The 111958-nt window shown below is 72.3% G+C and carries 109 protein-coding genes, 2 tRNA genes and 1 riboswitch (2 of these 112 only partly in view); of the genes, 24 read left to right on the top strand and 87 right to left on the bottom strand.

Annotated elements, in window-relative coordinates; translation table 11 throughout:
- Together ybaK and ASG83_RS12490 are read left to right on the top strand one after the other, a co-directional pair.
- A protein-coding gene (gene ybaK, locus ASG83_RS08385; RefSeq protein ID WP_055859900.1) for a Cys-tRNA(Pro) deacylase crosses the window boundary here: on the top strand, positions 1 to 359 show its 3' portion. The gene continues 136 nt to the left of window position 1, outside the view; 359 of the gene's 495 nt are visible here — the last part of the coding sequence; its start codon lies off the left edge, out of view; it ends in the stop codon at positions 357 to 359.
- Positions 360 to 701: 342 nt separating this feature from the next.
- On the top strand, positions 702 to 1550 hold the full coding sequence (locus tag ASG83_RS12490) for an endonuclease domain-containing protein (protein ID WP_162253795.1): 849 nt from the start codon (positions 702 to 704) through the stop codon (positions 1548 to 1550).
- 158 nt (positions 1551 to 1708) lie between these two features.
- Here ASG83_RS12490 and ASG83_RS08375 read toward each other — a convergent pair whose 3' ends face one another.
- From ASG83_RS08375 to ASG83_RS08310, 14 genes are all read right to left on the bottom strand, one after another.
- Positions 1709 to 4072 (bottom strand): DUF3488 and transglutaminase-like domain-containing protein, encoded by a 2364-nt coding sequence (locus ASG83_RS08375; protein WP_055859894.1) that lies wholly within the window; start codon positions 4070 to 4072, stop codon positions 1709 to 1711.
- Complete coding sequence (locus tag ASG83_RS08370) at positions 4065 to 5408, bottom strand: DUF58 domain-containing protein (RefSeq protein WP_055859890.1); 1344 nt, start codon at positions 5406 to 5408, stop codon at positions 4065 to 4067. The genes ASG83_RS08375 and ASG83_RS08370 overlap by 8 nt, the downstream gene beginning before the upstream one ends.
- A 10-nt stretch (positions 5409 to 5418) precedes the next feature.
- Positions 5419 to 6435: a MoxR family ATPase gene (locus ASG83_RS08365; RefSeq protein WP_055861931.1), complete on the bottom strand. Its 1017-nt coding sequence runs from the start codon at positions 6433 to 6435 to the stop codon at positions 5419 to 5421.
- Between the two features lie 72 nt (positions 6436 to 6507).
- Entirely contained in the window at positions 6508 to 7317 is an 810-nt protein-coding gene (gene cofE / locus ASG83_RS08360) for a coenzyme F420-0:L-glutamate ligase (protein WP_055859888.1), read from the bottom strand.
- Between the two features lie 72 nt (positions 7318 to 7389).
- The gene (locus ASG83_RS08355; RefSeq protein ID WP_055859885.1) at positions 7390 to 7767 is read right to left on the bottom strand and encodes a PLD nuclease N-terminal domain-containing protein; all 378 of its coding nucleotides are present in this window, start codon (positions 7765 to 7767) and stop codon (positions 7390 to 7392) included.
- Between the two features lie 58 nt (positions 7768 to 7825).
- On the bottom strand, positions 7826 to 8254 hold the full coding sequence (locus ASG83_RS08350; protein WP_055859882.1) for a toxin-antitoxin system YwqK family antitoxin: 429 nt from the start codon (positions 8252 to 8254) through the stop codon (positions 7826 to 7828).
- Positions 8255 to 8258: 4 nt separating this feature from the next.
- A complete protein-coding gene (locus tag ASG83_RS08345) occupies positions 8259 to 8552 on the bottom strand; it encodes a DUF4287 domain-containing protein (protein WP_055859879.1) in 294 nt (97 codons plus the stop codon).
- 8 nt (positions 8553 to 8560) lie between these two features.
- A complete protein-coding gene (locus ASG83_RS08340; RefSeq protein WP_055859878.1) occupies positions 8561 to 9562 on the bottom strand; it encodes a TIGR03557 family F420-dependent LLM class oxidoreductase in 1002 nt (333 codons plus the stop codon).
- Positions 9559 to 10839, bottom strand: a complete 1281-nt coding sequence (locus ASG83_RS08335; protein ID WP_055859875.1) for an MFS transporter — start codon at positions 10837 to 10839, stop codon at positions 9559 to 9561. Before ASG83_RS08335 ends, ASG83_RS08340 begins: the two co-directional genes overlap by 4 nt.
- On the bottom strand, positions 10836 to 11579 hold the full coding sequence (locus ASG83_RS08330) for a 5-oxoprolinase subunit PxpA (protein ID WP_255358249.1): 744 nt from the start codon (positions 11577 to 11579) through the stop codon (positions 10836 to 10838). Before ASG83_RS08330 ends, ASG83_RS08335 begins: the two co-directional genes overlap by 4 nt.
- Before the next feature lie 2 nt (positions 11580 to 11581).
- Positions 11582 to 13075 (bottom strand): amidase, encoded by a 1494-nt coding sequence (locus tag ASG83_RS08325; protein WP_055859869.1) that lies wholly within the window; start codon positions 13073 to 13075, stop codon positions 11582 to 11584.
- A 40-nt stretch (positions 13076 to 13115) separates the two neighbouring features.
- Complete coding sequence (locus tag ASG83_RS08320) at positions 13116 to 14045, bottom strand: ABC transporter permease (protein WP_055859866.1); 930 nt, start codon at positions 14043 to 14045, stop codon at positions 13116 to 13118.
- A gap of 68 nt (positions 14046 to 14113) precedes the next feature.
- The gene (locus tag ASG83_RS08315) at positions 14114 to 15664 is read right to left on the bottom strand and encodes a sugar ABC transporter ATP-binding protein (protein WP_055859863.1); all 1551 of its coding nucleotides are present in this window, start codon (positions 15662 to 15664) and stop codon (positions 14114 to 14116) included.
- Positions 15664 to 16749 (bottom strand): sugar ABC transporter substrate-binding protein, encoded by a 1086-nt coding sequence (locus ASG83_RS08310; RefSeq protein WP_156711059.1) that lies wholly within the window; start codon positions 16747 to 16749, stop codon positions 15664 to 15666. Before ASG83_RS08310 ends, ASG83_RS08315 begins: the two co-directional genes overlap by 1 nt.
- A 129-nt stretch (positions 16750 to 16878) precedes the next feature.
- Here ASG83_RS08310 and ASG83_RS08305 point away from each other — a divergent pair, with 129 nt between their 5' ends.
- Both ASG83_RS08305 and ASG83_RS08300 read left to right on the top strand, forming a co-directional pair.
- Complete coding sequence (locus ASG83_RS08305) at positions 16879 to 17682, top strand: FadR/GntR family transcriptional regulator (RefSeq protein WP_162242501.1); 804 nt, start codon at positions 16879 to 16881, stop codon at positions 17680 to 17682.
- Between the two features lie 15 nt (positions 17683 to 17697).
- Positions 17698 to 18378 (top strand): RraA family protein, encoded by a 681-nt coding sequence (locus ASG83_RS08300; protein WP_055859854.1) that lies wholly within the window; start codon positions 17698 to 17700, stop codon positions 18376 to 18378.
- 52 nt (positions 18379 to 18430) lie between these two features.
- Here ASG83_RS08300 and ASG83_RS12910 read toward each other — a convergent pair whose 3' ends face one another.
- The 3 genes from ASG83_RS12910 to ASG83_RS08290 are packed head-to-tail and all read right to left on the bottom strand — an operon-like array spanning position 18431 to position 20194.
- Positions 18431 to 18586, bottom strand: a complete 156-nt coding sequence (locus ASG83_RS12910; protein ID WP_200932301.1) for a hypothetical protein — start codon at positions 18584 to 18586, stop codon at positions 18431 to 18433.
- Positions 18587 to 18636: 50 nt separating this feature from the next.
- Complete coding sequence (locus ASG83_RS08295) at positions 18637 to 19605, bottom strand: NAD(P)-dependent alcohol dehydrogenase (protein WP_055859850.1); 969 nt, start codon at positions 19603 to 19605, stop codon at positions 18637 to 18639.
- Between the two features lie 13 nt (positions 19606 to 19618).
- Positions 19619 to 20194 carry a YdeI family protein gene (locus ASG83_RS08290; protein WP_055859848.1) on the bottom strand — a complete coding sequence of 192 codons (576 nt, stop codon included), beginning with the start codon at positions 20192 to 20194 and terminating at the stop codon, positions 19619 to 19621.
- A 542-nt stretch (positions 20195 to 20736) separates the two neighbouring features.
- Between ASG83_RS08290 and ASG83_RS08285 the strand changes: the two genes are divergently transcribed.
- Entirely contained in the window at positions 20737 to 21000 is a 264-nt protein-coding gene (locus ASG83_RS08285; protein ID WP_055859845.1) for a hypothetical protein, read from the top strand.
- Between the two features lie 131 nt (positions 21001 to 21131).
- Here ASG83_RS08285 and coaD read toward each other — a convergent pair whose 3' ends face one another.
- From coaD to ASG83_RS08270, 3 genes are all read right to left on the bottom strand, one after another.
- Entirely contained in the window at positions 21132 to 21620 is a 489-nt protein-coding gene (coaD, locus tag ASG83_RS08280; protein ID WP_055859842.1) for a pantetheine-phosphate adenylyltransferase, read from the bottom strand.
- Between the two features lie 34 nt (positions 21621 to 21654).
- A complete protein-coding gene (locus ASG83_RS08275) occupies positions 21655 to 22344 on the bottom strand; it encodes an endonuclease/exonuclease/phosphatase family protein (RefSeq protein ID WP_055859839.1) in 690 nt (229 codons plus the stop codon).
- Between the two features lie 77 nt (positions 22345 to 22421).
- Positions 22422 to 24644: an ATP-dependent DNA helicase RecG gene (locus ASG83_RS08270; protein ID WP_055859836.1), complete on the bottom strand. Its 2223-nt coding sequence runs from the start codon at positions 24642 to 24644 to the stop codon at positions 22422 to 22424.
- A gap of 57 nt (positions 24645 to 24701) precedes the next feature.
- On the opposite strand from ASG83_RS08270, the gene rsmD reads away from it, so the two are divergent.
- The gene (gene rsmD, locus ASG83_RS08265; RefSeq protein ID WP_055859832.1) at positions 24702 to 25286 is read left to right on the top strand and encodes a 16S rRNA (guanine(966)-N(2))-methyltransferase RsmD; all 585 of its coding nucleotides are present in this window, start codon (positions 24702 to 24704) and stop codon (positions 25284 to 25286) included.
- On the opposite strand, the gene ASG83_RS08260 is transcribed toward rsmD, so the two are convergent.
- Positions 25283 to 25705 carry a putative immunity protein gene (locus ASG83_RS08260; protein ID WP_055859829.1) on the bottom strand — a complete coding sequence of 141 codons (423 nt, stop codon included), beginning with the start codon at positions 25703 to 25705 and terminating at the stop codon, positions 25283 to 25285. The genes rsmD and ASG83_RS08260 overlap by 4 nt on opposite strands.
- 101 nt (positions 25706 to 25806) lie before the next feature.
- Positions 25807 to 26913, bottom strand: a complete 1107-nt coding sequence (gene thiL, locus ASG83_RS08255; RefSeq protein ID WP_082599169.1) for a thiamine-phosphate kinase — start codon at positions 26911 to 26913, stop codon at positions 25807 to 25809.
- A 101-nt stretch (positions 26914 to 27014) separates the two neighbouring features.
- On the opposite strand from thiL, the gene ASG83_RS08250 reads away from it, so the two are divergent.
- On the top strand, positions 27015 to 27380 hold the full coding sequence (locus ASG83_RS08250) for a hypothetical protein (RefSeq protein WP_055898314.1): 366 nt from the start codon (positions 27015 to 27017) through the stop codon (positions 27378 to 27380).
- A 141-nt stretch (positions 27381 to 27521) separates the two neighbouring features.
- Entirely contained in the window at positions 27522 to 28052 is a 531-nt protein-coding gene (locus ASG83_RS08245) for a DUF3515 family protein (protein ID WP_055859823.1), read from the top strand.
- Positions 28053 to 28119: 67 nt separating this feature from the next.
- Here ASG83_RS08245 and ASG83_RS08240 read toward each other — a convergent pair whose 3' ends face one another.
- From ASG83_RS08240 to leuC, 8 genes are all read right to left on the bottom strand, one after another.
- On the bottom strand, positions 28120 to 29277 hold the full coding sequence (locus ASG83_RS08240; protein ID WP_055859821.1) for a hypothetical protein: 1158 nt from the start codon (positions 29275 to 29277) through the stop codon (positions 28120 to 28122).
- Between the two features lie 52 nt (positions 29278 to 29329).
- Positions 29330 to 30922 (bottom strand): Mur ligase family protein, encoded by a 1593-nt coding sequence (locus ASG83_RS08235; RefSeq protein ID WP_055859818.1) that lies wholly within the window; start codon positions 30920 to 30922, stop codon positions 29330 to 29332.
- A complete protein-coding gene (locus tag ASG83_RS08230) occupies positions 30919 to 31659 on the bottom strand; it encodes an alpha/beta fold hydrolase (RefSeq protein WP_055859815.1) in 741 nt (246 codons plus the stop codon). Before ASG83_RS08230 ends, ASG83_RS08235 begins: the two co-directional genes overlap by 4 nt.
- 79 nt (positions 31660 to 31738) lie before the next feature.
- Positions 31739 to 32767 carry an NAD(P)H-dependent glycerol-3-phosphate dehydrogenase gene (locus tag ASG83_RS08225; protein ID WP_156376845.1) on the bottom strand — a complete coding sequence of 343 codons (1029 nt, stop codon included), beginning with the start codon at positions 32765 to 32767 and terminating at the stop codon, positions 31739 to 31741.
- 46 nt (positions 32768 to 32813) lie between these two features.
- A complete protein-coding gene (locus tag ASG83_RS08220) occupies positions 32814 to 33608 on the bottom strand; it encodes a 1-acyl-sn-glycerol-3-phosphate acyltransferase (protein ID WP_235451435.1) in 795 nt (264 codons plus the stop codon).
- 44 nt (positions 33609 to 33652) lie between these two features.
- Entirely contained in the window at positions 33653 to 35020 is a 1368-nt protein-coding gene (gene murA / locus ASG83_RS08215; protein WP_055859813.1) for a UDP-N-acetylglucosamine 1-carboxyvinyltransferase, read from the bottom strand.
- Between the two features lie 26 nt (positions 35021 to 35046).
- Complete coding sequence (gene leuD / locus ASG83_RS08210) at positions 35047 to 35643, bottom strand: 3-isopropylmalate dehydratase small subunit (protein WP_055859810.1); 597 nt, start codon at positions 35641 to 35643, stop codon at positions 35047 to 35049.
- Positions 35643 to 37142 (bottom strand): 3-isopropylmalate dehydratase large subunit, encoded by a 1500-nt coding sequence (gene leuC / locus ASG83_RS08205; protein ID WP_055859807.1) that lies wholly within the window; start codon positions 37140 to 37142, stop codon positions 35643 to 35645. The genes leuD and leuC overlap by 1 nt, the downstream gene beginning before the upstream one ends.
- 194 nt (positions 37143 to 37336) lie before the next feature.
- On the opposite strand from leuC, the gene ASG83_RS08200 reads away from it, so the two are divergent.
- On the top strand, positions 37337 to 37678 hold the full coding sequence (locus tag ASG83_RS08200) for a DUF2200 domain-containing protein (protein WP_055859804.1): 342 nt from the start codon (positions 37337 to 37339) through the stop codon (positions 37676 to 37678).
- A 25-nt stretch (positions 37679 to 37703) separates the two neighbouring features.
- Here the strand turns inward: ASG83_RS08200 and ASG83_RS08195 are convergent, their stop codons facing one another.
- From ASG83_RS08195 to ASG83_RS08115, 17 genes are all read right to left on the bottom strand, one after another.
- Positions 37704 to 38432 (bottom strand): FHA domain-containing protein, encoded by a 729-nt coding sequence (locus tag ASG83_RS08195; RefSeq protein ID WP_055859801.1) that lies wholly within the window; start codon positions 38430 to 38432, stop codon positions 37704 to 37706.
- Between the two features lie 28 nt (positions 38433 to 38460).
- Positions 38461 to 39159, bottom strand: coding sequence for a hypothetical protein (locus tag ASG83_RS08190; protein WP_055859796.1), 699 nt, complete (start codon positions 39157 to 39159; stop codon positions 38461 to 38463).
- Positions 39156 to 39641 (bottom strand): hypothetical protein, encoded by a 486-nt coding sequence (locus tag ASG83_RS08185; protein WP_055859793.1) that lies wholly within the window; start codon positions 39639 to 39641, stop codon positions 39156 to 39158. Before ASG83_RS08185 ends, ASG83_RS08190 begins: the two co-directional genes overlap by 4 nt.
- Positions 39641 to 41284, bottom strand: coding sequence for a hypothetical protein (locus tag ASG83_RS08180; RefSeq protein WP_055859789.1), 1644 nt, complete (start codon positions 41282 to 41284; stop codon positions 39641 to 39643). Before ASG83_RS08180 ends, ASG83_RS08185 begins: the two co-directional genes overlap by 1 nt.
- On the bottom strand, positions 41281 to 41586 hold the full coding sequence (locus ASG83_RS08175; protein WP_055859785.1) for a hypothetical protein: 306 nt from the start codon (positions 41584 to 41586) through the stop codon (positions 41281 to 41283). Before ASG83_RS08175 ends, ASG83_RS08180 begins: the two co-directional genes overlap by 4 nt.
- Before the next feature lie 51 nt (positions 41587 to 41637).
- Positions 41638 to 44001 (bottom strand): transglutaminase domain-containing protein, encoded by a 2364-nt coding sequence (locus ASG83_RS08170; RefSeq protein WP_055859782.1) that lies wholly within the window; start codon positions 43999 to 44001, stop codon positions 41638 to 41640.
- Positions 43998 to 45332: a DUF58 domain-containing protein gene (locus ASG83_RS08165; RefSeq protein WP_235451434.1), complete on the bottom strand. Its 1335-nt coding sequence runs from the start codon at positions 45330 to 45332 to the stop codon at positions 43998 to 44000. Before ASG83_RS08165 ends, ASG83_RS08170 begins: the two co-directional genes overlap by 4 nt.
- The gene (locus tag ASG83_RS08160) at positions 45329 to 46297 is read right to left on the bottom strand and encodes a MoxR family ATPase (RefSeq protein ID WP_055859780.1); all 969 of its coding nucleotides are present in this window, start codon (positions 46295 to 46297) and stop codon (positions 45329 to 45331) included. The genes ASG83_RS08165 and ASG83_RS08160 overlap by 4 nt, the downstream gene beginning before the upstream one ends.
- A gap of 43 nt (positions 46298 to 46340) precedes the next feature.
- Positions 46341 to 51917: an Ig-like domain-containing protein gene (locus ASG83_RS08155; protein WP_055859777.1), complete on the bottom strand. Its 5577-nt coding sequence runs from the start codon at positions 51915 to 51917 to the stop codon at positions 46341 to 46343.
- 80 nt (positions 51918 to 51997) lie between these two features.
- A complete protein-coding gene (locus ASG83_RS08150; RefSeq protein ID WP_055859774.1) occupies positions 51998 to 52729 on the bottom strand; it encodes a hypothetical protein in 732 nt (243 codons plus the stop codon).
- Entirely contained in the window at positions 52726 to 54543 is a 1818-nt protein-coding gene (locus ASG83_RS08145; protein ID WP_055859771.1) for a serine/threonine-protein kinase, read from the bottom strand. The genes ASG83_RS08150 and ASG83_RS08145 overlap by 4 nt, the downstream gene beginning before the upstream one ends.
- A complete protein-coding gene (locus ASG83_RS08140; protein WP_055859769.1) occupies positions 54543 to 55652 on the bottom strand; it encodes an FHA domain-containing protein in 1110 nt (369 codons plus the stop codon). The genes ASG83_RS08145 and ASG83_RS08140 overlap by 1 nt, the downstream gene beginning before the upstream one ends.
- A complete protein-coding gene (locus ASG83_RS08135) occupies positions 55649 to 56530 on the bottom strand; it encodes a PP2C family serine/threonine-protein phosphatase (protein WP_235451432.1) in 882 nt (293 codons plus the stop codon). The genes ASG83_RS08140 and ASG83_RS08135 overlap by 4 nt, the downstream gene beginning before the upstream one ends.
- A gap of 135 nt (positions 56531 to 56665) precedes the next feature.
- A complete protein-coding gene (locus tag ASG83_RS08130; protein ID WP_055859766.1) occupies positions 56666 to 57748 on the bottom strand; it encodes a TerC family protein in 1083 nt (360 codons plus the stop codon).
- Between the two features lie 231 nt (positions 57749 to 57979).
- Positions 57980 to 58055 (bottom strand) — tRNA-Glu (locus ASG83_RS08125).
- Between the two features lie 95 nt (positions 58056 to 58150).
- Entirely contained in the window at positions 58151 to 59071 is a 921-nt protein-coding gene (locus ASG83_RS08120; protein WP_200932320.1) for a diacylglycerol kinase family protein, read from the bottom strand.
- Positions 59072 to 59151: 80 nt separating this feature from the next.
- A complete protein-coding gene (locus ASG83_RS08115; RefSeq protein WP_055859760.1) occupies positions 59152 to 59433 on the bottom strand; it encodes a metal-sensitive transcriptional regulator in 282 nt (93 codons plus the stop codon).
- A gap of 85 nt (positions 59434 to 59518) precedes the next feature.
- Here ASG83_RS08115 and ASG83_RS08110 point away from each other — a divergent pair, with 85 nt between their 5' ends.
- The gene (locus ASG83_RS08110; protein ID WP_055859756.1) at positions 59519 to 60151 is read left to right on the top strand and encodes an MBL fold metallo-hydrolase; all 633 of its coding nucleotides are present in this window, start codon (positions 59519 to 59521) and stop codon (positions 60149 to 60151) included.
- Here ASG83_RS08110 and ASG83_RS08105 read toward each other — a convergent pair.
- From ASG83_RS08105 to ASG83_RS08095, 3 genes are all read right to left on the bottom strand, one after another.
- Positions 60148 to 61122: a Ppx/GppA phosphatase family protein gene (locus ASG83_RS08105; protein WP_055859751.1), complete on the bottom strand. Its 975-nt coding sequence runs from the start codon at positions 61120 to 61122 to the stop codon at positions 60148 to 60150. The two genes, ASG83_RS08110 and ASG83_RS08105, sit on opposite strands and share 4 nt — an antisense overlap.
- Before the next feature lie 72 nt (positions 61123 to 61194).
- Positions 61195 to 61266 (bottom strand) — tRNA-Gln (locus ASG83_RS08100).
- A gap of 143 nt (positions 61267 to 61409) precedes the next feature.
- Positions 61410 to 62081, bottom strand: a complete 672-nt coding sequence (locus tag ASG83_RS08095) for a hypothetical protein (RefSeq protein ID WP_156376796.1) — start codon at positions 62079 to 62081, stop codon at positions 61410 to 61412.
- Positions 62082 to 62164: 83 nt separating this feature from the next.
- Here ASG83_RS08095 and ASG83_RS08090 point away from each other — a divergent pair, with 83 nt between their 5' ends.
- Positions 62165 to 63109 (top strand): cytochrome b/b6 domain-containing protein, encoded by a 945-nt coding sequence (locus tag ASG83_RS08090; RefSeq protein ID WP_055898263.1) that lies wholly within the window; start codon positions 62165 to 62167, stop codon positions 63107 to 63109.
- Positions 63110 to 63273: 164 nt separating this feature from the next.
- On the opposite strand, the gene gltX is transcribed toward ASG83_RS08090, so the two are convergent.
- The 7 genes from gltX to ASG83_RS08055 form a co-directional block, all read right to left on the bottom strand.
- Positions 63274 to 64773, bottom strand: coding sequence for a glutamate--tRNA ligase (gltX, locus tag ASG83_RS08085; RefSeq protein WP_055859742.1), 1500 nt, complete (start codon positions 64771 to 64773; stop codon positions 63274 to 63276).
- A 41-nt stretch (positions 64774 to 64814) separates the two neighbouring features.
- On the bottom strand, positions 64815 to 66254 hold the full coding sequence (locus tag ASG83_RS08080; RefSeq protein ID WP_055859739.1) for a cell wall-binding repeat-containing protein: 1440 nt from the start codon (positions 66252 to 66254) through the stop codon (positions 64815 to 64817).
- A 170-nt stretch (positions 66255 to 66424) separates the two neighbouring features.
- Complete coding sequence (locus ASG83_RS08075) at positions 66425 to 67708, bottom strand: MFS transporter (RefSeq protein WP_055859736.1); 1284 nt, start codon at positions 67706 to 67708, stop codon at positions 66425 to 66427.
- 52 nt (positions 67709 to 67760) lie between these two features.
- Positions 67761 to 68540, bottom strand: a complete 780-nt coding sequence (locus tag ASG83_RS08070; protein ID WP_055859733.1) for a fumarylacetoacetate hydrolase family protein — start codon at positions 68538 to 68540, stop codon at positions 67761 to 67763.
- 100 nt (positions 68541 to 68640) lie between these two features.
- Complete coding sequence (locus ASG83_RS08065; RefSeq protein ID WP_156711056.1) at positions 68641 to 69147, bottom strand: hypothetical protein; 507 nt, start codon at positions 69145 to 69147, stop codon at positions 68641 to 68643.
- A gap of 14 nt (positions 69148 to 69161) precedes the next feature.
- Positions 69162 to 71069, bottom strand: coding sequence for a translational GTPase TypA (gene typA / locus ASG83_RS08060; protein ID WP_055859730.1), 1908 nt, complete (start codon positions 71067 to 71069; stop codon positions 69162 to 69164).
- A 131-nt stretch (positions 71070 to 71200) separates the two neighbouring features.
- Positions 71201 to 72874, bottom strand: a complete 1674-nt coding sequence (locus ASG83_RS08055) for an ABC transporter ATP-binding protein (protein ID WP_055859727.1) — start codon at positions 72872 to 72874, stop codon at positions 71201 to 71203.
- Between the two features lie 50 nt (positions 72875 to 72924).
- Here ASG83_RS08055 and ASG83_RS08050 point away from each other — a divergent pair, with 50 nt between their 5' ends.
- Positions 72925 to 73530: a PH domain-containing protein gene (locus ASG83_RS08050; protein ID WP_055859724.1), complete on the top strand. Its 606-nt coding sequence runs from the start codon at positions 72925 to 72927 to the stop codon at positions 73528 to 73530.
- A 23-nt stretch (positions 73531 to 73553) separates the two neighbouring features.
- Here the strand turns inward: ASG83_RS08050 and ASG83_RS08045 are convergent, their stop codons facing one another.
- The 3 genes from ASG83_RS08045 to ASG83_RS08035 all read right to left on the bottom strand — a co-directional run bounded on the left by ASG83_RS08045 (position 73554) and on the right by ASG83_RS08035 (position 78178).
- Positions 73554 to 74753, bottom strand: coding sequence for an ABC transporter permease (locus ASG83_RS08045; RefSeq protein ID WP_082599167.1), 1200 nt, complete (start codon positions 74751 to 74753; stop codon positions 73554 to 73556).
- Positions 74753 to 76276, bottom strand: coding sequence for an ABC transporter permease (locus ASG83_RS08040; RefSeq protein ID WP_055859721.1), 1524 nt, complete (start codon positions 76274 to 76276; stop codon positions 74753 to 74755). The genes ASG83_RS08045 and ASG83_RS08040 overlap by 1 nt, the downstream gene beginning before the upstream one ends.
- 87 nt (positions 76277 to 76363) lie before the next feature.
- Entirely contained in the window at positions 76364 to 78178 is a 1815-nt protein-coding gene (locus ASG83_RS08035; RefSeq protein WP_369813323.1) for an ABC transporter family substrate-binding protein, read from the bottom strand.
- 375 nt (positions 78179 to 78553) lie between these two features.
- Here ASG83_RS08035 and ASG83_RS08030 point away from each other — a divergent pair, with 375 nt between their 5' ends.
- Together ASG83_RS08030 and ASG83_RS08025 are read left to right on the top strand one after the other, a co-directional pair.
- Positions 78554 to 79351, top strand: coding sequence for a CPBP family intramembrane glutamic endopeptidase (locus tag ASG83_RS08030; protein ID WP_055859718.1), 798 nt, complete (start codon positions 78554 to 78556; stop codon positions 79349 to 79351).
- A gap of 9 nt (positions 79352 to 79360) precedes the next feature.
- Positions 79361 to 79870 (top strand): peroxiredoxin, encoded by a 510-nt coding sequence (locus ASG83_RS08025; RefSeq protein ID WP_055859715.1) that lies wholly within the window; start codon positions 79361 to 79363, stop codon positions 79868 to 79870.
- Positions 79871 to 80099: 229 nt separating this feature from the next.
- Here the strand turns inward: ASG83_RS08025 and gcvP are convergent, their stop codons facing one another.
- From gcvP to ASG83_RS08005, 4 genes are all read right to left on the bottom strand, one after another.
- Entirely contained in the window at positions 80100 to 83054 is a 2955-nt protein-coding gene (gcvP, locus tag ASG83_RS08020; protein WP_055859713.1) for an aminomethyl-transferring glycine dehydrogenase, read from the bottom strand.
- Between the two features lie 15 nt (positions 83055 to 83069).
- A complete protein-coding gene (gene gcvH, locus ASG83_RS08015) occupies positions 83070 to 83444 on the bottom strand; it encodes a glycine cleavage system protein GcvH (protein ID WP_055859709.1) in 375 nt (124 codons plus the stop codon).
- A 2-nt stretch (positions 83445 to 83446) separates the two neighbouring features.
- The gene (gene gcvT / locus ASG83_RS08010; RefSeq protein WP_082599166.1) at positions 83447 to 84622 is read right to left on the bottom strand and encodes a glycine cleavage system aminomethyltransferase GcvT; all 1176 of its coding nucleotides are present in this window, start codon (positions 84620 to 84622) and stop codon (positions 83447 to 83449) included.
- 166 nt (positions 84623 to 84788) lie between these two features.
- Positions 84789 to 84888, bottom strand: a riboswitch (glycine riboswitch).
- A gap of 48 nt (positions 84889 to 84936) precedes the next feature.
- Positions 84937 to 85485, bottom strand: coding sequence for a general stress protein (locus ASG83_RS08005; RefSeq protein ID WP_200932300.1), 549 nt, complete (start codon positions 85483 to 85485; stop codon positions 84937 to 84939).
- A 36-nt stretch (positions 85486 to 85521) separates the two neighbouring features.
- Between ASG83_RS08005 and ASG83_RS08000 the strand changes: the two genes are divergently transcribed.
- The 3 genes from ASG83_RS08000 to ASG83_RS07990 are packed head-to-tail and all read left to right on the top strand — an operon-like array spanning position 85522 to position 88517.
- Positions 85522 to 86853, top strand: coding sequence for a magnesium transporter MgtE N-terminal domain-containing protein (locus ASG83_RS08000; protein WP_055859707.1), 1332 nt, complete (start codon positions 85522 to 85524; stop codon positions 86851 to 86853).
- The gene (locus ASG83_RS07995) at positions 86843 to 87409 is read left to right on the top strand and encodes a DUF1003 domain-containing protein (RefSeq protein ID WP_055859704.1); all 567 of its coding nucleotides are present in this window, start codon (positions 86843 to 86845) and stop codon (positions 87407 to 87409) included. The genes ASG83_RS08000 and ASG83_RS07995 overlap by 11 nt, the downstream gene beginning before the upstream one ends.
- Entirely contained in the window at positions 87402 to 88517 is a 1116-nt protein-coding gene (locus ASG83_RS07990) for an Mrp/NBP35 family ATP-binding protein (protein WP_055859701.1), read from the top strand. Before ASG83_RS07995 ends, ASG83_RS07990 begins: the two co-directional genes overlap by 8 nt.
- Before the next feature lie 56 nt (positions 88518 to 88573).
- Here ASG83_RS07990 and ASG83_RS12675 read toward each other — a convergent pair whose 3' ends face one another.
- Positions 88574 to 88735, bottom strand: coding sequence for a hypothetical protein (locus ASG83_RS12675; protein WP_156376794.1), 162 nt, complete (start codon positions 88733 to 88735; stop codon positions 88574 to 88576).
- Positions 88736 to 88788: 53 nt separating this feature from the next.
- Here ASG83_RS12675 and ASG83_RS07985 point away from each other — a divergent pair, with 53 nt between their 5' ends.
- Positions 88789 to 89715: a LysR family transcriptional regulator gene (locus ASG83_RS07985; RefSeq protein ID WP_055859698.1), complete on the top strand. Its 927-nt coding sequence runs from the start codon at positions 88789 to 88791 to the stop codon at positions 89713 to 89715.
- A 3-nt stretch (positions 89716 to 89718) separates the two neighbouring features.
- Here ASG83_RS07985 and ASG83_RS07980 read toward each other — a convergent pair whose 3' ends face one another.
- Positions 89719 to 90111, bottom strand: coding sequence for a hypothetical protein (locus ASG83_RS07980; RefSeq protein WP_055859695.1), 393 nt, complete (start codon positions 90109 to 90111; stop codon positions 89719 to 89721).
- 63 nt (positions 90112 to 90174) lie between these two features.
- Here ASG83_RS07980 and ASG83_RS07975 point away from each other — a divergent pair, with 63 nt between their 5' ends.
- Entirely contained in the window at positions 90175 to 90807 is a 633-nt protein-coding gene (locus ASG83_RS07975; protein WP_055859692.1) for an O-methyltransferase, read from the top strand.
- Between the two features lie 91 nt (positions 90808 to 90898).
- Here the strand turns inward: ASG83_RS07975 and ASG83_RS12485 are convergent, their stop codons facing one another.
- From ASG83_RS12485 to dapE, 3 genes are all read right to left on the bottom strand, one after another.
- Positions 90899 to 91066: a DUF3117 domain-containing protein gene (locus ASG83_RS12485; RefSeq protein ID WP_082514986.1), complete on the bottom strand. Its 168-nt coding sequence runs from the start codon at positions 91064 to 91066 to the stop codon at positions 90899 to 90901.
- A 118-nt stretch (positions 91067 to 91184) separates the two neighbouring features.
- Positions 91185 to 92432, bottom strand: a complete 1248-nt coding sequence (locus tag ASG83_RS07970; protein WP_235460137.1) for a hypothetical protein — start codon at positions 92430 to 92432, stop codon at positions 91185 to 91187.
- Positions 92414 to 93532: a succinyl-diaminopimelate desuccinylase gene (gene dapE / locus ASG83_RS07965; RefSeq protein WP_082514985.1), complete on the bottom strand. Its 1119-nt coding sequence runs from the start codon at positions 93530 to 93532 to the stop codon at positions 92414 to 92416. Before dapE ends, ASG83_RS07970 begins: the two co-directional genes overlap by 19 nt.
- Before the next feature lie 39 nt (positions 93533 to 93571).
- Here dapE and dapD point away from each other — a divergent pair, with 39 nt between their 5' ends.
- Entirely contained in the window at positions 93572 to 94537 is a 966-nt protein-coding gene (gene dapD / locus ASG83_RS07960; protein ID WP_055859686.1) for a 2,3,4,5-tetrahydropyridine-2,6-dicarboxylate N-succinyltransferase, read from the top strand.
- A gap of 120 nt (positions 94538 to 94657) precedes the next feature.
- Positions 94658 to 95578 carry an iron uptake transporter permease EfeU gene (efeU, locus tag ASG83_RS07955; RefSeq protein WP_055859683.1) on the top strand — a complete coding sequence of 307 codons (921 nt, stop codon included), beginning with the start codon at positions 94658 to 94660 and terminating at the stop codon, positions 95576 to 95578.
- Here efeU and ASG83_RS07950 read toward each other — a convergent pair.
- The 6 genes from ASG83_RS07950 to ASG83_RS07930 all read right to left on the bottom strand — a co-directional run bounded on the left by ASG83_RS07950 (position 95575) and on the right by ASG83_RS07930 (position 101164).
- A complete protein-coding gene (locus tag ASG83_RS07950) occupies positions 95575 to 96858 on the bottom strand; it encodes a citrate synthase (RefSeq protein ID WP_055859679.1) in 1284 nt (427 codons plus the stop codon). The genes efeU and ASG83_RS07950 overlap by 4 nt on opposite strands.
- Before the next feature lie 178 nt (positions 96859 to 97036).
- Entirely contained in the window at positions 97037 to 98188 is a 1152-nt protein-coding gene (dapC, locus tag ASG83_RS07945) for a succinyldiaminopimelate transaminase (protein ID WP_055859676.1), read from the bottom strand.
- A gap of 4 nt (positions 98189 to 98192) precedes the next feature.
- A partial coding sequence (gene fdxA / locus ASG83_RS12480; protein WP_156711107.1) for a ferredoxin occupies positions 98193 to 98454 on the bottom strand: 262 nt, incomplete at its 3' end.
- Positions 98451 to 98879, bottom strand: coding sequence for a hypothetical protein (locus ASG83_RS07940; protein ID WP_055859673.1), 429 nt, complete (start codon positions 98877 to 98879; stop codon positions 98451 to 98453). The genes ASG83_RS07940 and fdxA, both read right to left, overlap by 4 nt.
- 5 nt (positions 98880 to 98884) lie before the next feature.
- Positions 98885 to 100009: a branched-chain amino acid aminotransferase gene (locus ASG83_RS07935; protein ID WP_055859669.1), complete on the bottom strand. Its 1125-nt coding sequence runs from the start codon at positions 100007 to 100009 to the stop codon at positions 98885 to 98887.
- A 105-nt stretch (positions 100010 to 100114) separates the two neighbouring features.
- On the bottom strand, positions 100115 to 101164 hold the full coding sequence (locus tag ASG83_RS07930; RefSeq protein WP_055859666.1) for a 3-isopropylmalate dehydrogenase: 1050 nt from the start codon (positions 101162 to 101164) through the stop codon (positions 100115 to 100117).
- Between the two features lie 208 nt (positions 101165 to 101372).
- On the opposite strand from ASG83_RS07930, the gene ASG83_RS07925 reads away from it, so the two are divergent.
- A complete protein-coding gene (locus tag ASG83_RS07925) occupies positions 101373 to 101612 on the top strand; it encodes a DUF6458 family protein (protein WP_055859663.1) in 240 nt (79 codons plus the stop codon).
- 84 nt (positions 101613 to 101696) lie between these two features.
- Here ASG83_RS07925 and serA read toward each other — a convergent pair whose 3' ends face one another.
- The gene (gene serA, locus ASG83_RS07920) at positions 101697 to 103289 is read right to left on the bottom strand and encodes a phosphoglycerate dehydrogenase (protein WP_055859659.1); all 1593 of its coding nucleotides are present in this window, start codon (positions 103287 to 103289) and stop codon (positions 101697 to 101699) included.
- Positions 103290 to 103405: 116 nt separating this feature from the next.
- Between serA and ASG83_RS07915 the strand changes: the two genes are divergently transcribed.
- Entirely contained in the window at positions 103406 to 103783 is a 378-nt protein-coding gene (locus tag ASG83_RS07915) for a hypothetical protein (RefSeq protein WP_235460136.1), read from the top strand.
- A 15-nt stretch (positions 103784 to 103798) separates the two neighbouring features.
- Here the strand turns inward: ASG83_RS07915 and ASG83_RS07910 are convergent, their stop codons facing one another.
- Genes ASG83_RS07910 through ASG83_RS12810 form a run of 3 tightly spaced genes read right to left on the bottom strand, consistent with a single transcriptional unit; the run spans position 103799 to position 104838 of the window.
- Positions 103799 to 104113 (bottom strand): hypothetical protein, encoded by a 315-nt coding sequence (locus ASG83_RS07910; protein ID WP_055859654.1) that lies wholly within the window; start codon positions 104111 to 104113, stop codon positions 103799 to 103801.
- Positions 104110 to 104604 carry a hypothetical protein gene (locus tag ASG83_RS07905; protein WP_055859651.1) on the bottom strand — a complete coding sequence of 165 codons (495 nt, stop codon included), beginning with the start codon at positions 104602 to 104604 and terminating at the stop codon, positions 104110 to 104112. Before ASG83_RS07905 ends, ASG83_RS07910 begins: the two co-directional genes overlap by 4 nt.
- Before the next feature lie 54 nt (positions 104605 to 104658).
- Positions 104659 to 104838 carry a hypothetical protein gene (locus ASG83_RS12810; RefSeq protein ID WP_055859647.1) on the bottom strand — a complete coding sequence of 60 codons (180 nt, stop codon included), beginning with the start codon at positions 104836 to 104838 and terminating at the stop codon, positions 104659 to 104661.
- Positions 104839 to 104855: 17 nt separating this feature from the next.
- On the opposite strand from ASG83_RS12810, the gene ASG83_RS07895 reads away from it, so the two are divergent.
- Positions 104856 to 105113 carry a hypothetical protein gene (locus tag ASG83_RS07895; protein WP_055859644.1) on the top strand — a complete coding sequence of 86 codons (258 nt, stop codon included), beginning with the start codon at positions 104856 to 104858 and terminating at the stop codon, positions 105111 to 105113.
- Positions 105114 to 105270: 157 nt separating this feature from the next.
- Here ASG83_RS07895 and ilvC read toward each other — a convergent pair whose 3' ends face one another.
- The 8 genes from ilvC to ASG83_RS07855 form a co-directional block, all read right to left on the bottom strand.
- Positions 105271 to 106296, bottom strand: coding sequence for a ketol-acid reductoisomerase (ilvC, locus tag ASG83_RS07890; RefSeq protein ID WP_055859642.1), 1026 nt, complete (start codon positions 106294 to 106296; stop codon positions 105271 to 105273).
- Between the two features lie 61 nt (positions 106297 to 106357).
- On the bottom strand, positions 106358 to 106870 hold the full coding sequence (ilvN, locus tag ASG83_RS07885) for an acetolactate synthase small subunit (protein WP_055859639.1): 513 nt from the start codon (positions 106868 to 106870) through the stop codon (positions 106358 to 106360).
- A gap of 3 nt (positions 106871 to 106873) precedes the next feature.
- Positions 106874 to 108673, bottom strand: coding sequence for an acetolactate synthase large subunit (locus ASG83_RS07880; protein ID WP_055859636.1), 1800 nt, complete (start codon positions 108671 to 108673; stop codon positions 106874 to 106876).
- 43 nt (positions 108674 to 108716) lie between these two features.
- Positions 108717 to 110411 carry a dihydroxy-acid dehydratase gene (gene ilvD, locus ASG83_RS07875; protein ID WP_055859633.1) on the bottom strand — a complete coding sequence of 565 codons (1695 nt, stop codon included), beginning with the start codon at positions 110409 to 110411 and terminating at the stop codon, positions 108717 to 108719.
- A gap of 9 nt (positions 110412 to 110420) precedes the next feature.
- Positions 110421 to 110876, bottom strand: coding sequence for a monovalent cation/H(+) antiporter subunit G (gene mnhG / locus ASG83_RS07870; protein ID WP_082599165.1), 456 nt, complete (start codon positions 110874 to 110876; stop codon positions 110421 to 110423).
- Positions 110876 to 111205: a monovalent cation/H+ antiporter complex subunit F gene (locus ASG83_RS07865; RefSeq protein WP_082514983.1), complete on the bottom strand. Its 330-nt coding sequence runs from the start codon at positions 111203 to 111205 to the stop codon at positions 110876 to 110878. The genes mnhG and ASG83_RS07865 overlap by 1 nt, the downstream gene beginning before the upstream one ends.
- Positions 111202 to 111756 (bottom strand): Na+/H+ antiporter subunit E, encoded by a 555-nt coding sequence (locus tag ASG83_RS07860; RefSeq protein WP_082514982.1) that lies wholly within the window; start codon positions 111754 to 111756, stop codon positions 111202 to 111204. Before ASG83_RS07860 ends, ASG83_RS07865 begins: the two co-directional genes overlap by 4 nt.
- Positions 111753 to 111958: the final stretch of a Na+/H+ antiporter subunit D gene (locus ASG83_RS07855; RefSeq protein ID WP_055859630.1), read on the bottom strand. 1372 nt of this gene lie beyond the right edge of the window; only the last 206 of its 1578 coding nucleotides appear in the window; its start codon lies off the right edge, out of view — the gene reads right to left on this strand; its stop codon occupies positions 111753 to 111755. The genes ASG83_RS07860 and ASG83_RS07855 overlap by 4 nt, the downstream gene beginning before the upstream one ends.

Below are 111958 nucleotides of genomic sequence, written 5' to 3'. Positions count from 1 at the left end.
CGCTCGGCGTCGAGCCGGAGCGCGTGTTCAAGACCCTGCTCGCCGAAGCGGACGGGCGGCTCGTGGTCGGCGTCGTTCCCGTCTCGTCGCTGCTCGACCTCAAAGCGCTCGCCGCGGCCGTCGGGGCGAAGCGTGCTGCGATGGCCGCGCCCGAGGTCGCGGAGCGCAAGTCCGGGTACGTCGTCGGCGGGATCTCGCCCATCGGGCAGAAGACGGCGCTTGCCACCGTCGTCGACGAGACCGCACTGCTGTGGGAGACCGTGCTCGTGTCGGGCGGCCGGCGCGGGTTCGACCTCGAGCTCACGCCCGCCGACCTCCTGCGCGCGACCGGCGGGGTGCTGGGCGATATCGCGCGGTAGGCGTGCGGGCCGCACCGCGCGCCGGGCGCCGCGGGCCCGGGCGCGCTGGGCGCCGCGGGCCTGGGCGCCGCGGGCCCGGGCCGCGCGCTCGGCACCGCGAGGCCGCGCGCCGGGCGCCGCTCCCCGATGCGTCTCGCCCCGGAGCAGGCGCGCCACCACGCCCGTGCGCAACTCAGGAACCGAAGCCGTGCGGGCAGCGACCAGCCGCACCATCACGCGCCAGCGCGATCGTCCTTCCTGAGTTGCGCATCCCCTCCTCCCCAACCGCACCCCTTTCGCCTCGTGCCCCCGCCAGCGCCCTTCCGGCCGGGCGAGCGGAGGCGGCGCGGCACTTTGTCTGCCATGGTCGACATTCATCACGCCGTCCGTCACTTCGGTGGGCTCATCTCGACATCCGAACTCGAGACGATCGGTGTCACGCGAGGGCGGCTGGCGGGACTCGTCAGCCGCCGCGCACTGGTACGCGTGAGGCGGGGATGGTTCTCGGCGCCCGACATCGCTGCCGACGCGGTTCGAGCGGCACGAGTGGGGGGAACGATCACGTGCGCGCAGTCGCTTCGGGCTCACGGATACTGGGCCGTCCCCGACGGCAGTCTGCATGTTCTCGTTCCGAGGAACGCCGCGCGACTGCGGTCTGCGGGTGATGCACGACGCGCCTACGAGCCAGGAACTCCCGGCCTACGCGTGCACTGGATGTCTCCCGGATCGCACCGCAATCGGCTCGTCGCCGATCCGGTCGATGCCATCGCGACACTTCGCTTTTGCGCACCGCGCGAGCTGTACCTCGCATCGCTCGAGTCGGTGCTGCACCGATCCCCGGGCCTCAGACAGGACCTGGTCGCCGCCGGCCACCGCATCGTTCCCGACCTCGTCGACGGGACCTGCGAGTCGGGCACGGAGACCCTCTTCCGACTGCGCATGCACGGCCGCCTCCCGTCGCTCCGACCGCAGGTGCGGATTCCCGGCGTGGGCTCCGTCGACTTCCTGATCGGGGAACGGCTCGTGATCGAGATCGACGGCGCGTCGTTCCATGACACGGAGAGCACCTTCGAGAACGACCGTCGACGAGACGCGGAGCTCTCGCGGCGAGGATTCCGAGTGCTGCGCTTCAGCTATCGGCAGGTGATGGAGCACTGGTCGATCGTCGAAGCGGCGGTCCTCGCCGCTCTCCAGCGCGGTGACCACCGTTGATGCGAGACCCACCATGCGCAACTCAGGAACGGTGCGGCTGAGGAGGGTTCCGACGCGCGGCGCCGCGCGGATGATCGTCCAACGATCCTGAGTTGCGCATGAGCAGCCGGACTACGCGGCCGGCGGCGCGGCGCGGCAGGCAGCGACGGAGGCCGACGTCAGGCGGGGGCTGCGGGCAGCTCGAGGGCCGGGTCGCGCGGCTCGCGCGACGCGAGCGAGCGCGGCCCGACCGCGGCGAGCAGCTGACGCCACCACGGCGTGCGCGCGCGCAGGGCGCGCAGTGCGGGGCGGATGTCCGGGGCGCCCGACACCGCGGCAGGCGCCCCGTAGGCGCGCGCCTCGAGGGCGCGGCGCACGGCCTCGAAGACCTCGAGCTCCCCGGCCGACGGCTCCGCGACGCCACCAGCGGCACCCGCCCCGGCCCTGGCACCGCCGCCAGCCCCCACCCCCGCCCACGCGCGGGCGAGCTCGCGCGGCGTGCGGGTCGACTCCGCGGGGAGCCCCAGGTCGCGAGCCGTGTCGCGCAGCTCGCGCCAGGCGTCGAGCGGGTCCGGCGAGCGCAGTCGGCGCGCGCGCAGCACGGCCCGCCAGACCCCGGGCGCGGCGAGCAGCGCGAGGACGAGCATGAGCGCGAGGGCGAGCACGAGCCGGGCATCCACGCCCCCGATCGTCGACCGCCCCCCGAGCAGGCCGCCGGAAGCGGTGCCGCCCGCGTCGATCTGCTCGTCGGGGAGGTCGGGGCCGCCGGACGCACCCGGCGACGGCGCACCCGGCGTCGCGGTCGCCGTGGGCTCGATCGGCTCGGGCGTGAGCGGGTCGGGCGAGGGTGATCCGCTCGGGGTGAGGGCCTCCTCGGTCGCGTAGTCGGGGGTCACGCCGCGCGAGGGGGTCGGCTCGAAGCGCACCCAGCCGATGCCGTCGAAGTGCAGCTCGGGCCAGGTGTGCAGGTCGTCCGACGACACGGTGTACTCGCTCGGGATCACCGGGTTCCGCGACCCCGGCAGGAACCCCACCGCCATGCGCGTCGGGATTCCCAGCGTGCGCGCCATGAGCGTCATCGCCGAGCCGAAGTGCACGCAGTACCCGGAGCGCGCCTCCAGGAACGCCGCGACGATCTCGGCGCCCGAGCCGTCGAAGCCGCCCTCGACGGGGGCGTCCTCCGAGTAGGTGAAGCCGCCGTCGGTGAAGAACCGCTGCAGCGCGACCGCCTGCTCGTAGGGGTTGTCGATGCCCGCCACGACCTCGCGCGCGGTCGCCTCGATGATCGGGTCGATGTCCTCGGGCAGGGCGCGGTACTGGTCGAGTCCGGGCGCGTCGACGGTCGTCGCGCGCAGCTGCTCGGGAGTCGGGCGCGCGAGGCGGTTCTCGACCGTGTACGTGCCGTTGCGGATGGACCCCTCGGCGGTGCGCATCGTCACGCCGTCGGGGTCGATGACCCAGCCGCCGGTGAGCCCGTCGGCCCGCACCGGCGCCGACGGCAGGGGCACCCAGCGCGAGCGGACGCTGCGCAGCGTGATCGTCGTCTCCACGCTCGTGAACGCGACGTCGTCCGCGAACCACGCGGGCGGGCCGATCTCGCCCGCCTCGCGCGTCTCCGCCTCGAACGGTACGGGCAGCACCTCCTGCCCGGCGAACTCGGCCAGGTGCGAGAGCGTCAGGTACTGCCCGCCCTCGAGACCCGTCGAGTAGGTCAGCACCGTCACCGGGTTCTGCCGTCTCAGGTCGTCGCCGAGCTCGACGACCGGGTTGATGCCGGTCACGAGCCCCGCCGGCCCCGAGCCGGGCAACCGGTCGCCGGCGAGCACCGACGGCAACGCGGGCGGAACGACCACGGCGGCGACGAGCACGACGGCCGCGGCCGTGACGGCCCGCGCGACGCCCGCTCCGCCGCCGATCGCGGCCGGGCGGTGCAGCGCGAGCATGAGCAGGTATGCGGCGGCCGTCGCGACCACGGTCGGGAGCGGCAGCGCGCCCGGGGCGAGCACGACCGGTACGGCGAGGATGCCCAGGGCGGGCACGACGGCGAGCGCCGGCCGCCGGCTGAGAGAGGCGAGGGCGTCGGTCACGATCGCGATCCCCCCGACCCCGAGCGCGAGCAGGAACCGGATGCCCGGGTCGGCCTCCGCCGGCAGCGACTGCTCGGCGATCGACTGCTCCCCCGCGGCGACGAGCTCGCTGAACCTCTCGAGCGTGTCGGCGGTCGGGACGACGACGGCGAACGAGACCTCGGCCGCGAACACCGCGGTGAGGATGACCACGAGCGCCGCGCTCGACGCGAGCACCGACCACGCGGGTCGCCATCTCCGCGCACGCAGGCGCGCCAGCGCACCCGCACCGACCACGACCGCGACGACGACCATCGTGGAGGCGAACCACGGGCCCTCGTCGAGCAGGACGGTGAAGGCCGAGAGCGCCGCGGCGAGCATGAGCAGCGCCGCGAGCGGCACGAGCACGGTGCCGCGCCCCGCGCGCGCGCCGCGCCCCGCGACCCGGCGGGTGCCCTGGCTCTCCGCCTCAGCCACGAGCAGCCCCGGCCCCTGCGAGCCCTTGCCCCGCGAGCCCTGGCCCCGCCGCCCCCGCGACCCGCGCGGCGAGCGCCTCGGCCCCGGTCAGCTCGGGCTGCTGGCCGATGAGCGCGAGCCACGCCGCGTCCGGCGGCGTGCCGATGGGCACGGTGACGACGTTCCAGTCGGCGGCGGCGAAGGCCGCCTCGACGGCGAGCGCTCCGGGGTCGTCGGGTGCGGTCGACGCGGAGCGCACGAGCAGGGCGACGCCGAGGGCTCCGGCGGAGCGCTGGGCGAGCATCCACCGCAGCGTCGCGTCGTCGGGGCTGCTCGCGATCGCGACGACCGGCACCGAGCCGGGGGCGGCGGAGACGGCGGGCAGCGGCTCGCGGTCGGCGAGCGGGAGGACGGCCAGCTCGCCGAGCAGCTCGCCGACGGGCCCATCGCCCCGCGGGGCCTCGGTCGGGCGCGCGCTCGGGGTCTGCAGGTCGACGGCGTAGCCGCGCTCGGCGAGGTGCGCGGCGACCGCCGCGGTCATGCGCACGCTCCACTCGAAGGTGCGCGAGCCCGACGGCGCGGCGGCCGCGGGGCGGGCGAGGTCGGGATGCCCGGCCCGCTGCGAATCGAGGAGCACCCGCGCTCGCGGCCCCGCCTGCGGCTCGTCCTGCCGCACCATGAGCTCGCCCTGGCGCGCCGACACCCGCCAGTGGACGCGCCGCAGGGCATCCCCCTGCCGGTACTCGCGCGTCACGACGTCGTCGGCCGCGCGCTCGCGCGAGCGGGTCGTGCGGGGTCCGCTCTCGGCGGACGGGTCGGGAACGGGGCCGGGCGACAGCGGAGCCACCTCGGGCACGACGAGCTGCGTGGCGACGGCGATCGTGTCGGTGACGCGCACGGCGAGGGCGAAGGGGTCGCGGTCCTCGATGAGCAGGGGGCCGACGCTCACGAGGCCGCGGTGGGCCGGCCAGTAGCGGTAGCCGAGCGAGCGCGGGCGACCCGTGCGCACCGGCAGGAGCTGACCCGGGCCCGCGTAGCCGGGGCGCATCGGCACGCGCTCGATCCACTCGGCGCCGCGCGCCCGGCCCGACACGAGCACGCCCACGCGCACCGGCTCGCCCTCGGTGGCGACGACGGGGTCGAGGTGGCGGGTGACGCGCACGCGCGGCCGGGCCGCGGCGACGACGACGAGCGCGAGCAGCGGCGCGGCGGCGGCGATGACGGCGGCGGGGACGAGCTCGGGCCGCTGCAGCCCGTACGCGAGCGCGAACAGGTTCGCGGCCACCACGAGGAAACCCCAGCCGCGGCCGGTGAGCCGCGGCACCCCGCCGCTCGCGCGCTCGCGCCGTGCCCGCATGAGCCGAGCCCTACGCGCGAGGAGCCTGCGGCACCGGCACGGGGGTCGCCGCGACGATGCGCTCGACGACCTCCTCGACGCTGCGCACGGGGCGGCCGTCGGGATGCTGCGCCCGGGGCACGAGGATCATCCGGTGGGCGAGCACCGTCGTCGCGAGCGCGTCGATGTCGTCGGGGACGACGAAGTCGCGGCCGTCGAGCGCCGCCCGGGCTCGCGCGGCGCGCACGAGCTGCAGGGTCGAGCGCGGGCTGGCGCCGAGCCGCAGCGCGGTGTCGTCGCGCGTCGACTGCACGATCGCGACGGCGTACGCCTCGACCGCGGGGCTCACGTAGACCTCGCGCACGGTCGCGATCATGCGGCGTAGGCCCGCCACGTCGACGATCGGGGCGAGGCGATCCAGAGGCGACCCGTGCTCGCGGTCGCGCAGCATGCGCTGCTCGCTCTCGGCATCCGGGTACCCGATCGAGATGCGCGCCATGAAGCGGTCGCGCTGCGCCTCGGGGAGCGGGTACGTGCCCTCCATCTCGACGGGGTTCTGCGTCGCGACGACGAGGAACGGAGCCTCGAGGCGGTGGGTGCGGCCGTCGACGGTGACTTGACCCTCCTCCATGCACTCCAGCAGCGCCGACTGGGTCTTCGGGCTCGCGCGGTTGATCTCGTCGCCGATGACGATGTGGGCGAAGACGGGGCCGGGGGTGAACTCGAACACGCCCTGCTGCTGGCGGAAGACGCTCACGCCCGTGATGTCGGCGGGCAGCAGGTCGGGCGTGAACTGGATGCGGCTGACCGTGCCCGCGATGCAGCGGGCGAGCGCTCGGGCGAGCACGGTCTTGCCGACGCCCGGGACGTCCTCGATGAGCAGGTGGCCCTCGGCCAGCAGCACGGTGAGCGCCGTGTCGACCGCCTCGGGCTTGCCGTCGATCACGCCGTTCATCGCGCGACGGATCCCGTCGCCGAGCTCGGCGAACGCCTCGGCCTCGAGCGGCTGATCGGTTCCGGCGGGCGCGTCGGGTGCGGGGCTCGTCATCGTGCTCACCCGCTCACTCTTCCACGCCGACGCGGGAAAACGGCCGAGAGAACCGCCGTGAATGATGATTCGTCAGGATGCCCCGCCGGGGCCGCGCTCCTCCGCCTGCCCCTCGGCGAACCCCTGGGAGTAACCCTGCGCGTAGCCGGCCTCGTGCGCCTCGCGATGACCGATGTAGAACATGTCGTCGGCTGCGGGGCGGACGAGGCTGCGGCCGCCCGGCGCGGCCGGGTCGAGGTGCCGGTCGAGTCCGCGGACGACGGCCACGGGCATCCCGCTCGTCTTGCCCTTCACGAGGTCGGCGGCGGCGGCGATCTCGTCGCCGACCGCGGGGGCCGTGACGGCGAGGAGCCTGCCGCTCGCGTCGTGCGCTCCGCGGAGGTCGTCGAGCAGGCGCACGCCGCTCGCGCCGATCGCGATGTCGGTCTGGCCCTCGCGCCAGGCGCGACCCGCGGTGTCGGTGATGACGACGCCGATGGGCGCGCCGACGCACGCCTCGACGGCCTCGCGGATGCGCCGCGCGCTCTCGTCGGGGTCGAGCGGCAGGAGGAGGACGGTGCCGTCGGCGGTGTTGCTCGCGTCGACGCCCGCCGCGGCCATGACGAGGCCGAGGCGGTTCTCGACGATGCGCGTGACGCCGCCCGGGTGCTCGCGCGTCGCGACGACGCGCACGGTCTCGTCGGTGATCGCCTGCTCGCGCGAGTCGGCGGCGACGATGCGGCCCTCGGCCTTGCTCACGATCTTGCTCGTCACGGCGAGGATGTCGCCCGGCAGCACGTCGGCCCGGCGGGCGGCATCGGCGATGAGGCGGGGCAGATCGTCGTCGGGGGCGATCTCGGGCAGGCCGGGGATGCCGAAGACGACGAGAGGCGGGGTGGTCACCGGCCCATCATCGCAGGGGCCGCCGACCGGCGCGGCCGACCCAGGACGGCGTCGGCTCAGGACGGCGTCGGCTCAGGACGGCGTCGGCTCGCCGCGGCGGCGCCGCAGCTCGTCCTCCAGGCGGCGGATGCGCGCCTCGTACTCCGCCTGCGCGATCTCGGCGTCGAGGCGGGCGAGCTCCGCCTCCGTGGTCGACGCCGCGCGATCGGCGAGGCGTCGCTCGATCGCCTCGGTGCGGTGCGGGTCGCCGAAGCCGACGACGGGCTCGCTGCGGCGGTACTCGCGGCCGACGGCCCACCACAGGAGGCTGCCGACGAGCGGCAGGAGGATCACGATGATGATCCAGAAGGTGCGGTTGAGGTTCTTCACCTCGTGCTCGCCGCGCGTGATGATGTCGGCGAGCGACGCGATCATGACGAGAACGGGGATCGCGCTCAGCAGGATGGACACCCGCTCACCATAGTGAGGGTTCCGCATGTTGCGCTACGGCGTTCTCGCGCCGAGGCGGTCATGCGTCGGGGCGGCCCCGATGGCGCGTGATCTTCCGCACCGAGCCGTCGGGCGCGTACCGGTTCCACTCCCCCGTCCTGGCGCCGCGGTCGAACTCGCCCTCGTCGAGCAGCCGGCCGGCGGCGTCCCAGCGCGTCCAGCGGCCGTGCTTCTCGCCGTCGAGGAAGGCGCCGCGCTGCAGCAGCCCGCCGGTCGCGCGGTACCACGTGGTGGGCCCCGCGAGCTCGCCGCGCTCGTAGTGCATCTCGCTGCGCACGCGGCCGTCGGCGAAGAAGTGCGTCCACGGCCCGTGCCGGTCGCCGTGGACGTACTCGCCCGCGATCGTGCCGCCGTGCGGGTCGCTCTCACGCCATGGGCCGTGACGTCGACCCTCGGCGTCGAGCCCGCCCTCGCCCGGCGCGAGCGCGTCCGCGGCGTCATCCGCCATCGCGTCAGCCCGCCGGCTTCGTCGCCGCCCCGTCGAGCCACAGCGTGTCGGTCGCGTCGCGGTGCACCCCGTCGGAGCCGACATGCTTCGTCGAGATCTCCGGGCCCTTCTGGATCACGTGCACCATCGCCATCGCGTGACCGCGGCCGAGCCCGTAGCCGTCGGCGAGCCACTGGACGATGACGCCAGCCTTCACCCCCGGCTCCTTGTAGCCGCGCTCGATCGCCTCGTCGAGCAGCTGCCGCGGCGTTCGGCCGGTCTTCTTCTCGATCGCGTCGAGGTAGGCCTGGAACGACATGGAGTCTCCTATCGGTGCAGCGCGGGGAGGACGTCGCGCCCGAACACCTCGAGGAACTCTCGCTGGTTCCGACCGACGTTATGAAGGTAGACCCCGTCGAAGCCCAGATCCAGGTGCGCCTGGATGTTCGCGCGGTGCACGTCGGGGTCGGAGGAGACCACCACGCGGCCGCCGAAGTCCTCCGGTCGCACGAGCTTCGCGATCTGCTCGAGGTCGAACGGCGAGCGGATGTCGCTCTTCGCGAACCGCATGCCGCCGTTGGGCCACTCGGCGAGCGCGTTCGCCATCGCCTCCTCGTCGGTGGGGGCCCACGACAGGTGCAGACGCAGTACGCGCGTCGTCGCGGCGAGGTCTCGGCCCGCCTCGCGCGCGCCCTCCTCGAAGCGCTGGAAGAGCATCCCGATGCGCTCGATCGGCGCGGCCTCGATGAGCAGGCCGTCGGCGCTGCGCCCGGCCCGCTTCGCCGTCAGGGGGCCGGCGGTCTGGATGAGGATGTCCGGCGCGACCTCGGGCATCGTCCAGAGCCGCGCGGTCTCGAGACGCAGGACGTCGCCGTCGTGCTTGGTGTCGCGGCCGGCGAGCGAGGCGGAGAAGAGCTTCTTGATGATCGACAGCGCCTCGAACATGCGCGCGATGCGCTCGGCGGGCTCGGGCCAGCGATCGCCGACGATGTGGTCGCTGATCGCCTCGCCGCTGCCGAGGGCGAGCCAGTGCCGCCCGGGGTACATCGCAGCGAGCGTCGCGGATGCCTGGGCCACCATCGCGGGATGCCACCGGAACGTCGGCGACACCGGTCCGACGCCCAGGGCCCCGCTCGTCCGCGCGCCGAGCGCGGAGACCACGTTCCAGACGAAGCTCGACTGCCCCTGCTGCGGCGTCCAGGGCTGGAAGCCCTCCGTCGCCACCGTGCCGGCGAAACCGTGCCGCTCGGCGAGCGCTGCGAGCTCGATGGCCTCGAGCGGCGCGAACTGCTCGAGCGCGGCGGCGTAGCCGATCTGCGGGGCGGTCATGCCTCCAGTCTGGTGGCTCCCGCTCGCGTTCGCTGGATCCCCATGCGGTCGTCGATCGTCCGCGCACCCCCGGCGAGGTAGCCGACGGCGCTCTGCAGGACCGAGAGCAGCGCGATCGCGACGAGCGTCCATTCCCACCCGCCGGTGAGCTCCGCGACGGCGCCCAGCGCAGCGGGCCCGGCCATGGCGATGAGGTAGCCGCCGAACTGCACGAACGCGGAGAGCCTCGCCGTGAGGGCGCGGTCATCCGAGCGCAGGCCGATGAACGCCACGGCGACGGGGAACACGGCGCCGCAGCTGACCCCGGCGATGACGATCCACAGCAGCGCGAGCTGCGGCGCCAGGAGGGCGCCGAGCGCGGCCGCCGCGAGCAGCGCGCTGGACCCGGCGCTCAGCCATCGCTGATCGGGGAGCGCCTGGGCCGCGCCGGAGGCGAGCAGGCCGGAGACGATTCCGACACCGATGAAGATCGCCAGATGGATGCCCGAGACCTCGTCGTCGATTCCGATCGACCGCTCCATGCCGGGTATCCACGCCAGAAGCGCGTAGTAGGTCGCGGCCTGGAGGCCCATGTAGAGCATCACCGACCAGGCGAGCGGCACGCGCGCCAGCGACCCTCCGCGGGTGGACGGTGCCGATGTCGCGACCTCCCGATCCTGGACCCTCCCGCGCACCTGCACGGCCCACCAGACGAGAGCGGCGGATGCTGCCGCGATCGACCATGCCCCCAGGGCCGATCGCCAGTCGCCGCCGAGCGCGACGGTGAGCGGCACGATCGTCGCCGCGGCGATCGCCGCCATGACCGCGCTCGCCGCGGTGTACACGCCGGTGACCGCGGCGATCGATCGGGGCCAGAGCTCCTTCACGACTACCGGCAGCAGGACATTGCCGACCGCGATCGCGAATCCGAGGACGGCGGTGCCCGCCCACAGCGCGACCGGATCGGGGACGGATCGCAGGAGGATCCCCCCGGTGAGCACCGCGGCGGCGAGGAGGATCGCCCGTCGCGGGCCCGGCGTCCGTGCGAGCGGGATGGCGAGGAGCGATGCCGCGGAGAACCCGGCGAGAGGGAGCGCCGAGAGCACGCCCAGTCCGAGCGCCCCGATCCCGTTCTCGAGACCGATCGCGGTGAGAACGGGAGGCACGGCGGTGATTGGCGCCCGCAGACAGCCCGCGATGACGAGCACCGCGAGCAGGGCGAGCAGACCCGGCGCGGGGCCCGCCGAGCGCCCGCCCGACCGTCGGAGCGAGCTCCGCGGTCGGGCGGGCGTCGTCATCCGACTACCGCACGGACGCGCGCGGCGACCTCGACCGCGTTGGGCAGATCCGAGTGGACGCAGAACGAGTCGACCCGGACCGCGATGTCGCGGCCGGTGACCGAGGTCGTCGTGCCGTGCTCGAGGGCGCGACGCGCGCGGGCCTCGACCTCGTCCAGATCGCGCGTCACCCCCCATCGGTTGACCGTGACGGTGCCGTCCTCCTGGTAGTCGAGATCGACGTAGTACTCGGCGACGAAGGGCACGCCCCGCTCGACGGCGACGCTCTCGTGCAGGGTTCCGGCGAGCCCGAAGATCGGCACATCGAAGTCGCCGGCGACGTCGCACAGCGCGTGCATCAGCTCGGGCTGCCGCGCCATCATCCCGAACAGCGCGCCGTGCGGCTTGATGTGGTGCAGCCGATCGCCCTCGGCGGTGACGAATGCCGCCACCGCGCCGACCTGATACCGGATCAGATCGCGCGCCTCATTGGCCGTGATCACCATCTCGCGCCGGCCGAATCCCGTGATGTCCGGAAGCCCGGGATGGGCTCCCACCGTGACTCCCGCCTCCACCGCGTCATGGACGATCGATGCGATCGATGACGGGTCTCCGGCATGCATCCCTCCCGCCACGTTGATCGTGTCCACGAACTCCAGGAGCCTCTCGTCGTTGCCGAAGCGGTGGATCCCGATGGACTCCCCCATGTCGGCATTGATCGACAGCCTCCCGGGTGGCGGCCTCTCGCCCGTCGCCCCCACGATCACTCGGCGCTCAGCGCGGGAGCGCGTCGTGCGTCGGTCGCCTTCTCGACACCGCGCGCCACCTTCAGCAGACGGGCCTCGTCGTAGGGGACCGACATGAGCTCCAGCCCGACCGGGAGCCCCGACTCGGTGAAGCCCGCCGGGACGGTCACTGCCGGGAAGTAGAGCTGCGAGGCGATGACGGTGTTGGTGGGGTACGTGAGGCAGGTCCACCGGTCGGCGTAGACGTCCTCGTGCGTCGGCGCCGGGAGCTTCGTGTCCGGGAACGCGATGGCGTCCAGCTCGTTCTCGACCATGATCGCGAGCACCGAGCGCTGGAACTCGCCCTGAGCGAGGATCCGATCGAGGTACTGCGGGTCGTCCTTGGCGGTCTTCGGGCCCGTCGCGATGCCCTCGAAGAGGTCGAGCTTGGGGTGGAACCGGCCGGCGGCGTGGAGCTCGTCGATGCCCGAGAAGCCGAGCTGCGGGCGAGCCTGGATGAAGGCGTTCATGTCCTGCAGCGACCGCGTGAAGTAGACCGAGGTGAAGCCCACGAAGTGCATGAGGTCGGGGATCTCGACGTCGACGAGCGTGGCGCCGGCCGCGCTGAGCTTGTCCAGCGCGTCGGTCAGCACGGCGTTGACCGCGGCGCCCTCGGGGTCGGTGTCGTCGGCGAAGACCTCCCGGAGGACTCCGATCCGCTTGCCGGCGACGGTGGCCTCGTCCAGCCCGTCGAGGAAGGAGCCCTCGTGTCGAGCGACGCCGACCACCGTCGTGTATGCGTCCTCGCTGTCGTAGCCGACCATGACGTCGAGGAGCCTCGCCGCGTCCTCGACGGTGCGGGTCATGGGCCCGGAGGTGTCCTGGGGCACGACGAGCGAGGACATCCCGCTGCGGCTGATGAGCCCGGGCGTCACGCGGACGCCGACCAGGTTGCAGAACGACGCGGGCAGTCGGATCGACCCGCCCGTGTCCTCGCCGATGCCGACGAGCCCGAGGTTGGCGGCGACGGCGGCGGCGGATCCGCTGCTCGAGCCGCCCGGGTCGCGGGAGAGGTCGTAGGGGTTCTTCGTGATCTCGCTCTGCGACGACGTCGAGAACCACGAGGTCGCGAAGTCGGGCATGGTCGTCTTGGCGAGGATGATGGCGCCGGCGGCGCGCAGTCGCGCGATCGCCGTCGCGTCCTTCTCCGGCATGTAGCCCGCCGCGGCGGCGCTGCCGAAGGTCGTTCGCAGACCGGCCGTCTCGATCTGGTCCTTCACGACCACGGGGACTCCGTGGAGCGGACCGGAGAGCTCGCCGCTCGACGCGAGCGCGGCGTCCAGTGCGTCGGCCTCGTCGAGCGCCGTGTCGGACACGGAGATGATCGAGTTGAGTCCGGGGCCGTTCCTGTCGAGCGCGTCGATGCGGTCGAGGTAGGCCTGGACGAGCTCGCGCGCGGTGAATGCCCCCGCGCGGAATCCGGCGTGGACGGAGGCGATCGTCGCCTCTTCGATCTCGGTGATGCTCTTCATTGTGCTCTCCTTCGGTTCGGTGGATCCGGGGTGATGAGGTTCAGTGCGAGGGCCCGCGGCCGGCGAGCAGACGGCGGAGGTGACGAGCGCCCCCGCGGTCGAGCGTCGCCAGCGCGGCGATGATGATGACGCCCTTGATGACGTCCTGGTAGTAGGCGTCGATGTCGAGCAGGTTGAAGCCGTTCTGCAGCGTGGCGAGGATGCCGACGCCGACGGCCGTCCGCCAGATGGCGCCACGACCGCCCGACAGGGCCGTGCCGCCGACGATGACGACGGTGAGCACGTCGAAGACGAGCGTGGCACCGAGACTCGCCTGCGCCGAGCTCAGCTGCGATGCGGTGACGACGCCGGCCACCCCGGCGGTGAGGCCGGCGATCGCGTAGGCGCTTCCGACGACGCCGGAGGTCCGGATCCCGGCGAGCCGCGAGGCCTCGAGGTTCCCGCCGACGGCGTACACCGACTGCCCCCACGAGGTGTACGCGAGCACGAGACCGGCGATCACGAAAAGGACGATGACGAGGATCCCGGAGTAGGGAACGCCGGCGAGGCGGTCCCGCCCGAGGGCGGTGAACGGCTCGAAGGCGACGATGAAGGCCTTGTTACCGGTGATCGCGAGCGTGATGCCGCCGACGACGAGGGAGGTTCCGAGCGTGGCGATGAAGGGGTTGACCCGCAGGGCCGTGACGATGAAGCCGTTGACGACGCCCACGACGAGTCCGGCGGCGATGGCCGCCGAGAACGCCACGACAGGGGGCTGGCTCTGGCCGATCGCGGCGGCGACGACCGCCGCGAGGGCGTAGGTCGCCCCGACCGAGAGGTCGAAGCCGCCCGTGATCACGACGTAGGTCATGCCGATGCCCATGATCGCGACCGGCGCCCACTGGCTGAGGATGTTCATCTGGTTGGGGAAGCTCAGGAACGAGGGCTGCGCCACGGAGATCGCGATGACGAGCACCACCAGTGCGATCACGACACCGTACGAACGACTCGCCTGAGCGAGACGCACGAATCGAGACGGGCGGGCATCCAATGCGGTGGTCACAGGGCTGGTTCTCCATCGGTCGAGCGCACGTCGTGCGTGCGCTGGTGGTCGAAGATGCGGGTCAGCACGTCATGCGGTGATGACCGAGGGGGAAGCTCGTCGATGACGCGGCCACCGGCGACCACGAGGACTCGATCGCTGTGCTCGAGAACCTCCTCGATCTCGCTGCTGGACCAGATCACCGTTCGTCCCGAGTCGGCGATCTCCCGCATCGCGGTGAAGACGTGGGCTTTCGCCCCGATGTCGATGCCTCGAGTGGGTTCGTCGAGCAGGAGGACCGAGACCGAGCGATTCATCAGCCGGGCGAGCATGAGCTTCTGCTGGTTCCCGCCCGACAGCGTGCCCGCGGCGACGACGAGGCGGGAGGCGGAGAAGGCCATCGCCTCCGCCGCCGCGCGCACCCCGGCCCTGAGGCGGTCAAGCGTCACCGGGCCGCGACCGGCGGCCCCCGAGAAGTCACCGAGGGCGATGTTCCAGGCGGCGCTCTGATCGAGGACGAGTCCCTGCAGCTTCCGGTCCTCCGGCGCCATCGCGATCCCGAGCCGCCAGGCGGCGGCGGGCGAGCGCGGCCAGGTTCGGCGCTCGCCCCTGATCTCGCACCGCCCCTCGTCGATGAGCAGGGCACCGGCCAGCGCCCGGAGCAGCCGCGAGCGGCCCGAGCCGACGAGACCGGCGACTCCGATGATCTGGCCGGCGGCGACATCGAGCTCATCGAGACGGACACCGGGAGCTCGGAGACCGCGCACTGACAGCACGGCGTCGCCCGCTGTGGTCGCGGACTCCCCGGCCCCGGCCGAATCGAGTTCGACTCCGCCGAGCATGGAGCGGATGAGGGCGGGCTTGGTCCACTCCGCGGCGGGCCGGCTCTCGACGACCTCCTCCTCCCGGAGGACGGTCACCGCGTCGCAGATGTCGAGCACCGCATCGAGGTCGTGCGAGACGTACACGACGGCATGGCCCGTCTCACGCAGCCCGCGGATCACCGCGTGGAGCCGACCGATGTCCTCCGGACCGAGCGACGCCGTCGGCTCGTCCATGATCACGAGTCGGCGCTCGCTGACCATCGCCCGCACGATCTCCAGCAGCTGCTGGTTCGCGGTCGACAGACTGCCGGCCTTGGCTCGGGGCGCCACCTGGAGACCGATCCGCGCTGCGGCCTCTCGGAACTGCGCGTCGACCCGACGACGGTCCACGACGCCGAAGCGCCTGGGCGGGTCTCCCAGATGCACGTTGTCCGAGGCCGACAGCTCAGGCACGATCGTGAGCTCCTGGTAGATCATCGCCAGACCGGCCTCGGCCGCCTGGCGGGGGTTGCCCCCCACCAGGTCGGTGCCGAGCACCCGGACCGAACCCGAATCGAACGGGACAGCACCGGCGATCGACTTCAGGAGGGTCGACTTCCCCGCGCCGTTCTCACCGACGAGCCCATGCACCTCTCCTGATCGCACCTGGAGGGAGACGCCGCGGAGGGCGTTCACGCCGGGGTACGACTTGGACAGCCGAGTCACCTCGAGGGCGAGCGGAGCGACGGCGCGGGGATCAGTCATCAGTACTCCGGCGTGAATCCGTCGGCGTTGTCCACCGTGATGAAGAGCGAGCCCGGACCGTCCAGCACGAGAGGCGACTCGGCCAGGTAGGTGAATCCAGGCGTCATGTCGCCGGTGTCGATCGCTCGAGCGAGCTGCACGATGCCGTAGTACGACTCCTCGTACGGGAGCAGGATGGTCGTGGAATCCCACGCGCCGGCCTCGACCTGCCCGACGCCGTACTCCGTGCCTCCGACGCTGTAGATGCGGACGTCCTCGCCCGGCACCTTGCCGGCCGCGCGAATCCCCTCCTCGACGCCTCGCGTCATGTCGTCCCACGACGAGACGACGATCTCGGCGTCCGGGTTGGCGAGCAGCGCGTCCTGCACGACCGTGAGTGCGGCAGCCGGGTCGAAGTTGCCGGGCTGGTCGGACACGAGGGTCACGTTGGGGTAGCTCTCGAGAGCGCGCTGGATCGCGTTCTCCCACCGCGTGAACAGGTCGCTGCCGATGAAGCCGCCGACGGCGATCGCCTCGCACTCCCCTTCGCAGAGCGAGAAGGCGTTCTCGACGTGCTCGAGGAAGAACGACTCCGTCTGCATGGCGACGAAGCCCGCAGTTCCCTCGGTGTAGTCCGCGTTCCCGCACATCGGGCTGTTGATGTTGACGACGGGCTTCCCGGTCTCCTGCAGCAGCTCGAAGTTGGCGCATCCGGTCGCGTCGGCGACGGGCGACAGGATGTACCCGTCGAAGTCCTGCAGGATCGCGTCCTGAGTCTGCGCGAGCTGCGCGTTCGGGTCGAATCCGGCATCGAAGAGGGTGATCTCCGCGCCGACGGCCTCCGCCGCATCCTGCGCTCCCTCCCACCGGGTCTGGCAGAACGCGTTCTGGGTGGCGCATTCGACGATGAAGGCGAGAGACGCCCCCTCGAGGTCGGGCAGGCCCGCCTCGATGTAGTCGAGCGTCGTGGACATGGCGGTCGAATCCGCGACCGCGTCCTGCGGCTCGGGGGCGTTTCCGCCCTGGGGCGAGGGTGCGGCGCACCCCGCCAGGAGGACCGCCACCGCCCCGAAGGACAGCAGCACTGCTGAAAGCTTCTGTTGCACGTTGAGCTCCTCAATGTGAGAGTGTGTCTAAGTTTGTATGTCAGACATTGAACATTCTTAGTTCGACCATGTTGCATCCAGGTACGGTGAATGTAAAGATCTGATTTCACGGGAATGGAGCACAGGTCGGTGTCGGAGCGAACGTTCGTCCCTGAGCAGCTGTCGAGGAAGGACGCCTCGGGTCAGATCGCGAGGCAGCTGCGCGAGGCGATCTCGAACGCGGTGTGGATGCCCGGCGAGCGTCTGCCGACCGAGCTCGAGCTCGGCGAGACCTTCGATGTCTCCCGCGCGACCGCCCGCGAGGCGCTCAAGCTGCTCTCCGCCACGGGCATGGTCGTCACCACGCGAGGCGGGTCGGGGGGCACGTTCGTCGCGGTGCCCGACTCGGAGGAGGTCGCCGAGCAGCTCAGCGACGCCATCCGCCTCTGGTACCGCGTGGGCAACGTCTCGCTGAGCGATGTCGACGAGGCCCGGTGGGTGCTCGAGATGCACTGCGTCGACATGGCCGCACGACGAGCGACCCCCGAGGACCTCGAGGCGATCCGTCGCCCCGTCGAGGCTGCCCGCGACTTCGACATGGACATCGCGGACTGGCTCGACCTCGACCTCGAATTCCACACCGCGGTCACGAAGGCAGCGAAGAACAAGATCCTCGAACTGGCCATGATGTCGGTGCACCTCAGCCGTCCGGCGACGAACACCGTCTTCGTCGAGCTGCTCGGGCGCGAGACCGTCATGAAGCAGCACGAAGCCATCTACCTCGCGATCGCCGCCGGAGATCCGGAGGCGGCGCGGGACGCCTTCCAGAACCACGTGACATACCTCGACGAGGTTCGCAAGGAGGCCCTGACGAACCTCCAGGTCGACGACATGACGGTGTCCAGCCTCCCCACCATCCGGTCGAGCGCCGATCGCCCCGGCGCCGACGCGTAGGGGTCCGCACCGGCCATGAGCGGGACGACCGCGCTCCCCACGGCCGCGGTCGTCGACGCCCTCGTGCGGCTCGGACTCCCCGCGCCCGCGTTCGCCCTCCGCCCGATCGCCCCCGGGCGCATCGTCGCCGGTCCCGCCGCGCCCGTGACGCACCTCGGGAGCGTCGATGTCATCCTCGAGGTGATCGGCGAGGCACCCACGGGTTCGGTGCTCGTCGTCGACAACGGCGGTCGCGACGACGAGGCCTGCGTCGGCGACCTCCTCGCGCTCGAGGCTCACCTCGCCGGACTGGCAGGGATCGTGATCGACGGGTTCCACCGCGACTCCGCGCAGCTCGTCGACATCGGCATCCCGATCTTCAGCCGAGGAGCCTTTCCGCGCGGACCGGTCCGGGTGCCGCCGGCGGCCCCGCCGATGCGCTCCGCGACGATCGGCGGGGTGACGATCCGCCCGGGCGACATCATCACGGCCGACGACGACGGAGTCGTGGTCGTGGCCGCCGCGCTCGCGGAGGAGGTCGGAGCGCTCGCCCGACGGATCATGACGACCGAAGTCGCGCAGGCCGAGCGCATGCGCGCGGGGGAGTCGCTCCGTTCGCAGCTCGCGTTCGACGAGTACCTCGCCCTGCGCGCCGAGAACCCGGGCTACTCCTTGCGCGACCACCTGGCGGCGCGAGGCGGGGCGATCGAGACGTAGGCGCGTCCGGGGGTCTCTCCAGCCCGGACGGACGCTCGCCCGCCCGGTCGGTTCAGCGGCGGAAGAGCCGCGCGAAGAAGCCGGGCTCGGCATCGTGGCCCGGGCATCGCCGCGACTGGGGCACGCCGCGCATCACCTGGCTCACGTGCTGGCCGCAGCCGGTCCCGGTCCTCTTGCCGCACGTCCGGCAGGTGATCTGCTGGCACATGAGGGGTCTCCTTCGGTCGCGGGAACGAGTCGATTATACCCCCAGGGGTATTAGCGATCGACCGCGAGCAGCACCTTCCCGCGGGCACGGCGCGACTCGACGTGCGCGACGGCCTCGGCGACCTCGGAGAGCGGGACGACGCGGTCGACGACGACGCGCAGGGCCGTCGTGCCGAGCCAGTCGGCGAGACGCTGCAGGTCGGCCTGGTCGCGCGTCGCGAGCAGCGGGATGATGCGGTGCGTCACGAGCCGGTCGGTGATGACCGCGCCCGCGACCGCGGCGACCGGCCTGATCCACAGCCCGCCGGGGTCGCCGCACCGCACGAGCGCGCCCTCCGGCCTGAGCACGCGGCGCAGCTCGCCGATGCGGCGGTCGCCGACGAGGTCGATCACCGCGTCGAAGCGCGGGAGGCCCGACACGACGTCGTCGACCGTGTAGTCGATGACGTCGTCGGCGCCGATGCGCGCGACGAGAGCGAGGTTGCGGGCGCTCGTCGTCGCGGTGACGTGCGCGCCGAGGAGCTTGCCGATCTGGACGGCGAACGTTCCCACGCCGCCGGACGCGCCGTTGACGAGGATGCGCTGCCCGCGCTCGGCCCCGGCCCGCGTGAGCGCCTGCAGGGCGGTGATGCCCGCGATGCCGACGCCGCCCGCATCCACCGGGTCGAGCCCGGCCGGTCGCGAGACGACGCCATCCGCCTTCACGACGACGCGCTCGGCCCACGCCGCGATGCCGAAGCCGAGCACGGGGTCGCCCACGCGCCACCGCTCGACTCCCGGCCCGACGGCGTCGACGACCCCCGAGATGTCGCTGCCGAGCACGGGCCTCGTCGGCCGGCGGAGCCCGCGCCCGACCCGCACGAGGAACGGCGTCCCGCGCATGGTGTGCCAGTCGAGCGGGTTCACCGAGCTCGCCTGCTGGCGCACCACGATCTCCCCCGCCCGCGGCACGACGTCGGGCGCGTCATCGACTCGCAGAACCTCGGGGCCGCCGTACTCGCGCACTGTGATCGCTCTCATCGGTCGTCCTGCCTCACGCGACGGGGGATTCGCCGCGCTCGAGGCGGGCGACGTAGTCGGCGAGCTTCCGGGCGCGGGTCTCGGCGCGCGCGACGCCGTCGAGCCGGAAGACGATGCCGAACCGCTGCTGGGCGGCGAGCGCGCCGAAGGTCGCGGCGGCTGCGGGCGAGGCGTCGAGCGCCGCCCGGAGATCGTCGGGCACGATCATCCCCTTCTGCCGGTAGGCGGCGGCCCAGCGACCGTCCGCCTGCGCCCGCTCGACCTGGGCGAGCCCGGGCGGTCGCATGCGGCCGGCCCCGGTGAGGCGCTCGACGATGCCCACGTTCCGCTGCGACCAGACCGAGCGCGGCCGCCGAGGTGTGAAGACCTGCAGCGAGTAGTCGGCGTCGAGCCCGTAGATCTGCCCATCGATCCAGCCGAAGCAGAGCGCCGACTCGAGCGCCTCGTCGTAGGTGATCCCGGGGGCGGCGGATGCCTTCTTCCGCATCTTCAGCCGGACGCCCGGGTGGTCGGGATTCGCCTCCAGCCACGCCTCCCACGCCGCGACCGTCTCGAAGAGCAGCACGGGCTTGTCGGCGTTCGCGACCATGGGCGCCACTCTACGGCGGCCGGGCGGCACCGCGGCCGCGCCAGCCTCCGACCCGTTCGCGCAGGCCGCCGAGCGCTCAGGCGGCGCCCCCCGCGCAGGACCCGAACGGCATGATCGCCACGGTGCGACGCGAGGCCTCGGCCGATCTGACCCGGAGAAAGGGGAAGAAAACAGTTGCGCTCGGCGGCGTCGCGCCGCTAGATTTCCCGATGCCCTGCACGAGGGCCCACGAGACGCCGAAAGGAGGCCAGCATGTTGATCACCACTCTGACGGGAATCTCCCGTATCCGCGCCGGCTTCGTCGGCGTCGTCACCGCCTAACCGCGTCGGTCGGAACGCCGCCGGTTCGACGGTGGCGGCGCTGAAGAAGCCCGACCCGGGCACCGCGCGCTCGCGCTCGTCGGCTCTCGCCGCCGCTCGTCGACCGATGTGCATCTGCGGGTCACCGCCCCGTTCACGGCGAGTCGNCCCTCGGGCCTCCTCCGGCGCGCGACCGCGCGCGCCGGTGGCGACCCACGCGCAGTGAAGGAACACCACCACTCATGAACACCACCACGACTCGCCCGAGTCACCCGCAGCCGGTGCGCCCGTCGCGCCCCCGCACCCGGAGCGTCCCCGCGCGCCGGATCGGTCTGATCGACCGGATCGCGCTGCACGTCGGCATCGCCCTCGTGCAGTGGAGCCGCCGCTCGACCGTCGCCGTGCGGCACGACCACCGTGCGACGCGCGTGAACCAGGAGCTCGCTCGCGAGCAGCGCGAGCGGCAGATGCAGCGCACGATGCTGCTGACGCTCATCCCGCGCTGAGCACGACCGTGCGCCGCGCATCCCCGCCCGACATCGCAGCGGGCTCGTTCAGAGGGCCGTCACCGGAGGCTCGCCCCGGTGGCGGCCTTCCGCATTCCGAGACCGCGACGATCGGGACGGATGTGCGGGGCTCAGTCCTGGAAGGAGTGCAGGAACTCCGCGACAGCGCGGGGGACGTAGGGCGCCACGTCGCCGCCCAGGGAGGCCACCTGACGCACGAGCGAGCTCGACACGTGCGCGTGGGCCGGGTCGGGGAGCATGAAGATCGTCTCGACGCCGGCGAGGTTGCGGTTCACGATCGCCATCGGCGTCTCGTAGGCCACGTCGACCTGGCTGCGGATCCCCTTCACCAGCACCGTCGCGCCGACATCGGTGCAGTAGTCGACCAGCAGCCCGACGCTCCAGCCGGTCACGACGATGCCCGAGGGCAGGGCCCGATCGGCGATGGCCTGCTCGATGAGGGAGACGCGCTGCGCGATCGGCAGCATGGCCGTCTTGCCCGGGTTGTGCACGACGACCACGTGCACCTCGTCGAAGATGCGCGCGGCGCGCTCGATGACGTCGAGATGCCCCAGGGTGACGGGGTCGTACGACCCGGGGATGACGGCGACTCTGCTCACGGAGCAAGCCTACCGGGGCGGCGTCGCGCGAACGCTATGCGGCCGCCTCAGCGCGCTCGCGGTAGCCGGCGGCGACGAGGATGGGCAGGTGGTCGCTGACGCCCTGCGGCAGCGTGCGGACGGAATCGATGTCGAGCCCGATCGAGGTCGCGAAGTCGAAGTGGCCGCGGAAGAACTTGTAGCGCGTGTAGGTGCGCGCGTCGCTGAGCGTCAGGTCGTAGCCGGTGCCGCGCACGTCGGCTCCGAGGAAGTCCTTGAAGACGGGGTAGTTGAAGTCGCCCACCATGAGGGTGGGCAGATCGGGCCCGAAGCCGCGCAGCGCTTCGTGAGCGGCGTGGATCTGCTTGCGCCGCAGCGAGTTGAGCGCCGTGAGCGGGGCGGCGTGGAAGGAGGCGACGACGATCTCGCGCCCCGTCTCGCGGTCGAGCAGGTGCGAGCCGAGCACGCGCTCGTGCGCGGGCGCGGCGATGCGATCGTGGAGCGACTTCTTGAGGGCGAAGGCGGCCGTCGCGCGCGACTCGAAGCGGTCGCGGTCGTAGTAGACGGCGAGGCCGAGCCGATTGCGCTTGGTGGCGTCGGCGAGGTGGAGGGGGCCGAGCTCGGCGGGGAGCTGCGAGGTGTCGATCTCCTGCAGGCAGACCAGGTGCGGGTCGTGCGCGGCGACCAGATCGACGAGCTCGCCGACGGCCGCGTGCTTGCGGAGGTTGTAGCTGATGACCTTCATGCGTCCTCCCCCTGGTGTTCCCCGGCGACAACGCTAGTCGACCGCGCGAACCTGATGGACGCCTTGACGATCGCGCGTCAGTTCTTCTCCAGGTACGCGCGCGCCTCGTCGTCGAGCCGGCGGTCGAGGGCGTCGCGGAGCGCCGGCATCCCGTCGAGCCGCGGGTCGCGCTCGAGGAGCAGGGCCGCGGCCTCGCGCGCATCCCCGATCACATCGCCGTCCTTCGCGACGCGCAGCAGCCGCAGGCTCGACCGGCCGCCGCTCTGCGTCGCGCCGAGAACGTCGCCCTCGCGGCGCAGCTCGAGGTCGATCGACGCGAGCTCGAAGCCGTCGAGGGTCGACGCGACCGCCTCGACGCGCTCGCGCGCGAGACTGCCCTGCTCGGCGGCGGTGACGAAGAGGCACAGGCCCGGCACGCCGCCGCGGCCGACGCGGCCGCGCAGCTGGTGCAGCTGGCTCACGCCGAACCGGTCGGCCTCCACCACGACCATCGTCGAGGCATTGGGCACGTCGACGCCGACCTCGATGACCGTCGTCGCGACGAGCACGTCGATCTCGCCGGCGGCGAAGGCGCGCATCGTCGCGTCCTTCTCCTCCGTCGACATACGGCCGTGGAGCGGCTCGACCCGTCGCCCCTCGAGCGCGGGGTGCGATCGCAGCAGGGGTGTGAGCTCGGCGACCGACGCGGGCGGGCGGGGCGGGGCATCCGCCTGCCCGACGGCCGCATCGGCGGCGCCGACCGAGCCCGACTCCTCGGCGTCGGTCGCGAGCGCGTCGGGGTCGTCCTCCGGGGTCGTCGCGTCGATCGCGGGGACGACGACGAAGCCCTGGCGGCCCTGCGCGAGCTCCTCGCCGAGGCGCTGCCACGCGCGGTGCCACAGCTCGCGGCGCTCGGCGAGCGGCACGACGTGGCTCACGATCGGGATGCGCCCGGCCGGCAGCGTCGCGATCGTCGAGACGTCGAGGTCGCCGAAGACCGTCATCGCGACCGTCCGCGGGATGGGCGTGGCCGTGAGGACGAGCACGTGCGGCGGCACCGCGCCCTTGCGGCGCAGGGTCTCGCGCTGCTCGACGCCGAACCGGTGCTGCTCGTCGACGACGACGAGGCCGAGGTCGGCGAACTGGACCTTGTCGCCGAGAAGCGCGTGCGTTCCGACGACGATGCGGGATGCCCCGCTCGCGATCGCGAGGAGGGTCGCGCGGCGCTCCCCCGCGCTCAGCTGCCCCGTCAGGAGCACCGGGCGCATCCGAGCCGCGCGGTCGGGGCCGAGCACGCTCACGATCGAGCGCAGGTGCTGGGCCGCGAGCACCTCCGTCGGGGCGAGCAGGGCGCTCTGGCCGCCGTCCTCCGCGACCGTGAGCATCGCCCGCACGGCGACGAGCGTCTTTCCCGAGCCGACCTCGCCCTGCACGAGCCGGTTCATGGGAACGGGCGAGGCGAGGTCGCGCGCGATCTCCTGGCCGACGAGCTCCTGGTCGGCGGTGAGGGTGAACGGCAGCGCGGCGTCGAAGCCCGCGAGCTCGGCGCCCGGCGTGCGCGGGGTCGCGGGCTGCTCGCGCAGCAGGGCGCGGCGCTGCAGCAGCGCGACCTGCAGCAGGAACGCCTCGTGGAAGCGCAGCGTGTCGCGCGCGCGGCGCCACTGCCGGTTGTCCTCCGGCCGGTGGATCCACTCGAGCGCGGTCGCGTGGTCGAGCAGCTCGCGCTCGGCGCGCACCTCGGCGGGGACGGGGTCGTCGAGCGGCCCGAGCGTGTCGAGCGCGACCGCGATCGCCTTCTGCAGCTGCCAGCTCGCGACCGTCGACGTCGCCGGGTAGATCGGGATCGGCTGCATCGCCCACTTCTGCGCCGTGGGGCCGGCGTCACGCAGGGGCCCGTCGCGCTCGTCGCCCGCCTCGAACAGCTCGTAGTCGGGGTGGGCGAGCTGGCGGATGCCGCGGTACTCGCCGACCTTGCCGGCGAAGATGCCGCGGCGGCCCTTCACGAGATCGGCCTTGCGCCACGCCTGGTTGAAGAACGTCAGGGCGAGGATGCCCCGGCCGTCGCCGATCGTGACCTCGAGGATGCTCCCCCGGCGCGCGCGCATCGTGCGCTCGGTGACGCTCAGGATCTCCGCGACGATCGTCACCGACTCGCCCACCTGCAGCTCGCTCAGCGCCGTGAGCTCGCCGCGGCGCGCGTACCGGCGCGGCACGTGCGCGAGCAGATCGCCGACCGTGGTCATGCCGAAAGCTTTGCTCAGCGACTTCGCGCTGCGATCGCCGAGCACCGAGACGAGCTTCGCGTCGAGGGGGCCGGTCACGGTGACTACGGTAGCCGCGCGCGCCGACCGCGCCGTGCTGGCGGCTACCGTTGAGCCGTGACGCGCATCATCGCCGGGTACGCCGGGTCTCTCACCCTCACGGTGCCGAGCGCGGGCACGCGCCCCACCTCCGACCGCGTGCGCGAGGCGATCTTCAGCTCGCTGCAGGCCCGCGACCTCATCGACGGGGCGCGCGTGCTCGACCTCTACGCCGGCTCCGGAGGCCTCGGGCTCGAGGCCGCCTCGCGCGGCGCCGCGTCCGTGATGCTCGTCGAGCGCAGCCACGCGGCCGTCCAGGTGTGCAAGGCCAACGCGCGGCTCGTGGAGCAGCGGGCTCCGCGCGGGTCGGCACCGAGCATCCGCGTCACGGGGAAGCCCGTGCAGTCGTACCTGACCTCGACGCCCGGCGCGTGGGATCTCGTCTTCATCGACCCGCCGTACGAGCTCGGCGGGCTCGAGCTCGATCACGTGCTCGCCGCGCTCGTGCCCCGATTGGCGGCGGATGCCGTGGTCGTCCTCGAGCGCTCGTCGCGGACCCCCGTTCCGGCCTGGCCGTCGGGGCTCGAGCTGGAGCGGCGCTCCGACTACGGCGAGACCGCGATCTTCTGGCTCACGGCGACCGAGGCGGGGCCGGAGAGCTAGGCCGGCTGCCGGTCGAGCTCGCGCTGCGACTGGCGCGACACCGCCGCGAGCAGCTCGGCCCCGATCGCCGAACGCTGCCAGCAGCGCTCGTCGGCGGCATCGGAGGCGGCGCGCGCGGCGTAGTCGGCGGCGTGCGTCGCGTGCGTCGCGAGGTGCGCGGTGGCGGCGGCGTGACCGGCGGCGCGGGCGGCGGCGTCCGCAGCGGGGCCGGTCGACTCGCGCGCCGCGGCGTGAGCGAGGAAGGCGATCTCGCGCGCCGCCTGCACCGTGATCGCACCGTTCGCCCAGGCGCGGGCGGCGGCGATCGCCGCGCGGGGCCGCGGGTCGTCGGGGTGCTCGGCCTCGAAGGCGGGGAGCGCGCGCTCGGCGCACGCGGCGGCCCAGCGGGCGAGCTCTCGGTGCTCGGACGGACTGATCACGGTACGACCCCCTGCTCCGGCTCCGCCCCCGATGGCGGGCGCCTCATCATGAGGGTTATGTCGAGGGGGAGGCGGTTCTTACAGGAACTCCCGAGATCGGCTCAATCGGCCTCGCCGCTCCACCCCGCGAACGGGTCCCACCCGCCCCGCTCGTCGACCACGTGGCCGTCGACGAGCACCGCGGGTCGACCGCCGGCGCGCTCGTCGAGAGCGACCACGAGACCGACGCGCTCGAAGCCCGCCGGCAGCGGCACGGTCGGCGGGAAGGTCGCGAGCAGCGAGTGGTCCTCCCCGCCCGTGAGCGCGAGCGCCCCCGTGCCGTGGGCCGCGAGCGCGCGGCCGTCGAGGTCGATCACGACGCCGCTCGCGCGCGCGACGCGGCGGGCGTCGAGCGCGAGCCCGTCGCTCAGGTCGAGCATCGCGGTCGCGCCGGCGATCGCGGCGGCGGGGCCGTCCGCGATCGGCGGGCGCGGGGCGAGCTGGGCGGCGATGGGCACGGGATGCTCGGAGCGCAGCCGAGCGGCCGCCGAGGCATCCGGCGCCCCCGTCGCATCGACGCCGCGCTCGAACAGCAGCGCGAGGCCCTGCGCGGCGAGCCCCAGGGGGCCGGAGACCGCGACGACGTCGCCCGGGCGCGCGCCGTCGCGCCGCACGGGAGGGCGGCCCTCGAGGTCGCCGAACGCCGTCACCGCGATCGTGAGGGTGTGCGAGACGCTCAGGTCGCCGCCGACGACGCCGCAGCCGGGAGCGAGCGCGGCGCACGCGTCGGCGAGCCCGTCGGCGAAGGCCTCGAGGTCGGCGACGGGCGTCTCGGCCGGAGCCGCGAGGGCGACGACGAGGCTCGTGGGGCGGGCTCCCATCGCGGCGACGTCGCTGAGGTTGGTGGCGGCGGCCTTCCACCCGAGGTCGTGCATGCTGGACCAGGCCAGGCGGAAGTCGGGGCCGTGGATCATCATGTCGGTCGTCACGACGAACCGGCCGTCAGGGGCAGCGAGCACGGCGGCGTCGTCGCCCGGGCCGAGCTCGGTGACCGCGCTCGGGGGCAGGCGCGGGATGATGCGTGCGAGGGCGGCGAGCTCGCCGACCGCGCCGAGAGTGTCGGCAGCGTGGTCGGGGGCGCCGTCTGCGTCGGGGGCGCCGTGCGCGTCGGTGGCGCCGTCTGCGTCGGGGGCGCCGTGCGGGTCGGGCGCGTGCTCGGCGGAGGGCATGTCGTCCACGCTAGCCTGGCCCGCGCGCGTCGTGATCCGCCGGCGCTGTGCGCGACCTCGAGTGCGCCGCAGCCGACGCGCCGTCGCGCGAGAGGAGCCCCATGACGCCGGACCGACTGCGATCGGCCGCCCGCCTGCTGCTGACCCTTGCCGCGATCGGCGCCGTGCTCGTGATCGGGGCGCAGCTGGTGGCTCCCCCACTCGCCGTGACCGCCCCCGTGCGCGTCGCGATCGACGGAGTGCGGTTCGTCGGGCCGCCGCTCGCGCTCCTGCTCGGGGTGCTCGCGCTGCTGCGGGCCCGAGCGCTCGAGCGCCGTGCCCGCACCGGTTCGACCCCTCCGGATCGCGAACGGGCCGACGCGATCGTCCGGGGGCTCATCGCCGTCGCGCTCCTGCTCATGGGGCTCGGGGTGCTCAGCGCGATCTGGAGCTCGCTCGTCCTCAGGCTGGGCGGTCTTCTGCCGTAGCCGCGGGGCGGACAGGCGCAGTGGGAGCGCCTCGGGCGTCCGCACCCGACCCCGCGCGCGCCGAAGTCGCGACCGGGGCCGGAACCCGGCCGACAGGCCTCGGAGCCCGTGCCGAGCCGCGCCGCGATAGCGTGGTGACCGATGTCGACCCGCAGCCGTCCTGCCCGCATGAGGCGGGCATCCGTCGCCCTGATCGCGAGCGCTCCGCTCGCGCTCGCGGGGTGCGCGGGCACGGTGAACCTCGAGGCGGCTCCCGAGTCGAACGCCTACGCGTGCGCCGAGATCTCGGTGCGACTGCCCGACGAGGTGGCGGGGCTCGACCGCCGCGCGACGAACGCGCAGGCGACGGCCGCGTGGGGCGACCCGGCGGCGGTCATCTACCGGTGCGGGCTGCCGGCTCCGGGGCCGAGCGAGCTGCCGTGCTTCACGGTCGACGGGGTCGACTGGCTGCTCGACGAGTCCGACGCGCCGCGCTACGTGTTCACGACCTACGGACGCGAGCCGGCCACGGAGGTCATCGTCGACAACGACGTGGTCAGGGGCCCGGATGCCCTTCGCCCGCTGAGCGTCGCCGTCGCGTCGACCGAGCCGACCGCGCAGTGCCTCGCCGCGACCGATGTGTTCGCCGGCGGAAGCGTCGCCCCGCAAGGCGACCCGCCCGCCGACGAGTAGAACCCGCGGCGGACCCGCCGCCGACGAGCTCAGTCCGCGGCCGACCCGCTCGACGAGCGCCGGTGCCCTACGCGCGCGGCCCGTCGAACCCGACGAGCTTGCCCGCGATGCCTCCCGCGGCGCGCAGCGCGGCCCCGCCGCCGAACCCCGCCTGCGGGAAGACGATGCGCTTGTCGCGCGCCTCGACGATCGCGTCGACGAGCACCTCGGCGGCGGGTCGCTGCGGGGCCCACAGGTAGAGCGACAGGGCTCCGGGGATCGAGTTGACCTCGTTGACGAACAGCTCGCCCGTGGCCTCGTCGAGCAGCAGGTCGACGCGCACGACGCCCGTGAGTCGCGTGACGTCGGCGACGCGCGCGGCGAGATCGCGCGCGGCCTCGTGAACGCTCTCGGCGACCTCGGCCGGGAACTCGCGCGGGGCGCTCGAGAGGCCGGCGTCGGCTCCGGCGCCGCCCGCGAGGTACTTCTCGGCGTACGAGTAGAGGGCGCTCTGGCTCTCGCCGCGCAGCGGCTTCTCGAGCTGCGTGATCTCGAGCTCGGGGTGCGTGCGGAACGCGATGTTCAGGTCGACGAGCTCGGGCCGGTACGGCTCGAGCACGGCACCGTTGCGCAAGTGGACGCTCGCGCCCGCGAGCGCGCGCGCCGCCTCGATGTCGTCGGCGATCTCGATGCCGATCGACGACCCGCCGAAGCGCGGCTTGACGATGTACGGCCCGCCGAAGCCCGGCTCGCGCAGCGTCGACACGGCCTCGCGCGGCAGCGAGGGGATGCCCGCGGCCGTCATGAGACCGCCGAACGCGAGCTTGTCCATGCCCACGGCCCCGGCGAAGAGCGTCGACCCGGTGGCGGGGATGCCCAGCAGCGAGAACACGGCCGCGGCGCCGCCGCCCTCGCCGACGCCGCCGTGCAGGCACAGCAGCGCCGCCTCGATCTCGACTCTCTCGGCGCCGAACTTCTTGCGGCGGTAGATTCCCGGCTCGCCGGAGAGCCGCACCTCGAGCGCGACCGAGTCGCGCGGGGCGCCCTCCAGGTAGTCCTTCGCCTCGGTCGCGTCGGGGACCCGGAACCACTCGCCCGTCGGCGACCAGTAGATCGGCACGACGCGGTGGCCCGCGGCGGTGAGCACGCGCTCGGCCTGCAGCCCGGTGAGGATGGAGATCTCGTGCTCCGGGCTCGGCCCCCCGAAGACGACGGCCCACGGTGCGGACTGCGCGGCAGCGCTCATGATTCCCCTGTCAGGTCGTGCGCCGCGGCCTGGTCCCTCCCCGGGCGGCGACTCACGGGTAGTGGTCGGGGAGGTCGTTCTCGTAGAGGATAACGCCCCGGTCGGCGGCGGCACGGACGGCCTCGGCGACCGCGACCTCGCGGGAGGCGACCGCGTGGGCGCCCTCTCCGTAGCCTTCCAGCAGTGCGGCGCGGTTGGTGCGGCCGACCGCGTAGAGGGTCGCGCCGGCGGCCTTGATGGCGGCGCTGAACGCGCGGTTGCGCTCGGCCTGGACGGGCCCGAGCTCGACCATGCCGGGGGTCACGACGACGAGGGCTCCCCCGCGCTCGGCGGCGAGGCGGGCGGCGCCCTCGAGCGCGCGGTGCGCCCCGACGGGGTTGGAGTTGTAGGTGTCGTCGATGACGAGCGCGCCGCTCGGAGCCTGCTGGACCTCGGCGCGGTGCTGCGAGCCGGGGAGGTCGGACAGGCGGCCCGCGATCGTCGCGACGGGGACATCCGCCGCGAGGGCGATGCCCGCCGCGACCGCGATGTTGACGGCGTGGCCGGTGCTCGAGATCGTCACGGGCACAGGGGCTGCGTCGCGCCCGAGGCGAATGCTCGCCGCGCCGGTCGCGGCAGCGTCGTCGGCGCCGCTCGCGTCGAGCACGACGTCGGCGTCGGCGCCCGGCCGCAGCGAGACGCTGACGACGCGCTTGCCGGCCGCGGCGCACTCCTCGGCGAGGCCCGCCAGTCGCGGGTCGTCGATCGGCAGCACGACGGTGCGCGCCCGCTCGGTGATCTCGGCCTTCGCGCGGAAGATGACGTCGGTCGAGCGCATGCGCTGCAGGTGCGCCTCGCCGATGACGGTGATCGCCGCGATGTCGGGCGGGAAGTGCGTCGAGAGCTCGCGGATCTCGCCGGCTCCGAAGATGCCCATCTCGGCGACGAAGATCTCGGTGCCCGGCACGAGCCTGTCGTTGACGGCACGCGAGAGGCCGAGGCGGTTGTTGAAGGATGCGGGGCTCGCGACGGTCGTGTACGTGGCCGACAGCAGGTGGGCGACGTAGTTCTTCGTGCTCGTCTTGCCGTACGACCCGGTGATCGCGACGACGCGCGGCTTCACCTGGTCGAGACGCTTCTTGGCCTGCTCGACGAACCGCTTCGAGCCGGCCTTCTCGATCGGGGCGGTGATCGCGAGGGCGAGGTCGGTGAGGGGCGCGCTCAGCAGGAGCACGACCGCGGGGCCGGCCGCGCCGAGGAGCGCGGCGAGCGCGACCGCGAGGATGAGGTGGACCAGGATCCACACGACGAGCAGGCGCTTCACCCGATCGGTGAGCACGAACGTCGCTGAGGTGCCGCGGGGCTTCAGACCCACCGGGAGGAGGGCGAGCAGGACGATCGCGGCGAGGGCGGCGATCGCGAGCGGGGAGCCGGCGCCGCTCGAGGCGATGCCGATCGCGGCGACCACCACGAGCAGGGCGGCGACGGCCGCGCCGAGCAGTGTGATCGACTCGCGGGTGAGCCACAGCCCGGCCATGCGCGAGACCCAGGTGGGCACGTAGTGCTCGCGCTGGGCGACGCGCAGCCAGCGGGCGCCGACGGGCACGGCGGCGATGACCGCCAGGCCGAGCGCCACGAGGGTGAGCGGCGAGGTCAGCAGGGTCATTCGGTGCGATCCAGTTCGTCGAGGAAGGTCAGGAGCTCCTCGCGCACGGCGAGCTCGAGGTCGCCGGTGAGGAGGTGCTCGGTGCCGGCGACGACGCGGAAGCTCGCGCCGCAGCGCTCGGCGGCGACGCGTCCGGCGTCGGTCGGGGCGGCGGTGTCGCCCTCGCCCCACACCATGCGCACGGGGCACGAGAGCGCCGCGAGGTCGTCGTCGTAGTTCTCGCCCACGGTCTTCACGAGCACGCCGCGCATGACGCCCTGGGCGGCGCGGTAGTCGGCCGAGCCGCGCTGGTTGCGCAGGGCATCCATGCGATCGTCGCTCAGGAGGCCGGCGCTGTTCGCCCACCGCGCCAGGCGGTACGACAGGGGCGGTGCGGCGGGAGCGGAGAGCCGCACGAGGGGCGCGCCGGTGAGGACGAGCCCGCGCACGAGCTCGGGGCGCCGTGCGGCGAGCCGCACCGCGATGCGACCGCCGAAGGAGTGGCCGACGATCACGACGGGCGCGTAGGCGGCGACGGCCTCGGCGACGAGCTCGGCGTACTGCTCCGTGCCCCACACCTCGTCCGGCGCAGGGGCGGGGCCGAAGCCGGGCAGGTGGAGGCTCACGGCGTCGAGACCCGAGACGATCGTCTGGAAGTCGGTGCCGTCGCGCCCCCAGCCGTGGAGGGCGACGACGCGCGGAGGGGTCGCGCCGGTCTTCTCGGCGAGGACGCGGCCGCCCGCGAGTGAGGTGATCACGCGTTCAGCCTACCGTCAGGGATCCCCCGAACAGGGGTCAGGATGCGACGCGCGCGCGCGTCGTCCGGCCGCACGCCCCTCACTCCCCCTGCGGCTCGTCGCTGTCGGTCGCGAGGTGCGGAGCCAGCTCGCGCGGGTCGAGCGTCCCGTCGAGCACCTGCGCCACCTGCCGCACGATCGGCATGTGCACGCCGCGCTGCTCGGCGAGCTCGAGGATGGGCCCCACCGACGACAGGCCCTCGGCCGTCTGGTTCATCTGGGCGATGACCTCGGTGAAGGCGTAGCCCTGGCCCAGCAGCCGACCGGCCGTGTTGTTGCGCGAGAGCTTCGACTCGCACGTGGCGATGAGGTCGCCGAGGCCCGCGAGGCCCGACATCGTCTCGGGGCGGGCGCCGTAGGCGACCGCGAAGTGGGTGAGCTCGACGAGCCCGCGCGTGATGATCGAGGCCTTCGTGTTCTCGCCGTAGCCGACGCCGTCGGCGATGCCCACGGCCACGGCGATGAGGTTCTTCAGCACGCCGCCGAACTCGGTGCCGATGACGTCGGTGTTGACGAAGGAGGCGAAGTAGTCGTTGGTCGCGGCGGCGGCCACGGCGACGGCGGTGGCGAGGCTCGAGCTCGCGACGACCGCCGCGGTCGGCTGCCTGTTCGCGATCTCGAGCGCGAGGTTGGGCCCGCTCACGACGGCGATGCGGTCGGCGTCGACCCGCAGCTCGGAGGCGATGACCTCGCTCATGCGCAGGCCCGTGCCGCGCTCGACGCCCTTCATGAGGCTCACGATCGGCACGTCGGGCGGCACGATGTCGCGGATCGAGTGGAGGTTCGAGCGCAGCGACTGGCTCGGTACCGAGAGGTAGACCTGCTGCGCCCCGGCGAGCACGCGCTCGAGCGAGTCGTGCGCGCGCAGGTTGGGCGGCAGGTTGATGCCGGGCAGGTAGTCGCTGTTGCGGTGCGTCTCGGTGATCTCCTGCGCCACCTCGCGCCGCCGCGCCCACAGGACGACGTCGCTGCCGCCGTCGGCGAGCAGCTTCGCGAACGTCGTGCCCCACGAACCGGCGCCGAGGACGGCGATGCGGAGGGCATCCGGCTCGAGCTGGGCGAGCGGCAGGCGCAGCGCCTCGGTCAGCGGCGGATGCTCGCGGGCGGACGTCGCGTCACTCAAAACGGCCGGTCTCCTTCTGGTTGTTCTTCACCGGGTCCCACCGCTCGGGCGGCGGCGTCTCGCCGCGGAGGTCGCCGAGCAGCGCCGCGATGGCGTTCATGACGCGCTCGGTCCCCTCGGCGAGGACGGCCTGGTCGATGGGGCGGCCCATGAGGTCGCTCAGGTCGACCGGATCGCCGATCTTGCAGACGACGCGCTTGCGGGGGAAGAAGCTGATCTTCTTCGAGTACCGCGCCATGATCTGCTGCGTGCCCCAGTGGGCCGCGGGGATGATCGGCACGCCCGCGGTCAGCGCCATCCGCACCGCCCCCGTCTTGCCGCGCATCGGCCACAGGTCCGGGTCGCGGGTCAGAGTGCCCTCGGGGTAGATGATGACGGCGAGCTCGTTGTCGACGAGCTGCTGGGCGGCCCGGAGCGGCGCGGCGGAGCGCCCGCCGCCCTCGCGGTCGACGGGGATCTGCCCGGAGGCCCGCAGGATGGCGCCGACGATCGGATTCTTGAACACGCTCGACTTCGCGAGGAAGCGCGGTACGCGCCCCAGGCCCCAGACGAATCGGCCCATGATGACGGGGTCGATCTCGCTGTAGTGGTTCGGCGAGAGGATGAACGCGCCCTGCTTCGGAAGCTTGTGCCCGTCGATCGTCACGAACTTCGTCATGAGCTCAAGGATCGGCAGCAGGAGGCCGGCGAGGAGGTACCAGATCGCGGTCTTCTCGCGCCGCCGCGTCGCGGGGCGGCCGGCGGGGCTCGGAGCCGCGGTCGTGCTCGAGGGGGTGTCGTCGGTCACGGCTCCAGGCTAGCCGGTGCCGCGGGCGCGGCAGAGAAGGCCGCTCAGGCGAGCTCGAAGTCGGCGCCGAGCTGCTCGAGCTTGTCGATGAACAGCTCGTACCCGCGGCTGATGATGCCCACGTTGCTGATCGTCGACGTGCCCTCGGCCGCGAGCGCCGCGATGAGGTGGCTGAAGCCGCCGCGCAGGTCGGGGACCCGCACGTCGGCGCCGTGGAGCGGCGTCGGCCCCGTGATGACGGCCGCCTGCTCGAGCGGACGGCGCGGCACCCGGCGGGTGATCGACGCGATGCCGCTCTTGTAGACGACGATGTCGGCGCCCATCTCGTTGAGGGCGTCGGTGAAGCCGAAGCGGTTCTCGTAGACGGTCTCGTGCACGACGGACTGGCCCTCGGCCTGCGTGAGGGCGACGATGAGCGGCTGCTGCCAGTCGGTCATGAAGCCGGGGTGGACGTCGGTCTCGACCATGACGGGGCGCAGAGGCGTGCCGGGGTGCCAGAAGCGGATGCCGTCCTCCAGCACGTCGAACATGCCGCCGGCCTTGCGGTAGACGTTGAGGAACGTCATGAGCTCCTGCTGCTTCGCGCCGCCGACGACGATGTCGCCGCGGGTGGCGAGAGCGGCGGATGCCCAGCTCGCGGCCTCGTTGCGGTCGAAGATCGCCGAGTGCAGGTAGCCGTGCAGCTTCTCCACGCCCTCGATGACGATGACGCGGTTGGGCTCGACCGAGATGATCGCGCCCATCTTCTGCAGGATCGCGATGAGGTCCATGATCTCGGGCTCGATCGCGGCGTTCTTGAGCTCGGTCGTGCCCGTCGCGCGCACGGCCGACAGCAGGACCTGCTCGGTCGCGCCGACGCTCGGGTAGGGCAGCTCGATGCGGGCACCGCTCAGCCCGTCGGGTGCGGTGAGGCGGATGCCGTCGGCGAGCTTCTCGACGGTGGCGCCGAGCGCGCGGAGGGCGTTGAGGTGGAAGTCGATCGGGCGGTCCCCGATCTTGCACCCGCCGAGGTCGGGGATGAACGCCTCGCCGAGCTGGTGCAGCAGCGGGCCGCAGAAGAGGATCGGGATGCGGCTGGAGCCGGCGTGCGCGTTGATCTCGGCGATGTGCGCGCTCTGCACGTTCGTCGTGTCGAGCAGCAGCTCGCCCGGCGCCTGCTCGGTGACGACGACGCCGTGCGCCTCGAGGAGCCCGCGGACGACGTGGACGTCGCTGATCTCGGGAACCGACTTCAGGACGCTCGGATCGTCGGCGAGGAGGGCCGCGACCATCGCCTTGGTGACGAGGTTCTTGGCACCGCGGACCTCGATGCGACCCGCGAGGGGCTTCCCCCCGCGGATGACGATCGTGTCGGAGGCGAGGCCGACGCGCGCGGCCGCCTTCTGCGAGTCCTTGTCGAGGGTGGTGGTCACTGATGCCTCTTCCGTTCTGCCCGGGATCACCGGGCGGGGAGCGTGCGGGGCCGCCAGGACTCGCGGCGGGCCTCGAAATCGGTGATCGCCTGCTCGTCGCGGAGGGTCAGCCCGATGTCGTCGAGCCCCTCCAGCAGGCGCCACCGCGTGTAGTCGTCGATGTCGAAGGGTGCAACGATATCGCCGACCCGGACATTCCTCGCCTCCAGGTCGACCGTCGCCTCGAGCCCGGGCTCAGCCTCGATGGCCGCCCACATGCGCTCGACGGTCGGCTCGTCGACGGTGCCGGCCAGCAGTCCCTGCTTGCCGGCGTTGCCGCGGAAGATGTCGCCGAAGCGCGGGCTGATGACCGCGCGGAACCCGAAGTCGCGCAGGGCCCACACGGCGTGCTCTCGGCTCGAGCCGGTGCCGAAGTCGGGGCCGGCGATGAGCACGCGCGGGTTCGCGTAGGCGGGCTGGTTCAGCACGAACTCCGGGTCCTGGCGCCAGGCGGAGAACAGCCCGTCGTCGTAGCCGGTCTTCGTCACGCGCTTGAGGTACACCGCCGGGATGATCTGGTCGGTGTCGACGTTGGAGCGCCGCAGCGGCACGGCGACCCCCGTGATCGTCGTGATCTTCTCCATCACACACCCGCCTTCGTCGTGCCGGTCATTCCCGCGTCGAGCAGGCTCGGGTCGACCTCGATGCCGTCGGCGACGAGGTCGGCCGGGCTCGAGAGCGTGCCGCGGATGGCCGTGGCCGCCGCGACGAGAGGGCTCACCAGGTGCGTGCGCCCGCCCTTGCCCTGGCGCCCCTCGAAGTTGCGGTTCGAGGTCGACGCGCACCGCTCGCCGGGCGCCAGCTGGTCGGGGTTCATGCCGAGGCACATCGAGCAGCCCGCGAAGCGCCACTCGCCGCCGAAGGCCTCGACGACCTTGTCGATGCCCTCCGCCTCGGCCTCCAGGCGCACGCGCGCCGATCCGGGGACGACCATGACGCGCACGCCGTCGGCCTTCTTCTGACCCTTGATGATCGAGGCGAAGACGCGGAGGTCGTCGAGGCGGCTGTTGGTGCACGAGCCCATGAAGACCGCGTCCACCGCGATCTCCTTCATCGGGGTGCCGGCCGCGAGGTCCATGTACTCGAGCGCGCGCTCGGCGGCGCTGCGCTCGTTGGGGTCGATGATCGTCGACGGGTCGGGCACCGAGTCGTTGAGGTTGACGCCCTGCCCGGGGTTGGTGCCCCACGTGACGAACGGCTCGAGCTGATCGGCGTCGATGAACACCTCGGCGTCGAACACGGCGTCGTCGTCGGTCCGGAGCGTCGTCCAGTGCTCGACGGCGGCGTCCCAGTCGGCGCCCTCGGGCGCGTGCGGGCGGCCCTTCAGGTAGGCGAAGGTGGTCTCGTCGGGCGCGACCATGCCGGCGCGCGCACCCGCCTCGATCGACATGTTGCAGATCGTCATGCGGCCATCCATCGACAGCGCTCGGATCGCGGAGCCGCGGTACTCCAGCACGTAGCCCTGACCGCCGCCGGTGCCGATCTTCGCGATGACGGCGAGGATGATGTCCTTCGCCGTGACGCCGGGCCGCAGGGTGCCCTCGACCGTGATCGCCATCGTCTTGAACGGCTTGAGCGGCAGTGTCTGCGTCGCGAGGACGTGCTCGACCTCGCTCGTGCCGATGCCCATCGCGAGCGCGCCGAACGCGCCGTGCGTGGAGGTGTGCGAGTCGCCGCAGACGACCGTGATGCCGGGCATCGTGAGCCCCAGCTGCGGACCGACGACGTGGACGATGCCCTGCTCGACGTCGCCGAGCGAGTGCAGACGGATGCCGAACTCGGCGCAGTTCTTCCGCAGCGTCTCGATCTGGATGCGGCTCGTCGGCTCGGCGATCGGCCGGTCGATCGCGAGCGTCGGGGTGTTGTGGTCCTCCGTCGCGATCGTCAGATCGGGGCGGCGCACGGGGCGGTTCGCGAGGCGGAGGCCGTCGAAGGCCTGCGGGCTCGTGACCTCGTGGACGAGGTGGAGGTCGATGTAGAGGAGGTCGGGCTCGCCGTTCTCGCCCTTGGCGACGAGATGCGAGTCCCACACCTTCTCGGCGAGCGTGCGCGGGCGAGGGGTACCGGCGGAGTGAGCGGTCATGACGCGTTCGTGCCCTTCTTCGTTCAGGGGTTCCGGCCGACGGCGAACTCCGCGACGAGAGTGGCCTGGATGATCAGGACTCGCCGCGGCGACGAAGGAGGAGTCGACCGTGAAGCATCGGCTCAGACTATCATCGGCGCCCCTGAGCCCCCGCGCCCCCCGGGCGCCGTCCGGCCCGGGTCTACACTGCCCGCATGCACCGGATCTTCGGGGTCGCCTTCTCCGCGGTCTACCCGCTCTACGTCACCAAGCTCGAGCGCAAGGGGCGCACGCGCGCCGAGCTCGACGAGGTCATCGAGTGGCTGACCGGGTTCGACGACGACGCGCTCGCGCGGCACCTCGAGCAGGGCGCGACGTTCGAGGAGTTCTTCGCGGACGCCCGCCTGAACCCGAACGCCGACCTGGTCACGGGCGTGATCTGCGGCGTGCGCGTCGAGGAGATCGACGACCCGCTCATGCGTCGCATCCGCGTCCTCGACAAGCTCGTCGACGAGCTCGCGCGCGGGAAGGCGATGGAGAAGGTGCTGCGGGGCTGAGCGCGGTCAGAGCCCGGTCAGACGGTCAGAGCTCCTCGAGCAGGAGGATGACGAAGGAGCCCAGGCGCAGCGCGTCGCCCGCCTCGACCCGCAGCGGGTGGCCAGGGGCGACGGGCAGCACGTGGCCGTGCGGCGTCGCCCGCTCGGTGCCGTTCGTCGAGGCCAGATCGTGGACGAGCAGGGCGCCCTGATCCGGCTCGATCGCGGCGTGGGTCTTGGAGACGGAGCGATCCGGGTCGGCGAGGCGCACGAGCTCCGCCCCGCGCCAGCCGTCGAGCTCGGCCGGGTCGCGGCCGAGCAGCATGCGCCCCGTCACCGCAAGGCGGCGGCCGTCCGGCAGCTGGATCGCGAGCGCGCCGGGCTCGGGGCTCGCGGCGACGTCCGGTTCCGGGGTCGGCTCGGGGCTCGCGGCGCCCTCCGGCGCGGGACGGAGCGCGGGCGGCGCCGGCGGGGTCGGCGGGGTCGGCGGCACCGGGAGCATGCCGGGCACGGCGGGGAAGAACCGGGGCGCGGTCGCGGGAGCGGCGGGGGCCGCCGGGGCCGGCCCCGCGGGCGGCGCGACGACGCTCGCGCGACGCACCGCGGGCACCCGCACCGTGCCGGAGTCGGCGAGGCCCGGCGGGAGATCGATGAGCGGGCCGCCCGCCGCGCGCTCGACGGCGGGCCCGCGCGGGGTCGGCGCGGCGTCGGGCACGAGGCCCGGAGGCGGGGTGATGAGCGGCCGGGGCGGCCGGGCGTCGTCGTGATCGGTCATCGAGCTCCCTCGAGGGTCGCGAGAGATCCTAGCCTTCGCGCGCCGCCGCCGCCGAGGGGGTTGCCGTGCGCGCGGGATGCTCCCACCGGGCCGCGCGCACGACGGCGTCGAGGAAGCCGACGATGACCTCCTCCATGCCGACGACGGGCGTCGTGGCGAGCAGGCGCACCGCGCGGCGGGTGCCGGGCACGGCGAGCCAGTGCTCGACCTCCAGGCGGGCGAGGCCCGCGACCTCCTCGACCGGGCCCGCGGGCGACGCTCCGGGACCGCTCGGCGCCGCGGGCACGACGCGGTGGCGGCGCAGGGCGATCGTGCGGCCGAGGTCGGGGCGCACGGCGGGCGGGAAGCCGTCGTCGCGCGCGGCGAGGGCGAGCTCGAGCACGTCGAGGACGTCCTGGGACGTCGGCAGTCGGGCGGGCGTCACCGGCTGCGCGAGCGGCGAGACGAGGATGCTCAGCGGGAGCGCGATGCCCTCGACGATCGACCGGGCGATGAGCAGGCGAGGGCGGCCGGGCGCCGCGAGCCCCCGGTCGATCTCGGCGAGCGCCGCGCGCACGAGCGGAGAGCGCAGGACGGCGCCCTCGTCGGCCGATCCCGCCGCCGCGAGCGCGAGGGCGCGGACGGCGCGGCGGGCGCTCGCGGGGTCCTCGAGCGGCACGGACGCCCACTCCCCCGGCAGGCGCAGCGCGAGCGTCGCTTCGCCGAGCGGGATCGCGACGACCGTCATCCCTCCTCCCGGGGGATGTCGCGCGCGCCGTAGCGCTCCTCGAGAACGGCGGCCGGCATCCGGATCGCCCGCAGCTCGCCGGCGGACTCGCTGAGCCCGAGCTCGGGGATGAGCGGTCGGAGGTCGATCTCGCCCAGCACGTCGGCCTGCGCGCCGGTCGGGCCGTCGCCGGACTTCGCGACGATCGAGATCTCGACGACCGGCACGGGGCTCGCGGCCCACGCGGCCCCGGCGGCGCCGTCGACGATCGTCGCGAGCTCCGAGCCCTCGGCCGAGCCGACGGCCAGCATGACGACGAGGCGGCGGTCGAGGCCCGAGGCGACGGCGCGGGCCGCTGCGGCCTCCACGCCGTCGACGCGGCCCACCGCGGCGACCACGCGCGACTCGATCGCCGCGGGCTCGATCGAGACCGAGCATCCGCCCAGGAGGAGGGTGAGCGCACCGGCGAGGGCGCCCCCGATCGGCGCAGCGCGTCGAGCCATCACCGCTCCGCTCCCTGGAAGTACTGCACGCGCTCGTTCTCGCTGAAGAAGCGCTCGATGTCGGCCGACGAGAGCTCGCCGGCGGGCGCGCCGTCGAGGTGCTCGCGGGCGGTCGCGGCGTAGCTGCCGGCATTGTGCGCGGCCTCACCGGGGGGCGGGTCGACGGCGACGGTCCGCCAGCGCTCGGAATCGACCGGGGCGACGCCGTCGAGCCGGTGCACGATGTCCTCGCGCCCGTGCTGGAGCGACAGCACGACGGGCGCATCCGGCCCGCTCCGGGGGATGTCGAAGTGGTCGATCGGCGCGCCCGCGACGAGGATCGCGTCGATCTCGTACGGCACGTCGGGGTCGGCGGCGAGCTTGCCGGCGAGGATCCCGCCCTGGCTGAACCCGACGAGCATGACCGGGTCGCCGGGCTGGATGCCCGCGCCCTCCATCGCGGAGAGCACGGCTCGCTCGTACGCGGCCTGCGATTCCGGCTGCAGCATGAGCGCGAGGTTCGAGCTGAGATCGTTCATCGCGCCGCGGTCGCCGTGCAGCTGCCAGTCCTGGGTGCTGGGCGGCGTGACGCGCCAGCCGACCCGCTCGCCGCTCTCGTCGAGCACCTCCACGACCTGCACGACCGTGCTCGAATCGTGGCCGAGGGCGTCGACGACCGCCGCCTGCTGGAAGGCGTACTGCGCGAGCCCCTGATCGTCGCGAGACAGGTGCCCCTTCTCGAGCGAGCGGTCGCGGCGCATCGCCGGGGTCGGCCGCGACGCCTCGTCGGCGAGCAGGAGCAGGATGGCGGGCGCGAGCACGGGCAGCGCCTGGAGCGTCAGCGCGATCCCCTGATCGATGACCTGCTCGACCGTGAGCGCGCCGCTCGCGACCGCGGAGAGCACGAGCGGACTGCTGAACGCGACCACGAGAACGGAGAGCAGGAAGCCGGCCGCGGCGAGCGCTGCGGAGGAGATGACGAGCATCGTGACGGCATCGCGCAGCACGGTGGACGCCCACTCCGCGACGGCGTCGATCCAGGCGTCGAGCTGCTCGATCGCGTCGACCGCGGCCTCGGCGGCCGACACCACCGCGGAGACGATCGCGTCGACGAGGGAGTCGGAGAGCTCCTCGAACTCGCGGCTCACCCGCTCGGCCGCGCGCCCCCCCGCCTCCCACCACTCGTCGCGGGCGCGCTCGGCGGCCGCCTCGGCGTCGCGCAGCCGCTCGACGGCGTCCTCCCGCAGGCGCAGGAGCGCATCGCGGCGCTCCTCCCAGTCCAGCAGCTCGGCGACCTCCTCGACCCCGGGGCGCGCCGCGTCGAGCTCGGCGAGCCGGTCGTCGATGCCGAGCCTGTCCACGAGGGCGTCCTCCGCGCGCGAGGCGGCAGCGCGCACACGCCCCTGCGCGTCGTCGACGACGGAGGCGAAGCCGGAGACGACCTCGGCGGTCACGCGGTAGCGCGGCTCGACGCGCAGCACCGACTGCGCCGCCTCGCCCGTGCGCTCGCGCAGCGCATCGGCGGCGCGGCCGATGCTCTCGTCCTCGTCCGCGAGGCGGTGCAGGGCGCGGGTGAGGTCGAGGAGCCCGCTCGCCGCCTCGTCGAGCCCGGCGCCCTCGCGGGCGAGAACGGACGCGTCGCCGGGGATCCCGCGGATGCTCACGATCGACCCTCCTCGCGGGCCACCGCGGTGAGCCCGTCGGCCATCGCCCGGTCGAGCTCGGCGACGGTCTCGGCGATCGCGCTCGCGCGGTGCTCGAGCGCTCGGAGGCGATCGGCGAGCTCGCCGCGGCTGACGCGCCATCCGTGGGCGAAGGCCCCGAGGGCATCCCGCAGGCGCTCATGGCCCGCGGCGTCGACGAGGGCGCCCTGCAGGGCCTCCGATCGCTCCAGGTCGCCGCCCAGCCGCCGGATCCGGTCCGCCGCATCCTGCAGCGCCGCGCGATCCAGTCGCACGTCGGTCATGGCCGTCCCTCCCGAGCGGCCCGCCCGCCGCCCCGCACCCGATGGTGAGAGTCAGTCAACCGCGGGCGGAGCGGGCGGTCGATGGGGAGCGCTCCCCGTTCCCGCCGCCGCACGATCGACCAGTCGCCGGCCGGCCGCGCGGACGCTCGCGAGCCGGAAGCGACTGCGGAGCCGGGCCGCGCGCGTCGCCCGATCGTGCGCCGCGGCCGCGGCGGCGAGGGCCTCCGCCCACACGTCCTCGGCCTCCATCGCGTCGACGTCGCGGCCCGAGAAGACGGCCTCGTCGGTGCGCAGCGCGAGCCGACGCAGCGGGTCGCCGGCGGACTCCTCCGCATCGTGCGCGGCCGCGAGCCCGGCGGCCACGTGCACGCGCGTCGTGCGCTGCGGGATGTCCGCACCGAGCTCGGAGAACCGGTCGACGAGCTCGTCCCACGCCCCCGCGACCGACCGGTGCCCCTCGTCGGCGCGACGGCGCCGCTCGGCACGACGCCGCTTCAGCAGGGCGATGACGAGCATCGGCGCGAGCACCAGCAGCAGCGGGATGCCCAGCGCGAGCAGCGCCCCGAGAAGCCAGCCCGGGACGCCGGGGCCATCGGGCTCCTCGTCGTCCGAGTCGTCGATCTCGACCGCCGTGACGAGGTCGTCCTGCTCGGAGTCCGTGCGCGGCGGCTGCCGCACCTGCGGCTGCGGCTCGGTGCGCGGCTCGGGGATCTGGTCCTGCGGCACGTCGGTCTCGTCGGGTACGGGGAAGAACGGCACCCAGCCGACGCCCTCGAAGGCGACCTCGACCCAGGCCGTGACGTCGTCGCCCGTGATCGTCACCGGCCCCGCGCCCGCGCCGATCTCCGGAGCGAAGCCCATGACGACGCGGGTCGGATAGTCGAGGCTGCGAGCCATGAGCGCGAACAGGGAGGCGTACTGCTCCTCGTCGCCGACCATGCTCGGCAGCGTCACCATGTCGTTCATGCGGTCGGCGGCATGACCGGCGCGCGAGGGCACCTGGTCCGAGGCGGTGCCGCGGCTGTAGTAGCCGGTCGTGGCGAGGTGCTGCTCGAGGGCGCGCAGCTTCTCGATGGGCGACTCCGCGGTCGCGGTGAGCTCGGCCGCGAGCGCGACGACGGTGTCGGGCACTCCGACGACGGGAGCGGGCGCGAACGACGCGACCGGGGCATCCTGGAGCGCGGCGTCCTCCGGGACGACCTGGCGCTCGGTCGCGATGCGGTAGCGCAGGCCCTCGCTGGCCCCGGAGGTCACGAGCGCGGCGCCGGTCGCGGCGTTGTAGCGGACATCCACCCGCTCGGCGCCGCCCTCGCTCGCGTCCGCCCCGTCGAGGAAGGCGATGTCGGCGGCGTAGCCGGCGCTCGGCAGCCACACGTCGGTGTAGCCGGCGACGTCGACCGTGACCGGCTCGGGGGCGCCCGTGCTCGCGAGCGGCGGCTCGGGAATGGTGCGGCCGACGAGCCGGAAGCGGCCGGAGCCCTCGAGCGCCTCGCTCGCGCCCGCGACGTTCCAGGTGACGCCGTCGTAGACGTCCATCGCGGTGAGTCGCACGCGGTCGCCGGGCTGCAGCCCCTCGACGACCATGAGCTCGGTGTCGACGAGGTCCTTCGTGTACTCGCGGAAGCCCGCGAGCGGGCTCGGGTACTCCAGCGGCTCGAAAGGCGGCTCGATCTCGTCGCGGAGCACGAAGCGGTTGTCGGGCTGAGGCGCGAGGAGCGCGGCCGCCGCGGCGCCGAGACCGATCGCCGCGACGACGACGATCGCCGTGCCGACGAGCTTGCGGCGGAGCAGTTGCTGGGCGGCGGTGCCCGAGGACGTCGCCGAGGCGCGGCGCCGCCAGCCGAGCCAGACGAGGGCGATGCCGGCGAAGGCGGCTCCGCGGACGACGGCGAGCACGGGCTCGTCCGTGCCGAGGAGGACGCCGACCGCGTAGAGCACGGCGGGCCCGATGAGCAGCAGCGCGGCGCGCGGCGCCGTGCGACGACGGGGAAGCCACCGCACGGCGAGCGTCGTGGAGGTGAAGGAGATCAGCAGCGCCGCCGCGTAGGGGACGGCCGTGACGTAGTCGGGGAGGCTCAGGGGGGCCTGGAGGGTCAGGATGTCGGCCCAGCCGTACACGGCTCCGATCGCGAGGGCCGCGAGGGAGGCGATCGAGGGGAGGACGACGAGGATGCCGTCGGCCGGGGCGACGAAGGGCGTTCCGAGGAGGAAGTAGGCGGCGAGCACGAGACCCGCGGTCGGGAGGATCCCGAGACGCAGGCGGGCGGCGGCGAGGGCCGCCGCGGTGCCGACGAGGAGCCCGCCCGCGCCGGCGAGCGCGGAGGCGCCGGAGTCGAAGGCCGCCGCGAAGCCGACGAGGCCGATCGCGGCGAGGACGACCGGGACGAGCACGTCGGCGATCGTGCGGGGCGTCATGACATCCTCCGCACCAGTCGCGGCAGGTCGGCGAGCGAGCCGACCGTCGCGACGCGGAGCCGGTCGACCGTCGCGATGCGGCTCGCGGCGCCCTGGTCGGCGCGGAGGCCGATCGTCACCGCGTCGCGCCCGAAGAGCGTCTGCACCGCCCGCGCGTCGGTGACGGCGAGCCCGGAGCCTCCCACGAGCACGACGAGGCTCGGTGCGGGGAGCCGGAGGGTCGCGGCGCGCGCGAAGTCGCGCGCGCTCGCGTGCCGGGTGGCGACCGGCTCGAGCCGGCACGAGTCGTCGAGCAGGGTCGTGATGGTGGCCGTGCGGAGCGCCCGCGTCTCGCTGACGACGGCGACGCGCGTGCCGTCGCGGATGACCTGGACCCCGAGGGACGCGACGATCGAGACGGCGAGCTCGAACTCCTCCTCGCTCGCGTACTTCTCCCGATCCGCGTCGAGGAGGATGACCAGCTGCGAGCGCCGGGTCTCCTCGAACTGCCTCACCATGAGCTGGCCGGTGCGCGCCGACGTGCGCCAGTGCACGTAGCGGCGGTCATCGCCGGGCTCGTAGGCGCGCAGCGCGTGGAAGGAGATGTCGTGGTTCGTGATCGTCTTGGTGACCTCGCCCTCGAGGTCGCGCACGAGGCCGGCCGCGCTCGGGGCGAGCCGCGCGGTGCGCGGATGGACGAAGAGCTCGACCGGCTCGCCCCAGGCGACCGCTCGACGCAGAATGCCCAGCTGGTCGCCGCGGACGGAGACGGCGGGCCCGGCGACGATCACCGCGCGGCGCTCGGTCGGGACGGCGAACAGCTCGTCGTGCTCCTCCCCCGGCGACAGCGCCGGGACGACGAACTCGGCCGACCCGGCGCCGACGGGCAGCTCGAGCCTCGAGGGCGATGAGCGCCGCGGGCGGGTGTTCGCGATCACGAGGCGGCCGAGCGCGCGATCGCCGGCGACCACTCGGCGCGGCTCGAGCTCGATGACGATGCGGTAGGCGGCGCGGCCCAGGAGGAACGCGATCGAGACGATCGGCGCCGCGAGCAGCACCGCGCCGAGCGCGACGAACTCCAGCCAGCCGAGCGCCGCCCCCGCGAGGAGTGCGGCGACGCCGGCGATGAGCACGATCCAGCCCAGTGGCGAGATCACCCCGACGACTGGTGCGACGGCTCCCCGCACCGCGCGCGCGGCGAGCAGGAGCGAAGCGGCGACCGGGCCGGGGGCGCGGCCCCGGCGGCGCGTGCTCGGGCGCGGGCGGCGAAGGCCGGGCATCCGCACGCGCACCGCGCGCGGGACGCGCGATCGCCGCGCCCGTCGCGATTCGGGCTGGATGACCGAGGTCATGCGGCGCGGTAGACCGGGGGCTCGATGTCGGCGAGGATCCCCTCCACGATCTGCTCGGCGGTCACGCCGGCGAAGTCGCTCTCGGGGTCGACGATGAGGCGGTGGGCGAGGACGGGCACGGCGAGGGCGCGCACGTCGTCGGGGGTCGCGTAGGTGCGGCCCGACGCGATCGCCCACGTCTTGATCGCACGGGCGAGGGCCATGGCCCCGCGCATGCTCACGCCGAGCACGACGTCCTTGTGCTCGCGCGTGGCCGCGACGACGTCGCTGACGTACTCCATGACGGCGGGGTCGACGAAGACCTCCGCGGCCAGGCGCGTCATGGTCGTGACGGCGTCGCTCGCGATGAGCGGCTGCACGGCGGTCGCGCGCGCGCGGTTGGAGGCGTCCATGAGCAGTGTCACGCTCGTCTGCCGGTCGGGGTAGCCGAGCGAGGTCTTGATGAGGAACCGGTCGAGCTGCGCCTCCGGCAGCGAGTAGGTTCCCGCCTGCTCGACGGGGTTCTGCGTCGCGATCACCATGAAGGGCGTGCCGACCGAGTAGCCGACGCCGTCGACCGTGACGACGCCCTCCTCCATGACCTCCAGGAGCGCCGACTGCGTCTTCGGGCTCGCGCGGTTGATCTCGTCGGCGAGCACGATGGAGGCGAAGATCGGCCCCTTGTGGAACTCGAAGACGCCCTTTCCCTGGTCGTAGATCGTGACGCCCGTGACGTCGGAGGGCAGCAGGTCGGGCGTGAACTGGATGCGCGAGTGCGTGCCGTCGAGCGTGTTCGCGAGCGCCTTGGCGAGCACGGTCTTGCCGGTGCCCGGGTAGTCCTCGAGGAGCACGTGGCCGTCGGACAGCATCGCCGCGACGATGAGTCGGATCACGTGGCTCTTGCCCAGGATCGCCTGATCGATGTTCCCGATCAGCCGGTCGAAGGCGTCGGCGAACCAGGCGGCCTGCTCGGTGGTGACGGTCATGCGGTACTCGCCTCTCGATTCATGAAGGGATGCTGATGCCGGGTCATCGCGCGCGCAGATTGTTCCACTGCTCGCCGGTGATGGTGTTCGACCAGTAGACCTGGCCCGTCGCGACCGACACGATGCGCACGCGGATCGCGCTGTCACGGCGCGTGCCGAGCGCGTTGTCGATGACGCGCGAGCCGTTGGCGTTGAGCGAGTAGACGTTGTCGGTCAGGCCCGCGTTGCTGCCGTCGAGGAAGGTCGTGATGCGGTAGTTGCCCGGCGTGAAGTCGCTGTAGTCGATGCCGACCGAGTTGCAGCAGGATGCGTAGGGAGAGGGGCCGCCCTTGAAGATCGTCGCGCTCGGCGCGGGGGGAGGGAGGACGTCGCGCGGCGTGACCGTGTTCGAGGTCGTTGACGCGCCCGTGGCCCCGTTGTCGACGGCGCGCACCTGGAAGCGGTAATTCGAGCCGAACGCGCCCTGGAAGGTGTGCTGCCGGTCGCTGCCCACCCGCTGCCAGCCCCAGTTGCGGCCGTCCTCGGAGATGTTGATCTCCCAGCGGTCGATCGGGCTCGTGCTCGGAGCGTTGCCCCAGGTCAGGGTCACGGTGCGATCGCCGCGGGCGCCGACGGCGGCCTCCGCCCAGTTGGGTGCTCCCGGCTCCGGGGTCGCGGCGTTCGCGCTCCGCTGCGGCGGGCTCTGGAGCCCCGACGGGCCGATCGCGACGACGTCGACGGTGTAGCCGTTGCCGACGACCCCGATCGCGGTCGCCGAGAGGGTGGTGCCGCCGACTCGGCCGGTCTGGCCGTCGCTCAGCCGCCACTCGTACTCGGCGACGTCGCGGCCGTTGCCGCTCGCGGCGCTCCAGCTGAAGTTCACGCGGCCCGACCCGTTGCTGGTCGCCGAGATCGACACCGACCCGGGGGCGCTCGGCGTGCCGAACGGTCGCGCGGTGGCGCTCTCCTGCGAGACGGTGCTCGAGCCGAGGACGTTCCTGGCGCTGATCCGGAAGGTGTACGCGGTGCCGTTCGCGAGACCGCCGATGGTCGTCTGCGCGACGTCCGCGCCGACCGTGGTCGACCCTCCCGACCAGGTGATCGTGTAGTCGAGGATCGGCTCGCCGTTGGTCGCGGGCGCCTGCCAGCCGATCACGACGGCCTGATCCTGCTCGCTCACGATCGACGGGGGCGCGGGCTGACCCGGCACGTCGCGCACGGTCAGCAGCAGGCGCCCCTGCACGTGCCTGCTCGGGTCCTGCGTCGCGTCCTGGACGGTGTACACGACGCTCACGACGCCGATGAACGAGGAGTCGGGGTCGACCGTGACGGTGCCGTCGGGGGTGAAGCGCACGCCGGCGGAGGTCTCGGCGGCGTTCTCGACCTCGGCGCCGATGAGCTCGAGGGACTGGCCGGCGAAGGGGTTGAAGTCGTTGGCGAGCACGTCGACGGAGGTCGTGACGCTGCGCTGGCCCTTGCTCTCGTCCGTGACCGCCTGCACGAGCGGTCGCTGCGAGGCGACGACCGTGACGGTGATCTGGCCGGGGACGACGAAGTCGCGGTACCGCAGCTCGACCGACAGCGTGGTCGAGGCGCCGGGCTGCACCCCGAACGGCGCGGACACCGTGAGCTGCGAGCCGCCGAGCGATGCGTCGATTCCGCTCGTCGGCACCGAGAGCGCACCGTAGGCGACATCGGCGATGACGGCGCGGTTGGGATGCGCGGTCGAGCTGCGCAGATCGACCGTCTGAGCCGCCTCCCCCGCTTCGATCTCGAGCGACAGCGCCGTGAACTCCGGCGGCGCGTCGCGGAAGTCGGGATCGCCGACCGTGATGGGCAGTGTCAGGAGGGCGGTGTTGCCGTTCGGGTCGTCACCGGAGGCGCCGTCGGTGACCTCGAAGACGATCGAGGCCTGACCGCGGAACCCCTCCGCGGGCGCGTAGCGGATGGTGTCGCCGTCGACGACGAGGCTCGAGCCGTCGGCATCGCTCGCGCGCACGCTCTCGGCGCCGGTCAGGATGGCGGGGCGGCCCGTGGGGACGACGACGATGTCCGCGAGATCCCACTGGATCTCGCCGTCCATCTCGACGAGCTGCTGCTCGAGATCGGGGCGCAGGTACGGCGGCGACTCGCGCTCCTCCGTGACCGACGGCGGCACGACGATGAAGGCCGTCGCCGTGAGCTCCGGGTCCTCCGGATCGGTCACGCGGTACGCGACGGCGTGCCGCTCGTCACCGGGCGTCACCGTCACGGTGCCCGCGCTCTGATCGACGCCCGCGCGCTCGGCGTTCGGGCCCTCGGTCGAGATGAGCAGGTCGCTGTCGCGCCCGTTCGGGTTCCCGATGAGCTCGCGGACGTCGACGATGATCGGGTCGGTGCCCGACAGCTCGCTGTCGAGCACGTAGTAGTCGCCGGCGGTGGGGAATGCGATCTCGGCGGAGGAGGTGACCTCGACCTGCACGAACGCGCTGTCGACCCCGCCGTTGCCGTTGGTCATCTCGTAGCGCAGCGCGTAGCCGCCCTCGGTCTCCGGAGCGGTGACGATGACCTTGGAGCCGTCGACCTCGGCCTCGATCCCGTCGTCGACCTCGAGAAGCTCGCGCGCGACCCGCAGCGGGTAGCCGTTCGGGTCGGAGTCGTTCGCGAGCACCTCGACCGATGCGGTGCGGCCCGGTCGCACCTGGATGCGGTCGTCCACGGCCGTCGGCTGCGCCTGCACGTCCGGCCGCGGGACGACGCCGACGACGATCTCGCCGACCGCTCGCTCGCCGAGCGCATCCTCCACCTCGTAGGAGAAGCGGTCGGTGCCGCGGGAGTTCGCGTAGGCCTCGTAGACGAACCAGGTCGGCCCGCTGTCGACGATCGCGCCGAGGCCCGGGGGGGCGGCCAGACCCGCGAGCACGACCGAGTCGCCGTCGGGGTCGATGTCGTCGAGCGGCACATCGATGCGCACGGAGGACCCGGCGAAGGTGCGGGCGGTCTGCTGCGGCACGACGGGCGGCTCGTTGGCGTCGACGTCGCGCGGCGTCACGACGAAGGTGGCCGTGGCGGTCGCCGACTCGCCGTACTGGTCGGAGATCCGGTACACCACCGAGTACTCGCCCGGCGCGTCGGGCGCCTGGAAGCGGAGCACGTCGCCCTGCGTGAACGCGAGCCCCTCCCCCGCTCCCTCGGTGTCGGCGAGCTCGGGATCGAGAACGATCCGCGCCCGGTCGGGATGCACATCGTTGTCGAGGACGGCGACGCTCGTGAAGTCGCCGGCGCGGACGGTGCGGCGATCGTCGACCGCGAGCGGGGGCTGACGATTGACGATCGGCGGGACGGGGACGATCGTGACGCCGGCGACGGCCGTCGCCCCCCCGTCGGAGATCGTGTAGCTCACCTGCGTCTGCTCGGTGAGAGCGGCCGAGGCGGTGATGCGGATGATCGTGTTGTTCAGCAGCTCGACCGACACCCCGTCCGCGGTCGATTCCGTCGAGACGGACTGCACGGCGAGGACCGAACCCGTGGGTGAGACGTCGTTCGCGAGGACGCGCACCGACGTCGGCTCGCCCGCGCGGAGGTACGCGACGTCCTTCACGGCGATGGGCGCGAGCGGCTCCTCGGGGCGGGGGCGCGCTTCGATGCGGATGAGGCCGACGCTCGTGGCGGCCTCCGCTCCCAGCCCGTACTTCAGGTACACCGCGCCAGGCTCGGTGGGCGTCACCGAGATCCGCCCCGACTCCGGGTTGAGCTCGGCGGTCACCGACTCGGGCACCTCGTCGATCGAGAGCAGCCGGAGGGCGGCCCCGGACGGCGAGACGTCGTTGAGTAGCGGCTCGATGACGACGGTGTCGCCGACGATCACCTCGGCGAAGTCCGGGGTTCCGACGGGGGTGAGGCTGCCGGCGGCGACGACTTCGATCTCGAGCTCGCCGCTCGCGCTCGACCGGCCGTCGGAGACCACGAAGGACACGGTCTTCGCCCCGAGCTCGCCCGAGCGGTGCCGGAAGGTCACGAAGCCGTCGGGCGTGAAGCTCAGTTCGTCCGAGGTCGTCGCGGCCGCGCTGTCGAGGAAGATCTCGTCGCCGTCGGGGTCGCGGAAGTTCGGCAGAACGTTGTACGTGATCGACTGGCCCGCCTCGACGGCGGTGCGGCTCGATCGCAGCTGCTCGGGCGCCCCGTTGGAGTCGGGGCCGGTGAAGGCGAGCGAGACGGTCGACTCGGCGACGCCTCCCTGCCGGCCGTCGCTCACCGTGTACCGGAAGCTCGCGCCGCCCGCGGCCGCGGCGCCCGGCGTGAACTGCAGCGCCCGGCCCCCGTCGATGAGGTCGATGCGCCCGATCGTCTCGGGCAGCGGGCTGAGGTTGGTGATCACGAGCACGTCGCCGTCGGGGTCGGTGTCGTTGTCGAGCACCGGGAGGATGGTCGTCCTGCCTGCGCGCACCCCGTACTCGTCCGGGCGCGCGATCGGCGGGCGGTTCTGCTCGGTGCGCTCGGCGAGCGTGTCCTCGAACGACTCCTCGGAGGACTCCTCGTCGCCCTCCTCGCTCTCCTCCAGCTGCGGCGGCGTGATCTCGTCCCAGTTGTCGACCAGGCGCAGCGAGCTCTCGAGCACCCAGGTGTTGCCGTTGAGCAGGTTGTTGAGGGCGATGACGGACCGGTTGACCCGGAACTCCAGGCGCGCGCCGCTCGTCGGCTGCTCGATCTCGAAAGTCGCCGGCTCCGCATCGTCGCAGGCGTAGAGGTAGGTGCGCCCCTCGGGGAACGCGGCGTGGATGCACCCCTCGAGCTGCACGGGGGCGGCGACCTGCTCGGGCGCGCGGGCGACGGCCGAGGTCGCGTCGATGACCTCCACCTCGCCTCCGCCCAGCGGCACCCGGATGACGCCTCCGCCCGTGGCGATGACGACCTCGTCGCGGGCGTCGCTCGGCTGCTGCAGGCGCAGGGCGTCGTGATCGAGCTCGATCCGCCGGCCCTCCCCCGTGACGACGACGTCGGCGGCCTCGTCGAGGAGGACGGGGATGGATCCGACGACGGTGAGCTCGTGCTCGCGGGGCATGTCGAGCGTCGACTCGACGGGGGCGAAGCCGGGGCCGTCGATGCGGTAGATCAGGCCCTGCTCGGGCGAGGTGGCGTGGACGACCCCGTCGCGGCCCACGACGGCGCGGGCGTCCTCGCCGAGCTCGAGGTCGGGCTCGCGCGCCGCGGGGTCGAAGCTCAGCTCGTCGGCGACGTCGACGACCCACAGCGCACCGGTCGCCGGGTCGAGCACCGCGAGTGTCTGCTTCCCGAGCGACAGCGCGGCGCCCGCCGGCAGCTCGGTCCGCTCGACGAGCGTGGAGCGCGCCTGCTCGATCCGCTCGAGCGTGCCGGCCTGGCGGTCGTGGAGGAGCACGGTGCGGGCATCCTGCAGCACGTCGATGTCGGTGCCCGCGGTCTGGACGCCCGCGGTCAGCTCGTCGATCTGCCGGTTCAGGCGCCCGGCGAGCGAGTCCTCGCCGTTGGTGACCCACACGTCGCGCGAGTCGAGATCGACCTCGGAGACAGGGAAGCCCTCGTAGGCGACGGCGATGCCGACGGGCACGCCCGCGAGGATCGCGACCGCGAGGGAGGATGCGATGGTGCGTCGAGATCGCGTCACCGCGCTCAGCAGCGTCACCCGGTCATCCCCATGCGTCGTCGTACCCCGAAACCAGCCGTCACCGTAACACGCGGATTAATCACCTGCGATGGGGAGTCCTACCCCTGCTGGTCGAGCAGGGCCAGATCGTCCATGCTCACGAGCCGGGTCACGACGGCGTACTCCACGAGGCGGGCGCGGCGCTGCGTCGCGAGCTTGCCCGGGCCCCCGCGCAACCCCTGCACGCCGATGCGGTCGAGCTTGTCGCACACGTTGTCGAGCTTGCGGTTGAAGGTCGTCAGCGGCCATCCGAGGCGGGCGGCCGCGTCGGCCGAGCTCGGGATCGCTCCTCGGCCCGGCACGCTCTGGCGCAGGACGTCCTCGGCGAGGGCGACGATCAGCAGGCGCTGCGAGGAGGTGAGGCTCACGGGCATCCGCGTCGTCGAGCCGGGCTCGGAGTCGAGCGTCGGCACGGTATCGAAGTAGTCCTGCTCGGTGTGCACGGTGAAGTCGTAGGTGGTGGAGCCGGCGCTGAACATCACGTGCAGGGCGGGGAAGACGATGGGCAGCCGGGCGCCCGGGCCGAGCCAGGCCTGCACCGCGCCCGAGCCGTCCGAGACCGTCGCGGAGAGCACGCCTCCCACGTTCGAGAGCCACCACAGCCCGTGCTCGGCGTGCACGCGCAGGAAGGTGCGGTGCAGGAAGGGATTGTCGTCGATCGTCAGATCGGACTCGCGGCCGATGCCGAGGCCCTCGGCGGGGTCGACGTCGGTCCACTCCCCGCAGAACTCGATGCGGGGCGCGCGGGCGTCGGCCGCGGGGATCGGGAGGGATGCGGTCACGTCGCTCATTCGGGGTAGCAGCTCTCGAGAGGGGCCGCGGATGCGCGGCCGGCGCGGATGATCTCGGCCTCGATGCAGACGCGCGCACCGGGGGCGGAGAGCGGCACGACGATCGCGTCGCCCTCGACGGGCCGGCGCTCGCCCGGCTGCTCGGCACGGGCCCAGCGCAGCTGATCGCCGTCCTCCGGCTCGGGGTTGGCGATCGTGAAGACGACGGCGCTCCCGTCGGCGCTCGGCTGGGCGGAGACCAGCACGGGCGAGGGGACGGTCACGACGGGGATCGCGATGCCGGGCTCCGACGCCGGATCGTTCGATCCCGCCTCGGGCCGCTCTCTGACGTCGCCGCCCCCGACGACGACCGCGATCGCGATCGCGGCCGCCAGGAGCAGGCCGCCGACCGCCGCGAGAGCGCCGATGAGGCGGCGACGGCGCACCGGGACGCCGTCGGCGGGGGCCGGCGATGGGCTCTCCGACGCGGCATGCGCAGGGCCGTCGGCGAGGTCCGCATCGAGGGGGATGCCCGTTCCGGAGGTCGCCGCCCGAGCACCCGCTGCCGCCCCGAGCCCGCCGCCCGCGGGACGCCTCGGGTCGGGCGAGCGCACGACGGTGTCCTCGACGCGCGGGGCCGCGGCGGACCCGTCCGCGCCCACCGCGCCGGCGCCGGAGGCGCCCGCCGGCCGCACCGCGGTCGCGTCGCTCGCGCGCACGACGGTGGCGTCCTCGGCGCGCAGCACGGTCGCGTCCTCGGCGCGCATGACGGTCGGGTCGTCCAGAGCACTGGACGCGGCCGGAGGCGCCGCCGGGGCCGTCGGCGCAGCGGGCGCCCCGGGCGCGATGACCGTGACCCCGCGCACGCGCGTCTCGTCGCCGGGCACCGGCTCCTCGCGCTCGACCGGGTCCTGCACCACGGCGGGCACGTCGAGCGGCGTCGACGCGTAGCCGAGCTCGAGCTCGACCCGCTGCAGCGCTCGGCCGAACTCGATCGCCGTGGCGTAGCGGTCGGCCGGGCTGGTCGCCATGCCCTTCCGCAGCACCGCCTGCAGCGAGGGGGGCACGTCGTCGCGCGGCAGCGGGGTGATCGCACCGCGCTCGATGCGGCCGATGAGGTCGAGGGCGCCGTTGGGACGCCCCGGGATCTCGAAGGGCGTGCGCCCCGCGAGCAGCGTGTGCAGGGTCGCGGCGAGGGAGAAGACGTCGGATCGGACATCCGGCTGCGGGCGATCGGCGAACATCTCGGGAGGCGACCACGGCACGCTCATGCCGACCGACTGGCTCTCGGTGCTCGAGCCGCCCCGCAGCTCCGAGAGGGTCGTGGTGTGAACGACGGCCTCGTCGATGACGCGGGAGGAGATGCCGAAGTCGGTCAGCGCCGGCCAGCCGTAGTCGTTCGTGAGCACGTTAGCGGGCTTGATGTCGCGGTGCAGGATGCCCGCGGCGTGCGCGGTCGCGACGGCGCCGACGAGCCGCACGCCCGTGCGCAGGGCGTCGACGACGGTGAACGGGGCGCGCTTGGCCTGGTCGCTGAGGCTGGGGCCCGAGCAGTACTCCATGACGAAGTAGGGCCGGTCGTCGGGGGCGATGTCGGCGTGGAAGATCGTGACGATCGAGGGATGCGCGCTCAGGCGCGCCATCAGGTTCGCCTCGTCGACGAACGCGGCCCGCGCTCCCGAATCCAGTCCGTCCGCGATGAGCACCTTCACGGCCACCTGCCGGCGCGGCAGCAGCTGCTGGTACAGGAAGACGTCGCTGAACCCTCCGGCTCCGAGGAGCCGGACGAACTCGTAGCCCGGGAGCTCGGGCGGCGTGCTGGGCGCGCGGCGCATCACCGGCTCCGCACGGCGAGCGTGGTGCCGCCGAGGTCGATGACCGTTCCCTCCAGGACGGGCGTGGCCTCCCCCGCCCGCAGCAGCTGCGGGGGCTTGCCGGGCATGCGGAGGGTCGTGCCGTTGCGCGAGTGCAGGTCGGTCACGACGACCGTGTCGCCCTCGAGCGCGATGCGCACGTGGGTGCGCGAGATGTCGGGGTTGTCGGGGATGACGACCAGTCGGGGCACGGCGCCGCTGGAGACCTTCGCCGCGATCGGCGCTCGGCCGACGACGACGGGGCCGGTAAGCGGCTCGATCTGGCCGGAGTCGACCTCGACCACGTATCGCGGGGCGGCGGCCGCCGCTGCCGCGGGGGGCGGGATGACCCGCTCGCGCTCGGCGAAGCCGGGGATCTCGCGACCGACGACCGTGAGCCCGTCGTGGTCGCCGACGAGCGCCGCCTCGGCGGGCGTGCGCACGACGGTCTCCTCGAAGAGGCCTTCGTCGGTCTCGAACGGCTCGGTGAGCGTCTGCTCCGCGACGGGTGCGCTCTCGACGGGGGATGCCGCCTCGGGGGCGGGCGCCGCCACGGGATCGGGCACCGCGACCGAGGTCGGGGCGGGCTCGGGCGTCTCCGCCCGCGGCGAGCGAGAGGCGCGCGGTGCGGCGCCAGCCCGCAGCTCGACCGCCGCAGCCCGGACGACGCCCGCCTCGAGCGGAAGCGCGCCCGCCTCGAGCCCCGGCGCGCCCGCCTGGGAGCCGCTCGCCGACGGCGCGATGCGGATCACGTCGAAGGACGGGACGACCGATTCGCGCCACGTGGAGACCTCGGCGCCATCGAGCGCGTCGCGGGCTCCCGCCGACTCGACGGCGATCGCGAGCGCTCCGCGCACGAACGCTCGGGCGGCGGCGGCGCGCGCATCGACGATCGCGAAGGGGGGCATCGCAGCGAGGCCCGCGCTCGAGAGCACCTCGAGGACGTGCGTGACGGGGTCGTCGAGACCGAGCGCATCCCACAGCGACGACGGCGTCAGCGCGCTCGGCGCGGACGCGTCGGGAACGAGGACGGCCACGCCGCCGCGGACGGCGAGGAGTGCGCCGTCGCCCGGCGTGTAGTGCGCGGTCATGCGGCGCCCCCGCCGGCTCGGGGAAGGGTGTCCTCCAGCTCGGCGCCGGGCCGCTCGCGCGTGGATGCGATGCTCTCGCGCGCGCCCGCGCCGACGAGCGCGGTCGCGCTGGAGGACTCCACGACGATCGCCGTCACGTTATCGGAGCCGCCCGCCGCGACCGCCGCCTCGACGAGGGCGTCGGCGACAGAGCCCTCCTCGCCCGCGGCGCCGTGGCGCATGAGGAGCTCGGCGATCGCGTCGTCGCTCAGTTCACGCGTGAGGCCGTCGGAGCACAGCAGGAAGACCTGCTCGCCCGAGACCGGCAGCAGCCACACGTCGGCGACGACGTCGGGGCGCACCCCGACGGCGCGCGTGATGACGTTGCGGTCGGGATGCACGAGCGCCTCGGCGGCGGTCAGATGGCCCGTGTCGACTAGCTCCTGCACGTACGAGTGGTCGACGGTAAGCTGGGTGAGCTCGCGGCCGGTCCACTCGTAGAGGCGGGAGTCGCCGACGTTCGCCGCCATCCAGTAGGCGGAGTCGCCTCCGCCTCGCACGAGCGCGAGGACGACCAGGGTCGTCCCGGAGACGCCCTCCACGCCGTCGCGCTGCGACTGCGCGCGCACGGCGTCATTGGCGGCGGCGATCGCGTCGATGAGCTCGTCGACCGTGGGCACCGCCTCGGCGGGCACGCGCTCGGCGAGAGCGGCGATCGCGGTGCGACTGGCCACATCGCCGCGCTCGTGCCCGCCCATCCCGTCGGCGACGACGAAGAGCGGGGCGGCGGCGCGGAAGCTGTCCTCGTTGAGCGGCCGGACGGCGCCCGCGGAGGTCTGCGCGGAGACCGCGATGCGGGTTCGCCCGGAGCCGACGGGAACCACCGTCTCATCGCGCACGAACAACGCCCCTTCGATCACCGACCTGTCGGTGGACAACCCTAGCGACTGATTGAGGAGCACTCAGTGCCGCATTCACGGCGCTCGAGCATCCGACCTCTCATTCGGAGGAGCTCGCGTGCGCGGGCGCGCCGATCAGCGCTCGCGGGACTCGCTCGCGCCGCGCACCGACGCCTCGCCCTCGGCGGCCTTCTGGACCGCGGCGGGCGCCTCGTCGTCGTCGCGACCCGTGAGGCTCGGGATGTACCGCTGCTCACGACGCAGCTTCAGCAGGCTCGCGGCGACCGAGACCGCCATCGCCAGGATGATGACGATGAGCGACGTCCAGGTGTCGATCTCGGGCACGGGGAGCGGCTCCCCGCCGTTGATGAACGGAACCTCGTTCTCGTGGAGGGCGTGCAGCACGAGCTTGACGCCGATGAAGGCGAGGATGAAGGCGATGCCGTACTTGAGGTACTCGAGCTTGTCGACGAGGTGGCCGAGGAGGAAGTAGAGCTGGCGCAGGCCCATGAGCGCGAAGACGTTCGCCGTGAAGACGATGAACGGGCTCTGCGTGATGCCGAAGATCGCCGGGATCGAGTCGAGCGCGAAGATTAGGTCGGTCGTGCCGATCGCGATGAAGACGATGAGCAGCGGCGTGAAGAAGGTCCTGCCGTCGATGCGGGTGCGGATCTTCATGCCGTCGAACTCGTCGGTGATCGCGATGCGCTTGCGGAGGAATCCGATGAGCTTGGACTCGCGCTCCTCGTCGTCATCGCGGCCCGAGAACGCCTGCTGCGCCGCGGTGATGAGGAGGAAGGCGCCGAAGATGTAGAACACCCAGCTGTAGGCCTCGATGAGCGTCGCGCCGAGCAGGATGAACACGCCGCGGAACAGCAGCGCGAGGATGATGCCCACCATGAGCACCTCCTGCTGCATCTTCTTGGGCACCGAGAACTGGGCCATGATGATGACGAAGACGAAGAGGTTGTCGATCGAGAGGCTGTACTCCGTCAGCCAGCCCGCCACGAACTCGCCGCCCGCGTCGGGCCCGACGAACGCGAACATGAGCCCCGCGAAGATGAGCGCGAGCGTGACGTAGAACGCCACCCACAATCCCGACTCCTTGGGGCTCGGCACGTGCGGGCGCCGGACGACGAGCAGGAGATCGGCGACCAGGATGATCGTCAGGACGACGAACGATCCGATCTCGAACCAGGCGGGGATGACGTAGTCCACGGGGACCTTCCGTTCGGGGGTGCGATTCGGGGGTGCGCTGAGGGCCGAAGGTCTCTCCCCCGCGGATCGCGGCGCCTGCCCGGGGCCTCGACGACGGAGCCCGTGATGACGGAACAGGCGAATCGGGATACTCCCCTTCGCTCCGGCGAGTCTACCGTCGGCCGCCTCCACGTCTGCCGCGCGGACCCCCGGGGACGACGAAACCCCCGGCATGACCGGGGGTTTCGTGGGTGGTGACCCCAGCGGGATTCGAACCCGCGTTACCGCCGTGAGAGGGCGGCGTACTAGGCCGCTATACGATGGGGCCGTTTGCGACTGGACGAGTATGGCATACGTCCGAGGCTGAATCCAAACCGGCGACGACCGCCTCCGATCCGCGCGAGGGCGGGCTTTCGAGAGGCATCAGGCGAGCACGCGCAGAGCTCCCGGCTCGACCTCCACATCGATCGGCAGAGGGGCGATCCGCTCGCCGTCGGCGTAGGCGACGATGCCCTCCGCCTCGATGCGGATGCGGCGCGCGCGCATCGTGACCACGCGCGGGTCGGTCACATGCGTGCCCGCGAACACGCGCGGGAAGATGCGGAGGAACGCGAGACGCGAGAGCGGCCGCACGAGCATGACGTCGAGCAGCCCGTCGTCGAGCAGCGCCGCCGGCGTCACCGTCATGCCGCCGCCGAGCGAGGTGTTGTTGCCCACCGACACCAGAAGCGCGCGCTCGCGGAGCTCGACGCCGTCGACCACGAGCCGGTAGTCGATCGGTCGCAGTCGCGCGAGCTCGACGAGCAGGGCGATCGTGTACCGGCTGCGCCCGCGCGGCCGGCGCATGCGGTTGGCCCGCTCGTTGACGATCGCGTCGAACCCGGCGGAGAGCACGCAGGCGAAGCGGCGGGAGCCGCCGCGCGCGCTCGCACTCCCGGTCGACGTCGTGGCGAACTCGATGCGGGCCGCATCGATGAGCCGCGGGCCGCGATCGAGGGCCGCGAGCATCCCGATCACCGCCGCCTCGGGGTCGTCGAGGGCGATGCCGAGGCCGCGCGCCATGTCGTTGCCGGTGCCGCTGGGGATGATCCCGAGCGGGATGCCCGTGCCCGCCGTGAGCTCCACGCCGAGGTTGACCATGCCGTCGCCGCCGACCACGACGAGGGCGTCGACGGCTGAGGCGAGCCGCGCGACCGCATCCGCTCGCAGAGCATCGAGGCTCGAGGCGACGAGCTCGTGGACGACGTGGCCGCGCTCGCGCAGGAGGGCGACGGCGAGCGGACCGACCTCGCGCCCCCGGCCGAAGGACGCGGTCGGGTTGATCGCCACCGCGAGCGTGCGCATCGTCGTCACACTTGCCGATTATGGGGGCGGACCGCCCGCGCGCGGCGGGCGGTCGGGCGCGGCGCGCCGCTCAGTTCGGCTCAGCTGCCGCGGTTGTTCTGCAGCTCGAACACCGCGAGCAGCTCGGCGACGGCCTTCTCGCGCTCGTCGCCGCCGGCGTCGAACATGTCGGTGACGTGCGTGCGGAGGTGGTTCTCGACGAGCAGCTTGTTGAGGCTGCGGAGGCTCTTCTGGATCGCGAGCGACTGGGTGATGATGTCGACGCAGTACTCGTCGGCCTCGATCATGCGCTCGATGCCGCGCATCTGGCCCTGGAGGATGCGCGCGCGGTGGAGGGAGCGCTTCTTGATGTCGTCGATCATTCGGCCATGGTACCCCCCGGGGGTACGCGCGGGCAATCACCGCGCCCGTGACGCGCCGTCCAGGGGCGGTGACTACAGTGTCGCCATGATCCTGACGAAGCGCGAGCACGCCTGCCTGGTCCTCGAGCACGAGGGGGCGACCCTCGTCATCGACCCCGGAGTCTTCACCGCCCCCTTCGACGCCCCCGGGATCGCGGGCATCGTGGTGACGCACGAGCACGCCGATCACGTGACGGCCGAGCACCTCGACCGCCTCCTGGCCTCCGCCGAGGGGGTGGAGCTGTTCGCTCCCGCCGGGGTCGCGGCAGCGCTGCCGGGCTACGCGTGGCAGATCGTGACCGCGGGGGATGCCCGCAGCGCCGGCCCCTTCTCGCTCGCCTTCTCCGGGGGCCGCCACGCGGTCATCCACGCGAGCATCCCGGTGGTGGACAACCTCGGGGTGATGGTCAACGACGCTCTCTACTACCCGGGCGACTCGTTCACCGACCCCGGGGTCGCCGTCGACGTGCTCGCCGTGCCCGCGAGCGCGCCGTGGCTGAAGATCGGCGAGGTCATGGACTACCTCGACGCGGTGCGGCCGCGGAGGGCGCTCCCGACGCACGAGCGCGTGAACTCCGACGCGGGCAACGCGATGGCGAACGGCCGCATCGCTCACGTGGTCGAGTCGCACGGCGGCGCGTTCTTCCCGCTCGTCGCGGGCGAGACGCTCGAGATCTAGCCGGCAGGGGCGCCCGATGCGCCCGGGGAGCCCGACCGGCCGGGGGCGTCGAGCGCGTCGATGTAGCGCAGCACGATGCCCTCGCGCAGCGCCCACGGCGAGACGATCAGGGTCGGCACGTCGAACACCTTCATGGCCGTGCGCAGCAGGATCGCGCCGGCGAGGATCTGCGGGCCGCGCTCGGGCGTGATGCCGGGGAGGTACTGCCGGACGTCGGAGGGCATCTCGCGCAACGTCGGCTCCCACTCGCGCAGGCCCGTGTAGTAGATCGGCGCCGGGGCGCCCGTGATCGGATCGGCGGGGCCGCCGACGAGGCGGCCGAGCGAGCGGATGGTCTTGGAGGTCCCGACGACCCGCGTTGGCTTCGGCCGCTCGGCGAAGAGCGCGTCGCGCGCCTCCGTGAACGCGGCGCGGGCGTGGGCGCGGAGCGCCGACACCGCGTCCCGCGTCGGGGGGTCGCCCCGCAGGAAGCGCGCGGTCGCCCTCGCGGCGCCGAGCGGCAGGGAGACCTGCGCATCCGGGTACTCGTCGGCGCCCTGCGCGATCTCGAACGAGCCTCCGCCGATGTCGAACAGCAGGATCTCGCCCGCCGACCAGCCGAACCAGCGCCGCACGGCGAGCATCGTGATGCGCGCCTCGTCGTCGCCCGAGAGCACCTGGAGCTCGACGCCCGTCTCGCGCGCGATCCGGGCGAGGACCTCCTCGCCGTTGGCCGCTTCGCGGATGGCGGAGGTCGCCGTCGAGATGACGTCGTCGACGCCGATCTCCGCGACCGTGGCCGCGGCGCTGCCGATCGCGTCGATGAGGAGGCGCTGCCCCTCCTCGACGATCGCGCCGTCCTCATCGAGGAAGCGCATGAGACGGAGCGTCGAGCGCTCGGAGCGGTAGGGCACGGGGCTCGCGCCGGGATGCGCATCGACGACGAGCAGGTGGACGGTGTTCGAGCCGACGTCGATGACTCCGAGGCGCATGCGTCGAGCGTACGCGGGGCGGCGCCCTGCGCAGACGACGAAACCCCCGGGATCACCGGGGGTTTCGGAACGCTGGGGTACCTGGACTCGAACCAAGAACAACTGAACCAGAATCAGCCGTGTTGCCAATTACACCATACCCCACCGGGGTACTGCGGGCTCGCGCCCTGCAGTGACTCCGTGGCACCGCTAGGCGGGCCGAGATGCGAGTTTACCCTACCGGCCGGGCGGGCACGAACGCGTACCGGAGCCCGGGCGCGCCCCTCGCCGCGCGACCCCCGGCGGCCTCACCCGACGTCGATGACGAAGATCGGCTGGCAGAAGGCATCGCCCGTGCACGTGATCTCCAGCTGCGTCGGCAGCCCGGTGCGGTCGCCCGATGCCGTCCGCGTGGTCTCGGGCTCCCCGCTCTCCTGCGCCGCGAGCACGAGGTCGAGGAGCGTGCCGCTGGCGATCGGCGGGTATCCGAAGCGCTCGGCCGACTCCACCGCGAAGGCCTCGACGTCGCGGAAGGTGCCGACGGCGACCTCCCGCGGCGGGGCGACGCGCAGCTCGCGCACCTCCCCATCCTTCGTCGTGATCGTGAACGTGACGGTGGTGAACCGCGCGCCTCCCTCGCCACCCGATGCGAGCAGCACGAGCCGGTAGTCGAGGTCCTGCGGGTGCGGGCCGATCACGAGCTCGCCATCCGCGGGAAGACCGAGCGGCTCCGTCTCGACGGGGAGATCGCGGAGATCCAGGCGCGGGATGCGCTGCTCATCGATGAAGGCGAGCCCCTCCTCGCTGAAGACCGAGAAGTTGAGGTCGTCGACCTCGTTCGTCTCCGCAGGCCCCGGACCGGCGGCCAGTCGCGGACCCTGGGAGGCCGCGAAGGCCACCACCGCGATGATGATCGCGCTCAGGAGGACGGCCGGGATCCAGCGCACCCACTCGGGCACTTTCGAGGGGAAGTCAGACACCGGACCACCTTAGCCGCGGCCGGCGGAGCGCCCGCCGCCGCGCCCCCAGCGACGGTGCGCTCGCGAGCGATACGGTGGACGGCGTGCCGCGCCCGACCGCCCTCCGCCGCCGTGCGGTCGTGCTCGCGGCGGTCGCGGCGCTGGCGGTGCTCGCTGCGGCCATGATCGCCGCGCGGGCGTTCCTCGACAGCCCGGCCGGCGCATCCTTCATCAACGACTACCCCGGCGCGTACGACCCGCCGCTCGGCACCCCCGAGGGGTTCCCGGCCTGGCTGCGCTGGACGCACTGGCTGAGCGCCTTCCTCCTGCTCTTCATCGTCAGCTCGGGGCTGCACCTGCGCGCCGGGAAGCGCCCGCCGGCGTTCGTGACGCGACGCACGACGGGCGCATTCGCGGCGAGGAGCCCGAGCCGGCTCGGCCTGCACTCCTGGTGGCACCTCGTCGTCGACACCCTGTGGGTGATCACGGGGCTCGTCTACGTCGTCGCGCTCGTCGCGAGCGGGCACTGGCAGAGGCTCATCCCGACGGACGTCACGGTCGTGCCGAACGCGGTCTCCTCCGCCGTGCAGTACCTCGCGCTCGACTGGCCCGCCCATGACACGTGGGCCGGCTACAACAGCCTCCAGCAGCTGTTCTACGCGGCGACCGTCGTGATCGCCGCGCCGCTCGCGACCCTCACCGGGCTGCGGCTCTCGCCCGTGTGGCCGACGCGGTGGATGCGCGCCCGCGGGCCGCTCTCCGACTCCGCCGCGCGGCGGGCGCACCGCGTCGTGCTCTGGTACTTCCTGGCGTTCACGGTCGCGCACGTCGCGCTCGTTCTGCTCACCGGAGCGCGCGAGAACCTCAACGGCATCTACGCGGGCATCGACGACGCCGGCAGTTGGCTCGGCGTCGGGCTCTTCGCCCTCTCGACCGGCGTCATGGCGGCCGCCTGGGTGCTGCTGCGACCCCCCGCGCAGATCGCGATCGCGCAGCGGGTTGCCGACGTGCGGGTCATGCCGGCGCCACCTCGCACCCCCGGGGGCTAGCCGACTCCGCTCGCGACCGGCCCTCCCCCGCCGAGCCCATTGACCAAATGAAGGGAGCGCCCGCGCGCATCACGGCGTGTCGCACGCGACACGCCGTCGCCGACGCCCCCGCTCCCTTCATTTGGTCGACGCGGGCGGGCGCGGTTCTGCGCGCGGGCGCGCGGCTAGAGGCTCGCGCGCAGGGCCCGCAGGCGAGCGAGGGTGGAGTCGCGGCCGAGGAGCTCCATCGACTCGAACAGCGGCGGGCTCACCCGGCGGCCTGAGACGGCGACGCGCAGCGGGCCGAACGCGAGCCGCGGCTTGAGGCCGAGCCCCTCGATGAGCGCGGTGCGCAGGGCCGCCTCGATGCCCTCCGGCGTGAACTCCTCGAGCCACTCGAGCGCGCCGATGCCGGCGTCGAGCACCGCGGCTGCGTCGGCGCCGAGCGAGGCTCGAGCATCCGCCTCGATCTGGAGGTCGTCATCGGCCGTGAACAGGAAGCCGACCATGCCAGGCACCTCGCCGAGGAGACCCACGCGCTCCTGCACGAGGGGCGCGGCCCTCGTCAGCAGCGCGCGCTCCGACGGTCGGGGGACGTCGTGGAACAGGCCCGCGCCGCTGCAGTACGGGATGCTCCGCTCGACGAACTCGTCGAGGGGCAGGCGCCGCACGTGGTCGCCGTTGATGGCCTCGGCCTTCTTCAGGTCGAACCGCGCGGGGTTGGGGTTGACGTCGCGCACGTCGAAGGCGGCGACGAGCTCGTCGAGGGTGAAGACGTCGCGGTCGTGGCTGAGCGACCAGCCCAGCAGCGACAGGTAGTTGAGCAGGCCCTCGGGGATGAACCCGCGATCGCGGTGGTGGAAGAGGTTCGACTCGGGATCGCGCTTGCTGAGCTTCCTGTTGCCCTCCCCCATGACGAACGGCAGGTGCCCGAACTGCGGGATCGCCTCGGCCACGCCGATGTCGATGAGGGCGTGGTACAGCGCGATCTGGCGCGGCGTCGACGACAGCAGGTCCTCCCCGCGGAGCACGTGCGTGACGCCCATGAGCGCGTCGTCCACCGGGTTCACGAACGTGTAGAGGGGGGCGCCGTTCGGGCGCACGACGACGAAGTCGACGAAGCTGCCCTGCGGGAACGTGATCTCGCCGCGCACCAGGTCGGTGAAGCTCAGCGCCGTGTCGGGCACGCGCAGACGCAGCGCGGGCTGCCGGCCCTCCGCACGGTAGGCCGCGCGCTGCTCGTCGGTGAGCTCGCGCTCGGCGTTGTCGTAGCCCATCTTCGGGTCGCGGCCCGCGGCGATGTTGCGGGCCTCGATCTCCTCCGGCGTGAGGTACGACTCGTAGAGGTGGCCGGCATCCGTCAGCCTCTGGATGATGCGCGCGTAGATCTCGCCGCGCTGCGACTGCCGGTAGGGGGCCTGCGGGCCGCCGACCTCGACGCCCTCGTCCCAGTCGATGCCGAGCCAGCGCAGGGCGTCGAGCAGCTGGTGGTAGCTCTCCTCGCTGTCGCGGGCGGTGTCGGTGTCCTCGATGCGGAAGATCATCGTCCCGCCGGTGTGGCGCGCGTAGGCCCAGTTGAACAGGGCCGTGCGGACGAGGCCGACGTGCGGCGTGCCAGTCGGCGACGGGCAGAAGCGCACGCGGACATCGCTGCCCGTGGCGGTGGAGAAGGCGGGGGAAGTCATCGCCTGCGATCCTACCGGCGGGCGGGGCGCGGCCCGGGCGATCAGCAGCGGTAGAAGCCGGCCACCGTCGGCGCGAGCGTCGCATGGCCGCCGAGGAGCACGATGTCGGCCGGAGATCGCGCGCTGATCGCGCTGCGCACGGATGCCGGGAGGCACGCCTGGTTCGATGTCAGCAGCGGGGCCCCCAGTGCGCCCGCCGCGGCACCCCCCGAGAGGGCGTCGGCGAAGCCCCGGCCGGTCGCGACGTACGCGCGACTCGCATCGGGGAAGTAGCGCGACGCGAGGCCGGCAGCGACCTCGAAACGATCGGCACCGCCGATGCGCTGCACGGCGTACCCGGCGGACGCCAGCGACGACTCGATTCCCTGCGTCACCGTCGCGGGGCCGCCCACGATGACGATGCTGCGAGCCCCGACCTTCCGCAGGAAGGCGAGAGTGGCGGCATCGGCGACATCGGCCGAACCTCGAACCAGCAGGACGGGCGCTCGAACCGACGCCGCCGCCGGGCCGGCCGCCAGCGCGTCGGCGAATCCGGATCCTGTCGCCAGGAACACCGTCGGCGCTCCCGAGCTCCCGTAGGCGTCGATACCGAGATTGCGCGACACCTCGTACCGGTCGGCTCCTGACATGCGGTCGACACGGGGAGCGACGGTGCGGAGTGCGGCGAGCACGGGATCGCTGACCGACGCCGGGCCGCCGGCGACGACGATCCGCGCGGGCGACAGCCGACGCAGCTCCGCCAGGACGACAGCGGGGACGGAGGTCGGCGAGACGAGCAGGAGCGGGCCGCGTGCGGCCCCCGCCAGGGCCGCGGCGCTCAGCGCATCCGGGAAGTTCGCGCCGGACGCCACATAGACCGTCGGGACACCGGCAGCGAATGTGCGGGCCGATGTCCGCGCGGAGACGGCGTAGCGGTCCGGTCCGGCGATCCGGTGAACAGCGCCGGGCACCGTCGGCGGCGCAACGGCGTACCGGCCGAAGTTCTGCGTGTAGAACCACCGGCCTCGCGCGTCCCGTGCTGCACCGATGCCGATGTCCGTGCTCGACGACAGGATGTTGGCGCGGTGCCCCGTCGACGCCGCCCAGGCGTCCACCACGGAGTCGGGCTGGTAGCCCATCGCGACGTTCTCGGCCGCCCGCGACCACCCGGAGGGATAGAGGGAGGCGAAGCCGACGCGGTGGGACATGGCTCCGGTCGTCGCCTGCTGCTCCGCCCAGTCCTGCGCGATGTCGTCGAGCGCCTCGTTCACTCGGAACGGGGGAAGACCGTTGGCCGCTCGGAGCGCGTTCGTCTCTTTCAGGATGAGGTCGCGCTCCGCCAGGTGGACCCCCGCGCTCGGCACGCCCGTCGCCGCCGCCGTGAGGTTCTGACCCGCGTCCGCCATCGACGACCCCGAGTTCGCGTCGCCGGCGGTGGGGGCGAGGGAGAGCGCAGCGGTGGCCGGAGCGACCGCGGTGAGGAGCAGGGTCGCGACGATCATGACAGTGACGTGTTGTCTCACGGCTTCCCCCCGGACCCGGATTCACCGCGACGATCGCCAGGAATCATCGCGCGACGGTCACGACCCCCGCCGCGACGTGGGCCCAGTGTAGCCCCGCGGTGCGGGTCAGGATCTTCCCCCGAAGGGGCGACCACCGGCGGACGGGGCGGCTACCGCCGGGTCGAGCGCCCGCGGGCCGCGCGCGGCGTGACCACGAGCGTCGTCACCACGACCGCCACGAGCCCGAGCGCGACGAGCGACAGTCCCGAGTAGCCGAGCGCGGCGAGCGTGGGGCCGGCGAGGAGACCGCCGACCGCCCCGCTGCCACTCATGAGCAGGTCGCTGCGGCCCTGGATGACCGGCCGCCGCTCGGGCGCCGTCGACTCGGTCAGGAGAGCACTGCCCGCGACGGTCGAGGCGCTCCAGCCGAGGCCGAGCAGGATGAGCCCGGTGACGACCGCCGCCTCGCTCTCGGCGCCGAGCGCGGTGACCAGCAGGCTCGCGACGAGCAGACCCTGCCCGATCAGGATCGTCCACCAGCGCCCGAGCCGGTCGGCGAGGACGCCGAAGACCGGCGAGAGCGCGTACATGCCCGCGATGTGCAGGCTGATCGTGAAGCCCACGATGACGAGGCTCGCGCCGTGGTCGGTCAGGTGCACGGGCGTCATCGCCATGACGCTCACCATCGTGGCGTGGCTGAGCGCGAGGGCGATCAGGGCGAGGCGGATGCCCGCGCGGTCGCTGCGCACCGCCTCGGTCCCCGACTCCCCCGCTGCCGACGCCGCGGCCGCGGCATCGCGCGCGAGACGCAGCGAGAGCCGCAGGGGGTCGGGCCGCAGCGCGACGAGATAGAGGGTCGCGGCGAGCACCTGGGCGGCGACGGTGAAGAGGAACGGCCCGGAGAGCGCGGGCAGCCCGATCGCCTCGCCGAGCTGCTCGCCCGGGCCGATGAGGTTGGGGCCGCTCACCGCGCCGACGGTCGTGGCCCACACGACGAGCGACAGGTCGCGGCCTCGTGTCGCGGGCGATGCGAGGTCGGAGGCCGCGAAGCGCGACTGCAGGTTCACGGCGGTGCCGACGCCGATGAGCATGATGCCGACGAGCAGCAGCGGGAAGCTCGGCAGCCCGGCGGCCACGATCGCGAGGACGGCGCCGGTCGCGGCGGTGAGCGCGCCCGTCGCGAGGGCCGGGGCGCGCCCGGCGCGAGCGGCGAGGCGCGCGAGCGGGATGGCGGCGAGCGCGGCGCCGAGCGTGGCCATGGTGGCGGCGAGTCCGCTGTAGGCGGGCGAGCCGGAGACCTCGGCGGCGAGGATCGCGCCGATGCTCAGCGTCGACCCCATCCCGAGTCCGGCGAGCACCTGCCCGGCCATGAGGGTCGAGCGGACCCGGCGCTGGACGGCCGCGACGTCGACGGGCGCGGCCGTGGCCGTCGGGGTGAGGGCGGTGGGGCTCATGGCTCCATCATGCCGCTGCCGGGCATCCGGCGCGCGGGGCCGCGGGCCCCGATCAGTAGTCGCGGTCGTCGCGGTTCTTCGCGGGATTGCTGAGCGTGCCGAGGCCCTCGATCGTGATGTCGATCGTCTGGCCGTCGACGAAGCCCCCGAGGCCGTCGGGGGTGCCGGTGAGGATGATGTCGCCCGGCAGGAGCGTCCACACGTCGCTGATGAACTCGATGAGCTGCGGGATCTTGTGCAGCAGGTCCGCGGTGTTGCCCGAGCGGCGCACCTCGCCGTCGACGCGGGTCTCGATCGCGAGGCTCGTCGGGTCGATCTCGGTGTCGATGTAGGGGCCGAGCGGGCAGAACGTGTCGTAGCCCTTCGCGCGCGCCCACTGTCCGTCGGCGAACATGACGTCGCGCGCCGACACGTCGTTGGCGATCGTGAAGCCGAAGACCACGTCGCGCCAGTTATCGGCCTTGACGCGCTTGGCGACCGAGCCGATGACGATCGCCAGCTCACCCTCGTGCACGATGCGGCCTTCGACGGGCGGGATGACGATGGGGTCGCCCGGGCCGACGACCGCCGTGTTGGGCTTGAGGAAGATGAGCGGCGTCTCGGGCCCCTCGTGCCCCATCTCCTTGCGGTGGGCGGCGTAGTTCATGCCCACGCAGACGACCTTCGAGCGCGGGATGACCGGCGCGAGGATCTTCGCCTCCGCCAGCGACACCCGCTCGCCCGTCGTGTCGTAACCGTGGTACATCGGGTCGCCCGACAGGACGACGAGCTCCTCGTCGTCGACGATGCCGTACCGGGGGGATCCATCGGTGCTGAATCGTGCGATCTTCACGGCGAGAGCCTACCTTCTGTGCAGTCCTGCTTCATGCGAATGCATCGAGTGCGCGATCGGGGGCGCTCGGCGCCCACGACGCGGCCGAGAGCGCGGATGCTCAGGCCGGGGTGACGACGTACGTGGCGGTGACCTCGCCCTGGGCATCCGTCGCGACCGAGAGATCGACGCGGTACGCGCCCGAGGTGAACGCGCCGTACCCGCTGTCGGCGTCGCTCGAGACGCCGCTCGCGGCGAATCCGGCGCCCTCGAGCGCCGCGGCGGCCGCGTCGAACGCGCCGGCGTCATCGACCCGGGTGCGGACCACCCAGCCCGACCCCTCGGGGCCCGCCCCGCCGCCGAGCGCTTCGCCGACGAGCGGGACCTCGCGCGGGAAGCTCGAGGGCGGCTCACCGTCGGTCGAGAGCTCGACGCCGCCGAGGACGTCGTCGACGAGACCGCGGACGGACTCGTCGATGCCGGAGGTGATCTGCTCGACGCCCTGGTCGACGAGGCCCTCGACGATGTTGTCGATCGGCGTTCCCGTCGCGCACCCGCTCGCCCCGAGGGCGAGCGCTCCGGCGAGGGCGACGGCGACGGCGACGATACGACGGGGGGTGCGACGCATGGTGGCTCCTCGGGTCAGGCGTTCTGCTTCTTCAGGCGGGAGGTCGCGCGGGCGCGCAGAGTCTGGTCGAGCTCGACCTTGCGGATCCGCACCTTCTCGGGCGTGACCTCGACGCACTCGTCCTCGCGGGCGAACTCCAGGCATTCCTCGAGCGTCAGCTGGCGGGGAGGCGTGAGTCGCTCGAGCTCCTCCGCGGTGGAGGAGCGGATGTTGTTGAGCTTCTTCTCCTTGGTGATGTTGACGTCCATGTCGTCCGCGCGCGAGTTCTCGCCGACGACCATGCCCTCGTAGACCTCCTCGGTGGGGTTCACGAAGAACGACATGCGCTCCTGGAGCGTCATCATCGCGTTGCTCGTCACGACGCCCGAGCGGTCCGCCACGATCGAGCCGTTGTTGCGCGACTGGATCGATCCGGCCCACGGCTCGTAGCCGTGGGAGATCGCGTTCGCGATCCCGGTACCGCGCGTCGTGGTGAGGAACTCGGTGCGGAAGCCGATGAGGCCGCGGCTCGGGACGAGGAACTCCATGCGCACCCAGCCGGTGCCGTGGTTCGACATGCCCTCCATCCGGCCGCGGCGCGCGGCGAGGAGCTGCGTGATCGCGCCGAGGTACTCCTCCGGCGCATCGATCGTGAGCTGCTCGAACGGCTCGTGGAGCTTCCCGTCGATGGTCTTGGTGACGACCTGCGGCTTGCCGACGGTGAGCTCGAAGCCCTCGCGGCGCATGTTCTCGACGAGGATGGCGAGCGCGAGCTCGCCGCGGCCCTGGACCTCCCACGCATCGGGGCGGCCGATGTCGACGACGCGGATCGAGACGTTTCCGATGAGCTCGCGGTCGAGGCGGTCCTTGACCATGCGCGCCGTGAGCTTGTGGCCCTTGACCTTGCCGACGAGGGGCGAGGTGTTGGTGCCGATCGTCATCGAGATCGCGGGCTCGTCGACCGTGATGGCCGGGAGGGGGCGGATATCCTCCGGGTCGGCGATCGTCTCGCCGATCGTGATGTCCTCGATGCCGGCGATCGCGACGATGTCGCCCGCCGTGCCCGACTCGGCCGGATAGCGCTCGAGCGCGCGGGTCTTCAGCAGCTCGGTGATGCGCATGTTGGTGTGCGAGCCGTCGTGGCGCACCCAGGCGACCGTCTGGCCCTTCTTCAGGGTTCCGTTGAAGATGCGGAGAAGCGCGATGCGGCCGAGGAAGGGGCTCGCGTCGAGGTTCGTGACGTGCGCCTGCAGGGGGTGCTCGTCGTCGTAGGTCGGGGCGGGGATGTGCTGGAGGATCGCCTCGAAGAGCGGCTCGAGGTCGTCGTTGTCGGGAAGCTCGCCGTCGGCGGGGCGCGTGCGGCTCGCCGCGCCGGCGCGGCCGGAGGCGTAGATGACGGGCAGGTCGAGGATGGCGTCCACGTCGAGGTCGGGCACCTCGTCCTGGAGGTCGCTCGCGAGGCCCAGCAGCAGGTCGTGGGTCTCCTCCTCGACGGCCTCGATGCGGGCATCCGGGCGGTCGGTCTTGTTGACGAGCAGGATGACCGGGAGCTTCGCGGCGAGCGCCTTGCGCAGCACGAAGCGGGTCTGAGGCAGCGGGCCCTCGCTCGCGTCGACGAGCAGGACGACCCCGTCGACCATGCTCAGGCCGCGCTCGACCTCGCCGCCGAAGTCGGCGTGGCCGGGGGTGTCGATCACGTTGATCGTGATCTCCTGACCATCGGCGTGCTTGCCCTTGTAGGTCACCGCCGTGTTCTTGGCGAGGATCGTGATGCCCTTCTCGCGCTCGAGATCGTTCGAGTCCATCGCGCGGTCCTCGAGGTGGGCGTGCGCGGCGAAGGAGTCGGTCTGGCGCAGCATGGCGTCGACGAGAGTGGTCTTGCCGTGGTCGACGTGGGCGACGATCGCCACGTTGCGCAGGTCGGAGCGGGTGGCGAGCGCCATACGGAAGCAGCTTTCAGTTCGAGGAGGATTCGGGGCTCAGGGCACGCAGAAAGGGCCGAGCGATGCGACCAGTCTACCCGCCGCCCTCTCGGGCGGGGGTCCGGTCTCGCTCGGCCCTCTGCGGGATGCGGCTAGAGCCCGGCGCGCCGGCTCTCGCGGCGCTCGCGCTGCGCGATCGGATCGGGCAGCGGCACCGCCGCGATGAGGCGCTGCGTGTACGCCTCCTTCGGGCTGCGGAGGATCTCGTCGCGCGTGCCCTGCTCGACGAGTCGACCGCGGTGCATCACGGCGATGCGGTGGGCGAGGATGTCGACGACGGCGAGGTCGTGGCTGATGAAGAGGCACGCGAACTGCAGCTTCTGCTGGAGGTCCTGGAGGAGATCCAGGAATCGCGCCTGCACCGAGACGTCGAGCGCGCTCGTCGGCTCGTCGGCGATGAGGAGCTCGGGAGCGAGCGATAGGGCGCGAGCGATGCCGACGCGCTGGCGCTGACCGCCGGAGAGCTCGTGCGGGTAGCGGTTGCGGTAGCTCGTGGGGAGCTCGACCGAGCTCAGGAGCTCCTGCACGCGCTTGTCGAGCTCTTTGCCCTCGGCCTCGCCGGCGAGGAAGAGCGGCTCGCCGATCGACTCGCCGATCGGCATGCGGGGATTGAGGCTCGAGCCCGGGTCCTGGAAGACGATGCCCGCCTTGCGGCGCAGCGACTTGAGCTCCTTCGTCCCGCCGCTGGAGATGTCGACGCCGGCCGAGATCAGCGTGCCGCTCTTGATCGGCAGGAGGCCGACGGCGGCGCGGCCGAGGGTCGTCTTGCCCGAGCCCGACTCGCCCACGAGTCCGACGATCTCGCCCGGGTACACGCTGAGATTGATCTCGTCCGCGGCGAGGAACGCCGGGACGCGCCCGCGCTTCGGGTACTCGATCGCCACGTCCTGGAACGACAGCGCGGGCGTCGTCGTCGTCGACGGCGCGGTGCGCGACGTCCCGGTCTCCGAGATCTCGAGTCCGAGGTGCGGCACCGACGCGAGCAGCGACTGCGTGTACGGATGCTGCGGCCGCTGGAAGATGTCGAGCGCCGCTCCCTGCTCCACGGCCTCGCCGTTCTTCATGACCATGATCGAGTCCGCGAGGTCGGCGACGACGCCCATGTCGTGCGTGATGAGCACGATCGCGGAGTCGAGGCGCGTGCGCAGGCTGCGCAGCAGCTCGAGGATCTCGGCCTGGACGGTCACGTCGAGCGCCGTCGTCGGCTCGTCGGCGATGAGCAGCACGGGGTCGCACGAGATCGACTGGGCGATCATCGCGCGCTGTCGCTGGCCGCCGGACAGCTGGTGGGGGTACTTGTTGAACGCCGTCTGCGGGTCGGGCATCTCGACCTTCTCGAGCAGCTCGATCGCGCGCTCCTTCGCCGCGGCGGGCGTGAGGTCGTAGTGCGTGCGGAGCGTCTCGACGATCTGGAACCCGATCGTGTACACGGGGTTGAGCGCCGTCATGGGCTCCTGGAAGATCACGGCGATCTGGTTGCCGCGCACCTTCCTCAGCTCACGGTTGTCGAGGCCGGCGATCTCGCGCCCGAGGAGCTTGATCGAACCCGTGACGCGCGCGGTCGGCGGGAGCAGCCCCAGGAGGGCCATCGAGCTCGAGCTCTTGCCCGAGCCGGACTCGCCGACGATCGCGAGCACCTCGCCGCGCTTGACGCGGTAGTCGAGGCCGACGGCCGCGGGGTAGTACTCGCCGTCGACCCAGAAGTCGACGCCGAGGTTCTCGACCTCGAGCACGGTCTCGACGGCGGTGGGGGTGGTGGTGCTCACGGGAGGTCCTTCCCTGCGTTCAGGTCGCGGCGGTCTGACAGGCTGGCATCATGCGATTCCAGCCCGTCGTCTTCCGTCCGCTCTTCGGCCGCGTGCTCACCGTCGTCATGACGGTGCTCGCACTCGCGGGTGTCGGTGGGTTCGTGGTCACGGGCGATTACGAGGGCCTCGTGCGCTACGGCTGGTGGCTCGGCCTCATGGCCTACGGCACCGCTGTGCTCTTCTGGCTGCCGGGCGTCGCCGTCCGGGAGGACGCGGTCGAGGTGCGCAACCCCTTCGTCTCGTGGGTGCTGCCCTGGGAGGGCATCCAGCTCATCGACACGAAGTGGGCGCTCACGCTGCGCGCGGGCGGCAAGCGGATCGAAGCCTGGGCCGCGCCAGCCGGCTCGCGCTGGACGCCCATGACGCTCGGTCGCGACGACTTGCGCGTCTCGGAGTCGGCGCACGTGGCAGGGTCGATCCGGCCCGGTGACGCGCTCAACACCGACAGCGGCGCCGCCGCGAACGTCATCCGTCGCCACTGGGAGGAGCTGCGCGACGACGGCCTCCTGCGCCCCGACGCGCCGGAGGCGCAGCCGCGCCGGACCGTGCACGCGCTCGAGATCGGCATCGTGCTCGGCCTTGCGGTGCTCTGCCTCGCGGGCCTCGTGCTCTGAACCGGCGGGAGCCAGGACGAGCATCAGGCGTCGCCTCGCGAGCCGTGCGTCGGTCGCTCGTCGCCCTCGTCGAGGGTCGTCGTGCTGCGCGGCGCCAGCGAGCCGTCGACCTGGTTGTCGGCACCGCGCGTCGCCACGAGCACCTCGGCGCGCGCGAGGTCGTTGCGGTTGGACGTCGCCCGGGCGAGGGCGCGCGAGCTGGGCAGCCGCTTCTGACGCGGGTCGAACGCATCGCGCAGACCGTCGCCGATGAAGTTGATGCACAGGGCGATCGCGATGATGAACGCACCGGGCCACCAGAACAGCCACGGACGTGTCGCGAAGGCCGCCTGGTTATCGCTGATGATCTTGCCGAGTGAGGTGTCGGGAGCCTGCACGCCGAACCCGAGGAAGCTCAGGGCCGTCTCGAGCAGGATCGCCGCGGCCATGAGGAGCGTCGCGTTGACGATGATGACGCCGATCGCGTTCGGCAAGACGTGCTTGAAGATGATGCGGCGGTTGCTCGCGCCGGCGACGCGCGCGGCGTCGACGAACTCGCGCTCCCGGAGGCTCAGGACCTCGGCGCGGACGAGGCGCGCGAGCCCGGTCCACGCGAACAGTCCCAGCACGATCGCGAGCGCGAAGGCACCCTGGTTGCCGACCGCCTTGCCGACGACCGCACCCACGACGATCACGGGGATCGTGATGATGATGTCGGTGAAGCGCATGAGCACGGAGTCGCGCCAGCCGCGGAAGAACCCGGAGATCGCGCCGATGACCGTGCCGATCGACACGCCGATCGCGCCGACGACGATCATGATGACGATCGACTGCTGCGTGCCGCGCATGACGACCGCGAAGATGTCGCGGCCGACCTCGTCCTGACCGAAGGGGTGGTCGCCGAAGCGGAGGCCATCGCCGCCGAGGAACTCGGGGACGAGGCTCAGCGTCGGAGCGCCGCCGTTCTGCGGGTCGGGGATCTGCGTCCAGTTCCACTGCCACCAGCCTGGCGTGCGGACATCGATGCCGAAGAAGCTGAAGCTCAGGCCGACCGACGAGAACGCCAGGATGATGATGAACGCGAGCACGACCATCGACACGAGAGCGCCGCGGTGCCGGAAGAAGCGACGTCGGACGATCTGGCCCTGGCTGAGGCCCTCGATCTCCTTGAGCTCGAGGTTGTTCTCGGAATCGGTCACGCTGCCCGCGCTGTGCCCGGGCTCGGGAGTAGGTGTGTTCGACATCAGTTCACTCGGATTCGCGGGTCGAGGGCGGCGTAGACGAGGTCGGCGATCAGGTTGAAGAGGATCGCGAGCCCGCCGACGATGACGAAGAAGGCCATCACGGGGTTCGGGTCGACGCGCTGAAGACCGTTCTGGAACAGCGATCCCATGCCCGTCCAGCCGAACACGCGCTCGGTGATGACCGCGCCGCCGATGAGGCCTCCGATGTCAAAGGCGACGATCGTCGCGATCGGGATGAGCGCATTGCGGAAGGCATGGCGGACGACGACCGTCCGCTCTGACAGCCCCTTCGCCCGCGCCGTGCGGATGTAGTCCTGGTTGAGAACCTCCAGGAGGCTCGCGCGCGAGTAGCGGGTGTACGTCGCGAACGAGATGAGGATGAGCGCGAGCGTGGGGAGCAGCAGGTGCGTGTAGATGTCCACGCCCTGGACCCAGAGGGACCCCTCGAGGTTCGGCGTGGACGCGCCGATCGTCGCGATCGGGCGCCCGCGGATGCGACCGGAGGTGGCGTAGTCGTCCCACACCATCATGAAACGGTCGAGCGCGATCACGAAGGCCGTCGTGATGCCCGTGAAGACGGCGACTCGGATCACCGGGCCGCGGTCGTGACCGCCGGCGAAGTAGCCGATCGCACCGCTCACGAGGGCCGTGAGCACAGCGAGCGCGAGGAGCATCCACCATTCGGTCACGTAGAACGAGAGGTTGTACTGGAAGGGGAAGTAGAGGGCGATCCCGAGGCCGGCGACGGCGACAGCGGCGATGAGCGCGCGTCGGTTCTTGAGGCCGGTGATGAGCGCGGTGAAGCCCACGGCCGCTCCGAGCCCCATGATCGCGACTCCGCCGATCGTCAGCGCCGGGCTGCTGAACCAGCCGGTGACGTTCATGACGGTGAGGATCGCGGCCGTAGCGGCAGCCGCGATCGCGAACGTCACGACCTTGCGCCGTGCGCTACCGGGAATGATCGAGGCCCAGAGGGCGCCCGAGACGACGGCGAGCGCGAGGACGGCGAGAAGCGGGAGCTGGGGGTCATTCTCGAGGAAGTCGTTGAAGCCGATGGCCACGAACTGCTTGAGCAGCACGGCCACCCAGAAGATCGGGAGCGAGAAGAAGAGGAAGGAGACGAAGGTGACGCTGTAGTCGTAGCCCGAGTACTGACGGAGCGCCGTGGTGATACCGACGATCAGACCCAGGAAGATCGCGACGACCGTGGAGATCGTGACGAGCTGGATGGTCGACCCGAGCGCCTGCTCGAGGAGGGCGTTGACGCTGCGGCCCTCAACGGTCACGCCGAAGTTGCCGGTGATGACGTTGCCGAACCAGATGAAGTATCGGAGCGGCGGTGCGACATCGAGGTTGAGAAGTCGGATTCTCGACTCGATGAGCTCTTCCTTGTTGGGAGCGCTGCTCTGACGGAGGTCCTCGAGGGGGTCACCCGACAGCGCCACGAGGTTGTACATGATGTACGTCGCGGCGAGGAGGACGAAGACGGAGGCGATGAGTCGCCGGATAACGAATGTGGCCATCGGAAATGGCACCCTACCTAACTGAATCCTGGAGCGCCCCGGGTGCTGAGTCAGCTGACTGACGTGATCAGCCCGAGAGCCTCGGACTTACTCGCTTTCGCTGTCAGTCGGCGTCCAGTCCCAGATGTTCCAGAAGATGGTCGGCGAGAGCGGGCCGGGGCTGACGCCCTCGACGCGGTCGCTGTACGCCGTGATACCGGGGAACTGGAAGATCGTGAGGCCGTACGCGTCGTCCATGAGGAGACGGTCGATCTCGAGCTGGATCTCGATCTGGCGCTCGGGCTCCAGGGCCGTGTCGAGCTCGGTGAGGAGCTCGTCGACCGCGGGGTTCGAGTAGTAGTTGAGGTTGTTGATGCCGCCGGTGCGGAAGGTCGCCGAGCTGTTGGTCACGCCGAGGCTCGTCGACTGCCACCCGAAGAACGACGCGTCGTAGGCGCCCGGGGTGCCGAGAAGGCCGCCCCAGTCGTCGCTGCCGCAGTCGGTCACGTTGAAGCCTGCCTGGTTGGCCGACTCCTGGATGAGGGCGAACTCGTTCACGCGCCGGGGGTTGTTCGTCGCGTAGAGGATGCAGACCTCGGGGCTCGTGACGCCGGCCTCGGCGAGGAGCGCCGCAGCGCCCTCGATGTCGACCTCGCCGAAGTTCTCGGCCATGCCGTTGCCCCCGACCGTGTCGTCGTAGCCGGGCGCGCCCGGGACGAAGAGCTGCGAGTTGCGCACCTCGGCCTCGGGGTTGAGCGGCTTGATGAGCGTGTCGACGATCTGCTGACGCGGGATCGTCTTGAGGAAGGCCTCACGGACGAGCGGGTCGCTGAAGGTGCCGCTCTTCGACTGGTCGAACTGGAGGTCGATGTGCTCGTAGGTGCCCTCGACGCTGTTCAGGACGGTGACGCCGTCGAGCTCGGCGAGCGCGTCAGCCACATCGGCCGTGGCCTGGGGGCTGATGACGTCGACCTCGCCGTTCGCGAGCGCCTGGACGGCGGCGAGCGGGTCGGTGATGAAGCGGACGGTGACCTCTTCGATCTGCGGGGTGTTCTCGCCGACGTAGTTCTCGTTGGCGGTCAGCGTGATGTACTGGTCGGCCACGAAGTCCGAGATCACGTACGGGCCGTTGACGACCAGCAGGTTGGCGTCCTCCTCGGAGGGCATCTCCGAGAAGTTCCAGTCCGAGTTCCAGACCGACGAGATCGGCGCGAGCGCCTCCGCGTCGTTGTTCTGGATGGCCTCGACGAGGGCGTCCTTCGCCTCCTGCGGGTCCTCGATGCCGAGCGCGCGCTGCGCGACGACGTGAGCCGGCAGGCCGACGCCGAACACGAGCTCCCAGTCGACGAAGATGTTGTCGTACTCGAGCGTGATGGTCTTGCCATCGATCTCGGGAACCTGCGAGACGTTCTCGAGGCCGCCGCCGAGGGCGCCGTCGAAGAAGACGACGTCGGTCGGGTAGTCCTCGGTGAACTCGCCGGTCACGGGGTCGGTGAACTCGGTCGGGTCGAAATCGGGCGTGTTGGGGACACCCGAGTTCGCGGCCCACGCGAGGAGCATGTCGGCGGCGTCGACGGGCGTGCCGTCGGACCACTGGACGCCATCGGCGATCGTGTACTCGACGACCAGCGGGTCCTCCGAGACGACCTCGTAGGTGCCGAACGACTCGTCCTTCTGGAGCTCGGGCGTGTTGTCGTAGTAGTTGAACGCGCCGCTCGTCATGTACACGATGTTCGCGTTCGCCGTGGCATTACCGAACGACGTGTTGCTGTTGTACGAGTAGAACGGCTGGTTCCACGCGACCGTGATGGAGCTTCCTTCGACGACCTCGGACTCCTGCTGCGGTGCAGCGCAAGCCGAGAGGACGAGGGCGCTCGCCGCGATCGTGGCCGCGCTAGCTGCCCCGATTCTGCTGATTCGCAATTTTCCTCCTGTGCAAGATGGACACGCGTCGGCCGCAGTCAGAGCGCGCCGTCACGCCTATTGGGTATGACCCTAGAGAGAGGGTCACATCCCCGCCAAACCCTAAGCGCATTCGTTACACACCGGTAACGACATTCGAGCAATCATGTGCACGAGTCCGGATAATTGCGTCACTCCGCGGTCACCACGCACGATCGTTGCGTCGGCGTCCGGATCTTCCCGAGACCGTGCGCGTTCGAGAAGGATGAGATGAGCATCCGTCGCCTGACGGTATGTCGGCGTGCTCTAAAGAGCAGGGGGTTCCGGGGCCGGATCCTGCCCCTCCCCCACAATCGCGCTCGGGTGAGCGCGAGCCGCGCGCGGGATACTTCTGCCGTGACCGCCCTCTCCGCGCCCGACATCAGCACGGGCATCCCCTCGCCACGACGTATCCGCGCCGAGATCCTCATCGTCCTCGGCCTCTCGCTCGGCGCGAGCGCCGTCTACTCGCTCGTGGCGATCATCAATCGCGTCACCCGCGACGTGCCGCTCTCGCAGCAGACCGCCACGATCAACGGTGCGCGCGACGAGCGCGAGATCTTCGACCTGATCTACCAGCTCCTCGCGATCGTCTTCGACCTCGTCGCCGTCGCCCTCGTCGCGCTCCTGCTGTGGCGGGCGGCCCGACCGCACCTCGGGCGGCTCGGCATCGACGGGACCCGACCCTGGCGCGACGCGCGGGACGGCCTCGGCCTCGCCGTGCTCATCGGGGTGCCGGGCCTCGCGCTGTACGTCGCCGGCCGCGCGCTCGGGGTCACGGTGACCGTCGTGCCGACCGCGCTCGACACCTACTGGTGGACCGTCCCGGTGCTGCTCCTCGCCGCGTTCCGCGCCGGCGCCACCGAGGAGGTGATCGCGATCGGCTACCTCTTCGCCCGCCTGCGCGACCTGCGCTGGAGCCCGTGGGCGGTCATCCTGACGAGCGCGCTCCTGCGGGCGACCTACCACCTGTATCAAGGGTTCGGGGCCTTCGTCGGGAACTTCGTCATGGGCATCGTGTTCGGCTGGATCTACACGCGCACCGGCCGCGTCCTCCCCCTCGTGATCGGGCACACGGTCCTCGACGCTGTGATCTTCGTGGGATACCCCTGGGCGGCCGCGGAGTTCCCGGAACTTCTCGGGTTGCCCGCCTAGCCTCGCCGCATGCCCCAGCCCGAGATCGGCCAGCTCGCCCCCGACTTCACCCTGCCCGGCGTGACCATGCGGGGCGCGGATGCTCAGCACCGGCTCTTCTCGCTGCGCGAGCACCGCGGCTCGCCCCTCGTGCTCGCGTTCTACCCGGCCGACGCCTCGCCCGGCTGCACCGCGCAGCTGTGCAGCTACCAGAGCGAGCTCACCGGCTTCGAGGAGCTCGGCGCGGAGGTGTGGGCGATCAGCCGCCAGAGCGCCGCGTCGCACGAGTCGTTCGCCCGCCGCTCGACGCTCACCTTCCCGCTGCTCGCGGACGAGCGCGGCGACGTCGTCGACGCGTACGGGGTCGGGCTGTTCGGGGTGGGCGTGCGCCGCTCGATCTTCATCGTCGACGCCGACGGCGTGCTCCGCTGGAAGCACGTCGCCCTCGTCGGTGTCACCTACCAGAGCGCGGCGACGATCCGCGAGCAGCTCGCGCTGCTGCCGGGCGCACCCGGGCTCGACGCCTCCGCCGCCTCCTAGGCCGCAGGCGCGACGCCTCCGCCGCCTCCTGCTTCGCGGACTCCGGTGCCGTTCCCGAACGGCTGCCCTGCGCGCGCTCCCCGCGCGCGCGTGCCTCGACCAAATGAAGGGAGCGGCGCCCGCCGCATCGGCGTGTCGTGGACGACACGCCGATGACCGGCGGCGCGCTCCCTTCATTTGGTTCGGCAGGCGGGCGCGACCCGTCAGGCGAACGCATCGGCAGGCGCCGCTAGGCGAAGGCCTCGATCGGCGGGCAGGCGCAGACGAGGTTGCGGTCGCCATAGGCCTGGTCGACGCGGCGCACCGGCGGCCAGTACTTGTCGGCGCGCGTGGCTCCGAACCCGCCGGAGCCGTCTGCCCCGTGCCCGTGCTCGTCGCCCGCGACGAGCGACGCCGGGTAGACGGCGAGCTCGCGCGAGTAGGGGTGCTCCCACTCGCCGGCGATGACGCTCTCGGCGGTGTGCGGCGCGTTGACGAGCGGGTTGTCGTCCGCGGGCCACTCCCCCGCGGCGACGCGGTCGGCCTCGAGGCGGATGGCGATCATGGCCTGGATGAACCGCTCGAGCTCGGCGAGGTCCTCCGACTCGGTCGGCTCGACCATGAGGGTGCCCGCGACGGGGAACGACATCGTCGGCGCGTGGAAGCCGTAGTCCATGAGTCGCTTCGCGACGTCGTCGTTGCCGATGCCGGTCGACTCCTTCAGCGGGCGCAGGTCGAGGATGCACTCGTGCGCGACGAGGCCGTTCTCGCCCGCGTAGAGCACCGGGTAGTGCTCGCGGAGCCGCAGCGCCACGTAGTTGGCCGCGAGGACGGCGTTCGCCGTCGCATCCGTCAGCCCCTCGGCGCCCATCATGCGGGCGTAGGCCCACGAGATCGGCAGGATGCTCGCCGAGCCGTAGGGCGCGGCGGAGACGGGCGCTCCGCGGTGCTCGACGGCTCCCGCGCTGCCGGTCGCCATGTCGAACGGCGGGTGCTGGTGCATCTGGGCGAGCGGGTGGCCGGGCAGGAACTCCGCGAGGTGCGCCTTCGCCGCGACGGGGCCGACGCCGGGCCCTCCCCCGCCGTGCGGGATGCAGAACGTCTTGTGCAGGTTGAGGTGGCTGACGTCGCCGCCGATGTCGCCGTAGCGGGCGTAGCCGAGGAGCGCGTTGAGATTGGCGCCGTCGATGTACACCTGGCCGCCGGCCTCGTGCACGGCCGCCGTGACCTCCATGACGTCGTGCTCGTACACGCCGTGCGTCGACGGGTAGGTGATCATGAGTGCGGCGAGCTCGTCGCGGTGCGCCTCGATCTTCGCGCGCAGGTCGGCGAGGTCGACGTCGCCCGTCTCGGTCGTCGCGATGACGACGACGCGCATCCCGGCCAGGACGGCCGAGGCCGCGTTGGTGCCGTGCGCGCTCGACGGGATCAGGCAGACCGTGCGGTGCTCGTCGCCGCGCGAGCGGTGGTAGCCGCGGATCGCGAGGAGGCCCGCGAGCTCGCCCTGGCTGCCGGCGTTCGGCTGCAGCGACACGGCGTCGTACCCCGTGAGCTCGGCGAGCCACGTCTCGAGCATGCCGATGAGCACGAGCGATCCCTGGACGTCCTCGAGCGGCGCGAAGGGGTGCAGCGCGCTGAACTCGGGCCACGTGACGGCCGCCATCTCGGTCGCCGCGTTGAGCTTCATCGTGCACGAGCCGAGCGGGATCATGCCGCGGTCGAGCGCGTAGTCGCGGTCGGCGAGGCGCTTGAGGTAGCGCATCATCGCGGTCTCGCTGCGGTGCGTGTGGAACACCGGGTGCGTCATGAACTCGGAGGTGCGCTCGAGAGCTGGGGGGATGCGCGTGGCCGGCTCGGCCGGTCCGGCGCCAGGGATGCCCGACCCCGCCATGAAGCCGAACACCGCGGAGAGCTCGGCGATGAGCGCCGGGTCGGTCGACGACTGCTCGTCGAAGCTCAGCCGGACGGTGTCGGCATCGACGCGCCACAGGAGGATGTCGCGGTCGCGTGCCGCGGCGAGGACGTCGTCGGCGCGGCCGGGCACGGAGATCGTGAGGGTGTCGAACGCCGAGTCGTTGAGTACGTCGACGCTGTTCGCCGCGAGGCGGTCGGCGAAGGCGGCGGTCGTGCTCGCGACGCGCGTCGCGATGCGGCGCAGCCCGTCGGGGCCGTGGTAGACCCCGAACATCGAAGCCATGACGGCGAGCAGCACCTGCGCGGTGCAGATGTTCGACGTCGCCTTGTCGCGGCGGATGTGCTGCTCGCGCGTCTGCAGCGTGAGCCGGTAGGCGGGGCGGCCGTCGGCGTCGCGCGAGACGCCGACGAGGCGGCCGGGCATCGATCGCTCGAGGCCCTCGCGCACGGCGAGGTAGCCGGCGTGCGGTCCGCCGAAGCCCATGGGAACACCGAACCGCTGGGTGGTGCCGACGGCGACGTCGGCGCCGAGCTCGCCCGGGCTCGTGATGAGTGTCAGCGCGAGGAGGTCGGCGGCGACGATCGCGAGGCCGCCCTGCTCCTTGACGCGGGCGATGATCGCCGACGGATCCCAGATGCGACCCGAGGCGGCGGGGTACTGCACGAAGACGCCGAACGCCTCGGGGAGGTCGGCCGGGTCGGCCTCGGCGAGCGGCAGATACCGCAGCTCGAGACCCACGGCCTCGGCGCGCCCATCCAGCACCGCGCGCGTCTGGGCGAACAGGTCGCTGTCGACGAGGAAGACGTTCGACGAGCTCTTGGATGCCCTGCGCGCGAGCAGCATGCCCTCGACGACGGCGGTCGCCTCGTCGAGCATCGACGCGTTGGCGGTGTGCAGGCCCGCGAGCTCGCTCACCATGGTCTGGAAGTTCAGCAGCGCCTCGAGCCGACCCTGCGAGATCTCGGGCTGGTAGGGCGTGTAGGCCGTGTACCAGCTGGGGTTCTCGAGGATGTTGCGCTGGATCACGGCGGGCGTGATCGTGCCGTAGTAGCCCTGGCCGATGAGGCTCGTCCGCACGCGATTCTCGGCCGCGATGGCGCGCAGCTCGGCGAGGGCCTGGGCCTCGGTCGCGGGGGCGGGCAGGCTGCGCAGCGGGGCGGTCTGGCGGATCGCGGACGGGACCGCGGCATCCATGAGGGCGTCGAGCGAGGCGTAGCCGAGCGCGTCGAGCATGAGCTGCCGCGCGGAGTCGTCGATGCCGATGTGGCGGGCGCTGAAATCGAGAGACATGGGTGTCGGATGCTCCTACTCGCCGATGAGGGCGCGGTACTCGTCGGCGCTCAGGAGCGCCGGGGTCTCGGCGACGCGCACCTTGACGAGCCAGCCGTCGCCGTACGGGTCGGAGTTGATGGTCTCGGGGGCGTCGACGACGGCGCCGTTCGCCTCGACGACCTCGCCGTCGAGCGGCGCATACAGCTCGCCGACCGACTTCGTCGACTCGACCTCGCCGACGATCGAGCCGGAGGTGACGGCGGCGCCGACCTTGGGCAGGTCGACGTAGACGACGTCGCCGAGGGCGTCGGCGGCGTACTGCGTGATGCCCACGGTGGCGACGTCGCCCTCGAGGCGCACCCACTCGTGCTCGGCGGTGTACTGCAGGTCGGCGGGGACGGCGCTCATGGTCAGGCCTCTTTCTTGTAGAAGGGGAGCGGGACGACGGTCGCGGGGATGCGGCTGCCGCGGACGTCGAGGTCGAGGGTCGTGCCGGGCTCGGCGTGGGCCGGGTCGACGAAGGCCATCGCGATCGGGTGGCCGAGGGTCGGAGAGAGGGCGCCGGAGGTGATCTCGCCCACGACCTCGTCGCCGCTCATGACGGCGTAGCCGGCGCGCGCGGCGCGGCGGCCCTCCGCGGCGAGGCCGACGAGCACGCGGGCGCTCTCGCCCGGGCCGGCCTCGATCGCGGCCTTGCCGACGAACGACTCCTTCGCCGTCACGACGACGCGGCCCAGACCCGCCTGGACGGGCTGGATGCTCGTGCCGAGCTCGTGGCCGTAGAGCGGCATGCCCGCCTCGAGCCGCAGGGTGTCGCGCGACGCGAGCCCGCACGGCTGCAGGCCGAGCGGCTCGCCCGCGGCGAGCAGCGCTCGCCAGAGCGCCGCGGCGTGCGCGACGTCTAGGTAGAGCTCGAAGCCGTCCTCCCCCGTGTAGCCCGTGCGGGCGACGAGGACCTCGATGGAGTCGTCGCCCTCCGGCCCGGTGAACGTGCCGGTCGTCCAGGCGTAGTACTTCAGCTCGTCGAGCTCGGGGGCGAGGAACTGCGGCGTCGCGTCGAGCACCGCGCGCGCAGCGGGCCCCTGCACCGCGATGAGCGCCGTCGCGTCTGTGCGGTCGTCGATGGCGACCCCGTGGTCGGCGGTGCGCGCGGTGAGGGCGGCGACCACGGCATCCCGATTGGAGGCGTTCGCGACGACGAGGAACTCGTGGTCGGTGATGCGGTAGACGATGAGGTCGTCGATGATGCCGCCGCGCTCGTCGAGGATCAGCGAGTACTTCGCCTTCCCGACGGCGAGCGCCGACAGCCGGCCGGCGAGCGCCTCGTCGAGGAAGGCGCCCGCGGCCTCGCCGAGAATCGAGATCTCGGCCATGTGCGAGATGTCGAAGAGACCCGCGGCCGTGCGCACCGCGTGGTGCTCGGCGAGGTCGGAGGTGTACCGCACCGGCATCTGCCAGCCCGCGAAGTCGGTGAAGCTCGCGCCGAGGGCGACGTGCTGCTCGTGCAGGGGCGAGAACCGCGGGGTCACCGCGGGGGCGGGATCGGACGCGGACGTCGGATCGGAGGCGGTGCGGGGATCGGACACGGAGTTCTCCCTTGCGCTGAAGGCCGGTGGAACTCCCCCTCTGTCATGGTGCCTGAGAGCTTCGCGCGCCCGTTCCGGTCGTGCCGGTCGGGGCGAGCTTTCACCGTGGGCGAGATCGCTCGTCGCCGACGTCGGCGTCGGGATGCGCTCTGCTTTTCAGAGTGGCCTGGCGAGAGCGGTACGCGTACCTGAGAGATTGGCGGGGAGGCTTGCTCCTTCGGTGCCGTCGGCGGCCTCGGCCCCGTCGGCTCTCCCGCACTCGCTGTGCGGCCCGATGTTCGGTTGTGGTGGAGCTGTCCTGCGGGTTCAGGGTATCAATCGCCGGGGCGATCCGCGGCCTCGTCGGCCGGATCCGTCGCGGCGGCGTGATCGCGGTGCGAGGGGCCCTCCGCGAGCACCTGCTGCGCTCGCGCGGTGAGGTTCGGATCGATGATGATCTGGTAGTTGCTCGCGAGCACCTGGTGGGTCGCGGTGAAGTCGCGACGACGGCGGTTGAGGGCGTACGAGACGACGCCGAAGAGCAGCCCGAACCCGGCGCCGATGAGGGCGGCGGCGAGGATGAAGGAGAAGTCGCCGGTCGGCGAGAACAGGAACAGCAGCAGGCCGATGAAGAGGCCGAACCAGGCGCCGCTCGCGGCCCCGGCGAGCGCCGCGCGGGCGTAGGTGAGCTTGCCGGTGATCTTCTCGACCGTCTTCAGGTCGTTGCCGACGATGGACAGCTTCTTGACCGGGAAGTCGGCGAGCGCGAGCCGGTTCACGATCTTCTGGGCCTCGGGGTAGCTGTCGTAGGTGCCGAGCACGTCGCCCCGCGGAACGACCGGCGAGGCGGCGGTGCGGCGCGCGAAGGGGCTGCTGTTCGTCATCGGCTCATTGTGTCAGCCCGGCGGTAGGGTTTCAGCGTGAGCGCCGCGAAAGTCTTCGTCGCCCGGCTGAGCGGGTGCTCCGTCTTCGACCCCGCGGGCGACAAGGTGGGCAAGGTCCGCGACGTCCTGGTCGTCTACCGGCGAACGGATGCCCCGCGCGTGGTCGGCCTCGTGGTCGAGGTGCCCGGCCGGCGCCGGGTGTTCCTCTCCATCGGCCGCGTCACGAGCATCGGCTCGGGGCAGATCATCACGACCGGGCTCATCAACCTGCGCCGCTTCGAGCAGCGCGGCGGCGAGGTGCGCGTGCTCGCCGAGATGATCGGCCGTCGCGTCGCGCTGCGCGACGGCAGCGGCGAGGCGACCGTCGAGGATGTCGCGATCGAGGAGTCCGGCCCCGGTGAGTGGGCCGTCGGGCAGCTGTTCCTGCGCCGCCCCCGCCCGGCCGCCGCGCCGTTCGCCAAGGGCGGCACCGTGTTCGCGCGGTGGGTCGACGTCATCGAGCGGGCCTCGGGCGCCGAGGGGCAGAGCGCCGAGCAGCTCATCGCCCAGTACACCGACCTCCTCCCCGCCGACCTCGCCAACACGCTCCTGGAGCTCTCGGAGGAGAGGCGCATGGAGGTCGCGGAGGAGCTGCCCGACGACCGCCTCGCCGACGCGCTCGAGGAGATGCCGGAGTCGGACCAGGTGCAGATCCTCTCCCAGCTCGACGACGACCGCGCCGCCGACGTGCTCGACAACATGGAGCCCGACGACGCCGCCGACCTCATCGCGCAGCTGCCGACCACGCGCGGCGAGCACCTGCTCGAGCTCATGGACCCGGAGGAGGCGGAGGACGTCCGCTTCCTGCTGTCCTACGACGCCGATACCGCCGGCGGTCTCATGACGACCGAGCCCATCATCGTCTCGGCCGACGCGACCGTCGCCGAGGGCCTCGCCCTGATCCGCCGGCACGAGCTCGCTCCGGCGATCGGCGCGGCGATCTGCGTGACGCTCCCGCCGTACGAGCCGCCGACCGGCCGGTACCTGGGCATGGTCCACTTCCAGCGGATGCTCCGCTACCCGCCGCACGAGCGCCTGGGAACCCTGCTGGACCAGGGCATCGAGCCCGTGACGCCCGACACCTCGGCCGCCGAGGTCTCGCGGCGCCTCGCGAGCTACGACCTCGTCTCGCTGCCGGTCGTCGACGAGACGCGGCGCCTCGTCGGCCTCGTGACCATCGACGACGTGCTCGACTACCTGCTGCCCGACGACTGGCGCAGCGCCGAGCACGACGCTCCGCTGCCGCCGCGCGCGCGTCGACGCTCGGCCGCCCCGCTGCCGCGCGCCGGGCGCGGACCGGTGACCAGGAGGCCGGCCGATGGCCGCTGAGCGCCGTCGCCGCCCGGTCGCGACCCCGCGCCGCGACGACCTCGACGCGCCCAAGTCGCAGCGCCGGCCGCTGTTCCGGCCCCAGTTCACGAGCCGAGACCGCATCGGTCGCTTCTCGGAGGGCTTCGCCCGGGCGATGGGGACGCCGTGGTTCCTCATCGGCATGACGGTCTTCGTCGCCGTCTGGATCACCTTCAACAGCACGGCGCCGATCGGGGCGCAGTTCGATCCGCGCTCGCTCAACTTCACGCTGCTGACGCTCATCCTGTCGCTGCAGGCCTCGTACGCGGCGCCGCTCATCCTGCTCGCGCAGAACCGGCAGGACGACCGCGACCGCGTCCAGATCGAGCAGGACCGGCAGCGCGCCGAGCGCAACCTGGCCGACACCGAGTACCTCGCCCGCGAGGTCGTCGCGCTGCGCCTGGCGATGAAGGACATCGCCACGAAGGAGTTCATCCGCGCCGAGCTGCGCAGCCTCCTGGAGGAGCTCGACCGCTCCGAGGTCGAGGACGCCGCCGTCGCCGTGGACGACCTCGACCGCGACCGCCGTGGCTGACTCTGCTCCCCCGGCGGCCCCCACCGAGGAGCAGGTGCGGCGAGCGCTCGCACGGGTCATGGACCCGGAGCTGCGCCGACCCGTCACCGAGCTCGACATGGTGCCCCGCGTGAGCGTGCAGGGCGACCGCGTCGCCATCGACCTCGAGCTCACGATCGTGGGCTGCCCCGCGGCCGACCGCATCGAGCGCGATGTGCGCGCCGCGGCATCCTCGGTGCCGGGCGTCGCGGGCGTCGACGTCGCGGTCGGCGTGATGGCCCCGGCGGTGCGGGATGCCCTCATCGCGCGTCTGCGCGGCGACCGGCCCGCCATGCCGTTCACCCCCGACTCGCTCACGAGGGTCATCGCCGTGACGAGCGGCAAGGGCGGCGTGGGGAAGAGCACGATCACCGCGAACCTCGCCGTCGCCCTTGCGCAGCAGGGGCTGCGCGTCGGGCTCGTCGACGCCGACGTGTTCGGCTTCTCGATCCCGGGGCTGCTCGGCATCGCGGGCGAGAGGCCGACGCGCGTGGGCGAGGCGATCATGCCGCCGCGCGCGCACGACGTCGCCGTGATCTCGATCGGGATGTTCGTCGACGAGCGCACCGCCGTGTCGTGGCGGGGGCCGATGCTGCATCGCACCGTTCAGCAGTTCCTGACGGACGTCTACTTCGGCGACCTCGACGTGCTCGTGCTCGACATGCCGCCCGGCACCGGCGACGTCGCGATCTCGGTGGGGCAGCTGCTGCCGCACGCCGAGGTGCTCGTCGTCACGACGCCGCAGAAGGCCGCCGCCGACGTGGCCGAGCGCTCGGCGCTCGTCGCGCGGCAGACCGGCCAGACCGTGATCGGCGTCGTGGAGAACATGGCAGGGCTCGCGCAGCCCGACGGCGGCGTGCTCGAGCTCTTCGGCTCGGGCGGCGGGGCCGAGACGGCGGCGCGGCTCGACGTGCCGCTGCTCGCGCGCGTGCCGCTCTCGGTCGCGCTGCGCGAGGGCGGCGATGCGGGCGAGCCGATCGTGCTCGTCGACGGCGATCCGGCGGGCGACGCGATCCGCGAGCTCGCGCGCGTCGTGGCGGCGCGGGGCCGCGGGCTCGCGGGCCGGCCGCTCTCCGTCTCGCCGCGCTGAGTCGAGGGGCGGGCGGGGCGCGCCGAGCATCCGCGCCTCAACGACGGAGTCTGCGGCTACGTGCGCGGAAGCGACGGCACGCGACGGTAGCCGTCCTTCGCCGTCACGACGGCGGTCGAGACCGCTCCGGCGATACCGAGCAGAGCGATGATGAGCAATCCGGCGAGCATGTCCGCGTTCTCCTTCGTGTCTTCCTGAACGCCTCTATTGGATCCCATCCACGGATTCAGCACAATCTAATGTTTCTTAGGTGTCCATGTAGCATCACTACATGGATGTGCGCCGGCTCGAACTGCTCCGCGAGCTCGCCGATCGCGGCTCGATCACTGCTGTCGCGGCGGCCACCCACCGCACCGCGAGCGCCGTCTCGCAGCAGCTCAAGCTGCTGGAGCGGGAAGCGGGCGTGGCCCTGACGGGGCGCCGAGGGCGCGGCATCGAGCTCACCGGCGCCGGCCTCGCGCTCGCCGAGACCGCCCGACGCATCGCCGTCGCGATCGAGTCTGCCGAGGCGCTGTGGCTGGAGTTCAAGCAGAGCCCGCAGGGCACGGTCTCGGTGAGCGCCTTCCCCACCGCCGGCCAGATGCTCCTGCCGGGAACGCTGCGGGCGCTGCGCGACGAGCCGGGCCTGGAGATCGTGCTCACCGATCACGACCTGCCGCTGCCCGACTTCGCCCAGCTCACCGCCGACTACGACATCGTGATCGCGGACTCGCAGGGGATCCCCGCGCACTGGAACGAGAACGGCCTGCGCTGCGTCCCGCTCATGACCGAGCCCTTCGACGTCGCTCTGCCCGCCGGGCACCGGCTGGTGGAGAAGACCGTCGTGCGCGGCACCGACCTCGTGGACGAGCAGTGGATCGGCGCGCCCGTCGGCTACCCGTACGACCGCGTGCTCGAGCGGCTCGGCGCCGCGGTGGGCCGCGAGCCGCGCATCGTGCAGCGCATCATGGACAACCTCATCGTCGAGCGCCTCGTCGCCGCGGGCATCGGGATCGCGATCCTGCCCCGATTCACGACCCGCAGCCACGGCAACGGCATCGTCACGCGCCCCATCACGGGTCTGCCGGCGGAGCGGCAGATCTCGGCGCTCATGCGCGCCGACCGCGCGGAGCGACCGAGCGTGCGGCGCGTGCTCGAGCTGCTGAGCGCCGAGGCCGTCCGCGTCGTGGAGGGCTGGCGCACGGTCGGAGAGCGCTGAGACCTAGGTCGCCTCGGCGTCGAACGGCGCCGGTCGGCCCTCGCGCAGCAGCCGCTGCCGCTGGGCGTACGCCGACTCGCGCACGGGCGCCGACACGGTCGCCGCTGCGCCGCCGACCCCGGGCCGAGTCGGTGCGCCTTCGTCCTCCAGGAGCGCCTCCCTGATGATGCGGCGCGGGTCGTACTGGCGCGGATCGAGCTTCTTCCAGTCGACGTCGTCGAAGTCGGGGCCCATCTCCTCGCGCATGCGCTCCTTCGCCCCATTGGCCATGTCGCGCATCGTGCGGATGAAGCGCGCGAACTGGGCCGCGTAGCCGGGAAGCCGGTCGGGCCCGATGAGGAGCACGGCGATGAGCCCGATGAGCAGGAGCTTCTCGAACGTCAGGCCGAAGGACACCCGCTCACAATAGCCGGGCGAACCGCGGGCCCACCCCTAGGCTGTCTGCGAGAAGGAGGGCCCGTGGCCAGCAAGGAACTGTCGTGGAAGTACGTCGAGGAATCGACGGTCGAACCCGACGAGATCGCCGCGGCGCGCGCCCACTCCGTCGAGCAGGGCGTCGAGCCCGTCACCGCCGCGACGGGCGCCCACCTCGCGCTCGCGACCGCCGCCCTCGACGCGCAGTCCATCATCGAGATCGGCACCGGTCTCGGTGTCAGCGGGCTCTGGATGCTCCGCGGCGCGCCCGGCGCCCACCTCACGACGATCGACCTCGAGGCCGAGCACCAGCAGCACGCCCGCAAGTTCTTCACCGACGCCGGTCACGCGACCGCCCGCGTGCGCATGATCACGGGACGCGCGATCGAGGTCCTTCCGCGCATGAACGAGTCGAGCTACGACGTCGTCTTCGTGGACGCCGACGCGCAGGGCCTCCTCGACTACCTCGAGCACGCGCTGCGACTCGTCCGCGCAGGCGGCATCGTGCTCATCCCCCACGCACTGTGGCGCGACACGGTCGCCGACCCGGCCAAGCGCGAGGCCACCACCCGCGACTTCCGCTCCGTGATCGGCGAGCTCGCCGGCTCGAGCGCTGTGCACACGGCTCTGTCGCCCGTCGGCGACGGCCTGCTGCAGATCATCAAGCGCGGCGCGTAGCCCCCCGCGGGCCGCGGCTCGATGAGCCTCGGGAACACGAGACGGGGCCGGGCCCGAAGGCCCGACCCCGTTCACGCATCGGGTGCTGTCGTCAGGAGATCGCCGCGGCGAGCGCGTCGTGCAGTTCCTTCGCCTCGTCATCGTTGACGGAGACGACCAGGCGGCCACCGCCCTCGAGCGGTACGCGCACGATGATCAGTCGCCCCTCCTTGACAGCCTCCATCGGTCCGTCGCCGGTTCTCGGCTTCATGGCGGCCATATTCGGTCTCCCCTTTCGATGAAAGCTCTGCCTTCATTATCTAGTACGCGGCGCATTCGGCTAAATCGACGGATGCCCGGCCGTGGATACTCCGTGCCGCCCGCGCCGGGCATCCCGATCAGGGAGGTGTCCAGTCGATGCCGTCGACCCACCAGGCGATGTGCACCCAGCCGTACTGGCCCGCGATCGAGACCGCGAGCATCGTCACGACGATCAGTGCGCGCAGCCAGCGCGGACGCACGGCGAGCGCGCCGGCGGCGAGCGCGCCGAGCGCGGGGGCGAGCGGCAGCAGGAGTCGGAACGTGCTCGACTGCGGGAAGAAGACGGCGAGGAGGTAGACGGCGTAGGCGATGATCCAGCAGCGGATGGCCACGGGCATCCGTCGCATCTGCGGGAGCGCGAACGAGGCCGACGCCGCGACGAGCACGAGCGCGAGCACGACCGGGCCCGCCGTCTCGCCGAGCCACCATCGCGCCCCCTGCCACCACGCGGTGAACGGCACGAGCTCCACGGGGCCGACGTACGGGCGGCGCCAGGCGAGCTCGGTGTCGGTGTACCCCGTGAGGTCGCCCGTCGCGAGCGCGACGATGCCCGGCCAGGCCAGGCCCGCGAGCCCCGCGATCACCGTCACCGCGGCGAGCTCGACGCGCTCGCGCACCGGGAACGGCTCGAGACCGCGACGATGGCGACGCCAGCGCCACGCGAGCAGGGGCGCGAGCGCGAGCGCGAACGCGAGCCCGCTCGGCCGGGTCAGGGCCATGATCGTCACGAGGACGGCGAGGGGCGCGTACCGGCGCTCGAGGAGCAGGAGCAGAGCCCCGAGCAGCATCGCGAGGTGCAGCGACTCGGCGTACGCGACCTGCAGGATCGGTGAGATCGGAGCGAGGCACAGCAGCGCCGTCGCGAGCAGCGCCGCCCGCTCGTCCAGCCACGTGCGCACGAGCCGGTGGAAGAGCATCGCCGCGACCGCCCCCGCGACGACCGACACGGCCACGGCGGCCGCCGCGAACTCCAGCCCCGTGAGCACCATGACCCCGCGCACGACGAACGGGTAGACGGGCATGAACGCGAACGCGTTCTCGGTCGCGAGCCCCGCCTCGTCGCGCGGGATGTCGTCGGGGTAGCCGCCGGCGGCGATGATCCAGTACCACGTGCCGTCCCACAGGCGCGCGAAGTCGAAGTAGCCGGGCTGCGCGGGCGTCCACGCGTTCGCCGGCTGCCGCGAGGCGACGTGCAGCAGGATGCCCGTGGAGACGATCCGCGACGCCGCGTACACCGCGAGGACGCTCAGCCACCACGGCGCGCGTCGAGCGCGGGCGAGCAGCCGCTCCCCCGCCTGTCGGGGACTCAGGCCGAGGTGAGCCACGCTCGCAGGCCGCGCTCGCACGCGACGATCTGCTCGACCGGGACGCGCTCGTCGTCGGTGTGAGCGAGCGACGGGTCGCCGGGGCCGTAGTTGACCGCCGGGATGCCGAGCTCGCTGAAGCGCGCGACGTCCGTCCAGCCGTACTTGGGGGCGGGCTCGGCGCCGACGGCTGCGACGAAGCGCTGCGCGAGCGGGGCATCCAGGCCGGGGCGGGCGCCCGCCGCCGCGTCGGTGACGACGACCGCGACGGGCGGGTCGAGATCGGCCACGAGGTCGCGCACGTGCTGCTCGGCCTCGGCGAGGGTCTTGTCGGGGGCGAAGCGGTAGTTGACGGTCACGTTCGCGGCGTCGGGGATGACGTTGCCCGCGACCCCGCCGCTCACGCCGACCGCGTTGAGGCCCTCGCGGTAGTCGAGGCCGTCGACCGTCACGGTCGCGGGCTCGTAGTCGGCGAGGCGCTGAAGGATCGGCGCGAGGGCGTGGACGGCGTTGACGCCCATCCATGAGCGGGCGGAGTGCGCTCGGCGGCCCGTCGTGCTGAGCTCGAGGCGCAGCGTGCCGTTGCAGCCGCCCTCGATGCCCGCACTGCTGGGCTCGCCGAGGATCGCGAAGTCGCCCTCCAGCAGCTCGGGGCGCGTGCGGGCGAGGCGACCGAGGCCGTTGAGCTCGCTCGCGACCTCCTCGTGGTCGTACCAGACCCACGTGATGTCGTAGGCGGGGTCGGTCAGCTGCACCGCGAGGGCGAGCAGCACCGCGCAGCCGCCCTTCATGTCGACCGTGCCGCGGCCCCACAGGGTGTCGACACCGTCGTCGATGCTGCGGCGGGTCGGCAGGTTGTCGTTGATCGGCACCGTGTCGATGTGGCCGGCGATGACGACGCGCTCGGCGCGTCCGAGGCTCGTGCGCGCGACGATCGCGTCGCCGTCGCGCACGAGCTCCAGGTGCGGGGCGTGCGCGCGCAGGGTCGCCTCGATCGTGTCGGCGAGCGCGCGCTCGTCGGCCGAGACGCTCGGGATGTCGCACAGCGCCGCGGTGAGCGCGACGACGTCGTCGAGGAGGTCGCCGGTCAGCGGCGGGGCGGTCATCGGATGCGCGTTCATCGGCACGAGCCTAGTTCGCGGCGCGGGTAGCCTGGATCCATGCCCGACAGCTCGCCCACGCACGCCTGGGGCTACGGCCTCGCCACCGTCCGCCTCGCCGACGGCGAGGTGCTCGACACGTGGTTCCCCTCCCCCGCGCTCGGCGCGCTGCCCGAGGGCCGCGACCGCCACATCGTGCCGGCCGACATCGAGCACCTGGAGGCGGAGGACGCGCGCCGAGGGGTGAGGATCGAGGCCCGCACGGTCGAGATCGAGCTGGCGGCGGCCCCCGCATCCACGCCCGATGCGTACCTGCGCCTGCACCTGCTGTCGCACCGCCTCGTGACGCCGAACACCATCACCCTCGACGGCGTGTTCGCGCACCTGCCGATCGTCATGTGGACGACGGCGGGGCCCGTGCACCCGGACGACTTCGACGCGAACCGGCCGGCGCTGCAGCGCGCCGGCATCTCGCCGCTCGGCATCGACAAGTTCCCGCGCCTGCTCGACTACGTCACGCCGCCGCGGGTGCGCATCGCGGACGCCTCGCGCGTGCGCCTGGGCGCCTACCTCTCGCCCGGCACGACCGTCATGCACGAGGGCTTCGTGAACTTCAACGCCGGGACGCTCGGCGCCTCGATGGTCGAGGGCCGCATCAGCCAGGGCGTCGTCGTCGGCGACGGCAGCGACATCGGCGGCGGCGCCTCGATCATGGGCACGCTCTCGGGGGGCGGCACGCACCGCGTCGCGATCGGGCAGCGCGCGCTGCTCGGCGCGAACTCCGGCATCGGCATCTCGATCGGCGACGACTCGGTCGTCGAGGCGGGCCTCTACGTGACCGCGGGCACGAAGGTCGTCGTGCTCGACGGCTCGCTCGATGCGGATGCCCGCCCGCGCACCGTCAAGGCGGCGCAGCTCTCGGGCGTGGCCGGCCTGCTGTTCCGGCGCAACTCGCTCACCGGAGCGGTCGAGGTGCTGCCCCGGACGGGGGCCGGTGTGACGCTCAACGAGGCGCTGCACGCGTAGGAGGGCGCAGGAGGGTGCAGGCGCTCTCTCGGACTCACGGTCGTCTCACGGCATCGCCCGGGGTATATTAGGCAAGCCTTACCTCGCCTGAACCCGTCTCGTCGCCGACAGGAGATCCGCATGCTCGCCAACCTCATCATCGGACTCCGGGAAGGGCTCGAGGCGGCGCTCGTCGTCGGCTTGATCCTCGCCGCCGTGCACCGGATCGGACGCAGCGACCTCGTGCCGCGCATCTGGCTCGGGGTCGGCCTCGCCGCCGCTCTCTCGCTCGCGACGGGTGCGGTGCTCACCTTCGGCACCGCCACGCTCGACCGCCGTGCGCAGGAGTTCGTGACGGGCGTGCTGTCGCTGCTCGCCGTCGCGCTCGTGACCTGGATGATCATCTGGATGGCGACCACCGCCTCGACGCTGCGGCACCGCATCGATGCGGACGTCTCGCACGCCGTCGCGGGCAGCGGGCGCACACTCGCCGTCCTCGCGTTCCTCGCCGTCGCGCGAGAGGGCACGGAGACCGCGCTCTTCCTCTGGGCCTCGACCAGCACGAGCGACGCCCCGATCGCGGGCGTCGCCGGCGCTCTGCTGGGCCTCGGCATCGCGATCGGCCTGGGCTGGCTGCTGTTCCGCCGGCTGGTGCGCATCGACCTCGGTCGCTTCTTCGCCTGGACGGGCGCGCTGCTCGTCCTGATCGCCGCGGGCGTGCTGGCCTACGGACTCCACGAGCTGCAGGAGGTCGGCATGCTCCCCGGACCCGACCAGGCGGCCCCGGCGGGCGCTCCGGCCGCGCTCGCGTGGCTCTGGGGCACCGCGTTCACGCAGATCCTGCCGGCGGGCTCGCTCCCCGCTGCGGTGCTGACCGGCGCCTTCGGCATCGCACCGACGATGACCTGGCTGCAGGTGGTCGCCTGGGTCGGCTACGTCGCGATCGTCATGACGATCTTCGTGCGGACGATCCGCGCTCGTCGCCGCCCTGCGGCACCGAGCGCCCCCGACTCGAGCACGGCGCGGGCGCTGACGCCGACGAGCGCCGGCGCTCCGGTCTAGCGCTGCGGCCAGTCGCGCGCGGGCGCGCCCGTGTAGAGCTGCTGGGGGCGGCCGATCTTCGTCTGCGGGTCGTCGTTCATCTCGCGCCAGTGGGCGATCCAGCCGGGGAGCCGGCCGATCGCGAAGAGCACCGTGAACATGCGCGTCGGGAAGCCCATCGCCTTGTAGATGACGCCGGTGTAGAAGTCGACGTTCGGGTAGAGGCGACGCTCCTTGAAGTAGTCGTCGCCGAGCGCGATCTGCTCGAGCTCGCGCGCGATGTCCAGCAGCGGGTCGCTGATGCCGAGGTCGGCGAGCACGGCGTCGGCGCTCTCCTTGACGAGCTTGGCGCGCGGGTCGTACGACTTGTAGACCCGGTGGCCGAAGCCCATGAGCTTGATGCCGTCCTCCTTGTTCTTCACCCGCTCGACGAAGCGCTCGACGCTCTCGCCGCTGTCGCGGATGCGCCCGAGCATCGTGAGCACCGACTCGTTGGCGCCGCCGTGAAGCGGGCCGGAGAGGGCGTTGATGCCCGCCGAGATGGAGGCGAACAGGTTGGCCTCGGTCGAGCCGACCAGGCGAACGGTCGAGGTCGAGGCGTTCTGCTCGTGGTCCTCGTGGAGGATCAGCAGGCGCTCGAGCGCCTCCGACATGACCGGGTTGACCTCGTACGGCTCTGCCATCGTGCCGAAGTTGAGCCGGAGGAAGTTGTCGACGAAGCTCAGCGAGTTGTCGGGGTAGAGGAAGGCCTGGCCGACCGACTTCTTGTGCGCGTAGGCCGCGATCACCGGGAGCTTGGCGAGCAGACGGATCGTGGAGATCTCGACCTGCTCGGGGTCGTGCGGGTTGAGCGAGTCGCCGTAGTAGGTCGACAGCGCCGAGACGGCGGACGACAGCACCGACATGGGGTGCGCCTGGTGCGGCAGCGAGTCGAAGAAGCGCTTGAGGTCCTCGTGCAGGAGGGTGTGGCGCCGCACGCGCTCGTCGAACGCGGCGAGCTCCGACTCGCTCGGCAGCTCCCCGTAGATGAGCAGCCACGCGACCTCGAGGAAGCTCGAGTTCGCCGCGATGTCCTCGATCGCGTAGCCGCGGTAGCGCAGGATCCCCTGGTCGCCGTCGATGTAGGTGATCGCGCTCTTGGTCGAGGCGGTGTTGACGAAGCCGTAGTCGAGCGCCGTGAGGCCCGTCTGCCTGGTGAGGGTCGAGACGTCGATGCTCGAGGCGCCGTCGACGCTTCTCAGGATGGGGAACTCCGCGGTTCCGCCGGGGAACTGCAGGATGGCCTTGTCGGCGTCGCTCACTGCGCCTCCTCGCGTTGGTGGGGTCGGGGGTGGTGGCGGGATAGCCGCGTTCGTCGGGGTGGCGCCGGTCCGCGGAAGGAACCCGACTACAGCCTAGGCGACCGCGGCGACCAGTACCGCATCGGCCAAGACACCCGACCCCGGGTTGTCGATGACCGCCAAGGATGTCCGTGGGCTGTCACAACGCCGCAGCGCGCAGTCGCGCGACGGCCTGCGAGATCCGCTCATCGCTCGCCGTGAGCGCGAACCGCACGTGCCGCGAGCCCTCCCCCTCGTAGAAGGTGCCGGGAGCGACGAGGATCCCGAGCTCCGCGAGCTGCGCGAGGGTGTCGAGCGCCGGCTCGTCGCGCGTGGCCCAGAGGTAGAGTCCGGCCTCGGAGCGGTCGATGCGGAAGCCGGACGCGCGCAGGGCACCGGCGAGGGCATCCCGTCGGGCTCGATAGATCTCGCGCTGGGTGGCGACGTGCGCGTCGTCGTCGAGCGCCGCGATCATCGCCGCCTGCACGGGAGCGGGCGGGATGAGCCCGAGGTGCTTGCGCGCCTCGAGCAGCTGCCGCACGAGGGCAGGGTCGCCGGCGAGGAAGGCCGCGCGATAGCCGGCGAGGTTGGACTGCTTCGAGAGCGAGTAGACGCTCAGGAGCCCCGAGTGGTCGCCCGCCGTCACGAGCGGGTCGAGGATGCTCGGCACGCGCGCGACGGCGTGCGGGTCGTCCTCGCCGCCGTCGGCGGGCTCCGCGCCCCACCGCTCGGGCTCCCACCCGAGCTCGGCGTAGCACTCGTCGTTGACGATGACCGCTCCGAGCTCGCGGGCGCGCAGCACCGCCGCGCGCAGCGCCTCCACGCCGAGCACGGCGCCGTCGGGGTTGCCGGGCGAGTTGATCCAGATGAGGCGGGCGCCCTCGGGCCAGCGCGCGGGGTCGTCCTCCGCGACGGCGCGCGCTCCGATGAGCGCGGCGCCGACGGCGTACGTGGGGTAGGCGGTGCGGGGGTGCACGATGACGTCGTCGCGGCCGAGGCCGAGCAGGAGCGGCAGGAGAGCGACGAGCTCCTTCGACCCGATCGTGGGGATGACCGCGTCCGGGCCGATCAGGGTCACATCACGACGACGCGCGTACCAGCGCACGATCGCCTCGCGCAGCGCGGGCGTGCCCATCGTCTGCGGGTAGGCGTGCGCGTCGGTCGCGGCCACGAGCGCGTCGCGCACGACGGCGGGCGTCGCATCGACGGGCGAGCCGACCGAGAGATCGACGATGCCATCGGAGTGGGCCCGCGCACGGGCCGCGAACGGCGCGAGGGAGTCCCAGGGGAAGTCGGGAAGGGAGAGGGGCACGGGNCCTTCGCCGCACCGCCGGGCGAGCCGATCTCCTGGAAGAACTCGACGTTCGCGCGGTAGTAGTCGCTCCACTGCTCGGGCAGGTCGTCCTCGTAGTAGATCGCCTCGACGGGGCACACGGGCTCGCAGGCGCCGCAGTCGACGCACTCGTCGGGGTGGATGTAGAGCATCCGGTCGCCCTCGTAGATGCAGTCGACCGGGCACTCGTCGATGCACGCGCGGTCTTTGACGTCGACGCAGGGAAGTGCGATCACATAGGTCACGGCGCTGAGGGGTCCTTCTGATCGGGAGCGGTCGGTTCGATGCTACCCGCCGGTCGGCGGTGAGTGCGCTGGATGCGGGGCCACGCGAGCACGACGAGGGCGATGAGCACGATGCCGAGCGTCCAGCCGTAGCCGAGCGGGTTTCCGGGGATCAGGACGGAGCCGCCCGCGCCCGGGGTCGCGAGAGCCAGGGCGACCGAGCCGAGGCCGAATGCTCCGGCGACGGCGGGGCCGCGGTCGTCCCCCCAGGCGCGCAGCCCGCTCAGGAGCAGCGCCGTCGTGACGAGCGCGAGCGCGATGCCGACGGGTGGCAGCGACTGGTGGGTCGCCGAGCCGACGAGGCCGACGGCGGCGCCGCTGAGGCTCGAGAGCGCGAGCACGCCGATGCGGTGCAGCGCCCGGCGGCGGGCGGAGCGGGTGGTCACGTCGCTCAGGCGTCCAGGCGGAGCATCCACCCGTGGGTGTCGGGGCGTCGGCCGTACTGGATGTCGGTGAGCTCCTGGCGGAGCGACATCGTCAGCTCGCCCGGTTCGGCATCGGCCGAGCCGATCGCGAAGGGCTCGCCGTCGACGACGCCCTTCAGGAGGCCGATGGGGGTGACGACGGCGGCGGTGCCGCACGCGAAGGCTTCGACGATGTCGCCCGATGCGACGCCCTCCCGCCACTCCGCGAGGCTCACGCGGCGACGCTCGACCGTGTGGCCGCGGTCCTCCGCGAGCTGCAGGATCGAGTCGCGGGTGATCCCCTCGAGGATCGAGTCGCTCGCGGGAGTGAGCAGAGTGCCGTCCTTCTTCACGAGCACGATGTTCATGCCGCCGAGCTCCTCCAGGTACGTGCCCTCGACCGAGTCGAGGAAGAGCACCTGCTGGCAGCCGTGCTCGGCCGCCTCGGCCTGCGCGACGAGGGAGGCCGCGTAGTTGCCGCCGGTCTTCGCCGCGCCCGTGCCGCCCCTGCCGGCGCGCGAGTACGTCGTCGTGAGCCAGATCGAGACGGGGGCGACGCCGCCGGAGAAGTAGGCGCCCGCGGGCGAGGCGATCACGTAGTACGCGACCTTGTGCGCGGGGCGCACCCCGAGGAATGCCTCCTTGGCGAACATGAAGGGGCGCAGGTAGAGGCTGGTCTCCGGCGCGCTCGGCACCCAGTCGCCGTCGACGGCGATGAGCTGGCGCAACGACTCGAGGAAGTGCTCGACGGGCAGCTCGGGCAGCGCGAGTCGCTTCGCGGAGCGCTGCAGGCGGCGCGCGTTCGCGTCGGGGCGGAACGACCAGATCGAGCCGTCGGCGTGGCGGTAGGCCTTGAGACCCTCGAAGATCTCCTGGCCGTAGTGCAGGACGGCCGCCGAGGGGTCGAGCGAGATCGGGCCGTAGGGCTGCACGCGCGGGCGGTGCCAGCCGCCCTTCTCGCTCCAGCAGATGTCGACCATGTGGTCGGTGAAGTGCTTGCCGAAGCCCGGCGCGGCGAGGATCGCCTCGCGCTCCTCGTCGCTCATCGCACGGTCGTTGCGGGTGACCTGGAAGGTCAGCCCCTGGTCCGCCATCGGCAGGAGGTTCGTCATGGTCGTCCTCGAGGAATCGCCGTCGGATGCTCTCCGACGGTGGAGTGTGGGTTCAGGCTACTCCGCCGCGGGCGCGGAGCAGGTCGGGCCCGCGGGCCCCGTGGTCTAGCGGCCGAGCGCGGCGAGGATGGCCTCCCCCACCTGACGCGTCGAGCGACGCTCGGAGCCGCGACCGGCGAGGTCGGCCGCGACCGCCGCGGTGATGCGCGCGGCTGCCTCCCGGTGCCCGAGGTGGTCGAGCAGCAGGGCGGCCGAGAGGATGGCCGCCGTCGGGTCCGCCTTCTGCTGCCCGGCGATGTCGGGGGCCGAGCCGTGCACGGGCTCGAACATGCTCGGGAAGGCGCGGTCGGGATTGATGTTCCCCGAGGCCGCGAGCCCGATGCCGCCGCTGATGGCGCCGGCCAGGTCGGTCAGGATGTCGCCGAAGAGGTTGTCGGTCACAATGACGTCGAAGCGCGCCGGGTTGGTGACCAGGAAGATCGTCGCGGCGTCGACGTGCAGGTAGTCCACGCGCACGTCGGGGAACTCCGCGGCCACGCGGTCGACCGTGCGCTGCCAGAGCGAGCCGGCGTTCACGAGCACGTTGGTCTTGTGCACGAGCGTGAGCCGGCCGCTGCGCGCCGCGGCCTGGGCGAAGCCGAAGCGCACGACGCGCTCCACGCCGAACGCGGTGTTCACGCTCGTCTCGTTCGCGATCTCGTGCGGGGTCCCGACGCGGATGCTCCCGCCGTTGCCCACGTAGGGACCCTCGGTGCCCTCGCGCACGACGACGAAGTCGACCTCGCCGGGGTTCGACAGGGGCGAGACGACCCCGGGGAAGAGCGTCGTGGGGCGCAGGTTCACGTAGTGGTCGAACGCGAACCGCAGCCGGAGCAGGAGACCGCGCTCGATGAGGCCGCCCGCGAGCCGGGCATCCCGCGGATCGCCGCCGACGGCGCCGAACAGGATCGCGTCGTGGCGCGCGAGGCGTTCCATGGTCTCGTCGTGCAGGATCTCGCCGGTGGCCAGGTAGTGCTCGGCGCCGAGGAAGTACTCGGTCTCGGTGATCTCGACCTCGCCGCCGACCGCCGCGCGGAGAACGGCGAGCGCCTCGGCGGTGACCTCGGGGCCGATGCCGTCTCCGGGGATGACGGCCAGATCGATGGTCGAGGTCATGAGGGCCTTCCTGCGTGGCGGACGGGGCGTTCGACCCCCGGTCGGGGGGCGGTACGGCTGATTCACAGCTTGACCCTCGGATCCCCGGAATGACGGGCGAGGGGGCCTCTTCAGGCTACCGCCTGCGGGGCCCTCCCGGAGGCGAAGGGCTTTCGCGAAGCATCCAGCTAACGCTAGGTTCGCTCCCGGATACGGAAGGAGCTCCGCCATGAGCATCGGATTCGGAATCTTCATGTTCGCGCTGGGGGCGATCCTCGCCTTCGCTGTGAACGTCAGCCTCGATTGGATCGAGCTGTCGACGATCGGGTACATCCTGATGGTCGCCGGCGTCGTGACGGTCATCATCGGCGTCGTGCTGATGAGTCGTCGTCGCACGACGTCGACCTCGCACACCACGGTCGACCCGGTCACGGGCGATCGCGTGACGCGTCGCGACGAGATCGTGTAGATCGCGCAGCCCCCACGCCCCGCACGACGACGGCGCCGCCCCCCACGGGAGCGGCGCCGTTCTCGTGCGCGCGGCGGCGCCGCGTCAGCCCTCGACGATCGTGATCTCGCGCATGACGGTCGCGTCGATGGCGGCGCGCACGCGCTCGAGGAGCTCGTCCGGAACGCGGGAGTCGACCGTGAGGACGCTCAGCGCCGGGCCGCCGGCCTCGTGGCGGGCGATCTGCATGCCGGCGATGTTGATCTGCGCCTCGCCGAACTCCTTGCCGTAGACCGCGACGATTCCCGGGCGGTCGGTGTAGAGCATGACGATGAAGTGCTCGGCCATCGGCACCTCGACGTCGTAGCCGTTGATCTCGACGATCTTCTGCGCCTGCTTCGCGCCCACGAGGGTGCCGGAGACCGACAGCTGCGTGCCGTCCGCGAGCGCGCCGCGGATCGTGAGGAGGTTGCGGTACTCCTCGCTCGTGGCGTCGGTGATGAGGCGCACGGCGACGCCGAGCTGCTCGGCGAGCAGCGGGGCGTTGACGTAGCTGACCTGCTCGCTGGAGATGCGGCCGAAGATGCCCTTGAGAGCGGCGAGCTTGAGCACGTTGACGTCGTGCTCGACGATCTCGCCGCGGACCTCGACGTCGATGCTCGCGAAGGCGTGGTCCGCAAGGCTCGCGAACACCTGGCCGAGCTTCTCCATGAGCGGGATGCCCGGGCGCACGCTCGGGTCGATCACGCCTCCCGCAACGTTGACGGCGTCGGGCACGAGCTCGCCATCGAGCGCGAGGCGCACCGACTTCGCGACCGAGACGCCCGCCTTCTCCTGCGCCTCGTCCGTCGACGCTCCGAGGTGCGGGGTGAGCTGGATGGTGGGGAGGTCGAGGAGGGGCGAGCCGACGGGCGGCTCGGAGACGAAGACGTCGAGGCCGGCGCCGGCGATGCGGCCGGTCGCGAGCGCCTCGCGCAGGGCATCCTCGTCGATGATGCCGCCGCGGCTGGCGTTGACGATCCGCAGGGAGGGCTTGGCCTTCGCGAACTGCGCCGCGCCGATGAGGTTGGTCGTCTCGGGCGTCTTCGGGATGTGGATGGTGATGAAGTCGCTGCGCTCCATGAGCTCATCGAGGCTCAGGAGGGTCACGCCGAGCTGCTGGGCGCGCGCCGGCGGGACGAAGGGGTCGTAGCCGACGAGCTCGACGCCGAAGCCGGCGAGGCGCTGGGCGACGAGCGTGCCGATGCGGCCGAGGCCGACGACGCCGACGGTCTTCTCGTACAGCTCGATGCCGGTGAAGGCCGAGCGCTTCCACTCGCCGCGCTTCATCGAGGCGTTCGCGTCCGGGATGTGCCGGGCGAGCGCGAGCAGGTGCCCGACGGCGAGCTCGGCGGCCGAGATGACGTTGGAGGTCGGGGCGTTCACGACCATCACACCCGCCGTGGTCGCCGCCTTCACGTCGACGTTGTCGAGGCCCACGCCCGCGCGGGCGATGACCTTCAGCCGACGGCCGGCGGCGATCGCCTCGGCGTCCATCTGCGTCGCCGAGCGGATCAGCACCGCGCTCGCATCGGCGAGGGCCGACAGCAGCGCCGAGCGGTCGGTGCCGTCGACCTGGCGGATCTCGAAGTCGGGCCCGAGGGCGTCGACCGTGGCGGGAGAGAGTTCTTCGGCGATGAGCACAACCGGCTTGGTCACGAGGACGTCCTTACGCAGGGGTACGCGAAACGAGGAGTGGTGGTGGTGGTGTGCGATCGCCGCGCTCCGTCGGGGGCGATCGGTGCTCTCAGGGTATCGCAGGCAGAATGGCGGCCATGACGCCCGTCGAGCTCGCGCGCGCGATCACGGCGGTGCTGTTCATCGCCATGGGCGCCCTCCACTTCGTGCCCGTGCTCGAGCGCGGGATGGCCGCGATCATCCCGCCCGCTCTGCGGGACCGCCCCCTGTCCGCCCGCTGGCTGGTCTGGATCACCGGCGTGTGCGAGATCGCCGGGGGGCTGGGGCTGCTGTGGGAGCCGACGCGCGTCGCCGCGGGCATCGCCCTCGCCGTGTTCCTCGTCTGCGTGTTCCCCGCGAACGCGTACGCCGCGAGGCACCCCGAGCGGTTCGGGCGCATCGCGGTGCCGTTCTGGCCGCGGCTCATCGCGCAGGTCGCGCTCATCGCCGTGGCGCTGTGGGTGTCGCTGGGCTGACGGCGTCCCCGCCGCTCACGCGAGGCTGACCGAAGCGCCCGCGGCGGCAATCAGGCTGAGGCGGCTCGTCGCGATGACGCACAGGGCGACGATGAGCACGAGCGTGTAGCGCGCGAGCGGCTGGCGGCGCGCGACGACGGCCGCGCCGGCGAAGATCAGCGGGGGCAGCAGCACGCTCGCCCACAGGATCACCCAGGGGGTCCGCTCGGCGACCCCGAGCGCCTCGAGCTGCTGCGGGAAGGCGAGCAGGTTCGAGATGCCGTCGAACAGGAACCACGCCGCGAGGAGCCCCAGCACGACCGTCACGGCGATGCGGGCGACGCGGCTCACGAGAGCACCCCGATGAGCAGCGGCCACGGCACGAGCACGAGCGTGCCGAGCGCGAGCCAGCCGATGCGCACGGCAGGGCGGCCGCCGCGGGTGAGCGCCATGACGGTGCCGAACCACAGCGCGCACGCGATGATCGCGAGGAACTCGCCGAACTGGTACATCACCTCGATGAGCAGCGTCGCACCCGTCAGCGGGAGCGCGCCGATCGACAGGATCCAGCCGACCGAGTAGGCGAGGTACACCCCGGCGAGCAGGCCCGTCGCCGCCGTCACGGCGGTGCGGCGCCGATCGGCGGCGGATGCCGCGGTCGCGACGGGCGCGGCGACGCCGTCGCGGGCATCCGCCCCCTCATCGCCCGGCGCGAGCGGCTCGTCGGCGGCGACCTCGTCGGCCGGCACATCGTCGGAGGGCTCGTCGCGGCCCGGGTCGACCCAGCTCGGGTCGTCGGGGTCGCCCCAGTCGAGGGCGTCCTCGCGGCGGTCGGCGGTCATGCGGCCACCCTATCGACCCTCGGGACGATGCCCGCTGAGCGTCGGGGGCAGCGGCTAGCGTCGGTCGGCAGGGGGGTCCATGCCGTTCATCACCGTCGACGGGCGACCGATCACGGGCGTGCCGCTGATGTGCCGGATGGGGCGCGACTTCCCGGTGACCGCGCCGTTCGCCTGCCGCGCCGGCGCATCGCCGACGACCTGTTCCGCGTCGCGCTCGTCGACAACGGCATCCACCTGCTGCGGCGCGGGTCATGTGGGCCGCGGTCGGGCTCGAGGGCCGGCTGCGGCACGGCCGACCGCTCGGGCGGCTGCTCGTCGCGCCGGTCGCGGTCGGGGCGCTGTGGCTCATCGCGGCGACCATGCTCGCGGCGGCCGGAGCCGGCGGGCTCGGTCCGTGGTGGATCGTGACGGGGCGACGCGGCCCGCGCCCGCAGGCCGAGCCGACCGTGCGCTGGAAGGACGAGTACGGGCCGGAGCACGGCGCCGACCGCGCCTCTCCCCCGCGCTAGCTGCTGAGGCGGGCGCAAAGACGACGGCCGGCCGCCCCGAAGGGCGACCGGCCTCGATCGTGCGAGCGACTAGCGCGCGGCAGAGCCGTCGATGTTCCGATGCGCTTGCGCATCGGAACCGGCAAGCACCGCGTCCGCATTGCGGACTGCGGCGACGTCAGCGCGCAGCGCTGCCGTCGACGTAGTCCGCATCCTGCTGCTTCCACGCGAAGAGGGCGCGCAGCTTGCGGCCCGTCTCCTCGATCGGGTGCTGCTCGCCCTTGGCGCGCAGCTCGCGGAACTCGGGGGCGCCGGCGTCCTGGTCGGCGATGAAGCGCTTGGCGAACGCGCCCGACTGGATGTCGGCGAGAACGGCCTGCATGTTCTCCTTCACCGAGGGGTCGATGACGCGCGGGCCGGAGACGTAGTCGCCGTACTCGGCCGTGTCGCTGACGCTCCAGCGCTGCTTGGCGATGCCGCCCTCCCACATGAGGTCGACGATGAGCTTGAGCTCGTGCAGAACCTCGAAGTAGGCGATCTCGGGCTGGTATCCGGCCTCGGTGAGCACTTCGAAGCCGTACTGCACGAGCTGCGAGGTGCCGCCGCAGAGCACGGCCTGCTCGCCGAAGAGGTCGGTCTCGGTCTCCTCCGTGAAGGTCGTCTTGATGACGCCCGCGCGGGTGCCGCCGATGGCCTTCGCGTACGAGAGCGCGAGATCCCACGCGTGGCCCGTGGTGTCGCGCTCGACGGCGACGATGTCGGGGATCCCGCGGCCGGCGACGAACTCGCGGCGCACCGTGTGGCCGGGGGCCTTGGGGGCGACGAGGATGACGTCGACGCCCTCGGGGGCGTCGATGTAGCCGAAGCGGATGTTGAAGCCGTGCGCGAAGGCGAGCGTCTTGCCCGGCTTGAGGGCACCCTGGATGCTCTCGCTGTAAATGGCGCGCTGGTGCTGGTCGGGCGCGAGGATCATGATGACGTCGGCCCACTCGGCGGCGTCGGCGACGGTCTTGACGGTGAAGCCGTCCTCGTGCGCCTTGGCGACCGACTTCGAGCCCTCCTTGAGCGCGATGACGACCTCGACGCCCGAGTCGCGCAGGTTCTGCGCGTGGGCGTGGCCCTGCGAGCCGTAGCCGACGATCGCGACCTTCTTGCTCTGGATGAGAGCGAGGTCGGCGTCCTTGTCGTAGTAGATCTCGGTCACGAGAGTTGTCTCCTTGTGGTGTGGGGTCGGGGGGATGTCCGTGCGGCGTCCGGGGCGGACGTCACGAGTTCTTGAGGACGCGCTCGCTGATGCTCTTCGAGCCGCGGCCCATGGCGAGCAGGCCGGACTGCGCGATCTCCTTGATGCCGTAGGGCTCGAGCACGCGCAGCAGGGCCTCGACCTTGGCGGTGTCGCCCGTGACCTCGATCACGAGCGCGTCGGTCGCGACGTCGACGATGCGCGCGCGGAACAGCGTCGCCGCCTCGAGGATCTGCGACCGGGTCGTGGCGTCGACGCGCACCTTGATGAGCATGTGCTCGCGCTGCACCGACTGGGTCGCGTCGAGCTCGACGATCTTGAGGACGTTGACGAGCTTGTTGAGCTGCTTGGTGACCTGCTCCAGGGGCAGGCCCTCGACATCCACGACGACGGTGATGCGGGAGAGACCCGGCACCTCCGTCGTGCCGACGGCGAGCGAGATGATGTTGAACCCGCGGCGGGCGAAGAGCCCCGCGACGCGCGTGAGCAGACCGGGCTTGTCCTCGACGAGGAGCGAGAGCACGTGGTGCGACATGGGTTACTCCCTCTCCCACTCGGGCGCGTGGTCGCGCGCGTACTGCACTTGCGAGTTGCCGACGCCCTGCGGCACCATCGGCCACACCATGGCGTCGCGGCTGACGACGAAGTCGATGACGACGGGGCGGTCGTTGGTCTCCATCGCGAGGCGGATGGCCGGCTCGACCTCCTCCGGCTTCGTGACGCGGATGCCCAGGGCGCCGTACGCGTCGGCGAGCTTGATGAAGTCGGGCACCATCGCCGTGTCGTGCCCGGTGTTGAGGTCGGTGAACGAGTGGCGCCCGTCGTAGAACAGCGTCTGCCACTGGCGGACCATGCCGAGCGAGGAGTTGTTGATGACGGCGACCTTGATCGGGATCTCGTTGATCGTGCAGGTCGCGAGCTCCTGATTGGTCATCTGGAAGCAGCCGTCGCCGTCGATCGCCCACACCAGGCGATCAGGCTGGGCGACCTTCGCGCCCATCGCGGCGGGTACGGCGTAGCCCATCGTCCCGGCACCGCCGGAGTTCAGCCACGCGCCGGGTCGCTCGTACTTGATGAACTGCGCGGCCCACATCTGGTGCTGGCCGACGCCCGCGGCGTAGACGGCCTCGGGGCCGGAGAGCTCGCCGATCTTCTCGATCACCCACTGCGGCGACAGGAGGCCGTCGTCGGGCATCGTGTAGCCGAGCGGGTACTGGGTGCGGAGGCTCTCGATGCGCTTCCACCAGTCGGAGAAGTCGGGCTTCGCCGTCTTCGCCGCGTCGCGGTAGGCGGGCAGCAGGTCGATCAGCACCTCGCGGGCGTCGCCGACGATCGGGACGTCCGCGGCGCGGATCTTGCCGATCTCGGCCGGGTCGATGTCGACGTGGATGACCTTGGCGTGCGGGGCGAACTCGCTCACCTTGCCGGTGACGCGGTCGTCGAAGCGGGCGCCGAGGGCGATGAGCAGGTCGCTCTCCTGGAGGGCGAGCACCGAGGGGACGGTGCCGTGCATCCCGGGCATGCCGAGGTTCTGCTGGTGCGAGTCGGGGAACGCGCCGCGCGCCATGAGCGTCGTGACGACGGGCGCGCCGGTCTCCTCCGCGAAGCGCAGGAGCTCGGCGTGCGCGCCGGCGCGGATGACGCCGCCGCCGACGTAGAGCACGGGGCGGCGCGACTCGGCGATGAGCTGGGCGGCGGCGTTGATCTGCTTGCCGTGCGCCTTCGTCACCGGGCGGTAGCCGGGGAGGTCGATCTTCGGCGGCCAGAGGAACGGCGCCGACTTCTGCTGGGCGTCCTTCGTGATGTCGACGAGCACGGGGCCGGGGCGGCCCGTCGTGGCGATGTGCACGGCCGCGGCGAGCACGCCGGGGACGTCCTCGGGCTTCGTGACGAGGAAGGAGTGCTTCGTGATGGGCATCGTGATGCCCGTGATGTCGACCTCCTGGAACGCGTCCGTCCCCATCGAGGTCGAGAAGACCTGGCCGGTGATCGCGAGGAGCGGGACGGAGTCCATGTAGGCGTCCGCGATCGCGGTGACGAGGTTGGTCGCGCCGGGGCCGGAGGTCGCGATGCAGACGCCGAGGCGGCCGCTCGCGGCGGCGTAGCCCTCGGCGGCGTGACCGGCGCCCTGCTCGTGCCGGACGAGGATGTGGCGGATGGCGGTCGAGGCCATGAGCTCGTCGTAGAACGGCATGATGGCGCCGCCGGGGAGGCCGAACACGTCGGTGACGCCGAGCTTCTCGAGCGAGGCGAGGATGGCGCCCGACCCGGTGAGCACGGGCGGCTCGGAGCGGGAGGGCGCGGACGGGCCCGGCACGGGGGTCGATTCCGGAGGCATGAAGGAGTCCTGAGGTCGTGTGCGAGGAAGGGTGAGCGCCTGACTACCCGGTGACCGCGCCCTCCGCAGCGGAGCGCACGAGCTTCGAGTACTTGGCGAGAACGCCACGGGTGTAGCGCGGAGGCAGGGGCGCCCAGCCGGTGCGGCGCGCCTCCAGCTCGTCTGCGTCGACCAGTAGGTCGAGGGAGCGAGCAGCGATATCGACCCGTATGAGATCACCATCGCGCACGAAGGCGATCGGACCAGCGTCGACCGCTTCGGGAGCTATGTGGCCGATGCACAGTCCGGTTGTGCCGCCTGAGAATCGACCGTCGGTCAAGAGTAGTACATCTTTTCCGAGCCCAGCCCCCTTGATGGCGGCCGTGATCGCGAGCATCTCGCGCATGCCGGGGCCGCCCTTGGGTCCCTCGTAGCGGATGACGACGACATCCCCGGCGGAGATCTCGCCGTTGGTCAGGGCGTCCATCGCGGCGCGCTCGCGCTCGAAGACGCGGGCCGGGCCCTCGAAGACGGCGGCGTCGAATCCGGCCGTCTTCACGACCGCACCCTCGGGAGCGAAGGACCCGTGGAGGATCGTGATGCCGCCCGTGGCATGGATGGGGTTCTCGAGCGAGCGGAGCACCTCGCCGTCGAGCGGGTCGGGGTTCAGCTCGGCGAGGTTCTCGGCCATCGTCCTGCCCGTCACGGTCATGACGTCGCCGTGCAGCAGGCCCGCGTCGAGGAGCGCCTTCAGCAGCACGGGCAGCCCGCCCTGGCGGTCGACGTCGTTCATGACGTACTTGCCGAAGGGCTTGAGGTCGCCGATGTGGGGCACGCGGTTGCCGATGCGGTTGAAGTCGTCGAGCGTGAAGGGCACCTCGGCCTCGTTCGCGATGGCGAGGATGTGCAGCACGACGTTCGTCGAGCCGCCGAGCGCCATCGCCACGGTCACGGCGTTCTCGAACGCCTCCTTGGTCAGGATCTGCCGGGCGGTGATGCCCTTCTTCAGGAGGTTCACGACGGCCTCGCCCGAGCGGTGGGCGTACATGTCGCGCCGGCGGTCGTAGCTCGCGGGGCTCGCCGAGCCGGGCAGGCTCAGGCCGAGCGCCTCGGCGACGGAGGCCATGGTGTTCGCGGTGTACATGCCGCCGCACGCGCCCTCGCCCGGAGCGAAGGCGCACTCGATGCGGTGGGCGTCCTCCGGGCTCATCTTGCCGGCCTTGACCGCGCCGACCGCCTCGAAGGAATCGATGATGGTGATGGGCTTCTCGGTGCCGTCGCTGAGCTTGACCCAGCCCGGCGCGATGGAGCCCGCGTAGAGGAAGACGCTCGCGAGGTCGAGGCGGGCGGCGGCCATGAGCATGCCGGGGATGGACTTGTCGCAGCCGGCGAGCAGGACGGAGCCGTCCAGGCGCTCTGCCTGCATGACGGTCTCGACGCTGTCGGCGATGACCTCGCGGCTCACGAGCGAGAAGTGCATGCCCTCGTGGCCCATCGAGATGCCGTCGGAGACGCTCACGGTGCCGAACTGCAGCGGGTAGCCGCCGGCGGCATGCACGCCCTCCTTGGCGGCCTGGGCGAGCCGGCCGAGCGAGAGGTTGCACGGCGTGATCTCGTTCCACGAGCTCGCGATGCCGACCTGCGCCTTGTCCCAGTCGTCGTCGCCCATGCCGACGGCGCGCAGCATGCCGCGCGAGGTGGTCGCCTCGATCCCATCGGTGACGACGCGCGAACGGGGCTTGTGATCGATCTCCGCCATGGACAGAGTTTATGCCTCGGCGGGGGGCTCTTCTGACGGTCCGGGGCGGGCCGCATTCCCGACCGGGCGATCGATCGGATCGGACGAACCGGGGAGGTCCGAGCGGCCAGCGTCCGCGACATCCGCCGCCAGCTCGTCGACCACGAGCGTCGAGGCGTCGAAGTCACCCGTGCGGTATCCGGCGCGGCCCACCATGTGCGCCGCGATCGGCGCGGTGAGCATCTGCAGCACGATCACGGGGGTGAGCAGGAGCAGCGCCGCCCAACTGCGCTGGCTGAGGGCGAGAGCGAGGACGACGAGCACGAGGCCGAGGATCTGCGGCTTCGTCGCGGCGTGCAGCCGGCTGAGGGCATCGGGGAAGCGGACGAGTCCGACGGCGGCGGCGAGCGACAGGATCGCCCCGCCGACGAGCAGGACGCCCGCGGCGATGTCGAGGATGCTGGCCCAGGGCTCGGCGTCGACCATCAGCTCATCCCCTTCTCGGTGTCGTCGGGCTGCGCCGAGGCGGGCCCGGTGGCCGCCGTGCTCGTGGCCGTCCCCTCGGGTCGGGTGACGAAGCGGGCGACGGCGACCGTGCCGAGGAGAGCGGTCGCGGCCAGCACGACCATGAGCGGGATCGTGCGCGTGTGGCCCGTCGCGACCATCTCGGTCCCGACGACGAGGGTGAGCGTCGTCAGCAGCACGTCGGAGCCGATGACGCGGTCGACGGTGCTCGGGCCGCGGACGACCCGCCACAGGGCGACGATCGCGGCGACGGACAGGATCGCGCTCGCGATGATGATGAGGACGCTCATCGCACCGCCTCCCATTCCTCGTGCGAGCCGATCGCCCGCAGCAGCCGCCGCTCGCAGTCGAGCACGTGCGCGCGCGTGCGCTCCACGCGCTCGGTCGAGTCGACCCCGAGCGCGTGCACGTAGAGCACCGAGTTCGGTCGATCGACCTCGAGCACGACGGATCCGGGGACGAGCGAGACGGCGAGCGCCGTGCCCGTCAGCACGAGGTCGCTGCGGGTCGTCAGATCGACACGGATGACTGCGTTGCGCCGCACGCCGCGCGGTCGGAACGCGAACCAGGCGACCTGGACCGAGGCGACGACGAGATCGACGGCGAAGCGGGCGAGGAAGACCAGCGCCCATCCGAGGTGGAAGCGACCGGAGAGCGCGACCGGCGGAAGGTACAGCGTGCGCGTGACGACGAGAGCCACGACGACCCCGGTGAGGATCGTGAGCGGCGTCACGGAGCCCCACAGCATCATCCAGAGCAGGACGAGCGCGACGAGGAGCGGAACCTGCTGTCGCAGTGGCACGCGCTCTCGCTCGAGCACGCGGGAGTCGTGATCGGTCACTCGAGCTCGGCCCCCTCGCTGGAGCCGGGGAAGACGAGCTGGATGTAGGCGCCCGGGCCGTCGAGATTCTCACCCGCGCGGCTCGCGACGCCGTAGACCGGCCCGGCGAACACCGTCAGAGCGAGCCCGACGGCGACCATCCCCGCCGTCGACAGGGTCATGAGCCGAGGGGTGGTTCGGGCGCCCGAGACCGTCGAGGTGT

Origin of the sequence: Yonghaparkia sp. Soil809, assembly GCF_001429705.1 — a bacterium.
In the GTDB taxonomy this organism is placed as follows: Bacteria; Actinomycetota; Actinomycetes; order Actinomycetales; family Microbacteriaceae; genus Microcella.
Note: the sequence above shows the minus strand (reverse complement) of the source record. Positions and strands in the feature narration are given on the sequence as shown.

Excerpts from the sequence above, each read along its gene's own strand:
- ASG83_RS08165 (WP_235451434.1), bottom strand. The coding sequence starts at position 45,332 with ATGACCTCGGTCATCCAGCCCGAATCGCGACGGGCGCGGCGATCGCGC.
- ASG83_RS08185 (WP_055859793.1), bottom strand. The coding sequence starts at position 39,641 with ATGGCTCGACGCGCTGCGCCGATCGGGGGCGCCCTCGCCGGTGCGCTC.
- ASG83_RS08145 (WP_055859771.1), bottom strand. The coding sequence starts at position 54,543 with ATGCGCCGCGCGCCCAGCACGCCGCCCGAGCTCCCGGGCTACGAGTTC.
- ASG83_RS08235 (WP_055859818.1), bottom strand. The coding sequence starts at position 30,922 with ATGACCCTGCTGACCTCGCCGCTCACCCTCGTGGCGCTCGGCCTGGCG.
- ASG83_RS08295 (WP_055859850.1), bottom strand. The coding sequence starts at position 19,605 with ATGAGAGCGATCACAGTGCGCGAGTACGGCGGCCCCGAGGTTCTGCGA.
- ASG83_RS08250 (WP_055898314.1), top strand. The coding sequence starts at position 27,015 with ATGACGCCGGACCGACTGCGATCGGCCGCCCGCCTGCTGCTGACCCTT.
- ASG83_RS08350 (WP_055859882.1), bottom strand. The coding sequence starts at position 8,254 with ATGGCGGATGACGCCGCGGACGCGCTCGCGCCGGGCGAGGGCGGGCTC.
- ASG83_RS07865 (WP_082514983.1), bottom strand. The coding sequence starts at position 111,205 with ATGAGCGTCCTCATCATCATCGCGAGCGCGATCCTGTCCGTCGCCGCG.
- ASG83_RS08105 (WP_055859751.1), bottom strand. The coding sequence starts at position 61,122 with ATGCGCCTCGGAGTCATCGACGTCGGCTCGAACACCGTCCACCTGCTC.
- ASG83_RS12485 (WP_082514986.1), bottom strand. The coding sequence starts at position 91,066 with ATGGCCGCCATGAAGCCGAGAACCGGCGACGGACCGATGGAGGCTGTC.
- ASG83_RS08340 (WP_055859878.1), bottom strand. The coding sequence starts at position 9,562 with ATGACCGCCCCGCAGATCGGCTACGCCGCCGCGCTCGAGCAGTTCGCG.
- ASG83_RS08315 (WP_055859863.1), bottom strand. The coding sequence starts at position 15,664 with ATGACTGATCCCCGCGCCGTCGCTCCGCTCGCCCTCGAGGTGACTCGG.
- ASG83_RS07925 (WP_055859663.1), top strand. The coding sequence starts at position 101,373 with ATGAGCATCGGATTCGGAATCTTCATGTTCGCGCTGGGGGCGATCCTC.
- typA (WP_055859730.1), bottom strand. The coding sequence starts at position 71,069 with ATGGCGCTCGCCACCCGCTCCGACCTGCGCAACGTGGCGATCGTCGCC.
- ASG83_RS08045 (WP_082599167.1), bottom strand. The coding sequence starts at position 74,753 with ATGTCGAACACACCTACTCCCGAGCCCGGGCACAGCGCGGGCAGCGTG.
- ASG83_RS08140 (WP_055859769.1), bottom strand. The coding sequence starts at position 55,652 with ATGACCGCGCACTACACGCCGGGCGACGGCGCACTCCTCGCCGTCCGC.
- ASG83_RS08150 (WP_055859774.1), bottom strand. The coding sequence starts at position 52,729 with ATGAGCGACGTGACCGCATCCCTCCCGATCCCCGCGGCCGACGCCCGC.
- ASG83_RS07915 (WP_235460136.1), top strand. The coding sequence starts at position 103,406 with ATGACGCCCGTCGAGCTCGCGCGCGCGATCACGGCGGTGCTGTTCATC.
- ASG83_RS08300 (WP_055859854.1), top strand. The coding sequence starts at position 17,698 with ATGAGCGGGACGACCGCGCTCCCCACGGCCGCGGTCGTCGACGCCCTC.
- gcvP (WP_055859713.1), bottom strand. The coding sequence starts at position 83,054 with ATGTCTCTCGATTTCAGCGCCCGCCACATCGGCATCGACGACTCCGCG.
- ASG83_RS08200 (WP_055859804.1), top strand. The coding sequence starts at position 37,337 with ATGCACCGGATCTTCGGGGTCGCCTTCTCCGCGGTCTACCCGCTCTAC.
- ASG83_RS08170 (WP_055859782.1), bottom strand. The coding sequence starts at position 44,001 with ATGACGCCCCGCACGATCGCCGACGTGCTCGTCCCGGTCGTCCTCGCC.
- gltX (WP_055859742.1), bottom strand. The coding sequence starts at position 64,773 with ATGACTTCCCCCGCCTTCTCCACCGCCACGGGCAGCGATGTCCGCGTG.
- ASG83_RS12490 (WP_162253795.1), top strand. The coding sequence starts at position 702 with ATGGTCGACATTCATCACGCCGTCCGTCACTTCGGTGGGCTCATCTCG.
- ASG83_RS08065 (WP_156711056.1), bottom strand. The coding sequence starts at position 69,147 with ATGCGTCGCACCCCCCGTCGTATCGTCGCCGTCGCCGTCGCCCTCGCC.
- ASG83_RS07995 (WP_055859704.1), top strand. The coding sequence starts at position 86,843 with ATGGCCGCTGAGCGCCGTCGCCGCCCGGTCGCGACCCCGCGCCGCGAC.
- ASG83_RS08190 (WP_055859796.1), bottom strand. The coding sequence starts at position 39,159 with ATGACGGTCGTCGCGATCCCGCTCGGCGAAGCGACGCTCGCGCTGCGC.
- ASG83_RS08025 (WP_055859715.1), top strand. The coding sequence starts at position 79,361 with ATGCCCCAGCCCGAGATCGGCCAGCTCGCCCCCGACTTCACCCTGCCC.
- gcvH (WP_055859709.1), bottom strand. The coding sequence starts at position 83,444 with ATGAGCGCCGTCCCCGCCGACCTGCAGTACACCGCCGAGCACGAGTGG.
- ASG83_RS08050 (WP_055859724.1), top strand. The coding sequence starts at position 72,925 with ATGCGATTCCAGCCCGTCGTCTTCCGTCCGCTCTTCGGCCGCGTGCTC.
- ASG83_RS08290 (WP_055859848.1), bottom strand. The coding sequence starts at position 20,194 with ATGGTCGCGAACGCCGACAAGCCCGTGCTGCTCTTCGAGACGGTCGCG.
- leuD (WP_055859810.1), bottom strand. The coding sequence starts at position 35,643 with ATGGAGAAGATCACGACGATCACGGGGGTCGCCGTGCCGCTGCGGCGC.
- ASG83_RS08335 (WP_055859875.1), bottom strand. The coding sequence starts at position 10,839 with ATGACGACGCCCGCCCGACCGCGGAGCTCGCTCCGACGGTCGGGCGGG.
- dapE (WP_082514985.1), bottom strand. The coding sequence starts at position 93,532 with ATGAACGCGCATCCGATGACCGCCCCGCCGCTGACCGGCGACCTCCTC.
- ASG83_RS08175 (WP_055859785.1), bottom strand. The coding sequence starts at position 41,586 with ATGACCGACGTGCGACTGGATCGCGCGGCGCTGCAGGATGCGGCGGAC.
- ASG83_RS07895 (WP_055859644.1), top strand. The coding sequence starts at position 104,856 with ATGTGGGCCGCGGTCGGGCTCGAGGGCCGGCTGCGGCACGGCCGACCG.
- ASG83_RS07985 (WP_055859698.1), top strand. The coding sequence starts at position 88,789 with ATGGATGTGCGCCGGCTCGAACTGCTCCGCGAGCTCGCCGATCGCGGC.
- ASG83_RS08325 (WP_055859869.1), bottom strand. The coding sequence starts at position 13,075 with ATGAAGAGCATCACCGAGATCGAAGAGGCGACGATCGCCTCCGTCCAC.
- ilvD (WP_055859633.1), bottom strand. The coding sequence starts at position 110,411 with ATGGCGGAGATCGATCACAAGCCCCGTTCGCGCGTCGTCACCGATGGG.
- ASG83_RS08110 (WP_055859756.1), top strand. The coding sequence starts at position 59,519 with ATGATCCTGACGAAGCGCGAGCACGCCTGCCTGGTCCTCGAGCACGAG.
- ASG83_RS08115 (WP_055859760.1), bottom strand. The coding sequence starts at position 59,433 with ATGATCGACGACATCAAGAAGCGCTCCCTCCACCGCGCGCGCATCCTC.
- ASG83_RS08285 (WP_055859845.1), top strand. The coding sequence starts at position 20,737 with ATGAACACCACCACGACTCGCCCGAGTCACCCGCAGCCGGTGCGCCCG.
- ASG83_RS07935 (WP_055859669.1), bottom strand. The coding sequence starts at position 100,009 with ATGACGAACCTCCTGCCGATGGCGGACCAGGGGCTGACCTTCCAGGTC.
- ASG83_RS08370 (WP_055859890.1), bottom strand. The coding sequence starts at position 5,408 with ATGCGGGCACGGCGCGAGCGCGCGAGCGGCGGGGTGCCGCGGCTCACC.
- ASG83_RS08160 (WP_055859780.1), bottom strand. The coding sequence starts at position 46,297 with ATGACCGTCACCACCGAGCAGGCCGCCTGGTTCGCCGACGCCTTCGAC.
- efeU (WP_055859683.1), top strand. The coding sequence starts at position 94,658 with ATGCTCGCCAACCTCATCATCGGACTCCGGGAAGGGCTCGAGGCGGCG.
- ASG83_RS08005 (WP_200932300.1), bottom strand. The coding sequence starts at position 85,485 with ATGACGAACAGCAGCCCCTTCGCGCGCCGCACCGCCGCCTCGCCGGTC.
- dapD (WP_055859686.1), top strand. The coding sequence starts at position 93,572 with ATGCCCGACAGCTCGCCCACGCACGCCTGGGGCTACGGCCTCGCCACC.
- ASG83_RS08275 (WP_055859839.1), bottom strand. The coding sequence starts at position 22,344 with ATGAAGGTCATCAGCTACAACCTCCGCAAGCACGCGGCCGTCGGCGAG.
- ilvN (WP_055859639.1), bottom strand. The coding sequence starts at position 106,870 with ATGTCGCACCACGTGCTCTCGCTCCTCGTCGAGGACAAGCCCGGTCTG.
- mnhG (WP_082599165.1), bottom strand. The coding sequence starts at position 110,876 with ATGGTCGACGCCGAGCCCTGGGCCAGCATCCTCGACATCGCCGCGGGC.
- ASG83_RS08120 (WP_200932320.1), bottom strand. The coding sequence starts at position 59,071 with ATGCGCACGCTCGCGGTGGCGATCAACCCGACCGCGTCCTTCGGCCGG.
- ASG83_RS08245 (WP_055859823.1), top strand. The coding sequence starts at position 27,522 with ATGTCGACCCGCAGCCGTCCTGCCCGCATGAGGCGGGCATCCGTCGCC.
- ASG83_RS07930 (WP_055859666.1), bottom strand. The coding sequence starts at position 101,164 with ATGACCTCGACCATCGATCTGGCCGTCATCCCCGGAGACGGCATCGGC.
- ASG83_RS07880 (WP_055859636.1), bottom strand. The coding sequence starts at position 108,673 with ATGCCTCCGGAATCGACCCCCGTGCCGGGCCCGTCCGCGCCCTCCCGC.
- ASG83_RS08365 (WP_055861931.1), bottom strand. The coding sequence starts at position 6,435 with ATGACGAGCCCCGCACCCGACGCGCCCGCCGGAACCGATCAGCCGCTC.
- ASG83_RS08040 (WP_055859721.1), bottom strand. The coding sequence starts at position 76,276 with ATGGCCACATTCGTTATCCGGCGACTCATCGCCTCCGTCTTCGTCCTC.
- ASG83_RS08240 (WP_055859821.1), bottom strand. The coding sequence starts at position 29,277 with ATGAGCGCTGCCGCGCAGTCCGCACCGTGGGCCGTCGTCTTCGGGGGG.
- ASG83_RS08345 (WP_055859879.1), bottom strand. The coding sequence starts at position 8,552 with ATGTCGTTCCAGGCCTACCTCGACGCGATCGAGAAGAAGACCGGCCGA.
- ASG83_RS12675 (WP_156376794.1), bottom strand. The coding sequence starts at position 88,735 with ATGGGATCCAATAGAGGCGTTCAGGAAGACACGAAGGAGAACGCGGAC.
- ASG83_RS08080 (WP_055859739.1), bottom strand. The coding sequence starts at position 66,254 with ATGATCGTCGCGACCCTGCTCCTCACCGCGGTCGCTCCGGCCACCGCT.
- leuC (WP_055859807.1), bottom strand. The coding sequence starts at position 37,142 with ATGACCGCTCACTCCGCCGGTACCCCTCGCCCGCGCACGCTCGCCGAG.
- ASG83_RS08075 (WP_055859736.1), bottom strand. The coding sequence starts at position 67,708 with ATGAGCCCCACCGCCCTCACCCCGACGGCCACGGCCGCGCCCGTCGAC.
- ASG83_RS07905 (WP_055859651.1), bottom strand. The coding sequence starts at position 104,604 with ATGACCGCCGACCGCCGCGAGGACGCCCTCGACTGGGGCGACCCCGAC.
- thiL (WP_082599169.1), bottom strand. The coding sequence starts at position 26,913 with ATGCCCTCCGCCGAGCACGCGCCCGACCCGCACGGCGCCCCCGACGCA.
- ASG83_RS08195 (WP_055859801.1), bottom strand. The coding sequence starts at position 38,432 with ATGACCGATCACGACGACGCCCGGCCGCCCCGGCCGCTCATCACCCCG.
- ASG83_RS12910 (WP_200932301.1), bottom strand. The coding sequence starts at position 18,586 with ATGTGCCAGCAGATCACCTGCCGGACGTGCGGCAAGAGGACCGGGACC.